Origin of the sequence: Marinithermofilum abyssi, assembly GCF_014641195.1 — a bacterium.
In the GTDB taxonomy this organism is placed as follows: domain Bacteria; phylum Bacillota; class Bacilli; order Thermoactinomycetales; family DSM-45169; genus Marinithermofilum; species Marinithermofilum abyssi.
In genome coordinates this window covers 344570-456618 of record NZ_BMHQ01000001.1, presented here as the reverse complement: position 1 = coordinate 456618, position 112049 = coordinate 344570, and the positions used below count along the sequence as shown (strand labels likewise).

At 52.4% G+C, this 112049-nt stretch carries 103 protein-coding genes, 3 tRNA genes, 1 other RNA gene and 1 other annotated feature (1 of these 108 cut by a window edge); of the genes, 53 read left to right on the top strand and 54 right to left on the bottom strand.

Annotated elements, in window-relative coordinates; all coding sequences use genetic code 11:
• Positions 1-326: 326 nt before the first annotated feature.
• From IEW70_RS02165 to IEW70_RS02075, 21 genes are all read right to left on the bottom strand, one after another.
• Positions 327-599, bottom strand: a complete 273-nt coding sequence (locus tag IEW70_RS02165; protein ID WP_188646269.1) for a pro-sigmaK processing inhibitor BofA family protein — start codon at positions 597-599, stop codon at positions 327-329.
• A 115-nt stretch (positions 600-714) separates the two neighbouring features.
• Positions 715-1584, bottom strand: coding sequence for a CPBP family intramembrane glutamic endopeptidase (locus IEW70_RS02160; protein ID WP_188646268.1), 870 nt, complete (start codon positions 1582-1584; stop codon positions 715-717).
• 157 nt (positions 1585-1741) lie between these two features.
• Complete coding sequence (gene recR, locus IEW70_RS02155; protein WP_188646267.1) at positions 1742-2338, bottom strand: recombination mediator RecR; 597 nt, start codon at positions 2336-2338, stop codon at positions 1742-1744.
• 59 nt (positions 2339-2397) lie between these two features.
• Positions 2398-2709 carry a YbaB/EbfC family nucleoid-associated protein gene (locus IEW70_RS02150; protein WP_188646266.1) on the bottom strand — a complete coding sequence of 104 codons (312 nt, stop codon included), beginning with the start codon at positions 2707-2709 and terminating at the stop codon, positions 2398-2400.
• Positions 2710-2739: 30 nt separating this feature from the next.
• Positions 2740-4491: a DNA polymerase III subunit gamma/tau gene (gene dnaX, locus IEW70_RS02145; RefSeq protein WP_188646309.1), complete on the bottom strand. Its 1752-nt coding sequence runs from the start codon at positions 4489-4491 to the stop codon at positions 2740-2742.
• A 123-nt stretch (positions 4492-4614) separates the two neighbouring features.
• A complete protein-coding gene (locus IEW70_RS02140; RefSeq protein ID WP_229751738.1) occupies positions 4615-6066 on the bottom strand; it encodes an ATP-binding protein in 1452 nt (483 codons plus the stop codon).
• A 206-nt stretch (positions 6067-6272) separates the two neighbouring features.
• Positions 6273-6538: signal recognition particle sRNA large type (gene ffs, locus IEW70_RS02135), an RNA gene on the bottom strand.
• Positions 6539-6735: 197 nt separating this feature from the next.
• Positions 6736-6828, bottom strand: a tRNA-Ser gene (locus IEW70_RS02130).
• Positions 6829-6937: 109 nt separating this feature from the next.
• Positions 6938-7393 carry a tRNA adenosine(34) deaminase TadA gene (tadA, locus tag IEW70_RS02125; RefSeq protein WP_188646265.1) on the bottom strand — a complete coding sequence of 152 codons (456 nt, stop codon included), beginning with the start codon at positions 7391-7393 and terminating at the stop codon, positions 6938-6940.
• Positions 7394-7831, bottom strand: a complete 438-nt coding sequence (locus IEW70_RS02120) for a Fur family transcriptional regulator (RefSeq protein ID WP_188646264.1) — start codon at positions 7829-7831, stop codon at positions 7394-7396.
• 3 nt (positions 7832-7834) lie between these two features.
• Positions 7835-8710 (bottom strand): metal ABC transporter permease, encoded by an 876-nt coding sequence (locus IEW70_RS02115; protein ID WP_188646307.1) that lies wholly within the window; start codon positions 8708-8710, stop codon positions 7835-7837.
• A gap of 48 nt (positions 8711-8758) precedes the next feature.
• Positions 8759-9520: a metal ABC transporter ATP-binding protein gene (locus IEW70_RS02110; RefSeq protein WP_188646263.1), complete on the bottom strand. Its 762-nt coding sequence runs from the start codon at positions 9518-9520 to the stop codon at positions 8759-8761.
• Positions 9517-10488 (bottom strand): metal ABC transporter substrate-binding protein, encoded by a 972-nt coding sequence (locus tag IEW70_RS02105; RefSeq protein WP_188646262.1) that lies wholly within the window; start codon positions 10486-10488, stop codon positions 9517-9519. Before IEW70_RS02105 ends, IEW70_RS02110 begins: the two co-directional genes overlap by 4 nt.
• Before the next feature lie 182 nt (positions 10489-10670).
• On the bottom strand, positions 10671-12782 hold the full coding sequence (locus tag IEW70_RS02100) for a YhgE/Pip domain-containing protein (protein ID WP_188646261.1): 2112 nt from the start codon (positions 12780-12782) through the stop codon (positions 10671-10673).
• Positions 12783-12932: 150 nt separating this feature from the next.
• Entirely contained in the window at positions 12933-13523 is a 591-nt protein-coding gene (locus IEW70_RS02095) for a TetR/AcrR family transcriptional regulator (protein WP_188646260.1), read from the bottom strand.
• 91 nt (positions 13524-13614) lie between these two features.
• A tRNA-Arg gene (locus IEW70_RS02090) sits at positions 13615-13690 on the bottom strand.
• A 141-nt stretch (positions 13691-13831) separates the two neighbouring features.
• Positions 13832-13966, bottom strand: coding sequence for a hypothetical protein (locus tag IEW70_RS18040; RefSeq protein ID WP_268234810.1), 135 nt, complete (start codon positions 13964-13966; stop codon positions 13832-13834).
• A 181-nt stretch (positions 13967-14147) separates the two neighbouring features.
• A complete protein-coding gene (gene asnB, locus IEW70_RS02085) occupies positions 14148-15989 on the bottom strand; it encodes an asparagine synthase (glutamine-hydrolyzing) (RefSeq protein ID WP_188646259.1) in 1842 nt (613 codons plus the stop codon).
• 317 nt (positions 15990-16306) lie between these two features.
• Positions 16307-16441, bottom strand: coding sequence for a hypothetical protein (locus IEW70_RS18035; RefSeq protein ID WP_268234809.1), 135 nt, complete (start codon positions 16439-16441; stop codon positions 16307-16309).
• Between the two features lie 148 nt (positions 16442-16589).
• Positions 16590-16793: a hypothetical protein gene (locus IEW70_RS02080; RefSeq protein ID WP_188646258.1), complete on the bottom strand. Its 204-nt coding sequence runs from the start codon at positions 16791-16793 to the stop codon at positions 16590-16592.
• Between the two features lie 48 nt (positions 16794-16841).
• Entirely contained in the window at positions 16842-21524 is a 4683-nt protein-coding gene (locus IEW70_RS02075) for a cation-translocating P-type ATPase (protein ID WP_373285892.1), read from the bottom strand.
• 117 nt (positions 21525-21641) lie between these two features.
• Here IEW70_RS02075 and IEW70_RS02070 point away from each other — a divergent pair, with 117 nt between their 5' ends.
• Complete coding sequence (locus tag IEW70_RS02070) at positions 21642-22145, top strand: hypothetical protein (RefSeq protein WP_188646257.1); 504 nt, start codon at positions 21642-21644, stop codon at positions 22143-22145.
• Positions 22146-22148: 3 nt separating this feature from the next.
• The gene (locus tag IEW70_RS02065; protein WP_188646256.1) at positions 22149-22502 is read left to right on the top strand and encodes a glycine zipper domain-containing protein; all 354 of its coding nucleotides are present in this window, start codon (positions 22149-22151) and stop codon (positions 22500-22502) included.
• Positions 22503-22588: 86 nt separating this feature from the next.
• Here IEW70_RS02065 and IEW70_RS02060 read toward each other — a convergent pair.
• The 6 genes from IEW70_RS02060 to guaB all read right to left on the bottom strand — a co-directional run bounded on the left by IEW70_RS02060 (position 22589) and on the right by guaB (position 28893).
• Positions 22589-22678 (bottom strand) — tRNA-Ser (locus tag IEW70_RS02060).
• 159 nt (positions 22679-22837) lie between these two features.
• Positions 22838-24121, bottom strand: coding sequence for a serine--tRNA ligase (gene serS / locus IEW70_RS02055; RefSeq protein WP_188646255.1), 1284 nt, complete (start codon positions 24119-24121; stop codon positions 22838-22840).
• 47 nt (positions 24122-24168) lie between these two features.
• Positions 24169-24393 (bottom strand) — a binding site (T-box leader).
• A gap of 28 nt (positions 24394-24421) precedes the next feature.
• Positions 24422-25012 (bottom strand): pyridoxal 5'-phosphate synthase glutaminase subunit PdxT, encoded by a 591-nt coding sequence (gene pdxT, locus IEW70_RS02050; protein WP_188646305.1) that lies wholly within the window; start codon positions 25010-25012, stop codon positions 24422-24424.
• Between the two features lie 13 nt (positions 25013-25025).
• Positions 25026-25931, bottom strand: coding sequence for a pyridoxal 5'-phosphate synthase lyase subunit PdxS (pdxS, locus tag IEW70_RS02045; protein ID WP_188646254.1), 906 nt, complete (start codon positions 25929-25931; stop codon positions 25026-25028).
• 106 nt (positions 25932-26037) lie between these two features.
• Positions 26038-27279 (bottom strand): D-alanyl-D-alanine carboxypeptidase family protein, encoded by a 1242-nt coding sequence (locus tag IEW70_RS02040; protein WP_188646253.1) that lies wholly within the window; start codon positions 27277-27279, stop codon positions 26038-26040.
• Positions 27280-27426: 147 nt separating this feature from the next.
• Positions 27427-28893, bottom strand: a complete 1467-nt coding sequence (gene guaB, locus IEW70_RS02035; protein WP_188646252.1) for an IMP dehydrogenase — start codon at positions 28891-28893, stop codon at positions 27427-27429.
• A gap of 333 nt (positions 28894-29226) precedes the next feature.
• Between guaB and IEW70_RS02030 the strand changes: the two genes are divergently transcribed.
• On the top strand, positions 29227-30300 hold the full coding sequence (locus IEW70_RS02030) for a YaaC family protein (protein ID WP_188646251.1): 1074 nt from the start codon (positions 29227-29229) through the stop codon (positions 30298-30300).
• Between the two features lie 55 nt (positions 30301-30355).
• On the opposite strand, the gene gyrA is transcribed toward IEW70_RS02030, so the two are convergent.
• From gyrA to dnaA, 7 genes are all read right to left on the bottom strand, one after another.
• Complete coding sequence (gyrA, locus tag IEW70_RS02025; RefSeq protein WP_188646250.1) at positions 30356-32803, bottom strand: DNA gyrase subunit A; 2448 nt, start codon at positions 32801-32803, stop codon at positions 30356-30358.
• Between the two features lie 36 nt (positions 32804-32839).
• Positions 32840-34747 (bottom strand): DNA topoisomerase (ATP-hydrolyzing) subunit B, encoded by a 1908-nt coding sequence (gyrB, locus tag IEW70_RS02020; protein WP_188646304.1) that lies wholly within the window; start codon positions 34745-34747, stop codon positions 32840-32842.
• A gap of 16 nt (positions 34748-34763) precedes the next feature.
• The gene (gene remB, locus IEW70_RS02015; RefSeq protein WP_188646249.1) at positions 34764-35063 is read right to left on the bottom strand and encodes an extracellular matrix regulator RemB; all 300 of its coding nucleotides are present in this window, start codon (positions 35061-35063) and stop codon (positions 34764-34766) included.
• Between the two features lie 4 nt (positions 35064-35067).
• The gene (recF, locus tag IEW70_RS02010) at positions 35068-36186 is read right to left on the bottom strand and encodes a DNA replication/repair protein RecF (protein WP_188646248.1); all 1119 of its coding nucleotides are present in this window, start codon (positions 36184-36186) and stop codon (positions 35068-35070) included.
• A gap of 13 nt (positions 36187-36199) precedes the next feature.
• Positions 36200-36415, bottom strand: coding sequence for a S4 domain-containing protein YaaA (yaaA, locus tag IEW70_RS02005; RefSeq protein WP_188646247.1), 216 nt, complete (start codon positions 36413-36415; stop codon positions 36200-36202).
• Between the two features lie 39 nt (positions 36416-36454).
• Complete coding sequence (dnaN, locus tag IEW70_RS02000; RefSeq protein ID WP_188646246.1) at positions 36455-37591, bottom strand: DNA polymerase III subunit beta; 1137 nt, start codon at positions 37589-37591, stop codon at positions 36455-36457.
• 474 nt (positions 37592-38065) lie between these two features.
• Positions 38066-39415 (bottom strand): chromosomal replication initiator protein DnaA, encoded by a 1350-nt coding sequence (gene dnaA, locus IEW70_RS01995; protein ID WP_188646245.1) that lies wholly within the window; start codon positions 39413-39415, stop codon positions 38066-38068.
• A gap of 568 nt (positions 39416-39983) precedes the next feature.
• Here dnaA and rpmH point away from each other — a divergent pair.
• The 8 genes from rpmH to rsmG all read left to right on the top strand — a co-directional run bounded on the left by rpmH (position 39984) and on the right by rsmG (position 46558).
• On the top strand, positions 39984-40118 hold the full coding sequence (gene rpmH, locus IEW70_RS01990; RefSeq protein WP_188646303.1) for a 50S ribosomal protein L34: 135 nt from the start codon (positions 39984-39986) through the stop codon (positions 40116-40118).
• 115 nt (positions 40119-40233) lie between these two features.
• Positions 40234-40611, top strand: a complete 378-nt coding sequence (gene rnpA / locus IEW70_RS01985) for a ribonuclease P protein component (protein WP_188646244.1) — start codon at positions 40234-40236, stop codon at positions 40609-40611.
• Positions 40608-40817 carry a membrane protein insertion efficiency factor YidD gene (yidD, locus tag IEW70_RS01980; RefSeq protein ID WP_188646243.1) on the top strand — a complete coding sequence of 70 codons (210 nt, stop codon included), beginning with the start codon at positions 40608-40610 and terminating at the stop codon, positions 40815-40817. The genes rnpA and yidD overlap by 4 nt, the downstream gene beginning before the upstream one ends.
• A 74-nt stretch (positions 40818-40891) precedes the next feature.
• Positions 40892-41638 carry a membrane protein insertase YidC gene (gene yidC, locus IEW70_RS01975; protein WP_188646242.1) on the top strand — a complete coding sequence of 249 codons (747 nt, stop codon included), beginning with the start codon at positions 40892-40894 and terminating at the stop codon, positions 41636-41638.
• Between the two features lie 5 nt (positions 41639-41643).
• The gene (gene jag, locus IEW70_RS01970; RefSeq protein WP_308423118.1) at positions 41644-42255 is read left to right on the top strand and encodes an RNA-binding cell elongation regulator Jag/EloR; all 612 of its coding nucleotides are present in this window, start codon (positions 41644-41646) and stop codon (positions 42253-42255) included.
• A 224-nt stretch (positions 42256-42479) separates the two neighbouring features.
• A complete protein-coding gene (mnmE, locus tag IEW70_RS01965) occupies positions 42480-43856 on the top strand; it encodes a tRNA uridine-5-carboxymethylaminomethyl(34) synthesis GTPase MnmE (protein WP_188646240.1) in 1377 nt (458 codons plus the stop codon).
• Positions 43857-43877: 21 nt separating this feature from the next.
• On the top strand, positions 43878-45767 hold the full coding sequence (mnmG, locus tag IEW70_RS01960) for a tRNA uridine-5-carboxymethylaminomethyl(34) synthesis enzyme MnmG (RefSeq protein ID WP_188646239.1): 1890 nt from the start codon (positions 43878-43880) through the stop codon (positions 45765-45767).
• Positions 45768-45841: 74 nt separating this feature from the next.
• Positions 45842-46558, top strand: coding sequence for a 16S rRNA (guanine(527)-N(7))-methyltransferase RsmG (gene rsmG / locus IEW70_RS01955; protein WP_188646238.1), 717 nt, complete (start codon positions 45842-45844; stop codon positions 46556-46558).
• Between the two features lie 309 nt (positions 46559-46867).
• Here rsmG and IEW70_RS01950 read toward each other — a convergent pair whose 3' ends face one another.
• Positions 46868-48454 carry a hypothetical protein gene (locus IEW70_RS01950; RefSeq protein WP_188646237.1) on the bottom strand — a complete coding sequence of 529 codons (1587 nt, stop codon included), beginning with the start codon at positions 48452-48454 and terminating at the stop codon, positions 46868-46870.
• Positions 48455-48623: 169 nt separating this feature from the next.
• Positions 48624-49820 carry a ParM/StbA family protein gene (locus IEW70_RS01945; protein WP_188646236.1) on the bottom strand — a complete coding sequence of 399 codons (1197 nt, stop codon included), beginning with the start codon at positions 49818-49820 and terminating at the stop codon, positions 48624-48626.
• Positions 49821-50415: 595 nt separating this feature from the next.
• On the opposite strand from IEW70_RS01945, the gene noc reads away from it, so the two are divergent.
• From noc to IEW70_RS01915, 6 genes are all read left to right on the top strand, one after another.
• A complete protein-coding gene (gene noc, locus IEW70_RS01940; protein WP_188646235.1) occupies positions 50416-51231 on the top strand; it encodes a nucleoid occlusion protein in 816 nt (271 codons plus the stop codon).
• A gap of 921 nt (positions 51232-52152) precedes the next feature.
• Positions 52153-52917, top strand: a complete 765-nt coding sequence (locus IEW70_RS01935) for a ParA family protein (protein WP_188646234.1) — start codon at positions 52153-52155, stop codon at positions 52915-52917.
• Positions 52907-53764, top strand: a complete 858-nt coding sequence (locus tag IEW70_RS01930; protein WP_188646233.1) for a ParB/RepB/Spo0J family partition protein — start codon at positions 52907-52909, stop codon at positions 53762-53764. The genes IEW70_RS01935 and IEW70_RS01930 overlap by 11 nt, the downstream gene beginning before the upstream one ends.
• A 28-nt stretch (positions 53765-53792) precedes the next feature.
• Complete coding sequence (locus IEW70_RS01925; RefSeq protein WP_188646232.1) at positions 53793-54944, top strand: aminotransferase class V-fold PLP-dependent enzyme; 1152 nt, start codon at positions 53793-53795, stop codon at positions 54942-54944.
• 101 nt (positions 54945-55045) lie between these two features.
• Entirely contained in the window at positions 55046-55519 is a 474-nt protein-coding gene (locus IEW70_RS01920) for a DUF4446 family protein (RefSeq protein WP_188646231.1), read from the top strand.
• A 71-nt stretch (positions 55520-55590) separates the two neighbouring features.
• Positions 55591-56463, top strand: coding sequence for a diacylglycerol/lipid kinase family protein (locus IEW70_RS01915; protein WP_188646230.1), 873 nt, complete (start codon positions 55591-55593; stop codon positions 56461-56463).
• Positions 56464-56631: 168 nt separating this feature from the next.
• Here the strand turns inward: IEW70_RS01915 and yyaC are convergent, their stop codons facing one another.
• The gene (yyaC, locus tag IEW70_RS01910; RefSeq protein WP_188646229.1) at positions 56632-57225 is read right to left on the bottom strand and encodes a spore protease YyaC; all 594 of its coding nucleotides are present in this window, start codon (positions 57223-57225) and stop codon (positions 56632-56634) included.
• A 101-nt stretch (positions 57226-57326) separates the two neighbouring features.
• Between yyaC and IEW70_RS01905 the strand changes: the two genes are divergently transcribed.
• The 14 genes from IEW70_RS01905 to IEW70_RS01840 all read left to right on the top strand — a co-directional run bounded on the left by IEW70_RS01905 (position 57327) and on the right by IEW70_RS01840 (position 68597).
• On the top strand, positions 57327-58367 hold the full coding sequence (locus IEW70_RS01905; RefSeq protein ID WP_188646228.1) for a YkvI family membrane protein: 1041 nt from the start codon (positions 57327-57329) through the stop codon (positions 58365-58367).
• Positions 58368-58426: 59 nt separating this feature from the next.
• Positions 58427-58855 (top strand): lysophospholipid acyltransferase family protein, encoded by a 429-nt coding sequence (locus IEW70_RS01900; RefSeq protein ID WP_188646227.1) that lies wholly within the window; start codon positions 58427-58429, stop codon positions 58853-58855.
• Positions 58839-59069: a lysophospholipid acyltransferase family protein gene (locus IEW70_RS01895; RefSeq protein WP_188646226.1), complete on the top strand. Its 231-nt coding sequence runs from the start codon at positions 58839-58841 to the stop codon at positions 59067-59069. The genes IEW70_RS01900 and IEW70_RS01895 overlap by 17 nt, the downstream gene beginning before the upstream one ends.
• 25 nt (positions 59070-59094) lie before the next feature.
• Positions 59095-59304 carry a DUF951 domain-containing protein gene (locus IEW70_RS01890; RefSeq protein ID WP_188646225.1) on the top strand — a complete coding sequence of 70 codons (210 nt, stop codon included), beginning with the start codon at positions 59095-59097 and terminating at the stop codon, positions 59302-59304.
• A gap of 223 nt (positions 59305-59527) precedes the next feature.
• Positions 59528-60628: a redox-regulated ATPase YchF gene (ychF, locus tag IEW70_RS01885; protein ID WP_188646224.1), complete on the top strand. Its 1101-nt coding sequence runs from the start codon at positions 59528-59530 to the stop codon at positions 60626-60628.
• Between the two features lie 118 nt (positions 60629-60746).
• Positions 60747-61040 carry a 30S ribosomal protein S6 gene (gene rpsF / locus IEW70_RS01880; RefSeq protein WP_188646223.1) on the top strand — a complete coding sequence of 98 codons (294 nt, stop codon included), beginning with the start codon at positions 60747-60749 and terminating at the stop codon, positions 61038-61040.
• 40 nt (positions 61041-61080) lie between these two features.
• Positions 61081-61536, top strand: a complete 456-nt coding sequence (locus IEW70_RS01875) for a single-stranded DNA-binding protein (RefSeq protein ID WP_188646222.1) — start codon at positions 61081-61083, stop codon at positions 61534-61536.
• Positions 61537-61583: 47 nt separating this feature from the next.
• Entirely contained in the window at positions 61584-61811 is a 228-nt protein-coding gene (gene rpsR / locus IEW70_RS01870) for a 30S ribosomal protein S18 (protein WP_188646221.1), read from the top strand.
• A 150-nt stretch (positions 61812-61961) separates the two neighbouring features.
• Positions 61962-62273: a MazG-like family protein gene (locus IEW70_RS01865; RefSeq protein ID WP_188646220.1), complete on the top strand. Its 312-nt coding sequence runs from the start codon at positions 61962-61964 to the stop codon at positions 62271-62273.
• A gap of 7 nt (positions 62274-62280) precedes the next feature.
• On the top strand, positions 62281-63192 hold the full coding sequence (locus IEW70_RS01860; protein WP_188646219.1) for a DUF2232 domain-containing protein: 912 nt from the start codon (positions 62281-62283) through the stop codon (positions 63190-63192).
• A gap of 107 nt (positions 63193-63299) precedes the next feature.
• Positions 63300-65267, top strand: a complete 1968-nt coding sequence (locus tag IEW70_RS01855; RefSeq protein ID WP_188646218.1) for a DHH family phosphoesterase — start codon at positions 63300-63302, stop codon at positions 65265-65267.
• Positions 65264-65710: a 50S ribosomal protein L9 gene (gene rplI / locus IEW70_RS01850; protein WP_188646217.1), complete on the top strand. Its 447-nt coding sequence runs from the start codon at positions 65264-65266 to the stop codon at positions 65708-65710. The genes IEW70_RS01855 and rplI overlap by 4 nt, the downstream gene beginning before the upstream one ends.
• 73 nt (positions 65711-65783) lie before the next feature.
• Positions 65784-67139, top strand: coding sequence for a replicative DNA helicase (gene dnaB, locus IEW70_RS01845; protein WP_188646216.1), 1356 nt, complete (start codon positions 65784-65786; stop codon positions 67137-67139).
• 168 nt (positions 67140-67307) lie between these two features.
• Entirely contained in the window at positions 67308-68597 is a 1290-nt protein-coding gene (locus tag IEW70_RS01840; protein ID WP_188646215.1) for an adenylosuccinate synthase, read from the top strand.
• A gap of 49 nt (positions 68598-68646) precedes the next feature.
• Here IEW70_RS01840 and IEW70_RS01835 read toward each other — a convergent pair whose 3' ends face one another.
• The 4 genes from IEW70_RS01835 to IEW70_RS01820 form a co-directional block, all read right to left on the bottom strand.
• A complete protein-coding gene (locus IEW70_RS01835; protein WP_188646214.1) occupies positions 68647-68961 on the bottom strand; it encodes a hypothetical protein in 315 nt (104 codons plus the stop codon).
• A gap of 107 nt (positions 68962-69068) precedes the next feature.
• On the bottom strand, positions 69069-69548 hold the full coding sequence (rlmH, locus tag IEW70_RS01830) for a 23S rRNA (pseudouridine(1915)-N(3))-methyltransferase RlmH (protein WP_188646213.1): 480 nt from the start codon (positions 69546-69548) through the stop codon (positions 69069-69071).
• A gap of 17 nt (positions 69549-69565) precedes the next feature.
• Positions 69566-69754 (bottom strand): CxxH/CxxC protein, encoded by a 189-nt coding sequence (locus IEW70_RS01825; RefSeq protein ID WP_188646212.1) that lies wholly within the window; start codon positions 69752-69754, stop codon positions 69566-69568.
• Between the two features lie 133 nt (positions 69755-69887).
• Entirely contained in the window at positions 69888-71111 is a 1224-nt protein-coding gene (locus IEW70_RS01820) for a S1C family serine protease (protein WP_229751735.1), read from the bottom strand.
• A gap of 201 nt (positions 71112-71312) precedes the next feature.
• Here IEW70_RS01820 and IEW70_RS01815 point away from each other — a divergent pair, with 201 nt between their 5' ends.
• The gene (locus IEW70_RS01815; RefSeq protein ID WP_188646210.1) at positions 71313-71558 is read left to right on the top strand and encodes a hypothetical protein; all 246 of its coding nucleotides are present in this window, start codon (positions 71313-71315) and stop codon (positions 71556-71558) included.
• A 307-nt stretch (positions 71559-71865) separates the two neighbouring features.
• Here the strand turns inward: IEW70_RS01815 and IEW70_RS01810 are convergent, their stop codons facing one another.
• The 6 genes from IEW70_RS01810 to IEW70_RS01785 are packed head-to-tail and all read right to left on the bottom strand — an operon-like array spanning position 71866 to position 78243.
• Entirely contained in the window at positions 71866-72666 is an 801-nt protein-coding gene (locus IEW70_RS01810) for an MBL fold metallo-hydrolase (RefSeq protein ID WP_188646209.1), read from the bottom strand.
• A 34-nt stretch (positions 72667-72700) separates the two neighbouring features.
• Positions 72701-73432: a two-component system regulatory protein YycI gene (gene yycI, locus IEW70_RS01805; RefSeq protein WP_188646208.1), complete on the bottom strand. Its 732-nt coding sequence runs from the start codon at positions 73430-73432 to the stop codon at positions 72701-72703.
• Positions 73433-73434: 2 nt separating this feature from the next.
• The gene (locus IEW70_RS01800; RefSeq protein WP_188646207.1) at positions 73435-74787 is read right to left on the bottom strand and encodes a YycH family regulatory protein; all 1353 of its coding nucleotides are present in this window, start codon (positions 74785-74787) and stop codon (positions 73435-73437) included.
• Positions 74784-76619 (bottom strand): ATP-binding protein, encoded by a 1836-nt coding sequence (locus IEW70_RS01795; RefSeq protein WP_229751733.1) that lies wholly within the window; start codon positions 76617-76619, stop codon positions 74784-74786. The genes IEW70_RS01800 and IEW70_RS01795 overlap by 4 nt, the downstream gene beginning before the upstream one ends.
• Positions 76620-76625: 6 nt before the next feature.
• Positions 76626-77336, bottom strand: a complete 711-nt coding sequence (gene yycF / locus IEW70_RS01790) for a response regulator YycF (protein ID WP_188646206.1) — start codon at positions 77334-77336, stop codon at positions 76626-76628.
• A 13-nt stretch (positions 77337-77349) separates the two neighbouring features.
• Positions 77350-78243: a gluzincin family metallopeptidase gene (locus IEW70_RS01785; protein ID WP_188646205.1), complete on the bottom strand. Its 894-nt coding sequence runs from the start codon at positions 78241-78243 to the stop codon at positions 77350-77352.
• Positions 78244-78440: 197 nt separating this feature from the next.
• On the opposite strand from IEW70_RS01785, the gene IEW70_RS01780 reads away from it, so the two are divergent.
• The gene (locus IEW70_RS01780) at positions 78441-79184 is read left to right on the top strand and encodes a YheC/YheD family protein (protein WP_188646204.1); all 744 of its coding nucleotides are present in this window, start codon (positions 78441-78443) and stop codon (positions 79182-79184) included.
• A 182-nt stretch (positions 79185-79366) separates the two neighbouring features.
• Positions 79367-80044, top strand: coding sequence for a hypothetical protein (locus IEW70_RS01775; protein WP_188646203.1), 678 nt, complete (start codon positions 79367-79369; stop codon positions 80042-80044).
• Positions 80045-80073: 29 nt separating this feature from the next.
• Here IEW70_RS01775 and murQ read toward each other — a convergent pair whose 3' ends face one another.
• Both murQ and IEW70_RS01765 read right to left on the bottom strand, forming a co-directional pair.
• Positions 80074-80988: an N-acetylmuramic acid 6-phosphate etherase gene (gene murQ, locus IEW70_RS01770; protein ID WP_188646202.1), complete on the bottom strand. Its 915-nt coding sequence runs from the start codon at positions 80986-80988 to the stop codon at positions 80074-80076.
• 78 nt (positions 80989-81066) lie between these two features.
• Positions 81067-82470: a PTS transporter subunit EIIC gene (locus IEW70_RS01765; RefSeq protein ID WP_188646201.1), complete on the bottom strand. Its 1404-nt coding sequence runs from the start codon at positions 82468-82470 to the stop codon at positions 81067-81069.
• A gap of 367 nt (positions 82471-82837) precedes the next feature.
• On the opposite strand from IEW70_RS01765, the gene IEW70_RS01760 reads away from it, so the two are divergent.
• From IEW70_RS01760 to IEW70_RS01750, 3 genes are all read left to right on the top strand, one after another.
• Positions 82838-84580, top strand: a complete 1743-nt coding sequence (locus IEW70_RS01760; protein WP_188646200.1) for an ATP-binding protein — start codon at positions 82838-82840, stop codon at positions 84578-84580.
• Positions 84581-84873: 293 nt separating this feature from the next.
• The gene (locus IEW70_RS01755) at positions 84874-85374 is read left to right on the top strand and encodes a YwhD family protein (protein WP_188646199.1); all 501 of its coding nucleotides are present in this window, start codon (positions 84874-84876) and stop codon (positions 85372-85374) included.
• A 179-nt stretch (positions 85375-85553) separates the two neighbouring features.
• Positions 85554-85784, top strand: a complete 231-nt coding sequence (locus IEW70_RS01750; RefSeq protein WP_229751732.1) for a hypothetical protein — start codon at positions 85554-85556, stop codon at positions 85782-85784.
• An 18-nt stretch (positions 85785-85802) separates the two neighbouring features.
• On the opposite strand, the gene IEW70_RS01745 is transcribed toward IEW70_RS01750, so the two are convergent.
• On the bottom strand, positions 85803-87857 hold the full coding sequence (locus IEW70_RS01745; protein ID WP_188646197.1) for a transglycosylase domain-containing protein: 2055 nt from the start codon (positions 87855-87857) through the stop codon (positions 85803-85805).
• A 231-nt stretch (positions 87858-88088) separates the two neighbouring features.
• On the opposite strand from IEW70_RS01745, the gene speE reads away from it, so the two are divergent.
• The 4 genes from speE to argS all read left to right on the top strand — a co-directional run bounded on the left by speE (position 88089) and on the right by argS (position 92006).
• Positions 88089-88925: a polyamine aminopropyltransferase gene (gene speE / locus IEW70_RS01740; protein ID WP_188646301.1), complete on the top strand. Its 837-nt coding sequence runs from the start codon at positions 88089-88091 to the stop codon at positions 88923-88925.
• Positions 88926-88927: 2 nt separating this feature from the next.
• Positions 88928-89800 (top strand): agmatinase, encoded by an 873-nt coding sequence (speB, locus tag IEW70_RS01735; RefSeq protein WP_188646196.1) that lies wholly within the window; start codon positions 88928-88930, stop codon positions 89798-89800.
• A gap of 108 nt (positions 89801-89908) precedes the next feature.
• Positions 89909-90334, top strand: a complete 426-nt coding sequence (locus tag IEW70_RS01730; RefSeq protein WP_188646195.1) for a YwiB family protein — start codon at positions 89909-89911, stop codon at positions 90332-90334.
• 1 nt (position 90335) lies between these two features.
• A complete protein-coding gene (gene argS / locus IEW70_RS01725) occupies positions 90336-92006 on the top strand; it encodes an arginine--tRNA ligase (RefSeq protein WP_188646194.1) in 1671 nt (556 codons plus the stop codon).
• 288 nt (positions 92007-92294) lie between these two features.
• On the opposite strand, the gene IEW70_RS01720 is transcribed toward argS, so the two are convergent.
• Positions 92295-92702: a hypothetical protein gene (locus tag IEW70_RS01720; protein ID WP_188646193.1), complete on the bottom strand. Its 408-nt coding sequence runs from the start codon at positions 92700-92702 to the stop codon at positions 92295-92297.
• A 220-nt stretch (positions 92703-92922) separates the two neighbouring features.
• Here IEW70_RS01720 and IEW70_RS01715 point away from each other — a divergent pair, with 220 nt between their 5' ends.
• Positions 92923-94548 carry a peptide ABC transporter substrate-binding protein gene (locus IEW70_RS01715; RefSeq protein WP_188646192.1) on the top strand — a complete coding sequence of 542 codons (1626 nt, stop codon included), beginning with the start codon at positions 92923-92925 and terminating at the stop codon, positions 94546-94548.
• 105 nt (positions 94549-94653) lie between these two features.
• Here IEW70_RS01715 and IEW70_RS01710 read toward each other — a convergent pair whose 3' ends face one another.
• Both IEW70_RS01710 and IEW70_RS01705 read right to left on the bottom strand, forming a co-directional pair.
• Complete coding sequence (locus tag IEW70_RS01710; protein WP_188646191.1) at positions 94654-96165, bottom strand: MDR family MFS transporter; 1512 nt, start codon at positions 96163-96165, stop codon at positions 94654-94656.
• Between the two features lie 393 nt (positions 96166-96558).
• A complete protein-coding gene (locus tag IEW70_RS01705) occupies positions 96559-97122 on the bottom strand; it encodes a hypothetical protein (RefSeq protein ID WP_188646190.1) in 564 nt (187 codons plus the stop codon).
• Between the two features lie 935 nt (positions 97123-98057).
• Here IEW70_RS01705 and IEW70_RS01700 point away from each other — a divergent pair.
• The 10 genes from IEW70_RS01700 (at position 98058) to IEW70_RS17700 (ending at position 110442) form a co-directional block, all read left to right on the top strand.
• The gene (locus tag IEW70_RS01700; protein WP_229751731.1) at positions 98058-99344 is read left to right on the top strand and encodes a M14 family metallopeptidase; all 1287 of its coding nucleotides are present in this window, start codon (positions 98058-98060) and stop codon (positions 99342-99344) included.
• Positions 99345-99664: 320 nt separating this feature from the next.
• A complete protein-coding gene (locus tag IEW70_RS01695; RefSeq protein ID WP_188646189.1) occupies positions 99665-100315 on the top strand; it encodes an LPXTG cell wall anchor domain-containing protein in 651 nt (216 codons plus the stop codon).
• Positions 100316-100880: 565 nt separating this feature from the next.
• Complete coding sequence (locus tag IEW70_RS01690; RefSeq protein WP_229751730.1) at positions 100881-102302, top strand: sigma-54 interaction domain-containing protein; 1422 nt, start codon at positions 100881-100883, stop codon at positions 102300-102302.
• Between the two features lie 421 nt (positions 102303-102723).
• Entirely contained in the window at positions 102724-103797 is a 1074-nt protein-coding gene (gene kdd / locus IEW70_RS01685) for an L-erythro-3,5-diaminohexanoate dehydrogenase (protein WP_229751729.1), read from the top strand.
• Between the two features lie 28 nt (positions 103798-103825).
• On the top strand, positions 103826-105124 hold the full coding sequence (gene kamA, locus IEW70_RS01680) for a lysine 2,3-aminomutase (protein WP_188646188.1): 1299 nt from the start codon (positions 103826-103828) through the stop codon (positions 105122-105124).
• A 1-nt stretch (position 105125) separates the two neighbouring features.
• Positions 105126-106151, top strand: coding sequence for a lysine 5,6-aminomutase reactivase subunit KamB (kamB, locus tag IEW70_RS01675; protein ID WP_188646187.1), 1026 nt, complete (start codon positions 105126-105128; stop codon positions 106149-106151).
• A 100-nt stretch (positions 106152-106251) separates the two neighbouring features.
• A complete protein-coding gene (gene kamC, locus IEW70_RS01670; RefSeq protein WP_188646186.1) occupies positions 106252-107844 on the top strand; it encodes a lysine 5,6-aminomutase reactivase ATPase KamC in 1593 nt (530 codons plus the stop codon).
• An 18-nt stretch (positions 107845-107862) separates the two neighbouring features.
• Positions 107863-109467 carry a lysine 5,6-aminomutase subunit alpha gene (kamD, locus tag IEW70_RS01665; RefSeq protein ID WP_188646185.1) on the top strand — a complete coding sequence of 535 codons (1605 nt, stop codon included), beginning with the start codon at positions 107863-107865 and terminating at the stop codon, positions 109465-109467.
• Entirely contained in the window at positions 109442-110191 is a 750-nt protein-coding gene (kamE, locus tag IEW70_RS01660) for a lysine 5,6-aminomutase subunit beta (RefSeq protein WP_188646184.1), read from the top strand. Before kamD ends, kamE begins: the two co-directional genes overlap by 26 nt.
• Positions 110188-110442, top strand: a complete 255-nt coding sequence (locus IEW70_RS17700) for an arginase family protein (RefSeq protein ID WP_373285889.1) — start codon at positions 110188-110190, stop codon at positions 110440-110442. The genes kamE and IEW70_RS17700 overlap by 4 nt, the downstream gene beginning before the upstream one ends.
• Positions 110443-110593: 151 nt before the next feature.
• Here the strand turns inward: IEW70_RS17700 and IEW70_RS01650 are convergent, their stop codons facing one another.
• Entirely contained in the window at positions 110594-110935 is a 342-nt protein-coding gene (locus IEW70_RS01650; RefSeq protein WP_188646183.1) for a GNAT family N-acetyltransferase, read from the bottom strand.
• 306 nt (positions 110936-111241) lie between these two features.
• Between IEW70_RS01650 and IEW70_RS01645 the strand changes: the two genes are divergently transcribed.
• Positions 111242-112049, top strand: partial view of a (Fe-S)-binding protein gene (locus IEW70_RS01645; protein ID WP_373285897.1) — the 5' portion only. Its footprint extends 1319 nt past the window's final position; 808 of the gene's 2127 nt are visible here — the first part of the coding sequence; it begins with the start codon at positions 111242-111244; the stop codon falls past the right edge of the window.

The window sequence follows — 112049 nt, the reverse complement described above, 5'->3', positions numbered from 1 at the left end:
CGCCGCCAGCGTTCGTCCTGAGCCAGGATCAAACTCTCCGATAAAGAGTTTGAGCTTCGCTCAAATGAATTAACGGGTCACGTTCTGACCGCTCTTCAGTTTTCAAGGAACGCTTGTGTGAAGCGTTATTCGCTTCGTTTCGGTGCCTTCTGCTCTTTCGCAGCGACAAGATCTATCCTATCACTTTCAGCCGATCTTGTCAACACCTTTTTTCAACTTTTTTCGCGGCCGCCTCAGCGCCGGGCTTCTCAGCGCCGTTCGCGTCAGCGACAAGAAATAATTTATCATGGATCCGAAATATCGTCAAGCACTTTTTTTGATCTTTTTTACGAACCGAGAATAAATACCTTCACCAACACCAAACACACCAGTCCGGGCACCCCCAAAACCCCGATAATAAACGATGTTACTGGGTTGATCGGAATCCGAAAATGAATCCATTCGCCTGCCCAGTTTAACAAAAAGAGCACCAAAGCACCCACAGCAGTATAAAGGACACCATACCACAACCACTTGAAAGGTTGTACGAAAGACCGACTCAGCAGCATAAAAAAAATCACTCCTCCAATAGCAGCCGCCAACCACCAGCCTGTTTGCATCCGGCTCACTCCTTATACAAATGCGTTTTGTACAAGCATATGAGACAGCCAGATCAGGTAGAACCAGCCATGGAGGAGAGTGATGGTATTCCATCGAAAAACTGTTGCGTTTAGTTCAGCCCCACAAATCCATCACGACAGAAACGGTGTTATTTACCACATGAAACAGAATCGGAATCCAGATGCTGCCGAAAGCCGCGCGTAATCCTCCCAACAAGAGTCCCAAGACAAACAGGGAAGCCAAAAAGGCAACATCGACATGAAACAGCGCAAACAACAGAGCTGTTATGATCACGGCGGCGATTTTGCCCAACCGCCGAGACAGTAAGCTGAACAGAACTCCGCGAAATACCAGTTCCTCGGCGACGGGACCGATCAATCCCAACATCAGTACCTGCCCCGTCACGGAGATCCATCCTTGTTCCCGGGCTTGAGACACGCCTTGGGAGATGCTATCTTCCCGCCAGGAATTCAGCTCCAACGACAAACCCTTCGCCACAGGTTCCGTAACGACTGCGTCCAACAGATAAAACACACCCACATACAAAAGAATGACGACACCAACCGCCCACAACCATCGCTTCCAGGCCACCGAATAGAAGCCCAAGGTGGAGAGGCGGCCGCGAAACCACATCATCCCCGTACCCAACATAATGAGATGGGGGATATAAGGGAGAACCAGATCCAGTGAAGAACCGCTGGTCCCATCCAGTGCGTCCGGGGCCTGCATCCATACCAACAGATAAAACAAGAGTGTCAGCCACTGTACCCACGCAAAATAGGCGGCGAAATCCTTCATGTTTACCGAATCCCTTGCAAAGCCGCGGTTTCCTTTGCCGACACGGATGATACTAAAAAGCGTAAACATCACCGCACCGATGACGGTAAACACTACCCATCCCAGAAACAGAAAAGCGATTCCGATTCCAGGTTCGCTTCCTTCCTGAATTCGCCACAGCCCGTCGGATGTTTTTGTCCATTCCAAAGTAGCAAACTCCATGGGAATCATGAAGAAAAAGCTGACACAAAGGATCCAAGCAGAAACCAGCCACAGCCGATCTGATGTTGCAGGGGGATGTTTTATCTCATTTGATGGGGAAACTTGGGGCAGCATAAAAGCTGACTACTCCTCCCTGTTGTAATCACAACTCTCTCCGCCCTTCCAGGGCCTTGCTCAATGTCACTTCATCCGCATATTCCAAATCGCCGCCCACCGGCAATCCGTGGGCAATCCGGGTTACCCGGATTCCAAAAGGCTTCACCAAGCGTTGAAGATACATCGCGGTGGCTTCCCCTTCAATATTGGGATTGGTTGCCAAGATCAGCTCTTTCACCGTTTCGTCTTCCAAACGTTTCAACAAATCCGGAATATCCAGCTCATCCGGGCCAATGCCTTCCATGGGGGAAATCGCTCCATGCAACACATGGTATCGACCGTTATATTCCCGCGTTCGTTCCATGGCAATCACATCCCGCGGATCCTGAACCACGCAAATGATCGAATCATCCCGATTTTTATCCCTGCATACGGCACAAACTTCTTGGTCGGTGATATTGCGGCATACTTGGCACCGCTTGAGATCCCGCTTGGCCCGGACCAACGCTTTGGCCAGATCGATCACATCCTCTTCTTCCATCCCCAAGACAAAAAAAGCCAGGCGTTGGGCCGTTTTCGGTCCAATGCCCGGTAGCCGCATAAAGCCGTCGATCATCTTTGATATCGGCTCCGGTAGGTTCATCTAGGCCACTCCCATATCCTTATGATGAAAAGCAACGATTTAGAAGAAAAGCCTGTTCCTCAGAACAGGCCCGGAATATTGAGACCTCCGGCAAATTTACCCAAATCTTTGGCCACCAAATCATCCACTTGTTTCATCGCTTCGTTGATCGCCGCAGTAATCAGATCCTGCAGCATTTCCACATCCTCCGGGTCGACGGCTTCCGGTGCGATTTCGACACCCAACACTTGTTTATGCCCGTTCATTTTCACTTTGACGACACCGCCGCCAGCCGTACCTTCCACCTCTTTGTTCGCCAGCTCTTCCTGTGCTTTTTGCATTTGAGCCTGCATCTTTTTCATCTGTTTCATCATTTGATTCATATTTTTCATATCGGGATTTCCTCCTTGATTCGATTCGGGTCAATCCGTGATTTCTACCAGCTCTTCACCAAATAGCTCCACCGCTTTTTGCACGGGGTCCGTCTCCGCAGAATGGGAAGCAGCGTCCGCTGTATTCCGGTCACCGGATCCGGAAATGGCGACCGAAGTTTCCGCCGCTGTCTGCAAGTGCTCCCAGTCTGCCCGCATAATAGTGACCAATCGGTTGGGAGATCCCCAAGTCTCTTCCATTACCTGCTGAATCAATTGTTTATTGGCTTCTTTTTCGGTGGTTTCCCGATGGATAGTGTTTTTAAAAGCCACCAGGACACCCTCTTCCGTAGCGGCCACGGGATCACCGTCAATGAGCCAGGCATGGACCGTAATTTTTCGTTCTTTAACTTTGGCCAAGAGTTCCGGCCAATGTTGCTGTACGGTCTTCAGACGGGCGGGATCGGATTGTGCAGCCAATTCGGAGGCTTGTACCGGCATTCCGGCAACCATTTTTCGGGTCGGAGTCCCGCTTTCCCCGCGTGCCGGCACTTCTACGGACGCATGGGGGCGGGATGGAGCATCCTGCTCTGCCGGTGCCGGCCGGCGGCGGCTCAACTCCTCTACTTGCTTTTCCAACCGGCGCACCTGCTGCTGCAACTGTTTTACAAGGTCATGGTCCACTGTTTTACCGGTAATGGACTCTTCCGATGAAGAGCCTCTTTCCCGGCAAACCCGTACCAATACCATTTCCAGCAACACGCGCGGATGAGCCGCCCACTTCATTTGTTGCTGTGCCTGGATCAATGTATCCAGAACACCGTTCAACTGTTCCGGAGAAAATTGTCGGGCCAGCTCCTGCCAGGACGGATCCTCGGCCAGCCGGTTTTGGACTTCCTCCAGTTCAGGAGCCGCGCGGATCAATAACAGATCCCGGCAAGCATGAATCAAGTCTTGAACCAGCCTTTCCGGTTCCATTCCTTCCGCAAGCTGTTGATCCACCTGATCCAGGATTCCGGCAGCATCTCCGCCGGAAACCGATTCCAACATATCGACCAGCGCTTGGCGGGAAACAGAGCCGGTCACAGCCAAAACCGCTGCATCGTTTACCTGATCACCGCCAAATGCCAGCACCTGGTCCATCAGGCTGAGGGCATCCCGCATCCCTCCTTCAGCCGCCCGTGCAATGGAGACCAACGCGCTTTTTTCTGCTTGGATCCCTTGGGACTGTACGATATGTTCCAAGCGGGCAACGATGTGAGAAAGACCGATGCGCCGAAATGAAAAGCGTTGGCAGCGGGAGATGATCGTCGAAGGGAGCTTGTGGGGTTCCGTCGTGGCCAAAATAAAGATGACATGTCCGGGAGGTTCTTCCAGCGTCTTTAACAGCGCATTGAACGCTTCCGCAGTCAACATGTGCACTTCGTCCACGATGTACACTTTGTATCGCACTTCGGAGGGAGCATATTTCACTTTGTCCCGCAAATCGCGGATTTCATCGACACCCCGGTTGGACGCTGCATCGATTTCCACTACATCGAGCAGAGAGCCCTCCGTTATCTTCCGGCAGGCATCACATTCGTTGCAAGGTTCCGGCGCAGGTCCATTGGCACAGTTTACAGCCTTCGCCATAATTTTGGCCGCGGAGGTTTTTCCTGTCCCGCGCGGCCCGCTGAAAAGGTAGGCATGGGAAAAGTGTCCTTCAGCCAATGCGTTTTTCAAGGTTTGCGTCACATGTTCCTGTCCAACGAGATCGGAGAATGTCTGAGGTCGCCAAACTCGATATAATGCCCGGTATGACACGAGCCACACTCCACCTCCTCCAAGCCATTTGGTACGCATGGAGGCACATTTTCATGATAACCTCATCATACTACAGAAACGCCCTTTTTTCCAAAACAAACCCCCGCCGGAAAACCGACGGGGCTAATCGACTAGGTGAGGAAGGAGGACTGAAAAGGTGGTTCCCATTTCCTTGGAGCTGACATGTATATCTCCTCCGATATCTTGTAAGATCCGCTGGCAAACCGACAGCCCCAAGCCTGTCCCGTTTTCCTTGGTGGTAAAGAACGGGTCAAATATTTTCTCCTTGGCATAAGCCGGGATGCCCGGACCGGTATCCTGTACTTCCACCGCCAGTTTGTCTGTCTGCTTCAGCACCTTGATTCGTATCGTGAGAACACCACCGTCTCCCATAGCCTCGATGGCGTTTTTGCACAAATTAAGAAACACTTGTTTCAACAATTCGCTGTCTGCCATCACCTGCGGAAATTCCCTTCCGCCGCGGAATCGTACCTGGACATTGTGGAGCAACGCCTCATTTTGGATAATCGGCATTATTTCCTTTAATACGTCTGTTACTTGCACAGGAGAAAAACGGACACTTCTCGGTTTGCTTAACAACAGGAATTCGCTGACCAGATCATTGATGCGATCGATCTCCCGCAACATGATTTCCGTATACCCTTGCTCTTTTAAATCTCCCTTTTCCTTCAGCGCATGCTTCATTACTTGCAAAAATCCGCGAATGGAGGTTAATGGATTGCGCATTTCATGAGCAGTCCCCGCCGCGATCTGTCCGATCATGGCCAGTCTGTCCGTCTGTCGAATTTGCATTTCCAGCGAATTGATCGCCGTTACATCCCGGATGATCAAATACGAAACAACATTGCCAAAGTGGTCGAGTACTACCCGATCATAATCGACAAGCACCTGATAACAGGCCGCCCCCGTTTCCCAGGATGCCGCGTGATTGCAAAAAGGATACCCTTCTTTCACTTTCTCTAAAAGGTTATCCCCGTCCCTGAAAGCGATGCGGTCCAATAATTGAGACAGCTTCAATCCTAAAATGCCATCTCTTGATATGCCGAAAATCCCGCAAGCGGCGTCATTGATTTCGATAATCCGTTCCCAGGCATCTGTCACCACAATACCTTCATGCAGTTGTTCGATGATTCGATTCGCCAAGGAGAGCGCCTTGGAAACAAACAATAACAAATGAAATCGTCGGTCGTCAGTCATCCCGCTGATCCACTGGATGGAAATGGATTGAGGGGGTGCATTATGAACCAACAACGACCCGCTGACAAAATGAACCGGCCACGATGCATTCTCGGTGCAATGAAGAGTACGGTGCATACTTACCGGTATATGGACAACGGCCGAATACGGCTGATCCACTATCTCCCCTTCCGACAACCCAATCCATTTCAACAAACGGGGATTTGCCGTCATCACCCTTCCGCGGTCATCCACAACCATGGCAGCTTGAGACATTCGTTTCACCCAGGACTTCAGTTGTTGAAGCCCCATATCGAGGCGAAACGCAACAGGCGTATTTTGCCCGCCTTTACTCTCTGTGTACATACCATCCAGCACCCTCTCCATCCTACCGAAATCAATCCCCTTACCCAATGTTATATCGCACCAAATACTTAGATCTTTAATTTCCTCTTTTGCTCCTCATCTTCCTCCCCCGATTGGAAATATAATTGAAAAAAGGAGTTAATTTTTCGGTTTTACAAATTATAACTAAACAAGCTCTCCATTCGTCGAGGAGAGCTTGGATATCATCGTTATGTATACCGTGCACCCGCCATTGATCTCTCTTGCCTGGGCGGTGTCCATGCAATCGGCTCAGACCAGGCACCCCTGCGGCACACGGAAAAGTCTCCTTAGTGCTGCTTCCGTCAGGACCTGACACGGTTCGGAGGTTCCCGTTGCGCAGGACCTGGTCTTCAACGCTTCTCACATGGGCCTGACCCCACACAAAAAAGACCTCAAGCGGGAATTCAGCCCCGTTACAGCGGATTACGGGTACAGGGCACCGCTAACTCCCCGCCTAGCACGGTTTTATTATTATAACACACTCTAACCCCGTTTCTCAATGGAAATCCTCTATTTACTCAATTTAACAACTATACCGATTCAGCGGAAAAAAAATGAAATTGACCAACCGCGGACTGCAGAGACCGTGATGATCATCGTCGCCTATCGGTTTGCCAAAAAGAAGCCGCCCAATGATTGAGCGGCTTTCTTTTCGGTATCTGGCGGAGAGGGTGGGATTCGAACCCACGGTACGGGGAGATCCCGTACAACGGTTTTCGAGACCGCCTCCTTCAACCACTCGGACACCTCTCCACAACGAGGAAAGGATCTGCACAATGTATAATGTTAATGGTATATCGATCAAAAGTCAAGACAACAGCGGTACCAAGTCAAGGAAGACAGCGGAATCAACCGCATTGGATTACTTTTTCCGGCGTAAGTTACGGAAAAACTGAGTCAGCAGAGCCCCGCATTCTTGCTCCATCACGCCCGCTTCCACGGCCACCTGATGATTGAAGCGGGAATCCTGCAACAGGTTCATCAGCGTTCCTGCACACCCTCCTTTGGGATCGACCGCCCCGTATACCACCCGCTCCATCCGGGACAGCATGATCGCTCCCGCACACATGGGACAGGGCTCCAAGGTGACATACAATGTGCAGCCCATCAGCCGCCACCCTCCCAAACGCTCCGCCGCCTTACGGATGGCGATGATTTCAGCGTGGGCTGTGGGATCTTTATCCGTCTCCCGCAGATTATGACCGCGGCCGACAATTTCCCCTTCCCGGACAATGACGCATCCTATGGGTACTTCACCGATGGACTCCGCCTTTTTCGCCTCCGCAATCGCTTCTTTCATGTACAGTTCGTGATTCATTCAACTACCGCCTTTTGCCTCTGTCTGCTCCTGACAATGGGAACAGGTACCGTATATCTCAAACTTGTGTCCCGTGATTTCAAAACCTTCCGGCTCTCCCAAAATGGCATTCATCGGACAAAGATTCAACTGTTTCGTCCTGCCGCATTCCGTACAGATCAAGTGATGATGGTGATGATCGCCGCCGCAGTGAAAACGGTAGCGCCGCTCTCCTTCCCATTCGGTCCCCTCCACAATCCCCAGTTCTTCAAACAGGGAAAGATTGCGATATACGGTGTCCACACTGAGGCCGGGGTACTCTTTTTGCATCTCTTCCAGCACTTCTTTCGCCGTCAGATAACGATCCTTCCGGTTGAAAAGCTGCACCATGGATTCACGTTTGCCTGTATATTTGTATCCGTGACGTTTCAAGGTATCCAATGCTTCCCTGTAATTCACGAGTCACCCCTCCTTATGCGCGGGCCTGTTTGCGAAAAACCGGCGAATCCGGCGGCTCCCCTCTTTGATGGCCAGCACCGACAGCAAAATGGCCACAGAAACCAGTATAATGGTGCCGCCCGATGCCCAATCCAGATAAAACGCGGCCGCCAAACCGCTCAGCACCGCAATCTGGGCAAACAGCACGGACAACCACAAGGCCTGGCGAAAGCTTTTGGCAATCTGCAGGCTGGCCGCCACCGGTAATGTGATCAAGCCGGATACCAGCAAAATTCCCACCACGCGGATGGAAGCGGTGATCACCAAGGCGACACTTACAATAAACAAACCGTTGATCCAGCGGCGAGGGATACCGGACAAGGCTGCACTCTCCTCATCAAAAGAGAGAGCAAACAATTCCTTGTAAAAGAAAAACACGACCGCCGCCACAACCATGCCGGCTGCGGCAATCGACCAAATCTCACTTTTTCCCACTGCCAAAATGCTACCAAACAAATATCCCGCAACATCTACATTAAACCCGTTGGCGGCACTGATCAAGACGACACCCAGCCCAATGCCTCCCGACAGAATAACAGGGATGGCCAATTCCTGATAACTGCGGTACAAGCGGCGCAGCTGCTCCACAAAAAAAGACCCGATCATGGAAAAGGCCATGCCTACATAAATCGGATTGACGGATTGAAAAAAGGAGAAGTACTTTTGCAATAACAACCCGGCCGCCACCCCGGACAAAGTCACATGAGACAGTGCGTCCGCAATCAGAGACAACCGGCGCACCACCAGAAATACCCCGATCAACGGCGCAATCACACCGATGATCATTCCGGCCAATACTGCCCGCTGCATAATTTCATAATGTAAGATCATTTCCAACATGACCAAAAGATACCGCCCATAAACGGCATCCACTCCCCCCTTTCGCTTTTAATGGACATGATCGTGTTCCAATATCTGAACCTCGTGACCATAGGCTGCCGACAAAATCTCGCTGCGGCGGTTTTCAAACTCTCTAGAATCTCCATGGAAAAAGAGGCGCTTGTTTAAACAGGCGATCCGGTCCACATACGTAGTAATCGCACCGATATCATGGGTGACCAGCAGAAGAGTAAGCCCTTTATCCCGGTGCAGATGTGCCAGCAAGCGATAAAAGCGATCCACTGATTCCGCATCTACCCCTACTGTGGGCTCGTCGAGAACCAACAGTTGCGGATCGCTCACCAGCGCTCGGGCGATAAGTGCCCGCTGCTGCTGTCCTCCGGACAGTTCCCCGATATTTCGGCGGGCCAATGTTTCCAACCCCACCTGCGCGATGGCGTCCTGCACTTGTTCCCAATGACGGTCCTTCATCCGGTGAAACAACCCCAGCTTTCCATACAAACCGGAAGCTACCACTTCCCGGACCGTAGCTGGAAAACCCAGATTAAAACTACTCGCCTTTTGTGAGACATAGCCGACTTTCGGCCAGTCTTTAAACTGGCGGATCGGCCGGCCGAACAACGAAACCGATCCGCGGTCAGGGCTCAGCCGTCCTAAAGCCAGCTTAATCAACGTGGATTTGCCGGACCCGTTGGGGCCGACCAATCCCAGAAACTCGCCTTGTTTCAGGGACAAGTCCACTCCTTCCAACACCGGCTGCTCTCCATATGAAAAATAGATATTCTGAAGTTCCAACACCGTGGATTTCATGATCTCACACCCAGGGCAATGGCCAGATTTTTTGCATTCTGTTCCATAATGGAGAAATAATCTTCTCCTCTGGACTCTTGATCTTTGGTCAACCCTTCCAACGGATTCAGGGTGAGTGCTCGGGCGCCTATTTCTTCCTGCACGGATTTTTCCACTTTGGGATGAACCAACGTTTCAAAAAAGATATATTTTACTCGGTGTTTCCGCGCTTCCTCCACCACTCGCTTTAAATCTTTCGCTGTCGGCTCTTGGGAAGGAGACAGTCCGGAAATCGCGATTTGTTTCAAGTCGTACCGCTCTGCCAAATGCCCGTAGGCGGCATGGGAAACGATGATCTCTTTCCGTTTCGCCTGCTTGGTGATCTTCTTCAATTGTTGATCCAATGTGTCCAAGCGTTGGGCCAATTTTTGATAGTTGGCTTCGTATTCTTTTCGATGCTGGGGATCCTTTTTCACCAGCGCATCCCGAATGGCCGCCGCCTGTTTTTTCGCCAAAACGGGATCCAGCCATACGTGGGGGTCCACTCCCCCGTGATCATGCCCGTCCTCCTGATCGTGGGGATTCACTCCCCCGTGATCATGCCCGTCCTCCCGATGATGAGATTCAGAGGCTTTCAGATCAATGGACTTCGTGCTGTTCACGGTAAGCGCATGTTCTCCCAGGGCGGATTGGGCTTTCTCTGCCCAGCTTTCAAACCCCGCACCGTTATAGATAAACACGTCCGCATTCTGCAACTGCATCATATCCCGCGGCTTCGGCTCAAACTCGTGAGGCTCGACACCGGAGGGAACCATGTTGGTTACTTGCACATGCTTTCCCCCGATTTTTTCCGCAAAATCAGCCAGCGGATACATACTGGTGTATACTTGCAGTTTTTCGTTGTTTTTGGTTTGTATATCGGAACATCCGGCTGCCGCTGCAAGAATCAGAATCAGTACGGCCATCCAGCCATAGGTTATCCTTTTCACTTGCGACCCCCCACTATACGTACTAAACCCATCATTAGGTCTATCCCATTATAAGACATAAGATGCAAAGTTGTAAATCGTAAAAATTACGTTTTACACCAAAAAAAGAAGAACCAAGGAATCTTCCTTGGTCATGTCGAAAAGGGAGCGACGGATAGAAGGAAATTCACTTATATCAAGTTTCAGGCTACCCCTCGTACAGACCGCCGCTGACGAAGGAGGTCCACCCCCCAGCGGAGCAGCAAAGAAATCGCCATGAATCCGAGCAAGATGCCGGTATTTTGCACCAGTGTATCCGTGTTGCCGGTAGAAATCGCTGCCCGAAGTCCCTCGATCGAATACGTCATGGGCAGGAACGGATGCAGATCCCGGAAGAATGCTGGCAGCAACTCCACCGGATACGTACCGGCACTGGAGGTTAACTGCAACATCAGCATGACAATCGACAAAAATCGGCCGGCATCCCCCAAAACACCGATCAGCAAATGGTTGATCGCCACAAAGGTGAGCGCGACCACCCCGGTAAACAGGAACAACCAACCCGGTTTTACCGCTTGGATTCCCAAGCCCTCGGTCAACGCCGTCAACAAAATCATCGCTTGGGCCAGTCCGATAAGCAGGGCCGTCAGCGGGGACAAAGGGCGCGTCTCTCCCAAGACCGCTCGATTCAAGTCCATCACCGTAAAGAGAATCATCCCGCCGACCCACAGGGACAAAGAGACAAAATAAGGCGTAAAGCCGGTAGCGTAGTTGGGCACCCCATAAACACTTTCATCTTTCACGTTCACCGGATCGCTAATCAGCTTTGCTTTTTGGTCTGAATCCGCCAACTGTTTATTTGTCCGATCCGCCCCGTCACCCAATTTATCCGCCAGGACCTGTTGGCCGTATTCAATCTGGAACAATCCGTCTTTCAGTTCTTTGGACCCTTGGTGCAACCGGCTCAGACCGTCGGACAGCTTGCCGGGTGCGGCGGCCAATTGTCGAGCGCCGCTTTGTAAACGGTCCGCTCCGTCAGCCAGTGCGCTTTGGCCTTTTTCCAATAAGCTGAGTTTATCTGCCAACTGATGGGCTCCCTGGGACAAGCGGGCAGTCCCGTCGGCTTGTTCCTTCATCGCCGATTGCAGTTGGCCTACACCGTCAGCCACCTGGGTCTGACCGTCATGCAACTGGTCCACCGCCTCCCCCGCCTGATCAATCCCACCGTTTAGCCGGTTGGAGCCATTCGCCAATTCACCGTTTCCCTCAGCGATTTTGTCCAGCATGATCTTCAGCTTCAACGCTTCCGGATCTGCCGCCAGAGTAGGATGCCGTTTCAACAGGTCATTATAGGAATCCCTGGCTTCCCCGCTGGCAGCAGCTAGTTCAGCACTGCCGTCTTTCACTTTTTGGGCACCGAGCTGCAACTTGTGTTCAAAGCCGTCATTCAGCCGACCCAAACCGTCGCGAACCTGGTCAGCCCCCTCCTTCAATTTGTCCACTTTTTTCTGACCTTCGGCAACTCCTTGGTGCATTTGATCCAAACCGTCCCGCAGTTGGTCCGCCCCGCCTTTCAAACGGGCAGCACCATCATGGGAACGCCGGATTCCATCGGCCAGCTGACCGGCACCACTGCCAATCTGCCCTGTAGCCGAAGCAAGCCGGTTCACTCCATTTTGGATCAGTACGGTTCCCGTTTCCAGTTGTCCGGAAGCATCGGCTGCTTTCTGCGTCGAATCGGCCAACTTTTCCCCTCCGCTCGATGCTTTGGCCAAGTCTTTGGCAGATTGTCCCATTTTATCGAAAATTCCTTGGGCATAGACGCGGGTTAAGCTGTTTTCCATCTTCGATTCCAGCTTCCCGATCATCTGCTTCCCGATTTGGGAAGAAATAAAGTTGTATCCTTCATTGGCCAGATATTCGATTTGGCCCGGAGCAGGATGGTCTCCGACTACACTGGCCGCTTCCCGTGAAAAGTTTTTGGGAATGATCACGGCAAGGTAGTACCGGTTTTGCTTAAATCCATCCTCCATCTCGCCGCGGCTGACGAACTCCCATTTTATATCCGGATGCTTTTTCAGCTCCTCTACCAAATCGTTGCCGGCGTTAAAATGTTTGCCGTCCAAAACAGCCCCCTGGTCTTCATTGACCACGGCCACCGGCAATTGATCCATGTCGCTGTAGGGATCGAAAAATGCCCATAGATACAGGTAACAATAAACCAAGGGAATCATCAGGATGCCCGCCAGTGCTACCCGCATCTTCCGGTGTTGCCACAAATCCACCAAATCCATGGTGGTAAATCGAGAACGCATTATAATCCACTCCTTTCGGACATCCGCCGACACCCTGCGTGTTAAACACCCGGTATGGGACAAGGATTGAACTGACTGGTCAGTATAAAAGAGATTATACTCCCCTCATCTTCGTTTGAAAAGGGGGTCTCACATTTTAAACCCTTTGGGCTAGTCCCGCAAAGCACCGCAAATCAATGGTTCCAAGGTATCCAACATCACTTCGATCCGGTCCCCTTCCAGCAGTTCCCGATCTTCTGCCCGAAAAATTTCCTGCAGCACCGTCACGCTGATCGCTCCGAAAATGGCCACCGCCGTTTCATGTAGGCGATCCCGCGAAGAAGTGAACCGGCTGTCCCCTCCGCGTCGCAACACGCCTTCGATCAACTCCACCAAGTCCCGTATTCGGGCACGAAAGGCTTGTTGCCGTTCTTTGGATCCCCATACTTCACTCAACAACAGCTTGGCAAAGGTACCGTGATGATAAAGATAGGTCACCTTGGCCCGCAACAGCCCGCGAAGTTGATCCGCCGGATCTTGATGCGCTTCTGTCGCCCGGCGAACCACATCGGTAAACTTTTCCATACCGCTATTCATCAATGCGACGAATAACTCTTCCTTCCCTTTAAAATGATAATAGATCGTGCCTTTAGCTACTTGCGCCCTTTGGGCGATATCATCCATTTTAGCTCGCTCAAAGCCGCTTTCTGCAAAGATTTCCACAGCCGCACGAAATATTTGCTCCACTGTTTCCTGTTTCATACCATCCCCTCCATCCTTCCCGCCGATCCCTGATCTCTCAACAAAAAACGCCTCCCCGCCGCAAAAGTGAGCCCAGGGAGACGTCCGCACGTGGTGCGCCCGAGAGGAGTCGAACCTCCGACACGCGGTTTAGGAAACCGCTGCTCTATCCACTGAGCTACGGGCGCATGATATTACAATATATTCTATCATGATGATTGCATCAACAGCAACGTTTGTTTTTTCCACCAGCTGATGAAACTTTCGGCAAAAATCCGATCCGGAGCCTGCCTCCTGCATCCCCGGACCGGCTGACACCCTTTCCTTGTTTACAAACCTTTCATTCGGTCTTTTCCTTTGTGCCGCCGCCACTTTTTCCGCCACTTGGAGACCCATTCCTGCATCTCCAACACGAACCGGATCAAGGCGATGACGGCCATCAACAGTTGGACCCACCTTTCCATTGACCCTTCCCCCTTTCGGAGGCTCGCCCTTATTGGTTTCATTATAGAACATATGTTCGGGAAATCATACCCTTTCGACAAAAATGGCAAAGAAAAAACCCGTCTCCAAAAAGACGAGCAATTGGCTGACAAACCTCTTGGATACAGCAAAAAATGCTTCCGCCTGCCGCTCTTTCCGAGCTTATACCAACCGCACCCGATACTCCCTCATCCAGGTGTCCAACTGGATCAGATAAGCGAAAAGCTGAGGCACGTTCATCAGCTGGCCAAACCAGGGCAGGTGCTCACGGGAAAGATCCCGGGCTGCAAAGTTGCACAACTCCTTGACGTTCACCAAAGGCACGATCGGGGAGTCGTTCTCCGTCAAAATCTCCAACGCTTCATTTTTTACGGCTTCCAAATAAGCCGGGTTGTGGGTTTTGGGGTAGGGACTCTTTTTCCGGGTGCGTACATCTTCAGGGAGAACCCCTTTCAATGCCCGGCGGAGCAGCCCTTTTTCCCGGTCATCCATCTTTTTCATCGCCCAGGGGATATTCCATACATATTCCACCAACACATGATCGCAGAAGGGAACGCGAACTTCCAGGCCGACCGCCATACTCATCCGGTCTTTCCGGTCAAGAAGCGTCGGCATCCAGCGGGTCAGATTCAGATAAAACATCTCCCGCATCCGCGCTTCCGCCGGATCTTCCCCGGCGAGACGCGGCACTTCCTCCAACGCTTCCTGATACCGACGCCTTACATAGGCCTCCGGCTGAATCTCCTCTATTACATCGGGCGAGAAGAAACGGATCCGTTCCTTTACTAGCCGCGCCCACGGGAAGGTATCGGCATTCATCATCTCCGGACGGTGGAACCAGGGATAACCTCCGAACACTTCGTCGGCGCACTCTCCCGACAGAACCACGGTAGCATGATTTTTGATCTCCTTGCAAAAGAGAAGTAATGAGGCATCCACATCGGCCATCCCCGGCAGATCCCGCGCCCGTACCGCCTGTTTCAGGGCATGCACCAAAACCGGGATATCTACCGTCACCAAGTGGTGCCGGGAAGAGAGAAATTCTGACATCCGCTTCACCCAGGGGGCATCGGAGTTGGGCTGAAACTCATTCGGGGTAAAGTGACGGTCGTTCCCCTCATAATCCACAGAAAAGGTGCGAAGTGTTTCTCCCTGCCCTTGAAAATGGCGGGCGGCACAAGCAGAAATTGCGCTGGAATCCAACCCGCCGGAAAGCATGGTGCCTACCGGCACATCGGAGACCAGCTGCCGGGTAACGGCATCGGTAAACAATTCCCGCACTTTTTCAATGGTAGTGTGCATATCGTCTTCATGGGGTTTGCTTTCCAGCTGCCAATAAGGGTGGATACGCAGGTTCTCTCGGGTCCATTTCAGCCAATGCCCCGGACGCAGCTCCTGAATCCCTCGAAACACGCCGTGACCCGGGGTGCGTGCAGGACCGATCGCCAACACTTCCGCCAGCCCCTCCCGATCCATTACCGGTTCCACTTCCGGATGGGCCAACAGGGTTTTCAACTCGGATGCAAACAACAAACGACTCCCTTTTTGCGTGTAAAAAAACGGCTTTACGCCGATCCGGTCCCTCGCCATATAGAGGCTCTGTTCCGCCTCGTCCCAGATGGCAAAGGCAAATATCCCATTCAAATGCCGGGCGCATTTCACTCCCCATTCCGCATAGGCAGTAAGGATCAACTCTGTATCCGACCGAGTGTACAATGTGTATCCCAGGCTTTTCAGCTTTTGTGTCAACTCATTCATATTATATAACTCACCGTTGTACGTGATTACCAGATTGCGCTCCCCGTAGCGCCGCACCATCGGCTGAGTGCCGCCTTCCGGGTCGATCACGATCAGCCGCCGGTGGGAAAAGGCAGCATGCTGGGACATCCAGTACCCTTCCGCATCCGGACCGCGGCAAACCAGTGTTTCATTCATCTGTTCCAACACAGAGCGGATCTGACTGACATTTTGCTCCCGATCAATCCATCCGGAAATTCCGCACATGGTCCTCATCCCTCCAACACAAGCGGATACACTCCCCATCATCCTATGTGAAATGGGCGCAGAGGTGCGAAAAAAATAGCTCCCTTTCATAACGAAAAGGAGCTTTGCCGTCTTAGCATCCAACGATATTACTCCTCTTTGAATATGGAAAACCGCCTGGTCCATTAATAACGGATCAGACGGTTTTTTCTCATTCCTTATTGGCAAAGAGGGTGGGATGAGACCCACAGTAAAGGTACGGTGGTTTTCAAGACCGCTGTATGGATCAATAAAACCGGCAGCATTGTAAGGAGCTTACCGGTCGTGTGATTGATACCTTAAGCCGCTTGAGCAAGGGGTTGTTTTGTTTTCTGTTGACGGTAATCGAGGTAAAGGCGAATAACAGACACAAGTGCTGCAAGCAAGGAAGCAATAGCGGAGATCAAAGCGCTATACATTGCGATATTTTGCATGACTTGCACCTCCCCCTCGGGTACTCACAACCATAATCCTAGCAAATACTTTTTTTGATATCTATACACAAAAATTGCCAACCTATTTGGTTGGCAAAAGGGGGTTATGAGGGTCCCATATCCGCTTTTAGTAGCTGTTTCACGCTATTTATCCCAACTCATGATCAGCACCGTCTTTTATTCGCTGAAACTGTGCTTCAGCCACAAGATCTTCCAACTCTTCGCGAAAGGTCCACCAGATGGTTTGGGCGTTTCGGGCCATCGGTTTTAAGGCTTCTTTGGCGATGGGAATGAGGGAGGGAACCGAGGCGACCAGCAACGCTCCTGCCAACCATTTATCCAAAGGCTTCACGGGTTATTAAGCAACTCCTTTCCTTTTATTTGGTTGATCCAATTGTTTTTATGCGCAGGACAAGCTCTGTTGCTGCATTTGCAGCGGGTTGTCAACCGAGGGACGGTTGAACAGCCGGACCAGCGGTCTGGACAAGGTGGAAATCAAACCGGATACCAACAGAACGGGAATCCACTGCCTCCATGCCAAGGGAGTCGTCTGCAGGAATCGGGAGAGCGGCGGCAGGTACAACACACTCAGCAGAGCCAGAACAGACGTGCCCATGGCTCCCAGCAGGAATCGATCCCTTGACCAATCCCGTATGTTTTCTGCGGACCCTTCGCGGCGCCAAGACAAGGTCTGAATGAGTTGACCCATTACCAAGGTGGCAAAAGCTACGGTCTGCGCAGTTAAAAGGGAGCTTCCCTTAAGAAGATGCCAACTGAACAGCCCCAGAGAGCCTGCTCCCAGCAAGGCACCCCGGATGGCAACTTTTCGGTACAGATTTTTGTCAACAATATCTTTCCGTTCGGTTTCCTTTGTTTTATTGCCGGGATTTACCGCGAGAATCATCGCTGGCAAGGCATCCGTCAATAGGTTCATCAACAAGATTTGAATCGGAATCAAGGGGATCGGCAAGCCGGCGATTACCGCGATGCCGGTTACGATGATCTCCGCCAAGTTGCCGGTCAACAGGCAACCGAGGGCTTTACGAATGTTACTGATGATGGTGCGCCCTTCTTTAACCGCCTCGACAATCGATCCAAAGTGGTCGTGCTTAAGCACCATATCAGCTGTTTCCTTGGTGACGTCCGTGCCGGTTTGACCCATGGCGATCCCGATATCGGCTTGTTTAATGGCGGGAGTATCATTGACCCCGTCTCCAGTCATGGCAACCGTATGCCCAAGCTTTTGATAGGCAGTCACAATCCGCATTTTGTGTTGCGGTGTAACACGGGCAAAGATGGAAATCTGGTCAATCTGCTGTTCCAGCTCTTCGTCGCTTAGCCGGTCCAACTCTTGTCCCGTCAGGATTTTCGGTTCGTCTTCCGTCATATGCAATAATTTGGCAATGGCAATGGCGGTAGAAGGATGATCACCGGTAATCATGACGGGACGAACACCCAAATTTTTTGCTTCCTGGATGCTTTCAGCCACGTCCGGTTTCGGTGGGTCCATCATTCCAACCATGCCGAGAAAAATCAATTCTTCTTCCTGATCGCAACCGTTTTCTTCTGACCAGGTGACGGGACGATAAGCAAACCCTAATACGCGCAAGGCTTGACTGGCCATTGCTTCGTTCTTTTGTAGAATTTGCTGCTTTTCTTTCTCCGTCAATGGATACGTTTTTCCGTTCACCTGATAGGTTGTGCAGCGTTCCAGGATGGATTCCAAGCTCCCCTTTGAGAAGAGGTAGCAGTCATTTTCAAACTGACGACAAATCACTGTCATACGGCCATGAGACGAATCAAAAGGAATCTCATGGACCCGTTTCCACTCATCCGTTTTCTCTTTCATCCCCGCTTTTACGGCTAGGGTCAGCAGGGCTCCTTCGGTGGGGTCGCCCTTGACGATCCAACGGCCCTCTTCTTTTACCAACTCCGTGTTATTGCATAGGAGGCTGATTTGGCACATCCGTTGAATTTCGGGTTGTTCTGAGAGGTTGACCGCGGTATCCGAACCGACAGGTCGGATGGATCCAACCGGTTGGTAACCATCGCCTTCCACATCCCACTCTGCTTGCAAGGTGGCGATTTTTTTTACCGTTATCTCATTTTTGGTCAACGTCCCGGTTTTATCGGAACAAATAACCGTCGTTCTCCCCATTGTCTCCAAGGCGGACAAACGACGAATCAACGTGTTTGTCTTTGCCATACGGAAAATACCTGCACTTAGGGCGATTGTGACGGTAACCGGCAACCCTTCCGGAATGGCGGAGGCAGCCAAAGTAATAGAGGTGGCGATCATTTGCGGCAGGGAAATCCCCCGAAGCAATCCGACCACGAAAACAATCCCGCCTATGATCAGCGCCCCTTTGACAAAGGTTTTGCTAATAGAGGTAACCCGTGCTTGCAGCGGTGTCACCTGTTTTTCTTTTTTGCCGAGGGCCACCAATTGTCCCATTTCCGTTCTCGGTCCGGTTTGGACGACAATGCCAATCCCCCTCCCGCGAGTTACGTCGGTTCCCATATACAGCATGTTGGTACGTTCTGCCAACGGGGTATCCGGCGAGACGGGTTGGGGGTGCTTCAAAACAGAAACAGACTCGCCGGTCAGTACCGACTCATTCACCTCTAAATCATGGGAGATCATGAGGCGCAAATCTGCTGGGATACGATCTCCCGCCTTTAAGATAACGACATCTCCTGGAACCAGATCCGTCCCGGAAAGTTCTACCGTTTTTCCATTCCGGATCACCTGGCAGATGGGCGGCTGGTATTGGTTCAGGGTTTCCACGACCTTTTCCGCTTTCCGTTCTTGCAATGCCCCCACCGCGGCATTGGCTAACAGGACAACAGCCATCGCTATTCCGTGAAAAGCGTCCCCAGTGAAAAAAGACAAGGCGGTGGTGCCTAACAAAAGCAAAGTGGTGAACTCTTTGAACTGTTCCAGGAAAGTGATCAGCCAGGGCGTCGCTTTTCGGGTGGTCAACTGGTTCAGACCAAAGCTTTGCTGACGGGACAAAACCTGATCCTGGTCGAGACCTCTTTTTTTGTCGACCCCGAGATATTGCATCACGTCTTCCGTTTGCAAATCATGCCAGGAAAAGGCGGCAGACTGCGGCAAAGCCGATTCCGCCGTTGCCGATACCTCCCGTAATGCTGTTTCCTCGAGAAGGGACGGTGCTTGGCGGTTGGTTAGAGATAGGCGGTTGATTCTGGATAGGAACACCAGGCTCAGCATATCTGCTGCCAGGTTAATCGTCCATGCGCCGGCCCACCCTGTCAATGCCAACAAAAGACCCGCAGCGTTCCACCATTGGGAAATACGGAAATGTTGTCGGATCATCCGGTCTGTTTTTTTGGCTATATCAAAGGATTGGAGTACTGATTGCAATTCGTCATCGGAAACCGTGAGTACGTTGGATTGAACAAGGGACAACCGATGGGGAGTAACCCAAAGGACACCCTTCCCTTCCTTTCGCAATGAAGCGATGCCGTGACGGACATCCGCACTGTTTCGATAGATGAGGCGGGGATGGACCCCATAAGATTTAAGAACTTCAGGCGGGATCCCCTGCCGGGTAAAAACGCCGATCTCCAACCCATGTTGTCGCATTTGTTTGGTAATGGATGAAAAGTTTGCTTTGATTTGAAATTCCCGTCGATATAGCATGGCGACAGGCTGAAATTCGGACCCGATCTTTTGTGCCAGGAGCCGAACGGCATAGCCTTTCCGCCCCATCCGCCTTGCGCGAAATATAAAGGGTTCACAATTTACTCCCAATGATTGGAGCGAGGAAAGGCTGCCAAAACAATATTCCTTCTGCTGGATGGTGCCGATAATGACATCATCCGCTTCTTTTACTTTGAAAGCGGTCCGGTTCTTCCGCCCCTTTTGTTGATGGAGATGCAGGATTGGTTCTCGCCAAGGGTGTTCGCTTTTATTAAGCAGGGAAGCAGCAACAGTCCAGACAGTCTCTTCCGAAAGTGAATCATTGGTCAAACAATGAATATCGAGATCTTGTAAGGGTTCAAGGATGCTGTCTTCGTCAAATAGAACGGTTTTCGTCCGGGCCAATTCCGGGAGAGACCCGCCTCTGGGCAATGCCCCGTTTTCGTCTCTCAGCATGGTCTCCGCACGTTTCCACGCCGTAGGTGCGGAGATGGATGCCGTACGCGGGTTGGCTGCCAAGAGGACTGCCAAACTACGTAAGGGGCTTTTGGTAAAAGCCCATGTTGCCCCGGCGATGGCCATCCCTCGTCGGCCTGCTTGTTCCGTATACTGCCGGATTTCCGGCGGCAGGTACGATTCAGGAGAGCCATCTTCTGCCTCCGGAAAGCGGGTTCGATGTTTCCAGTTAATATACTGCAGAATGCTTAACCCCGCTAAGACGACCAGGTTCTCCCGTACTAACGCCAGTCCAAGGGCGCCAATCCCTAATAAAAGGTCGGCGTTCCACCTTCGTTGTTGCGAGATTTTCTGGATTCCCCGCCTTAAAAAAGGATAGCCCGTTGCGATCGAAAAAGCGCCGGCCAAGTAAAAGGGAAGGGAACTGTTGGCTATAGCCGACTTTCCCCACAATAGCTGTTTGGTTGAAAGGAGAGCCAAGCAGCCCATCGAAGCGATTAAACCTGGGGGCATGCGATCTCCGGAAAAACTTTGCGGGATTTGTGGCATGGTTTGAAAAGACGAAGGAATCTGGTCAGCAGGAACTTCTTCCGCTACCCGAGTAACAGCCACCTCTTGAAAGCCCGCGGCATGAGGAAGGTCATCCGGCGCCATATTCGCTTCGATCGCTGCCTCTTGTGAGGATGGACCTTCCACAGATGGACTAGCCGACATTCCTGACAGCCATTCTTGTTCCAGAATCGCGATCGTTTCAAAAATGCGTGTGGCGGCTATCTTTTTTTCGTCATAAAGAATTAAGCCCCGTCCTGATTGAGGGGATAGCTTAACCTGGAGCAATCCTTCCTGACAGGATAAACGTCTCTGCAGGTAAATAGCGGCTTCGGGATTTTGCTTGAGGGCAGCAATTTCCACGCGGATTCGCCCCGGTAAAGTTCGGATAAATCGCTTACTACGCTCCAAAGGAATCACACCTCGCAACATCTATACGGAAGTATTTTGATCCCGTGCAGATGGATTTATTCGCGTGTATGAATTCTGTTTCTTGGGGTACTCTCAATAAATAAGGAGGAATCATAAGTGGATCTAAAAAAGCTCATGGATTTAAGAAAATGGATCTCTTCCCCAGTGGGATTAATAGCAGCGGGGACGGTGGTACTGGCAATGTCCCCTGAAGTCCGAAAAGCGGGTAGAAAACTGATGGTAAAAGGAACCGCAGCTTCCTTCAATTTAATGGACCAAATAAAAAACAAGTTGCGTAGGGATGGTTATGACCTCGGGATGGGTATCTCTCCGAAGAACGAAAACGACAAAGGGAATACGGATAGGATGGAAAGTGTTAACAGTATGAAAGCCGAAAATGAGGACCAAGATGTCGTTGCTTTTTTGCAGAGCAAAATCCAACACCAATTGGCAGAGATCGAAAAATTACGGTCGCAATTAGAACAGACTAACGAGCAGTCGGATTCCATGGATCAACCATCAATGCAAATGGAATCACCCTCGGGTAAAACTAACGGACAGTCGAAACAAACAAAACGAAACACGGACCAAACGGGCTCACAAGAGCAAGGGGGTGAATAGGCATTGTTTCGAAGCAGTTCCATCTGGGCCGGTGTTATTTCCGCCGGTATTACACAGCTTCAGGATACCGTCAGCTTTTCCAAGGGCAAGATGAACCGGAACCGATATGCGGTGAATACTGCTGCCAATTTGAGCGGTGCGGTTGGACTGACGGCCGGCGTCGAATATGGGGCCTTACTGGGAACAATGCTATTTCCCGGTCCTGGAACGGTGGTGGGAACCATTGCCGGAGGACTGATTGGAGATCGTCTGGGGCGTTGGGTTGGGGAAGGAGCAGCTTCTTCCATCTCTCAAATAAAAAAAGCGAAGGTTCCGAGAGAGAAGGATTTCGAGTTGCTTTCTCATCCAAATAATTAATGGGGTTTTTAGTATTTGTGCCATTGAATACGAAAAACCGCCAGGTCCATCAATGACGGATCCGGCGGTTTTTTCTCATTCCTTATTGGCAGAGAGGGTGGGATTCGAACCCACGGTACCCGTGAAGGTACGGCGGTTTTCAAGACCGCTGCCTTCAACCACTCGGCCACCTCTCCCCATATAGAAAGCGACATCTTCTAATTGTACTGAGAATGGCCAAAAAGTCAAGGGTCGAAAACTTCCACGCCTGGATATGGCGGGATGTTTTCCCCTCTCGCTTCTGACCGATGATCAAAAAGCTTGAGGGGAAAATCATACCTGCCGACTCTCCCTCATTATTCCGGCTTTTCGATGCTTTCCAGACCGCCCATATAAGGACGCACCACTTCCGGAATCAAAATGCTGCCATCTGGCTGCTGATAGTTCTCCAAAATCGCGGCGACGGTACGTCCGATGGCCAGACCGGACCCGTTCAGGGTGTGAACAAATTCCGGCTTGGCTTTCGGTCCGCGGCGGAACCGGATGTTTGCCCGGCGCGCCTGGAAATCCTCAAAGTTGCTGCAGGAAGAGATTTCCCGATACGTACCGGAACTGGGGAGCCACACTTCCAGATCGTATTTTTTGGCGGCGGTGAAACCGAGATCAGCGGTGCACATCAACACCACCCGATAAGGAAGGCCCAAACGCTGCAACACTTTCTCCGCATCGCCCACAAGGCTTTCCAACTCGTCGTACGACTTTTCCGGATCAGCAAACTTCACCAGTTCCACCTTGTTAAACTGATGCATCCGGATCAGACCCCGGGTATCCCGCCCGGCGGAACCTGCTTCCGACCGGAAGTTGGAACTGAATGCGGCAAATTTCTGCGGCAGGTCATCCGCGCTCAAAATCTCATCCTGATAATAGTTGGTCACCGGCACTTCGGCTGTCGGGATCAGAAAGTAATCGGTCCCCTCCACACGGAAGGAGTCTTCGGCAAACTTGGGCAGCTGTCCCGTTCCCGTCATCGCACCGGAGTTGACCATATACGGCGGGATCATTTCTGTATAGCCGTTTTCCGTAGTGTGAAGATCCAACATATAGTTGTACAGAGCCCGCTCCAACCGGGCACCCAATCCTTTATAGAAAACAAACCGGGATCCGGTCACTTTGGCTGCCCGTTCAAAATCGAGGAGATCCAGCTCTTTCGCCAAATCCCAATGGGGTTTCGCTTCAAAATCAAATTTCGGAACCTCCCCCCAGTGACGTACCGGCACATTGTCGTCTTCGCTTTCGCCAACCGGAACGCTTTCATGGGGAATATTGGGTATGGTGAGCAGAATTCGATTCAGCTCTTCATCCACCTGACGCACTTCATCGTCCAATTCTTTGATCCGATCGCTGACCTGGCGCATCTCAGCAATGGTATCTGCCGCATCTTCACCTGCTTTTTTCTTCGCGGCGATCTCTTTGGATACTGTATTGCGCCGGTTTTTCAACTGCTCCACTTCCTGCAGGAGATTGCGGCGGCGCTCATCCAAACCTTCCACTTGATCCAGTCCGCTGATGTCCTCGCCGCGGTGCTTCAACTTTTCCCGCACCACATCCATTTCCTTCCGAAATCGTTTGATGTCCAACATGGCCCTTAACCCTCCTTTTTCCTAAACAAAATAAAAGGAACCCCATCCCAAGGGACGGAAGGTTCCGCGTTGCCACCCTCATTGACCGGACTGCTTGCCCGGTCCTCTTTGCAGCGTCATAACGGCCGCCAACCGGCAGCGCTTCAGGCGATTTTTCCGCTTTCCGCGCTCAGCTCCGAGAGGGATTCCCTGGATCGACGGGGCAGTTCGCACCAACCACCGCCTCTCTGACACCGCCGGGTCCAAGTACTGGTTCTCATCTACGCATTTGTTCCCCAGTCTGGGTTATAAAAGTTCATTTTATACAGTTTGCGCCTGTCTGGCCTGTTTCGCCATCTCCACGAAATGGGCGTGAAGGCGGGGATCTTCCGTCAATTCGGGATGGAAAGCCGCCCCTAGAAGATGACCCTGTTGCACGATAACCATCCGGTCTCCGATGGCGGAGAGGACATCTACCCCTTCTCCTGCTTCACTGATGTAAGGTGCCCGGATAAAGACGGCTTCGAAATCTTCGGCGACACCTTTTACATTCAACCGGGCCTCAAAGCTTTCCCGCTGACGCCCAAAGGCATTGCGCCGCACGGTGATATCCATCAGACCCAAATGGGACACGTCGGACTCTTCAATCCGTTCCGCTAGCAGAATCAGTCCCGCACAGGTACCGAAAATGGGGAATCCGCTCTTCCCCAACTCCCGGATCGGCTCCATCAGATCATATTTATGCATCAGTTTGCTGATGGTGGTCGACTCTCCCCCGGGAATGACGAGACCGTCCAAATCCTCGAGGTCTTGTTTCCGCTTGACGGTCACGGCTTCAGCGCCCGCCTGTTCCAGCATTCTCACATGTTCGCGAACCGCCCCTTGGAGGGCGAGCACACCGATTTTCAACAGAACATTCCTCCTGTTACCAACCGCGTTCCTGCATCCGATCCGCCGGGGTCAGGTTGGAAATTTCAATACCCGGCATGGCACCGCCCAACCCTTTGGACAGCTCGGCGATCAGCTCGTAATCTTCATAGTGGGTGGTTGCTTCCACGATCGCTTTGGCGAATTTGGCCGGGTTTTCAGACTTGAAAATGCCGGAACCGACAAAGACGCCGTCCGCACCCAATTGCATCATCAGAGCGGCATCTGCCGGGGTAGCCACTCCGCCCGCCGCAAAGTTCACCACCGGGAGCTTACCGGTTTCATGCACTTGCAACAGCAGTTCATAGGGCGCACCGATTTTTTTTGCTTCCGCCATCAATTCGTCGCGGGACATGGATTGCACCTGACGGATTTGAGACTGCATCTTCCGCATATGACGCACCGCTTCCACGATGTTGCCGGTACCCGGTTCTCCTTTGGTGCGAATCATGGATGCTCCTTCACCGATCCGGCGAAGGGCTTCGCCTAGGTCACGAGCACCGCAAACAAAGGGAACGGTGAACTGGCTTTTGTCGATATGGAACAGATCATCCGCCGGGGTGAGCACTTCGCTCTCGTCAATATAGTCTACGCCCATCGCCTCCAGCAGACGGGCTTCCACAAAGTGTCCGATCCGCGCTTTGGCCATCACGGGAATCGATACGGCGTTCATCACTTCTTCCACAACCGTGGGATCTGCCATGCGGGCCACACCGCCGGCGGCACGAATATCGGCCGGTACCCGCTCCAGAGCCATCACAGCGACCGCTCCGGCTTCTTCTGCCACCTTCGCTTGCTCCGCATTGACTACGTCCATGATGACGCCGCCTTTTTGCATCTCGGCCATCCCGCGTTTGACGCGGTCTGTACCCGTTGTTACACCATTGAGAACCTCTTTGGACATGTGTCCTTCACCCTCCTAGTTTTCCCGGAATCCCAACCTTCATAAGATCCATTGTAACGGAAATCTTGTTTCATTGACAACTGAGGCGATTTGTTAAGCCCAGCTTCTATGAGACCGCCAACCAAACCCGGCGGAACAACAGCCGGAGCCACCCGGCTTCTTCCGCATCCTTTTTCAGGACCACAGGAATGGGTTTCATTCCGGACATCTCTTTTTCATCATACAAAATCTTCGCTTTTCCGACTACTGTTCCCGACGACAAGGGAGCTTCCAGATTTTTGTTGAAGGAAAGGTGATAAGACACTTTCTTGGACTCTGCGGAAGTCAATGGCAGCTGCAACGGTTGAGCGACTGTGACCGGAACTTCGGTATTCAACGCATTTTTGATGTGTACCGTCTTATGGCCGGGTACCGGTATTCCTGGGGAGAGCACCTGTTTCATCTGATAATGATCAAATCCGTAATTCATCAGTTTTACTGTCTCATCAAAGCGCTTATCTTTGGAAGATGTGCCCATTACCACAGTGATCAACCGCATGTTTCCCCGTTTGGCAGAACCGGCGAAACAGTATCCCGCTTTTCGGGTGTATCCGGTTTTGACCCCGTCCACCCCGTCGTAAGCATGGGAAAGGCCGGGGAGCATCCAATTGATGTTGGTCAGTTTCTTTTCCCTGGCTTCTCCCGGACGGAACACCAGCTCCGGCATCGCGGTAGTCTTTTTAACTTCGGGAAAATCCTGCAGCATCCGGCGGGTCAACTCCGCTACGTCCCGAGCGGACATATAATGGCCGCCCTTTACCTTGGGCGGATGCTGATAGCTTTTTACGGGCAATCCCGTCACATTATGAAAATGAGTATGTTTCAATCCCATTTCGTTTGCCTTCCGATTCATCCACGTGACAAAACGGGCTTCACTTCCCGCCAAGTGCTCCGCCAGCGCTACTGCGGCATCATTGGCGGAATACACGGCCATGGCGGAAAAAAGTTCGCGTACCGTCCGCTTCTCTCCCGGAACAAGATTCACCTGCGCTTCATCGACGCTGGCGGCATTGGCGCTCACGGTAACCTTGTCGTTCCAATGCGCTTTCCCTTTCTTCACCTGTTCCTGTACCAGATATTCCGTCATGATCTTGGTCATGCTGGCCGGAGGGTAGGAGCGGTCGGCTTGTTTTTCGGCCAAGATGCGGCCGCTCTCTTTTTCCATCAATATGTATGATTTGGCATCCACATGGAGCCTTTGTTCCGCATGGGCCGTTGGACCATTCAGCGGAAGGAAGAGCCCGGTCCAAACACAAATCGCTATCAGAAAAGACAGGCACACCCGCTGAAATCGCCTCTTTCCCTGCACCTTTCCACCCCCTGCACCTTTTTCTGGATCGGCACAAATATTTTAACAAAAGATTCCACTTGTGAATACGACCTCTCTAGTGTAACGAAAGGGCGCAAAAAAGAAAATACAACAAAAAACACAGGGCTCACACCCTGTGTAGGTAGATCAAAGGTTATAGTTTGGAGCTTCTTTTGTGATTTGGATATCATGGGGATGGCTTTCCCGCAGGGATGCGTTGGTAATGCGAATAAACCGGGTATCGTTTTTCAGTTCGGTCAAGTTTTTAGAACCGGTGTACCCCATACCGGCCCGCAGACCGCCCATCAGCTGGTAAACCGTATCCGCCAAAGGACCTTTAAAGGGAACGCGGCCTTCGATTCCTTCCGGCACCAACTTTTGTGCGCTGTCCGTGTTTTCCTGGAAGTAGCGGTCTTTGGAACCCGCCTTCATGGCACCGATGGATCCCATACCGCGATACACCTTAAACCGGCGTCCCTGATAAATCTCCGTCTCACCCGGAGATTCTTCCGTTCCGGCGAAGAGACTGCCCATCATGACAGCATCGGCTCCAGCGGCCAGGGCTTTGACGATATCCCCGGAGAAGCGGATGCCGCCGTCGGCGATAATCGGCACATTGTACTTCTTGGCGACGGTGGCGCAATCGTAAATGGCCGTAATCTGCGGCACGCCGATCCCTGCCACAACACGGGTGGTACAGATCGATCCGGGACCGATGCCCACTTTGATCACGCTGGCCCCGGCTTCGATCAGGTCCCGGGTGGCTTCACCGGTGGCCACGTTTCCGGCTACGATCACCAGTTCCGGATATTGCCGGCGCAGTTGAGCCACCGTTTCCAGCACGCCTTTAGAGTGGCCGTGGGCGGTATCCACTACAAGAACATCCACTTCCGCTTCCACCAAGGCGGCAGCCCGTTTCATGGTATCTCCGCTGACACCCACCGCGGCTCCCGCCAACAGGCGACCGAACTCATCTTTGGCCGCATCGGGGAACAAAGTGGCTTTCTCAATGTCCTTGATGGTGATCAATCCTTTGAGGACGCCTTCTTCGTCCACCAAGGGCAGCTTCTCGATTTTATGCCGCTGCAAGATGCCTTCCGCATCTTTCAGGGTGGTGCCCACCGGAGCGGTCACCAGGTTTTCCCGGGTCATCACTTCTTGGATTTTCGTGGAGTAGTCGTGGATAAACCGCATGTCCCGGTTGGTAATGATGCCGACCAACTTGCGGTCTTGATCCACGATCGGCACTCCCGAGATGCGGTACTTGGACATCAGGGCTTCTGCGTCATATACCTGGTGTTCCGGGTGAAGGTAGAACGGATTGGTGATCACTCCGCTCTCCGAGCGTTTCACCCGATCCACTTCTTCCGCCTGATCATTGATCTCCATGTTTTTGTGAATAATCCCGATACCGCCTTGCCGCGCCATGGCAATCGCCATCGGGGCTTCCGTCACCGTATCCATACCGGCGGAAATCAGCGGTATGTTCAGCTTTACTTTGTCCGTCAACCGGGTAGAGATATCCACATCCCGCGGAAGCACCTCAGATTTTGCCGGAACGAGCAGCACATCGTCAAACGTCAAGCCTTCTTTCGCAAACTTTTCCTCCCACATGGACTCTCCAAACCCCTTTATTTCAAACTTTGTTCATGAGTTCCGCCAACTAGTTTTTGCAATCTTATCAGACAGCCAAAAGCCTGTCAAGACGCGGAAAATAGCCATACCTTTTCAAAAAAATCGTCACGGATCCACAGGCAAATGTTTGCCCTAAACGGACAGCTACCATCTTCTTTAGCCTGCGACAGGAAACAGAGGATCATACACTCGACGATGTTTTCGTTTTGATTCCGCCATCTATCATCCCATCAGTCAAATACGATGTTTGATAAACCCGTGCCCTCCTTCACACAATAATGGAACGAATGCTGGTGAAGGAGACGAGAAAGCATGGAACAACCGGTACGACGCATTCGCTGCGAATCCCCTGAGCAAAAAATGTGGGATCTGTATGCTCTTTTGGAAAATGAACCCACAGTAAAGCCTTTCTTGGAGGAAAAATACCGCCGGCAAAGCATCGATTCTCCCTCACGGGCAGCGTTCCAAAATACCCAGGCCTTCATCTACCATATCAAGCAAGCCCGTGAAACCTACCGGGCTGCCCGACAGGCGGACTTGATGATCCGGCCGCTTTTGTCCTATTACGGCATGATGAATTTGTGCAAAGCGTGGATGCTGTCCCGGGACCCCGAATATCCGCGCAGCACGTCGGTGATGCGCCACGGAGTCTCCACCCGCAAACGGAAAAAACAAGGTTTTCGTTTTCGACAAGATGAGGTACGGATACAACAAGAAGGACTGTTTTCGGAGATGGCACGGGTGCAGGGCTGGTCCCGGCTGATCGGAGAAGTGTTTACCGTCGGGGAATTGTTCGCATTGTTGCCGGAAGTTCAAGACGGCTATCGGCAATTGACGCGGAATCCCTCTCTGTTTTTGGTGGCTGTACCGGAACCCTATCAGTTTCGGGACGAAGGAATGCCGTTTTATGTGGAGGAAGGGATTTTGGATGCCCTTCATGTTACCCCTCGAGGGCTGATCGACAAACTGAACCGGAACCGTCCCGCCAAAGCTGTTTATATGTTCCGTTCGGGCGAGGAATCCGCTCTCAGTCACGGACGGCTGCGTCTGTTGTGGAGTCATCCGAAAGTGCGTCACGTGGACCACTGGGAGTGGGGATTTCACCATCCCTTTTTTCGGGAGGATACACAGGGAGGATATTATCTGGTACCCGGCGGCAAACGTCCTCTTCTGTTGATGCCGGAGTTGTTCATCCATTACCTCTTGCTCTTCTCGGTGAGTATGTTATGCCGATACGAGACGCCGTTATGGGGAGAAATGTTGTATGGATTCTCGTCAGAAGACCTGTTGCTGATCCAAGAGTTCCTTCATGTCACGCAACGGAAGTTTCCCAATCTGATTTTAAACGAGTTGTTTGAGGAGAAGTTGATATTCGGGGTGATATAAAATAACGGGCAGCCCCAGTGGAGATATTAACCACGGCTGCCCGTTTTTATCGCGTTTACTCGTCCTCTTTTTCCTCTTCTTCGGTCATGGCGACCCGGGCCAGGGTGGCCACTTCCTCATCATCCTTGACGGAAATGAGCTTCACGCCTTGTGCATATCGGCCCATGGAGGAGATTTCCGATACGTTGACCCGGATAATGACGCCATTGGTGGTAACAATCATCAGGTCCTCCTCGGGGGAAACCACCTTCAATCCGACGACCGTGCCTTTCTTTTCCGTCACGGTAATCGTCTTGATCCCTTTGCCGCCCCGGGATTGAGTACGGTATTCCGACAGAGGCGTCCGTTTTCCAAAGCCTTTGGAAGTGACGAGGAGCGCATCTTTTTCCGGATCCACGACATCCATGTCGATCACTTCGTCCCCGTCGGAAAGCGCAATCCCTTTCACACCGGTGGCTGTGCGGCCCATCTGACGCACATCTTGTTCCGGAAAGCGGATGGACATGCCCATCCGGGTGCCCAGGATCACCTCCTGGCTGCCGTCGGTCAGGTGAACGCCGATCAGTTCATCCCCTTCCCGCAGATTAATGGCAAAGAGACCGTTTCTCCGGATACGGCCGAACTCTTCCAGCGGCGTCTTTTTCACCACACCGTGCTTGGTAGCGAAGAAGAGATAGTTGTCGGTCGTAAATTCCTTCACAGGAATGATGGCCTCAATATACTCCCCTTGCTCAATCTGGATCATGTTGATGATCGGGGTTCCCCGTGCAGCCCGTCCCAACTCCGGTACCTCGTAGGCCTTGATGGTGTAAACTTTCCCCTTGTTGGAGAAGAACAGGAGGTGATTATGGGAACTGGTTACAAACAGATGCTGAACGAAATCATCATCCCGGGTGCCCATGCCGGAAACGCCCCGTCCGCCCCGATGCTGCGCCCGGTAGCTGGAAAGCGGCATCCGCTTGATATAGCCCCGGTGGGTGAGCAAGATGGCCACCTCGTCTTCCGGAATCAGATCTTCTTCTTCGATCTCTTCCGTATTCAGCATAATGCGGGTGCGCCGCTCGTCAGCGTATTTTTTCCGGATTTCCAAGAGTTCATCTCGTACGACGCCGAGAATGCGCTCTTCGGAAGCGAGGATCGCTTTCAACTCCGCGATGGTTTTCAGGAGTTCCTGGTATTCCTCTTCGATCTTCTCCCGTTCCAACCCGGTCAGCCGTTGCAGACGCATATCCAGAATGGCTTGCGCCTGTTTTTCCGACAAACCGAATGTTTTCATCAGCCCGTCTTTGGCTTCCTGTGCCGTTTGTGATGCACGGATCAGGTTGATCACTTCATCGATGTGATCCAGTGCAATCCGCAATCCTTCCAGGATATGGGCCCGCTCTTCCGCTTTGCGCAGGTCGTATTGGGTGCGCCGGCGAATCACTTCTTTTTGGTGCTCCAAGTAGTGATACAGCACTTGCTGCAGATTGAGCACCAGGGGTTTTCCGTCGACCAACGCCAGCATGTTGACGCCGAAGCTGGTTTGCAGCGAAGTATGCTTGTACAAGTTGTTCAGCAGCACCCGCGGGTTCACATCCCGGCGCAGCTCAATCACAATCCGCATCCCGTTCCGGTCGGACTCGTCCCGAAGATCGGTGATGCCGTCGAGCTTTTTATCCCGTACCAATTCTGCGATTTTTTCCACCAGCTTGGCTTTGTTCACCTGGTAGGGGAGTTCTTCGACCACGATGCGCATCTTGCCGTTGCCGGCTTCTTCGATGCGGGTTTTGGCCCGCATTTTGATACTGCCGCGGCCGGTTTTATACGCTTTTTTGATGCCTTCCCGCCCCAGAATCAAACCGGCCGTCGGGAAGTCCGGCCCTTTGATGTACTTGATAAGCTCGTCCACCGTGATCTCCGGGTTTTTGATCATGGCCAGCAACCCGTCGATGACTTCCCCCAGGTTGTGCGGCGGGATGTTGGTCGCCATCCCCACGGCAATCCCTGCGGCTCCGTTGACAAGCAAGTTGGGGAAACGGGCAGGCAGCACCATTGGTTCCTCCAACCGACCGTCATAGTTGGGCCCGAAGTCGATCGTCTCTTTTTGGATATCGCGCAACATTTCCATCGTGATCGGTGCCATCCGAGCCTCAGTGTACCGCATCGCAGCAGGAGCATCTCCGTCGACGGAACCGAAGTTGCCGTGACCGTCCACGAGCATGTACCGGTAAGAAAAGTCCTGAGCCATCCGCACCATGGCATCGTACACGGCCATGTCCCCGTGGGGGTGGTAAGAAGCCAGTACGTTCCCGACCACGTTGGCCGATTTCCGATAGGGTTTGTCGGGCGTCATGCCCAGCTCATGCATCGTGTACAAAATGCGCCGGTGCACCGGCTTCAGCCCGTCGCGCACATCCGGCAGGGCCCGGCTGACAATAACGCTCATGGCATAATCCAGAAAGGAGTTGCGCATCTCCTGGCTGATATTGATCTCACTGATCCGCTGTGTTTCTTCCGACATACGTCGCTTCCCTCCGCTCTCTCTCGAATGGCAAGGTTACACGTCGAGGTTGCGTACCTGCTGGGCATATTCCTGGATAAATTCCCGGCGCGGTTCCACCTTGTCCCCCATCAGGGTTTCAAACACGGTGTCCGCATCCATCGCATCTTCCAGGGATACCTGCAGCAAGGTGCGGCTTTCCGGATCCATCGTCGTTTCCCAAAGCTGGGTAGCTGTCATCTCACCCAACCCTTTGTACCGCTGGATTTCCACTTTCCCCTTGCCTTCGAGTTCTTTCAACAGCTTCTCTTTCTCCCGATCGTTGAAGGCATAAAGCACCTTCTTGCCCTGGGAAATCTTATACAGGGGCGGTTGTGCGATATAGACATAACCCTGTTCGATCAGTGGACGCATATAGCGGTAGAAGAAAGTGAGAAGCAAGGTGCGAATATGGGCGCCGTCCACGTCGGCATCGGTCATGATGACGATTTTGTGGTAACGGGCCTTTTCAATATTGAAATCATCGCCGATCCCTGTTCCCAGAGCGGTGATAATCGTCCGTACTTCGTCATTGGAAAGCGCTTTGTCCAGACGAGCTTTCTCCACATTGATGATCTTACCCCGCAGCGGCAAAATCGCCTGGAACATCCGGTCACGCCCCTGTTTAGCCGTACCGCCGGCGGAATCCCCCTCCACCAGATACAATTCACTGATGCCGGCATTGCGGGAGGTACAGTCTGCCAGCTTTCCAGGCAGAGAGCTCACTTCCAGGGCGTTTTTCCGCCGGGTCAGCTCCCGGGCTTTCCGGGCAGCCTCCCGGGCCCGTGCCGCCATCACCGCTTTGTTGATCACCTTTTTAGCAACCGATGGATTCTCCTCCAGGAAGGTGAGAAAATGCTCGGCGAACAGGGATTCCGTCGCCGCCCGCGCTTCGCTGTTCCCCAGTTTGGTCTTGGTCTGCCCTTCAAATTGGGGATCCGGAATTTTGACGCTGATGATGGCCGTCATCCCTTCCCGCACATCGTCCCCCGACAAGTTGGCATCGTTGTCTTTTAGCAGGTTGTGACGTCGGGCGTAATCATTGATCACCCGGGTGAGAGCCGATTTGAATCCGGCTTCGTGGGTACCGCCTTCGTGCGTGTGAATATTGTTGGCGTAGGAATAGATGTTGCTGGTGTAGCCGTCGTTGTACTGGATGGCGATCTCTACGCCGATATTCTCTTTCTCTCCCTCGATAAAGATGGGAGGAGCGTGAAGGGTTTCCCGGTTGCGATTCAAATGCTCCACAAAGGAAACGATTCCGCCGTCATATTTGTATTCTTTCGCTTTGCCTTCCCCGCGCTCATCTTTCAGGGTGATCCGGACGCCGCGGTTGAGGAAAGCCAGTTCGCGTAAGCGGTTTTGCAGGATCTCAAAGTCATACTCGGTGGTCTCAGTAAAAATCTCGGGATCCGGTTTAAAGGTAACTTTGGTTCCGGTTTCCTCGGTTGTGCCCACTACTTCCAAATCGTGCTGCGGTACCCCGCGGTGGTACCGTTGGTGGTGGATCTTGCCGTCCCGCTTCACTTCCACTTCCAACCATTCCGAGAGGGCGTTCACAACCGAGACACCCACCCCGTGCAATCCGCCGGATACCTTGTAACCTTCTCCGCCGAACTTTCCGCCAGCGTGCAATACGGTCATGACAACCTCCACCGCCGGGCGTCCCATTTTGGGCTGGATCCCCACCGGAATCCCGCTGCCGTTGTCGGCGACGGTAACGCTGTTATCTTGGTGCACCACCACGTCGATGGTGTCGCATCGACCCGCCAACGCTTCGTCGATACTGTTGTCCACCACTTCCCACACCAGATGGTGAAGCCCGCGGCTACTGGTGGAACCGATATACATCCCCGGCCGTTTCCGAACCGCCTCCAGGCCTTCCAGCACCTGAATCTGCGACTCATCATAATTGGTATTCTGCATGGTCACTTCACGTCACCTACTCTTTTCGTTCCTTTTTGGATTCCCGTTCCGCAGACACTCCCTGCAACCGGTTTCCGAGGGGGTGTGCCCGTTTCATCAAAGTCAACGAAGAGATGGGAGAAGCGTAAACAGCCTTTTCCGTCACCACATAAGACTTGATCTCTTCATGAGAGGAAACTTTTTCGATCCGTGCCCGGTTGCGCTCATCCTCTAAAAAAGGGGCGAGGGGGGCGGAAGAACGACGGATGCCGGCATCCAGAATGGCCACCACCTCGCTGACTCGAATCATTTTATTGCCGCCCAAATGGATAAACACCGAATCACCTCAATTCCGTAACGGTTCCCTGACGCACACGGTACATCCGTGCTCTGTCCAGGGTTCCTTGATCAATCCCCTCCAAGCCGGTGATGGTCACAAAGGTTTGCACCTTCCCCCGAATCGCCTCCAACAAGTGGGTTTTCCGGGAATCGTCCAGTTCAGAGAGAACGTCATCGAGAAGAAGTATCGGATAAGTGCCGGTTTCTTGATGTATCAATTCGATTTCCGCTAATTTGAGGGATAAGGCGGCGGTACGCTGTTGGCCTTGGGAGCCGTAGGTGTGGATATCCACCCCGTTGGCAGCCAAACGCAAATCGTCCCGGTGAGGACCGACCAAGGTGCTTCCCCGTTGAATCTCCTGCTTGCGAAGGTTTTGGAGAGTCTGGCGAAATTGTTCCTGGAGCGCCTCTTCCTCCTGCCCCGCATCCATCTCTCCCGACGGCTGGTAGTGAATCGAAAGCGCCTCTTTTCCATCCGTAATTCCGCTGTGGATATCCTGTGCCCAGCGGGTCAACACATCCACAAAACCCCGCCGTTTGATCCACAGGTGAACCGCCGACTGAATCAGTTGTTCATCCAACACTTCCAACAGCATTTCCTGTTCTTTTCCATTTTTACTGATATCCTTCAGTATGGTGTTTCGCTGCAGGATCAGTTTGTTGTATCGCGTCAAATGGTAGACATAGGACGGGCTCACCTGGCCGATTTCCATATCGAGAAACCGGCGCCGGACCTGAGGACTTCCCTTGACAATCGCCAAATCCTCGGGAGCAAAGAGAACGGCGGTCAACGATCCGATATACTCACTGAGCCGCCGTTGTTCCACCCCGTTCCGTGACACTTTTTTGCCTTGGGGAGTCAGCCGGATGTCCAACCGATGCGACCGGCCTTCCCTGTTGACCCGGGCCCGGATACGGGCCGCAGGCTCCTCCCACCGGATCAATTCCTTGTGGGAGCGTGTCCGATGGGATTTCCCGATCGCCAGCACATAAAGGGATTCCAGGATATTGGTCTTCCCCTGGGCGTTGGGACCGACAAACAGGTGCAGCTCTTCCGGGCATGTCAATTCCAGCTGGGGGATGTTGCGGAACTGAGTCAGTTCCAGCTGTTCCACATGCAAGATGCATCCCCCCTTAAGCCTGGGTGAGCCGGATGGTACCGAAGCCTTCAATATCCACAATATCCTGTGGATAAAGTTTTTTCCCGCGACGGTACTCGATTGTACCGTTCACCTTCACCTGATGTCCAGCCAAGAACCCTTTGGCTTGACCGCCGGTGTCGATAATATCCAGTTTTTTCAGGAGTTGCCCCAGCGTGATGTATTCATCATCAATGGTGATCTGTCGCACACCCTATTCACTCCAACCTTTAAAATCTGCAATGAGGCATTACCGCGTCCGGATCGGGACGATCAGATGCAAGGCATCTTCCCGGTCGGCGGGTTGAATCACAAACGGAGTCATCGCCCCCGTAAAGAGGATTCGGATTTCCTCGCTGTCCACAGCCTTGAGCGCATCCATCATGTATTGCGCGTTAAAGGAGATACCCATTTCTTCCCCGCTGACTTTTGCCGCAACTTCTTCAACCACGCTTCCGACATCCTGGGCGGCAGAGTTCACCTCTACGACGCCTTCCTCTTTCAGAGTCCATTTTATCACATTATCCCGTCCATCCCGGCTAATCAGAGCAGCCCGGTCCACCGATTGCAACAAATCCTTGGTGGAAGTAACGATTTCCGTTTTTCCGCCTGTGGGGATCACCCGATTGGTATCGGGATATGTTCCTTCCAACAAGCGGGAGAAAAAGAGCAACCGTTCCGTACGGATCATGATCTGATTCTCGGATACGATCACATCCACAAAGCCTTCCTGATCACCGAGGGTTTTGGCCAGCTCCGACAAACTTTTGCCGGGAACGATCACATTTTCGATCGCGAGATCGGCCGGGGCTTCCACTTCCGCTTGTCGGCGGGACAGACGGATGCTGTCGGTGGCAACAAAGGTGAGTATCCCTTCTTTCAGCTGCCACAATACGCCGGTCAATACGCCCCGTGCTTCCGATGTGGAAACAGCAAATCCCGTTTGCCGGATCATCGACTTTAACAGTTCCGCCGGCAGTGTAAACTTCTGATCTTCTCGCAATTGCGGCAAGCGGGGGTATTCCTCGGGGTCCAGCCCTTTCAATTCAAACTGGGCTTGTCCGGAGCGAAGCGTGGTAATCCAACGGTCATCTACTACCCACTCTACTTCATCTCCCGGAAGTTTGCGTACAATATCACCAAAGATTCGGCCCGGCAGGACCACACTACCTATTATTTCCACATGAACCAGTTCTTTATCATCCGCCATGACGGGGACTTGTACTTGAATCGTCAGGTCCGAGTTGCTGCCGGTCAACCACAAACCCTTTTCATCCACTGTGGTTTTGATTCCGGTCAGAATGGGGATGGTTGTTTTTTGGGAAACAGCTTTGGATACTTGAGATACTGCTTCTACCAAAGCAGAGCGGGAAACACGAAATTTCATGTTGATCCTCCTTGTATAGATTCCGATCATGTATGTGGAAAAACGGCATGAAAAGGGAGCACACCCCGAAGGGTGTGGCCAGTTGTCCCGAAGGTGCGGTTTCTTGATGTGAAATAAAACAAATGCGGTTGTCATAATCGAGGATAAGATACATATATATTATATTTTAAAGATCGTCGTCATGGTAATAGGGCCTGTGAATAATGTGAATAAGTGATTTGGGCCCAAGAAAATCAGCCTATACACCCTGTGGATAAACTGTGCATAGGCTGGTAACGGTTGTCCACATGATTCACATTCAGACGATCGGGACCTCGTTTTATCCTCGTTCGTTTCCTCTGAGCGTCAGAAAAACAAGGAGAGGTTGTCCACACATATCCACATCTTCAACAGGAATGGGACAACTTCTCCCATCGGGCTCCTTATCCATTTCATAGAAACCCCCTCATCGTTGACAAAGGGTGGATAACCCCTCTATACCTGCTGCAGGAGTCGTTTTTTTATATCGTCCAGGGCTTGTTGCAAGTTACGATCCGTGGATAAAGTCCGGGAGATTTTCTCATGGGCGTGAATGACGGTCGTATGGTCCCGGCCGCCGAACTCCTCTCCGATTTTGGGCAGGGAGCCGTCTGTCAGTTCCCGTGATAAGTACATGGCGATTTGTCGGGGCAGTGCCACGTTGCGGGTTCGTTTCTTCCCTTTTAAATCTTCGACCCGGATATGGTAATAGGAACAAACGGTTTCCTGGATGTCCCGGATGCTGATCACTTTGGGCTGCTGATGGGGCATGATATCTTTCAACGCTTCCCCTGCCAACTCTACTGAAACCGGTTGATTCATTAGGGCGGAGTAGGCTACCACCCGGATCAGTGCTCCCTCCAGCTCCCGGATGTTGGTGTCGATCCGATCGGCGATGAAAGCCATCACTTCACTGTCAATATTCAGGTTGTCCGCAATCGCTTTTTTTCGCAAAATCGCAATCCGCGTCTCATAATCCGGAGGTTGAATATCGGTGATCAACCCCCATTCAAACCGGGAACGCAACCGGTCTTCCAGCGTGGGGATCGCTTTGGGCGGACGGTCGCTGGAAATGACGATCTGCTTGCTTTCCTCATGCAACGCATTGAATGTGTGGAAAAATTCTTCCTGGGTTTGCTCTTTTCCTGCAAGAAATTGAATATCGTCTATCAACAAGATATCCACATTGCGGTATTTATTGCGAAAATCATCGGTTTTATTGTCCCGGATCGAATTGATGAATTCATTCGTGAATTTCTCGGAGGAAAGATACACCACATGCGTGTTGGGTGTATGGGATTGGACATAATTGCCGATGGCATGCATTAAGTGGGTTTTGCCCAATCCGACACCTCCATAGATGAACAATGGGTTGTAGGCTTTGGCCGGTGCTTCTGCTACAGCGAGGGAGGCTGCATGGGCAAACCGGTTGCCCGAACCGATCACAAAGGTATCAAAGGTATACCGGGAGTTCAGCATTGTTTTCGGGGCTTCGGCGGTCTCGTCGGGCGGGGTTTTGGCCTCCGATTTTCCGCTGGTCTCTTCCGGTACGGCTGCAGCATGGGTGATAAATTGGACACCGATAACAGATCCGGCCACATCCTGCAGTGTATCGCGGACCAAGTTGGCATAACGGGATTCGAGCCAATCCCGGGCAAATTCGTTGGGCGCCGAGATGATCAGGGTATCGTCGCGGTAATCCACAGCTTCCGTAGCTTGCAGCCACGTTTCAAAGCTGGGTTTGCTCAGTTTCTCCTGAATCCGTTCCAATGTTTGCGCCCACAATTCTTGAATATGTTTATCCACAGGGGTCCCTCCTTTCTCCACAAGTTCCTTTTGACGAAAATTCTTCACAACCCGTATGGAATACTAGAATCACTAAGAGAAAATCCTACCTATCCACATTGTCCACACTGTTGTGGAAGCTATTGTTCACAATCCACCTGTGGATTTCCACAAAGTTATCCACAGGTTGGGGATAAAACGGTCGATGTACACAGTTATCCACTGTGGAAAACATCAACATGATATCAGATTCTCCTAGTCATCACAACGGATTCCTTTCCTTTATCCACAATTCACAGGTGTGTGGATGCATTTTTGTTCACAGGACTTATTATGTGGATAATCAGGGGATAACTCGGGGATAGATGTGGGGGACAAAATAGTTGTCCACATGTGGATAAGGCACCGTTTGTGGAATCCCCTTTTCTTGACAACCGTTTATCTGGACGCTTATAATAAATGGGAATGTCAACGGAGACAATTCGCATGAGAACTTTTATATAGAAGGGAGGCAACCTGGTGTGCTCCGGGGAAGTTTCCCCAGGCCCGCCCAGCCGGATGAAAAGCAGGAGCGGTACCAGGAAGAGTGATGAAACGCACTTATCAACCCAGCAAACGCAAACGGAAGAACGTGCACGGTTTCCGTCAACGCATGAGCACGAAAAATGGCCGGAAAGTATTGCGCAACCGTCGTCGAAAAGGCAGAAAAGTATTGTCTGCATAAGGCCACTTGTATGAGGTGGCCTTTTTTCCTATGAAGGGAAAATTCGGGTTTATTTCACACCCGATCCGCCGCATAATGGAGTCGACGCGGTTTTTCCGGGAAAGGGGGGACGTCGTTGCAGAAACAGTATCGGTTGAAGCGGCGCAACGACTTTCGCCGGGCATTTCGCACCGGAAGCTCCGCCGCGAACCGCCAGTTTGTCGTCTATCGCTCGCCGCGACGGGAAAAGGGGCCGGTTCGCGTGGGGATTTCCGTCAGCCGCAAGGTGGGTAACGCGGTGACGCGCAATCGCATTAAGCGTTTGGTAAAGGAAGTAGTTCGGCAATGGGTGGATGATTTGCCGGCCAACACCGATCTGATCATTATTGCGCGTAATCCTGCCGCAGAGATGGATTATCATCAGATACAATCCAGTTTGCGCCATGTGTTTCACAGGGCGCAGCTGCTTCCGAAGCAAAAGCGGCCATCGGCAAAGGAGGGGAGAAACGGATGAAGACGGCAGCGCTTTCACTGATTCGTTTTTACCGTCGGTTTATCTCTCCTATGAAACCTCCTACCTGCCGCTTTTACCCCACTTGCTCCCAGTATGGTTTGACGGCGATTTCCCGTTATGGTGTGCTCAAGGGCAGCTGGATGACGTTGAAACGCATCTTCAAATGCCACCCCTTTCACCCCGGCGGATATGATCCTGTGCCGTGAAAACGGCATTTCATTACATACAAGCGCAAACGACGGTGCAGTGATTTCGGTTGCGATGAAGGAGGGAAAGATTCTTGTTTGCACGACGCTGGACGTCATGGATCTATTTTGCGGCCCTGTTACTTTTGTTGTCAGGTTGTTCCCCGAATCAGGCCGATTATCAACCAGTGAATCCGCATGGCGGGATCTGGGATCGGTTTTTTGTCTATCCCCTGACGAAATTGCTAGATTATACGTATGATGTGCTGGGCAGCTATGGATTGGCCATCCTGGTGGCGACGATTTTGGTTCGTCTGTTGGTGCTGCCGCTGACCCTGAAGCAGATGAAAAGCTCCAAGGAGATGCAGGCACTGCAGCCGGAGCTGAACAAAATGCGGGAAAAATACCGCAACAACCAGCAGAAGCTGCAGGAAGAGACGATGAAACTCTTCCAAAAACACAATGTAAACCCCTTGGCCGGTTGTTTGCCGATCCTGATCCAGCTGCCGATCCTGCTGGCCTTTTATCAGGCGATCATGCGCGACCAGGAAATTAAGGCTTCCACATTTTTGTGGTTGCAGCTCGGTCAGCATGATCCTTACCTGATCCTGCCCATTTTGGCGGCTGTCACTACCTATTTGCAGTCGGTCGTCATGGGCATGTCGGACAACCCGCAGGCCCGGGTGTTCATGTTTATCATGCCGGTGATGATTTTCGTCCTGGCGCTCAGTTTCCCGGCGGCGTTGTCCTTGTACTGGGTTTACAGCAACCTGTTCACTATGGTTCAGTATTATTTCCTGGGGGATAAATACAAGACCAAGCGGGAGGGTGCTACCCGTTGAAAAAGGTGATCGTAACGGCGAAGAGTGTGGACGCGGCGGTTGAGGAAGCCCTCAGCCGCCTGTCAGCTACCTGGGATCAGGTCCGGATCTCCGTGTTGGAAGAGCCCAGCAAAGGTTTCCTAGGTTTGTTTGGCGCCAAGGATGCCAAAGTAGAGGTGGAGCTGGTTCGTACTCCTTTGGATGACGCCCGTCAATTTTTACGGGATGTTACTCACGCCATGGGAGTGAATGTGGAACTGGAAGCGGTGGAAAAACAGGATCATGTGAGGTTGCAGTTTTCCGGTCAACAATTGGGAATGTTGATCGGTCGACGGGGTCAGACATTGGATGCTCTTCAATATTTGACCAATATCGTCGCCAATAAACACCATCAAGAGTATACCCGTTTTGTTCTGGATGCGGAAGGATACCGGGATCGCCGGAAGAGCACCTTGCAGGATCTTGCAGACCGGATTGCCAAACAGGTGCTGCGGACGGGTAAACCGGTGACGTTGGATCCCATGAACCCGATGGAAAGAAAGGTGATTCATACCCAGATTCAACGATACGACCGGTTGGTTACGTATAGTCAGGGGGACGAACCTCAACGTCGGGTCGTGGTTTCTTTGAAAAAATGATATGCTTCTTCAGCCACTCTCCAGATCAGGAGAGTTTTTTTGCATGGATGCGAATCGGGAATGTTGACAACGGAGGGTGGTATACGGCACCAAGCAGCTTTGTCTTCAGTGGCTATTTGCGTTTCATTGTCATAACCCGTATGTTATGATAAAAAATTAGGATATTCTATTAATGAGTTGATCGGATTCGGTATCGGATGCCGGTTGTATGAGGTGAATCAGCCATGGAAACGGATACGATTGCGGCGATCTCCACTCCGGTCGGGGAAGGCGGCATAGCGGTAATCCGGGTAAGCGGGGATGAAGCGGTTCCGGTGGTGGACCGGGTGTTTCAAGGGAGCCGATCCCTGGCGGAGGTGGACTCCCATACCGTTCATTATGGACACATCGTTGACCCGAAAACGGGGAAACGATTGGATGAAGTGCTGGTGACCGTGATGCGGGCACCCCGTACTTTCACCCGGGAAGATGTGGTGGAGGTCAGCTGCCATGGGGGTGTTGTGCCCGTACAGGCGGTGCTGGAAGCCTTGTTGTCTGCCGGAGCCAGACTGGCTGAGCCGGGAGAGTTCACCAAGCGGGCCTTTTTGAATGGCCGAATCGACTTGTCCCAGGCGGAAGCAGTGATCGATTTGATCCGCTCCAAAACGGACCGGGCTGCGCGAGTGGCGATGCAGCAGGCAGAAGGCCGCTTGTCCCGTCTCATTCAAAAGCTGCGCCAAGATATCCTGGAGACATTGGCCCACTTGGCAGTCAATGTGGATTACCCCGAGTATGATGCAGAAGAGATGACCGGACGGCTGTTGCTGGAAAAAAGCCGGGAGATCGAGAAAGCGATCAGTCAATTGCTGGTGACGGCCCGGCAAGGGCGTATTTTGCGGGAAGGCATCGCGACGGTAATCATCGGCCGCCCCAATGTGGGGAAATCCTCTCTGCTGAATACCCTGGCCCACGAAAACAAGGCCATTGTGACCGATATTCCGGGAACGACCCGGGATGTGATCGAGGAGTATGTCAATGTGCGGGGGATTCCGCTTCGGTTGGTGGATACGGCAGGAATCCGGGAAACGGAAGACATCGTGGAACGGATCGGAGTGGAGCGTTCCCACAAAGCTTTGGAACAGGCGGATCTGGTTCTCTTGTTGCTGAATTATGGGGAACCGCTGACCGACGATGACCGGAAACTGATCGATTTGGCCAGAGATTACACCACGATTGTGGTTGTTAATAAAACGGATTTGGAGCCGAAGCTGGATCTGGATGAAGTGAAGCGATTGATCGGGGATCACCCGTTGATTACCACGTCCCTGAAAGAAGAACGGGGACTGGACAAATTGGAACAAGCGATTGCCGATCTGTTCTTAGGCGGCAAGGCGCAAAGTGCGGATGCCACGTATGTGAGCAATGTCCGCCACGTTCATCTGTTGGAACGTGCACAACAAAGCGTACGGGATGCTATCGAAGGGATCGAAACCGGTGTACCGCTGGATATGGTGGAGATCGATTTGAAAAATGCCTGGCAGTACCTCGGGGAGATTATCGGGGATGCGGTGGCGGAAGATTTGATCGATCAGATCTTCTCTCAATTCTGTTTGGGGAAATAAGAAGAAAAGGAGGTACAGGAAATGCCTGTAAGCGGAGAGAAATTTGACGTGATTGTGATCGGTGCCGGCCATGCCGGCTGTGAAGCGGCTTTGGCCGCTGCCCGGATGGGGTGTTCCACGCTCCTGTTGACGCTCAGCCTGGACACCATTGCCTACATGCCTTGCAATCCTTCCGTTGGCGGCCCCGCCAAGGGACATGTGGTGCGGGAAGTGGATGCCCTAGGCGGTGAAATGGGTCGCAACATCGATAAAACCCACATTCAGATGCGGATGCTGAATACGGGCAAAGGGCCGGCGGTATATGCCTTGCGGGCGCAAGCCGACAAGGTGTTGTACCAACAAGAGATGAAAAAAGCGTTGGAGCATGAGCCCAACCTGACCCTCCATCAGAATATGGTGGAGAAATTGTTGGTGGAAAACGGAGTATGCCACGGGGTATTGACCCGAACCGGTGCCAAGTACTATTCCAAAACCGTCGTCTTGACCACCGGCACCTATTTGCGGGGGAAAGTGATCATCGGGGATCTCGCCTACGAAAGCGGGCCCAACAACCAACAACCCTCCATTAATCTGGCCCATCACCTGATTGATTTGGGCTTTGAAACGGTGCGGTTCAAAACGGGCACGCCGCCTAGGGTCAACAAAAACACCATCGATACCGATCAGATGGAGATTCAGCCGGGGGATGAGGAACCCCGTGCCTTTTCCTATGAAACGACGGAATATATCACGGACCAGCTGCCCTGTTGGCTCACTTACACCAATGAGCGAACTCACGCCTACATCCGGGACAATTTGCACCGGGCCCCCATGTATTCCGGGGTGATTCAGGGGCAGGGCCCCCGGTATTGCCCTTCCATTGAAGACAAGATCGTCCGGTTTGCCGATAAGAACCGGCATCAGATTTTCCTGGAACCGGAAGGGCGGGACACCCTGGAGATGTATGTACAAGGATTATCTACCAGTCTGCCGGAAGATGTGCAGCAATCCATCCTCCGTACCATCAAGGGGATGGAAAAGGCGGAAATGATGCGAACCGGCTATGCCATTGAGTACGACGCCATCGTGCCGACACAACTGTGGCCCAGTCTGGAAACGAAGCTGGTCGAAAATCTTTTCACCGCCGGGCAAATCAATGGCACTTCCGGTTATGAAGAGGCAGCGGGTCAAGGGATTATGGCCGGTATCAACGCTGCTCGGAAAGTGCAAGGAAAAGAGCCGGTTATTTTGAGTCGCTCCCAAGCCTATATCGGCGTGTTGATCGACGATTTGGTCACCAAGGGAACCAACGAACCGTATCGGCTGCTCACTTCCCGGGCAGAGTACCGGCTGCTGTTGCGCCATGACAACGCAGACTTGCGCTTGACGGAATTGGGCTATGAGATTGGATTGATTCCAGAGGAACGGTACCGCCGGTTCGTGGCCAAGCGGGAAGCGATCGAGAAAGAAATCACCCGCCTGCGGGAAACCAAAGTGAAGCCGACGCCGGAAATACAGGCGTTGCTGGAAGAAGTCGGTTCCAGCCCCCTTGACAATGCGATCGAGTTGTCTCGTTTGATCAAACGGCCGGAAATCAAGTATGAGCATATCGCCCGGATTGCTCCTCCCGAAACAGAGGTCGCTCCGGATGTAGCTGAACAGGTGGAGATCCAGCTGAAATACGAGGGGTATATCAATAAATCTCTGCAACAAGTGGAGAAAATGCGCAAAATGGAGAACAAGCGGATTCCCGACTGGGTCGATTATGACAAAGTGGTGGGGATCGCTACGGAAGCAAAGGAAAAACTGAAGCAGGTAAGGCCCCTGTCCCTGGGGCAGGCTTCTCGGATTTCCGGGGTCAATCCGGCGGATATCTCCATTTTGCTGGTTCACATCGAACAAGGCGGCAAAGCACACGCCAAAGCGGAATAAGGGTTGGCATCTCATTGGTCCGGTCCCGGCGGCCGGACCGTTTTACATAGGCAGCAATCGGAAAGGAGTTCATCATGGAGCATCGACAATGGCTGGAATCGGCGGCGGCAGAGTTGGGCATTTCCTTGCAGCCGCACCAGTTGGATCAATTTGCCCGGTATTATGAACGGTTGGTGGAAGTGAACAAGACCATGAATCTCACGGCCATCACAGAAGAAAACGACGTATATATCAAGCACTTTTACGATTCCCTCACCTTGGCTCCCCTGCTTCCGGCAGAGAGTATCCAATCGCTAATCGACGTGGGTACCGGTGCCGGATTTCCGGGAATCCCGCTGAAAATCGCCTTTCCCCATATTCGGCTCACCCTGCTGGATTCGTTGAACAAACGGGTCACCTTTCTCAAGGAGTTGGCGGAGGATCTGGGTCTGGAAGGGGTGGAAGCGGTGCATCGCCGTGCAGAGGAGGCAGGACGTCAACCTCGATTCCGGGAATCCTTTGACGTGGCGACCGCTCGTGCGGTAGCCCGTCTGAACGTCCTGTCGGAGTACTGCATGCCTTTTGTGCGGGTGGGCGGTATATTTGCTGCTATGAAAGGGGCGGGTGTATTGGAGGAGATCAGCGAGGCGCAGTCGGCCATTTCCCGTCTGGGCGGGGGCAGCATCCGGGATGAACTGCTTTCTTTGCCCGAAGGGAAAGGGGATCGCCATATTCTCCTTGTCCAGAAAAACCAACCGACACCCAAAAAATACCCGCGGCGGCCGGGAATTCCGGCGAAACAGCCTTTATAGCCGTTAACAGGTTTCCTATGATGGAGAGTGGACTGAGGCTGCTGCAAAGTCATCTTCGGAAAAGAATAGAGCACATCTCACACGGAATACTTCTGAACGAGTATCTAGTTCTTGCTGTGTTAAAGACAAAAAGAAGAGCCCGTTCCCTTTGATTGGGAGCGGGCTATTACGGATCTTTCCCGAAAGAAGGGATCAATCGATTCGCTTGTAAAACCTTTCGATGCTTGTTCATGGAATACCGGCGATATCCCCCGTTTCTCATTTCCAACATGATGTTGTTGCCCCTTTTTCCATGCTGGAGGATTCCGTTCACCCCAGGTTATTGATCAGATTATGCAACCCTCTGAGTGCCAGCTTCCGCTTTTCCAGCTTTTCCACTTCGGCATTGGCGAAGGGGGTGAGGAAATCTTCATAGGAATCGTATCCATAAGGATCTTCCAACTCAATCGTATCCCGTTTCAATGTATCTCCGGAATCGCCGGAACTGCTTTGCTTCAAAATGCGGCGAGCTTCTTCCTCACCCATGAAGGAGGCAGACTTCCGAGCCGAGGGGCGCTGATCCGAATGTTTCCGGGCCGCGTTTACTTGCTCGAAAGGCCGGGATGATCGGGTCGGTTTCTTGGGTCGGCCGGCAGATGAGGCAGGAGGCTTGCTGAAAGGTCGGGCTGTCCGTTCCTTGGATGCCGGCGGTGTGTCTGGTGGTGTCGCACTTTTGCGATTCTCGCTGGTTGCGGAATCAGCCTCTCGATCGTCGCGAGGGCTGTTTTTCCTTTGAAAAGATTTCAGCCAGGCTTCCTCATCATACTCGAAGGAAAAATCTGTGTCTTCGCGAACTTCTTCCTGTTGTTCTCCCTTTTCAGGTGCTTCCCATACCCTGTGACCCGGAATGGAAGTGGACTCGCGAAACTCACGGGTTTCTTCCTCTTTATACGATTGGAAAGGACGTCTGTCTTTCTTTCGCGGGGAACGTCGGTTGCGTACACGTCCGTGATTCATCGGGATGACGGACTTGGGATACACAGGCTGTTCCTCGTCCTCTTGGGTTCGATCCGGTGTTTCTGGATCCGCCGGTGCTGTTGCTTCGCCTTCCGTTGGAAGGGATTCTTCTTTCGGTGTTTCTGGATCCATCCCCATTCCGGGGGCAGCCTCCGCTCCCAACCACTCAGTTTCATCCAATGAGAAGGACGTTGTTGCTTCTGGCGAGTCGAGAGAATCAACCGTTTCGTTCATGGACCATAATGCCGTTTCATCCTCTTGAATCGGAGGCAGCGGCGGCTCTGTTACCGGTGGATTGAAGGCCGAAGATGAAGCGGTGGAGGCGGCAGGGGTGACTTGGGTGCGGCGAAGCCCCCGTGTCAGCCGTTTGCGCAGTTTTAATTCCCGCTCCCGGAAGATGGGTTGATCCTGGGCTGCTTTTCCTTCTTCAACGCCAGGCTTTGTTTGGGTTTCTTCTGTTTTGACGGTCCGATCCAGTAAGTGCGGGCGGTGTATCAGCCGTTTGCGTTGCTGAATCTCTCGTTCCAAAAGAAACGGGGGCAGCTTTTTGCTGCGGACGGTCCCGCTGTCACTGGCGGTGAGATAGGGGCCGGTATTCACGGGAGCTTCCGTCATGGGTGCTTGTAATAGATAAACGGCATGATGCCCTTCCTGGCTTAAACATTGGGTGAGGACTCCGCGGGACGAAGGGGCTGTGTCTTCCTGCGACCATTCTTCCACTTGGTGTCCGGGACGGTTGCGGACAATGGGTGAACTGCATAGGACGGATGCCGTTGTTCCGGGTTCCAAATGAAGGACCCATGCGCTTTTGCCGGATTGCTGGATTTGACGGGCGATGTCCTTTCCATCGGGCCCGTTGCTGATAATGATGAAATCAAACTGCTTGCCGGCCTTTGTCATGGAATTCCCTCCTTTTCTATAGCGGTTCAGGTGGATCTGCTCTTTTTTGGAAGCAGCATCAACGGATTCCTCTTCAAAAAGAAGAGGGTTCCATCATTTTTCGTTGTTTAGGATGAGTGAATCCCCCAGGAAGCACTTCCTGGGGGTTTTTCTGTTGACTGGATATGGGTTACTTTTTGTTGCCGCGTTTTTCCCGGGTTACCGGTTTATCGACGGTGCTCGGTACGGAAAACTCTTCTTGGATGGTGGCTGCCACTTCCTGTTGATTTTTCAGGGGAACAGTCTTGGACTTGGATTGCGTGAATTTGCACAACCCGAAGGCATTGGCGAATTGGGCATCGATCCCATAATCCTCGGCGAAGATCAGTTTGTCACCGAAGCGTTCTCGATAGTATTGCTTAAAGGGGATGGAGGAACCGCCGGTCAGGATGATGTAAGTAATGTCATCCGCATAGTCGAGACGGTTCCACACTTCATCCACCAATGCTTCTCCGACTTCTTGGATGCAGCTTTGCACGATCTCCGATACATCATAGACTTTCCCTTTGAAGCTGATTTCTCCGGAGCGAATCACTCGGTTCAAGCTCCAAATGGGATATTCTTTGCCGGTTTTATCCGGATCCACTTCCCGGGAGAATTCGGCCAGGCGTTTGGAGAGAAGCTGATAAACGTTAATCATGGCATGGCGGGAAGTGAAGCTTTGCCGTTTGATAATCGTTTCACCATGCAGTGTTTCCACGTCGGAAGTGCCGAAGCCGAGGTCGTTGATGCTGACCTTTTGAATGAACAGATCTTCATTTAGCAATTGTCCGTCCCGATCGAGAGCGATATGGAACAGCGTGGCCATCGGCTGACTGATTACGTACAGGTTTTCCCGTTTGATTTCAAATTCGACTTTGCGGTAAGGCAGGTTTCCTTGTTTCACTTCAAAGCTGTGTTTCCCTACCAAGCGGCGCTTCAGTTCTTCTTTATAGTCGATGTAGCTGTCTGTGGGAAGGGCAACCGAGACGATCGGTTCGCTGTTGCTGTTGTTTCCCTGCAGCATCAAACCAGTGCTGACGCGGAACATAATCAAGTATTCCTGTTCACGGAACCAAGTGGGGCTGAACAAACGGCGTTCGTGAGAGTCGAACAACTCATCATCCCCTGATTGTTCAATGGCCAGCTTCCCGACAAACCATTCCCGGGCTCCTTCTTTTTCCCGATACATAATATTGTGCGGGTCGTTATTGTATGTAATCTCTCCCACACGGTTGGGGACCACCATATTGCGGATAAACATTTTTAAGAATTTATCCCCGTTACGGCTCACGACTTTCGTACCGTAATAGCCTTGGTCATTTCCTATGTAAATCGGTATGCTCATATTCCTTGCCCCCTATTTTTTGACGAACTTCTATCACGATTCTATCAAGCTCAACGAAGGGGGGTCAATAAACAAACTGGGAAGATTCGACAATTTCACACTGAAAACGACGATATTCACAATGGTTTCTATGACCTTTCGACGAAATTTAAGGGGCTGAGACACATTTCGATACAAAAAGGAAAGTGTGAAAAACCCTGTAATTCTAAGGTGATTGGGGGATCGTGCAGAATATACTTCGATGTGCTCCCGGTAAAAAACAGATAGATAGAACTATTCAACGTACTACTTATTCTCTATTTTTGGCGTAATCGTTTTTAGGCGGATTACAGGAGGAAAACATTGGATGTTCGAGAGGGGCAGAATTTTTTCGTAACACGAAATATAGGGGGATGTGGTTTAGGGCGTGTCTGGTCATTTGATTCTTGATCGTTGATGATAGGGAGGGTTATTTTGATAAGAGATTGCACCGATGTTTCACGTGAAACATGATCAACATTTGTTCCTGACGGCAGAGAAGGGGAAGAAGGGGGGACAGCGAATAAGTAAAAGGAGGAATAATGGAGTACATAGAGATGTAGGTGGTGTGCAATCCATGAAAGAGCCGTTCACCCGGTTGTTCGGCATAGGAGAAAAAGATTCGCATGATGAAGTAAAACAACTCCCGGTCGGAAATATTCAATCGAGTCCTTACCAACCACGCTCGATCTTTGACGATGAACGGATTGAAGAGCTTTGCCAGACCATTAAAACCCATGGGGTTATTCAGCCGATTGTAGTAAGAACGGTTCGCGGCGGTTATGAGCTGATCGCGGGTGAACGCCGTTTACGAGCGGTCAAAAAACTAGGGATGCCCCGTATTCCTGCGGTTATTCGTGAGATGAATGATGCCCAGGCTGCTTCTGCCGCTCTAATCGAGAACCTGCAACGGGAGGGTTTAACCGCGATTGAAGAGGCGGCTGCCTATCAACAGTTGATTCAACTGCATGGTTTGACACAAGAGAGTTTGGCTCAACGGTTGGGGAAGGGACAATCTACGATTGCCAACAAGCTGCGTTTGCTGCAACTATCCGAACCGATTCAGAAAGCTTTGATGAAAAGAGATATTACAGAGCGGCATGCACGTGCATTGTTGGCATTGAAAGATGTGGAAGAGCAGGTTCGTTTGTTGGAGGAGATCATTACCAAGGAATTGAATGTGAAGCAGACAGAGGAACGGATTCGCAAACTGTTGGAGGGCAAACAAGGGAAGCCGAAGCCCAAACGGAAGTCGTTTTCCAGGGATGTGCGGATTGCCATGAATACCATCCGCCAGTCTGTGGACATGGTGAAACAAACAGGGCTGGCTGTTTCGGCGGATGAACAAGAGCATGAGGATTTTTATGAAGTCGTGATCCGTATTCCCAAATAAATAGCAGAAGGTATGTATTTGAAGGGGGTGACACCTCCTTATTTTATATCTCGTTGAAAATGCAGAAGCCCTTTGTGACAAGGGCACTGAAATGGATGACAAAGTCTCGGCAGTTGTACAGGGGCAACAGGAAGCCTTTCTGTTTATTCGCGACTGAACCATGTACCCATCGAAAACATACGGGACGGAGGCAAATATAGAGCCATAGCACGCCTTGGACGCAATCAGCCAAGGCGTGTCGTGTGCTCTGTGGGTGTTGGTGCCCGTGGGTGCCACATATAGCATTTTCTTTGGCTCACGCTTTGCTTATCGCAACTATACCGGATGTAGTCGTGTGAAGTATTCTCTCTACAGTTACGCAATATTTTTGAGTGGACTGTTTAACATCTGTGATGTCGAAAAGGGAACGAAAGCAGGAGAGTTCCCTCTGCTTATCAAGCCAATGGCTATATAAGCATGGGTCCATTTCCGTTTCATTCCCGATGGACCGCTAAAATAGAGTTGAAGGCTGCTGACAAAGGGCAGAAGAACTCTTTTGCCTGAGAGCGAGGACGAACACATCGGACCAGAGGGAAAAGAGAAAAAAGCGGTACACCCTCACGGTGCCATGTCTCATATCTCTTGAGCGGACAATATGGACTCTGCGTCGCAGTAGGGGAGCAATGGGCAAAAGGAGTTGAAGCTATCATATACAAGCTGAGATTTTCTTTTCCGCAGAAAAATCAAAAAGGGGAGCCTTCTTGTGAACACACTTATAAAAACGTGTCCGATGATCCTTAAAAACGAGTATAATCAATGGTATAGAAGATAGAGAAGAGCGGAAGAACGTGTTTGTGCAGCTGAGAGTCGAGACGATGTGCTGGATGGATCGCAAACTGGCAGTAATATTTCGATCTCTTTTGAAACGGGGAGGAAGGCAGTATGGGAAAAGTGATTGCCATCGCCAATCAGAAAGGCGGAGTTGGAAAAACAACCACTTCTATTAATTTGGGAACCAGCTTGGCACATCAGGGGAAAAAGTGCTTGATCGTAGATATTGATCCTCAAGGTAATACCACATCCGGTCTGGGAATCAACAAGGGGGATGTAGAAGTTTGTATCTATGATGTGCTGATTGAAGAACTTTCGATCAGCAATGTTGTGTTATCTACGGATATTGACAATCTGGATCTGGTACCTGCGACGATTGAATTGGCAGGTGCGGAGATCGAGCTGGTCCAGACGTTGTCACGGGAGCAACGATTAAAGAGGGCTCTACAACCGATTCAGGATGACTATGATTACATACTGATTGATTGCCCACCTTCCCTGGGTGTATTAACGATCAATTCTTTGACGGCTGCTCATACCGTATTAATCCCTATTCAATGTGAGTTTTATGCCTTGGAAGGATTGGGACAACTGCTGAACACCATCCGGATCGTACAGAAACATTTGAACAAAAAGCTGGAGATCGAGGGAGTTCTGCTGACCATGTTTGACGGGCGCACCAATCTTTCCGTACAGGTGATGGATGAAGTGAAAAAATACTTCCAACAAAAAGTGTATCAGACGGTGATTCCGCGGAATGTACGTTTGAGTGAAGCTCCCAGTCACGGAGTGCCGATCTTAAATTATGATCCTCGATCCCGCGGTGCAGAATGTTATCTTCAGTTGGCAAAGGAAGTGATGGCGAATGGCAGGTAAGCGTTTGGGACGGGGGTTGGGAGCCCTTCTTCCCGAAGCGACGGAAAGTGATGCCGTTAATGAAGTGGCGGTTGAAGAGCTCAGACCCAACCCCTATCAACCGCGAAAGACTTTTGATACGGAGGCATTGGAAGAGTTGGTGTCCTCCATTCGAGAGCATGGGATTATCCAGCCTCTAGTGGTGCGAAAAAGCATTCGCGGGTATGAGATTGTTGCGGGGGAACGCCGTTTTCGCGCAGCGAAAGAAGTGGGTTTGGATACAGTCCCCATCGTCGTACGGGAATTTACAGATGAGCAGATGATGGAGATTGCCTTGATTGAGAACTTGCAAAGAGAGGATTTGAACTCCATCGAGATTGCACAGGCGTATCAAAAATTGATGGATCAATTCTCCATGACCCAGGAAGAGTTGGCGAAAAAAGTGGGTAAAAGCCGTCCCCATGTGACCAACTATCTTCGTTTGCTGCAGCTTCCCGATGTGATTCAAGAAAATGTTTCACGTGGAACATTGTCGATGGGACATGCCCGTGCACTGTTGGGGCTGAAAGATCGGGAGTTGATGGTACGGCTGGCACAGAAAGTGGTTAAAGAAGGAGCCAGTGTCCGGCAACTGGAAGAGTGGATTCAGAAAATCAATGAGCAGCAAAACCGAAAGAGGAAAGGGCGGGTACAAAAGGAAGAAAACCCCCAATTCAAACGCTACGAAGACTTGTTGCAGGAAGCTTTCAGTACGCCGGTTCGTATTCGGCATGGACGTCGCAAGGGACGGATTGAAATCGAATATTACTCTGAACGGGAACTGGAACGATTGGTGGAAATTCTCCACCGAGATCGGTTGATTGACTGATCGAACCAACAAAGCGGAGGTGAAGCCCATGATCTATTTGGACCAAGCTGCAACCAGTTGGCCCAAACCGCCGGGAGTGACCGACGCGATGAAAGAGTGTATAGAAGAGTTTGGGGCTAACCCGGGCAGGGGAGGTCACCGATTGTCTGTACGGGCCGGCCAGGTCATCGATGATACCCGGAGGTTGGCCGCCCAGCTGTTTCATGCCCCGGATCCCAAGCAAGTGTGGTTTTACGGTAACGCTACACAAGCCATCAACCAGGCATTGCTAGGCCTCTTACAACCGGGAGACCATGTGATCGCCAGCAGTTGGGAGCACAATGCAGTCGCTCGTCCTCTGGAACGCCTGCGAAAACGGGGAGTGATTGACGTAACATGGGTCCCTCCTTCGGACCGATCGCCGATAGACTTGACATTTTTAAAGCGGGCGATCCGTCCGGAGACACGTTTGATCGTTACGACCCATGCTTCCAATGTGAATGGTGCCGTTTTACCGATTGAGGAAATCGGGGAAATGGCGGAGCAGCATCAGGTACGGTTCATGGTGGATGCAGCCCAAACGGCGGGTGTGTTGCCGATTGATGTACAAGCGATGGGGATCCATCTGTTGGCTTTCCCGGGGCACAAAGGACTTCTCGGCCCTCAAGGCACCGGCGGACTGATCGTTCACCCGGATGTGAAGATAGAACCCCTGATTACCGGGGGGACAGGAAGCCGATCGGAGGCGCTGGAACAACCTGAGGACCGTCCGGAAGGATTTGAAAGCGGGACGCCCAACACACCCGGTATCGCAGGGCTGCATGCTGCCTTGCAGTTTGTGATGGAGACGGGTATAGAAGAGATCCATCGTCAAGAAAGCCGTTTAGGGGATCAACTGGTTGCCGGGCTGCGGGAAATCGAGGGGGTAACCTTGTATAGAGGGTCATCCACCGACCACTTGCCGGTGATTTCTTTTCGAGTGCGGGGAGTTGGTCCTGATGAGATGGCTGTGATCTTGGATCAACACTACGGTATCGCCGTACGTGCCGGCTTGCATTGTGCTGCTGTGGCGCATCAAACCCTGGGTACGTTGGACGGGGGGACCGTTCGTATAAGTCCGGGTTATTTCAATACGGAGGAAGATGTTCAGGCGCTGATCTCTGCTGTACAAGAAGTAAGTGCAGCATGTGCCGCGATGTAAATGTTTTGCGGATCAAACCAACAGGGAAGTGTCCGTATATCAGGATCCGCAGTTTGTTGCGGAATGCTTTGGATTTTGTGATGAAGTGAGGGAAACGATCTGTGGCTGTGAATATGGGATGGCTGAATACATATGCGGGTGAAATTACCCTGGGTTTATTGGTGTTGCAAGGTTTATGGTTCTTGATCTGGTTCGGTACCTGGTTAAAGTTGCGGGCACACAAAAAAATGATCGGCCGTTTTCGCGATCAATTGGAAGAAGGGGATCGACTGCGGGAGTTGCTCAAAGGGGAGTTGAGTGCGGAATCATTGAGCGATTTTCTGCGGCAGTTGAAGGAAAGTCATCGTCGCATGAAAGGGCGGATGGGGTTGGTTCGTTACAATGCGATCGGAGAGCGGGCAACAGATATGAGTTTTTCTCTCGCCCTATTGGATGATGAACAAAACGGCGTGGTTATCAGCAGTTTATTCAGTAATCAAGGACAATCTTATATTTATGCCAAACCGGTAGAAAAGGGAAGTTCCACTTATCGGTTATCCGCAGAGGAACAGCAGGCGATTGAACAGGCTCGCTGAACCATTACTCCGCGGGCCTTTGTTGTGGTCAAAGGGTTTGTCCCGTCTGATAACCAGAGGGGGGTTGCTATATGTTCATCGTGATCGTCAATCCCGTTTCCGGCAATGGAAAAGGAGTGAAAATCGTTTCGCCGCTGGAAAAAGAATTAAAGCGAAAGCAAGTCCCATATGAAATTCGGTGGACCCAATATCCGGGACATGCGAGTAAATTGGCGGAAGAAGCAAGTCGACGGCCTGAGGTGAAAGCCGTGGTCGCTGTAGGCGGAGACGGTACCGTACATGAGGTGGCAAATGGATTGGCGGGAACGGATATTCCTTTGGGGTATGTTCCTGCAGGCTCAGGCAACGACTTCGCCCGGGCACATGGAATCCCCCGTCATCCACTGAAAGCGCTAGAACGGATTCTTAAAGGGGAGCCGTTCACTGTGGATACAGCAGCGTGTGGGGAGCGCGTGTTGGTAAACACCGCTGGAATCGGCTTTGATGGTGAAGTAGCGAAATGGGTGAATCAATCCCGCTGGAAAAAATGGTTGGGCAAATTCGCTTACGTCCTCGGGGTGATACGCGTTTTGAGGCGATTTACTCCCCGAAAAGTCTGGCTGACGGTGGATGGGCAGGAGCATGTGATGGACGGCGTTTGGTTGATTGCGATTGCCAATATCCCATATTACGGCGGCGGAATGAAGATTTGCCCTGAAGCTTCCAATCAGGATGGCATACTGGACATTTGTCTGGTGCATAACATCAGCCGTCCTTTGCTGTTAGCCTTGTTCCCCCGTGTTTTTCAAGGAACTCATGTGCGTCACCCTGCCGCGAAAATGATGAAAGGAAAGGAAATTCGGATACAATCCGATCATCCGATGGTGATTCATGTAGATGGGGAGATTGTGGGCGAAACACCTTGTAAGGTGACCCTTCGCCCTCAATCCCTGCGCGTGCTGTAAAGGGTAGGATCCGTTCATCATACAGTTAACAAAGGGAATTATAATGAATGCTAAGTAAAAAAGACATCGGGAGAATCTCCTGACGTCTTTTTTATGTAAGACAGCAAGCTTACTTTGAGTTAACTGTCAGTCAAGAGAAAAAACAATGCTGTCCAGTTGGAACACCCATTACAAACTCTCTCGACTGAAATAAGAGCAAGATACCCGGTGAATGGCATTTGCGATGATATCCGCCATTTTCATGACAATGCTAAGGCGAGTGTTTTGTAAAACAAAATACTCCATAAAACCGGACACATTCACAATGCCGGTGATATGTACCTGTCCTACTTCGGGTAAACGTTTGTTCACCCCGGCACCTGGGCGCAAAGGACCGTTGCCCACTTGGATCCACCCCACGCTGGACAGTTGTCCAAGACAAGCATCGACAGCGATGACCCGCGGATGTTTTAGCTCTCTTTGCATCTGGTTGAGTGTAGCCTGCAGGTTGACAGCATGTACAGGCTCGTCCAATGTCCCATAAATACGTAACCGGGAACCGTCCATTTTCTCCAGTTGGGAACCAACCAAAGGACCGAGGGCGTCGCCGGTAGACCGATCCGTGCCGATGCAGATGCAGGCCAGCTCCGAAGTATGGGGATAAAGTTGAATGGCATGGGACAACCATTCGGCGCATTGATTGACTGCCATAGGGTGGGTGAATTCAACTCGGGACGGAGCTGCGGATCCCCCCGGACGCGGGATGGGCACCCGTTCACGCATGAGCTTCGACCTCCATCACGGAAAAATCAGATCCTTACCAGTATACGGAAACCTGCGGCGAAATATACATGTAGGGACAGCCCCGGAGAAGGAGGATCTCGATGCGTATTCAATGGTGGCAATCCGTAAAAATCGGCATGACCATCGTAGGAACAACGATTGGTGCCGGTTTTGCTTCCGGGAGAGAGATTTGGGAGTTTTTCGGTTCATACGGGAATCACAGCGGTTCCAGCATTCTATTGGCCATGCTCTTGTTTTGCTTGGCCAGTGTGGTAATCCTTACGATCAGCTGGCAGAAAGGAACACGCCATTACTCGGAAATATTGGCTCATATCTTAGGTCCGCGGGCGGGGCAGTGGTTTGATCAGTTGGTGCTTTTGTTTCTATTGACAAGTACATTGGTGATGGTGGCGGGCAGCGGGGCGACTTTTGAACAATGGAGCGGCTCGTTTATAGCGGGTGCCTTGGTGATGGCCATTGCGGTGATGATGATTTTATTTTTTGATATCCGCGGATTGATGGCCATGAATACCTTCATTATTCCTGTGATGACATCCGTGCTGATATGGGTGTGCATCGAGTTCCTCCTCAGCAACCCATCCGTCCCGTTAACAGTGTCAGAAACAACATCCGCATTACCGGTATGGCCTTCTGCCATCACTTACGCCGCCTTTAATATCATTTCATTGCTGGCTGTGTTATCAACGGTTGGTTCGCAAATACGGCATCCTGCTGAAATCTGGACGGCGGGAATTTTGAGTGCCGGATGTTTGGGATTAGTGGCGTATCTTTATAATTATTCCCTATTAAAAGTAACCCATCTCATTTCCCAATACGAGATTCCCTTGTTTGCTTTGGTAAAGAGCTATTCAAAGATTTGGGTGTTTACGATCTCCCTGGTCTTATGGCTAGCGATTTACACCACCGCCGCGAGCAACGTGCATGGTTTGGTTTTTCGCCTCTCAGATCACTGGAACATTCCCCGCTGGATCATCGGAGCCGTCATATTGGCTGTGTTGACCCCGCTAAGTCATCTGGGTTTTCAAACATTGGTCCAGTTTCTTTACCCCTTGTCCGGTGTGCTTAATCTTTTCCTGTTGACCATGATCCTGCTCTATCCTTTTTCCCGAGATAAGAAATGAATCCAGGTGCGGTGAGGCACAGTTGGGGTAAAATAAAGAAAAGCGAAAGGGGGGTCCCGGTGTTTTACTCCGTGGTTCGCAACATGATCCGTCCTTTTATCTTCTTATATCATCGGATGGATGTGACCGGGATGGAATCGATTCCGGAAGAAGGCCCCTTAATTGTGGCCGGGAATCATATTAGTTATTTGGACCCGTTTTATATCGCCTGTGCCGTTCCGCGACAACTTCATTTTATGGCAAAGGAAGAGGCCTTCTCTCATCCGGTGACCCGTTGGCTGCTCCATCGTTTTGGCGCATTTCCAGTCAATCGGGACAAGCCGGATATTCGTTCCATCAAAACCGCGATACACCACCTGCGGGAGGGAAAGGTTCTCGGTATTTTTCCTGAGGGGGGACGGCGGGAGTATCAACCGCTCACGGAATGGAAACACGGTGCCGCTTTTTTGGCGATAAAAACCGGTGCTCCTTTTGCCGGCATGGATTGACGGGACAGACGAAGCGCTGCCCCGTGGCGGGATATGGATTCGTCCGGCGAAAGTGAAGGTTCGTTTCGGAAGACTGATTCACCCGAACACGCAGGAGAAGAACCGGGACGAGCAAGAGCGGCTGAGTCTGGAAGTGCTCTCGGCATTCCGTCATTTGGCTTGTTTAGAGGTAGAACCATCTTTGAATGGAAATAAGGAAAACCATTCCTTATAATGGGGAAGAAGCGAGGTGGCGAAGAATGCAACGGAAAGAGTTCCAATTGGGTGATATCGTAGAAATGAAAAAACCGCATCCGTGTGGAACGAATGCCTGGAAGGTTATTCGAATGGGGATGGATATTCGAATCAAATGCACGGGCTGTGGTCACAGCGTATTGCTGCCCCGCACCCGTTTTGAAAGCCGTATGAAAAAAGTGTTGGTTGCCGCAGCGGAGAACGGCAGCGACTGAATGGGGATACGGTACAAAAAGGCCTGCTATCAGGCGGTTGAGGCTGCTTTAAAAGTCTAAGATCCGAGAAAATGAAAGAGCTCTGAGCCTGCTGACAAAGTATAACTGGGAAGAAAGGTGTTGTCCAGCTGGACCGCCACTCGGCGGCTCTTTCTATGTTAAAATCATTGAGAAGCCATCTTGAGAGAAACGTTGAAATGAACATCGATGGGAGATGAAGCTTATGCCGTTGACTACCGGCATTGTCGGCTTGCCCAACGTGGGCAAGTCCACTTTGTTTAACGCGATTACCCGGGCCGGTGCCGAATCGGCCAATTATCCCTTTTGTACCATCGATCCCAATGTGGGGGTTGTCGATGTACCGGATGAACGCTTACAGCGGATCGCGGAGATCGTAAATCCGCAGCGGATCATCCCCACTTCCTTTCAATTCACCGACATCGCCGGTTTGGTGAAGGGAGCCAGTAAAGGGGAAGGGCTCGGGAACCAATTCCTGTCCCATATCCGGGAAGTGGATGCCATTATTCACGTTGTCCGTTGTTTTGAGGACGACAACATTACCCATGTGGCCGGGAAGGTGGATCCGGTCAGCGATATCGAAACTATCAACCTGGAACTGGTGATGGCCGACCTGGAAAGCGTGGAACGGCGCATGGACCGCGTGGCACGGGCCAAGAAAAGCGGGGACAAAGAAGCCATTCAAGAACATGCGGTGCTGGAGAAGCTAAAAAAAGCCCTGGCTGAAGGTATTCCGGCCCGTCAAGCCGGTTTGGATGAAGAGGAACGGGAACGGGTCAAGTCGCTGAACCTGCTGACGCTGAAAAAGGTGCTGTATGCGGCCAACGTCGGTGAGGAGGATGTGGCGCAGCCCGATGAGAATCCTTCTGTTCAACAAGTGAAGGAGTTTGCTGCCAAAGAAGGAGCCGAAGTGGTGACCATCAGTGCTCAACTGGAAGCGGAGATTGTCGAGTTGGAAGGCGAAGAGCGGCAGCAATTCCTTGAAGACTTGGGCCTGGAGTCTTCCGGGCTGGACCGGCTGGTGGCGGCGGCTTACCGGCTGTTGGGTCTGATCACTTACTTTACCGCTGGAGAGAAGGAAGTGCGGGCATGGACGATTCGAAAAGGTACCAAAGCTCCGCAAGCGGCAGGTGTGATTCACAGTGATTTCGAACGCGGATTTATTCGTGCCGAAGTCGTGGCATATGAAGATTTGCTGCAGGCCGGTTCGATGGCCCAGGCCAGGGAAAAAGGGTTGCTCCGTTCGGAAGGAAAAGAGTATGTGGTAAATGACGGTGACATCGTTCATTTCCGATTCAATGTGTAACCCCCGAATTCTTGCCAAACGACAGCATCTCTGTTAGAATGATATATCGTGAATGAATCGATTCACTCCTTGCCTCGGGGTACGAGGCCGTTTCAGTCCAAAAGGAGGTGGAAGAAAGATGCATAAATACGAGCTCATGTACATCACGCGTCCGGAGCTGACCGAAGAACAACTGGAAGCTGTCCGGGAAAAAGTGCAAAACACCCTGAAACAAAACGGTGCGGAAAACGTGGAGCAAGAACACTTTGGCAAACGCCGTCTCGCCTATGAGATCGACAATCACCGCGAGGGTGTTTACACGGTGGTCACGTTCCAAGGCACTGCGGAAACCGTGAATGAACTGGATCGTGTGATCAAGCTGAACGACCAGGTTCTGCGTCACATGGTCATCAACATCGACGATAAAAAGTAAGGGCAAGCGTCGGAAATGATGAAAAAGGGAGAGGTTACCGATGCTGAATCGGGTCATTCTGATCGGCCGGCTGGCTCAGGATCCGGAGTTGCGCTATACCCCCAACGGGGTGGCGGTAGCCAACTTCGGGCTGGCGGTGGAGCGCCGTTTCACCAATCAACAAGGTGAGCGGGAGGTCGATTTTTTTACCATCGTCACTTGGAGGCAGCTCGCTGAAAACTGCGCCAACTACCTGAAAAAAGGACGGGCGGTAGCGGTAGAAGGCCGCCTGCAAACCCGGAGTTTTGAAAACAACGAAGGGCGAAGGATCAAAATCACCGAAATCGTGGCTGATGATGTCCGTTTCCTCGATTCCGGCGCCAACCGCAGCGGATCCGGCGAAGGATACCGCGAGCAGGGCTTCGGGGGCGGCAGCGGCAACAACAATCAGATGAACGACCCCTTCGCAGATGACGGGAAACCGATCGACATCTCCGACGATGATCTGCCCTTTTGATAGGAAAAACGGAAACGATCATTTGCTGACAGAGAGGAGGGTTCGGCATGGCGCGTCGACGCGGAAACAAGCGTCGTAAAGTGTGTTACTTTACGGTGAACAAAATCGACTATATCGATTACAAAGATGTGGATCTGTTGAAGAAGTTCATCAGCGAGCGCGGGAAAATTCTCCCTCGCCGCGTGACGGGAACTTCCTCCAAATATCAGCGTCAGCTGACCCGGGCCATCAAACGGGCTCGTCAAATGGCATTGCTGCCGTACACAACCGACTGATCGGATAAAAAGCAGATAGACGGATCGAAGGGGCGGGACACCGCCCCTTCTTTTTACATCGGGCCGGATCGGGTCGGGAAGGAGGATATTTCCTCTCTTGTGTTGAAATACCCTCCTATCATAGTCTGGACCTGAAGGAGTTGCAAAGCCATGAGCCGGCCAGAACGAAATGTTCAGATTGCAAAAAGCGTCAAAGTGATAGAATGGTTAAAGACAGAGCTGTTGGACCAGATCGCCAACTTGTTTAAAGGGCTACATCATGCCAATCAGACGTTGATTGCTGACAGTTTGGCCAGCCTCATCATTGTCACCTACGTGTTGGCGCGGCGTGTTGGCCTTACTTTTCGGGAAGTGGACCAATCGGTGACACGGAAGCTGAGGGAACATGCCCGCGGCAAACACCAGTTGGAAGATTGGTACGGTGATCTGTCCCGGCTGGAAGAATACATTAACAAGAGGTGACCACGGTTTGTCCCGATCCTCTTTGATACGCGACGGGCTGATCTATAGCAGTTTGTTTCTCGTTTTGCTCTTTTCGTTGGGTACACCGTTGTCTTTGGTGACGGTGTGGTTTTTGCCTTTGCCTTTTCTATTGTTCACGGCCAGACAGGGTTGGCAGTCCGCTTTGCTGTTTGTCGTGCTGCTGAGCGGTTTAATCGTGGTATTGACCGGCTCCGTTTATACACCGTTGATTCTGTTGGTGACCACCATTGCCGGATTGGTCATGGGTGAACTGTACCGCCGTCCGCAAACCACCGGAACGGATGTGGTGCTCGGCGGCCTGGTAACCACCTGGGTGGGATTTTTGACGATGTTGGCGGTGGGAGCGGTCTTTTTCCATTTGTTTGACCGTGTCCAATCCTTGTGGCAGGAACAATGGGCGGCTTCACAAGAGTTGTTCCGCGCTTACGGAATGCCTGAGGAATTGCCCGATATGCCCCCGCTCGGCATGGTTATCCCCGGGCTGCTGGTCTTTGCCAGTGTGCCGATTCCTCTGCTCAATATCCGTGTGGCTCGACGCATCCTCATGCGGGGAGGATTCCCCGGGAAATACTTGCCTCCATTCCGAACATGGCGGTTGCCGCGGCCGTTTTTCCACATTTATTTTCTGGCCTTGATTCTTCTGCTCTTGTTTGGAGAATCACCGGGTTCCTTCCCAGTAGTGCTCGGCAATGCCGTCTCTATTTTTTATCTCCTGTTGATGGTGCAGGGGTTTTCGTTTGCGGCATTTTTGCTGCATCGCTCCGGAAGAGGAAAAGGTTGGATGACCGTCGTGGTGCTCGGCACGTTGCTGTTTCCTCCTGCAGCCCTGATCATCCATGTGATGGGACTCATCGACACAGGGACTCCCTTGCGCGACCGCCTGGAGAAGAAACGGTAAGGAATGCGCTATTGTCGCTATGCATTCCCTCCCTGCTGGGGTAAAATAAAAAGAAGATCGATGGAAAGGGAACCGAAAACAGGGTTTGGGGTTGAGGGGATGTCATCATGCCGAAGTTTCTGACTCAACGCTGGCACGGATACCACATGGTCATCGCCATGTGCCTCATACTGATATTGACCGCGGTATTGTCCATCTACAACTGGGAGTTGGGCATGCTGGGGTTCGGTTTGTTTTTTCTTCTGAGCATTCTCCTCTATCGGGCGGAGCATGCTTTCCGAAAGGAGTTTGCCCAGTATGTGCTGACTCTCTCCCATAGGGTGAATGGGGCTCACCAGTCTGCGATTGACGAGATGCCCGTGGGAATCCTGCTCTACGACAAAGAAGAGCAGATCGAATGGCACAATCCCTTTGTGCAATCCATGGCCTCCGAAGATTCACTGGTCGGGCGGCCGATGGAAGAAGTTTTCCCAGTGTTGAAAGAGTTGGTTCACAAGGATGAAAGTCCGCTGCGGATCGATATCGGGGAAAAGACCTACGAAGTGATCCACCACGAGGAAGAACGGCTGTTTTTTTTCCGGGATGTCACCCGGTTGCAGCGGTTGGAAGAACAGTATGAACGGGAGCAGGTGGTGCTGGGCATCCTCCATATGGACAACTATGACGAGGCCGGGACGGGGATGGATGACCAGGAACAGACACTGCTTTTGACCAACGTCACCGCTGCCATTACCCGGTGGGCACAGGAGAACGATATCAGCTTGCGCCGCTTTGATACGGACAAATTTTTCCTCGTGTTTCACCGCCAAACCCTGGATCGGTTGACACGTGCGCGTTTTGACATTCTGGATGTGGTACGGGAGTTGACACGGCAAAACAAGATTCCGATTACACTGAGTATCGGGGTTGCGGCAACCGACGGCTCCATGGTGGAACGGACCCATCAGGCCCAGGCTGCCTTGGATATTGCGTTGGCCCGGGGAGGGGATCAAGCTGCCGTGCAAAACGGGGAACGGGTCGTCTTTTTTGGAGGAAAATCCAATGCGGTGGAGAAACGGACCCGGGTTCGGGCTCGCGTGATTTCTCATGCCCTGGGCAACTTGATCCGCGACAGCGAACAAGTGTTGATCATGGGGCATGCCCAGCCGGACATGGATGCCCTCGGAGCGGCGATCGGAGTGCTCAAAGCGGTACGTCTGGCCGAGCGGAAAGGATATATCGTATTGGCAGAGTCCAATCCCTCCATTGAGGGTTTGATAGAGGCGATCGAAGAACATCCCTTCTTAAAACAGACCGTCGTTTCCCCTGAAAAAGCGATGCAGATGATGGACTCCGGTACGTTGTTGATCTTGGTGGATACCCACAAACCTTCCTTTACGATCGAACCCAAATTGGTTGAACGGGCCGACCGGGTGGTGGTGATTGACCACCATCGCCGCGGTGAAGAGTTTGTGGAGGATCCGGTGCTGGTGTATCTGGAACCTTATGCATCTTCTACCAGTGAATTGGTAACGGAGCTCCTTCAGTATCAAGGAGAGCGCATCTCCATGGATACACTGGAGACGACGGCACTCTTGGCGGGAATTGTAGTGGATACGAAAAGTTTTGCTTTCCGTTCGGGATCCCGTACCTTTGAAGCGGCGTCATTCCTGCGGCGACACGGGGCCGACCTGGCGATGGTTCAGACGCTGCTTAAAGAAGACTTGAATCAGTTTGTCAAGCGGGCGGAGATTGTCAAAAATACGGAAGTGGTATACGATAAAATTGCGATTGCCGCCGCAGAAGAAGGGGAACGGTACAATCAGTTGGTGATTGCTCAGGCGGCAGATACGCTCCTCAATATGAAAGGCATCAGTGCTTCCTTCGTGATCGGGCGCAGAGACGATGAAAAAGTGTCCATCAGCGCTCGTTCCCTGGGTGACATCAATGTCCAGGTGATCATGGAAGAGTTGGGAGGCGGAGGACACTTGACCAATGCCGCTACCCAAATGGAAGATGCAGCGATCACGGAGGCGCGGGAACGTTTGTTACAAGTGTTGAAGGAGCGATTTGAGGAAGGGGGCGAAACCGAATGAAAGTGATCTTTCAACAAGATGTAAAAGGGCATGGTCGCAAAGGAGAAGTGAAAGAGGTGGCTGAGGGATTCGCCCGCAACTACTTGCTCCCTCGGAAACTGGCTGTGGAGGCTTCCCAGGGCAATATGAATGCCTTGAAAGATCAAAAGCGGCGGGAACAAGAACGGAAAAAGGAAGAGCTGGAAGAAGCTCAAAAATTGGCCCAACGGCTGGAGAAACTGGATGTGGTGCTGAAAGCGAAGGCAGGTGAGGGCGGACGTCTGTTTGGTGCCGTTACCTCCAAACAGATCAGCCAGCACCTGAAGCAGGAATACAATATCAAGGTGGACAAAAAGAAAATCCAGCTGGATGAACCGATCCGTACTCTGGGAGTGACCCGGGTACCCGTCAAACTGCACCCGAAAGTGACGGCCACGATTTCCGTGCAAGTGGTGGAAGAGTGAGGATAATCCTGCGAACTGCGCTCCACGCGCCGGGTGGGGCGCTTTTTTGTGGACGTTGTGGAGGATGATACCCATGAGTGAACTGTTTGCCGACCGGATGCCTCCTCATAGTCAGGAGGCGGAGCAGGCGGTGCTTGGTGCCATTTTGATCGATCCTTCGGTATTGGTCACTGTGACGGAACGGGTTCGACCGGAAGACTTTTACCGGCAGGCCCATCAGAAGCTGTTTCAGGTGATGATCGATCTGTCGGAACGGGGAGAACCGGTCGATTTGGTGACGCTTACCTCGGAACTGCAAAACCGAAAACTGCTGGAAGAAGCGGGCGGTGTCTCCTACTTAACCGAACTGGCGGCAGCCGTACCCACTGCGGCCAATGTGGATTATTACGCCCGCATTGTAGAGGAAAAAGCGATCCTTCGCCGCTTGATCCGGACAGCGACCGAAATTGCCACGTCCGGTTATAACGGCGGGGAAGAAGTGGCCCGGGTGATCGATCAGGCGGAGAAAAAGATTTTGGATATTTCTCAGCGCCGGATGAGCAAAGGGTTTACACCGATCAAAGAGCTGTTGATGGACACCTTTGAACGGATCGAATCTCTCCACTACAACCAGGGGAAACTGACGGGGGTTCCTTCCGGATATGCGGATCTGGATCGGATGACCTCCGGATTCCAAGCGTCGGATTTAATCATCCTGGCGGCTCGCCCGTCGATGGGGAAAACCGCTTTTTCCCTCAATGTGGCACAAAATGTAGCCATACGGGCAGGGAAGCCGGTGGCGATTTTTAACCTGGAAATGTCAGCCCCCCAGCTGGTTCAAAGGATGTTGGCGGCAGAAGGAAACATCGATGCCCAAGTATTCCGCTCCGGCCAATTGAGTGATGAAGACTGGGAGAAGCTGACCATGGCCATCAGCAGTCTGGCGGAAGCTCCGATTTTTATCGATGATACACCCGGAATCAGCGTATTCGAGATCCGGGCCAAACTGCGCCGTCTTCAGGCGGAGCACGGATTGGGACTGGTATTGATCGATTATCTGCAGCTGATTGAAGGGCGAGGCCGGGAAAGCCGTCAACAAGAAATCTCGGAAATCTCCCGTTCGTTGAAATTGCTGGCCCGGGAGCTTCACGTGCCGGTTATTGCTCTGTCCCAGTTGTCCCGTGCTGTGGAACAGCGGCAGGATAAACGGCCGATGCTGTCCGACTTGCGGGAATCCGGCTCCATCGAGCAGGATGCCGATATCGTTTCCTTTTTGTATCGGGATGATTATTATAATGAGGATTCGGAGAAAAAGAACATTATCGAAGTCATCTTGGCGAAGCACCGGAACGGGCCGGTGGGGAAAGTGGAACTGCTCTTTTTGAAGAACTACAACAAGTTTCTCAGTTTGGATATGCGCCATAGCGACGGAGACGCCCCGCCTTTCTGAGCGGGAGTCCGGACGGGAATCGGTCAGTAAGGAAAAAACGAATATTAATTATATAGAACATATTAATGTTCGGATTTTTCGTTGACACCTGCGCGTTTTCCCGGTAAACTGAAGAAGGATTTTCTAAGATGAAGAATTCACACACTCCGCATGAAGGAGGAACTGCCCATGTCGACGGTGGTCGTAGTCGGGACCCAGTGGGGAGACGAAGGAAAAGGGAAAATTACCGATTTTCTGGCGGAAAAAGCGGAAGTGGTTTCCCGTTACCAAGGAGGAAACAATGCGGGACACACCATTGTATTCGGCGGCAAGCGATACAAACTACATCTGATTCCGTCGGGAATCTTTTATTCCGAAAAGATTTGTGTATTGGGAAACGGGATGGTGCTCAATCCGGAAGCCTTGGTGGAAGAGCTGGATTATCTGAAAGAGCACGGTGTGTCCGCTGACAATCTCCGGATTTCGGACCGGGCTCATGTGATTATGCCGTATCATATCCGGCTGGATAAAGCGGAAGAGAAAAGCAAAGGAAAAAGCAAAATCGGCACGACGGGGAAAGGCATCGGGCCGGCGTACATGGATAAGGCCGCCCGTACCGGGATTCGGGTGTCTGACTTGATGGATCCAAAGCGTTTTGCCGAGAAGCTGAAAATCAACTTGGCGGATAAAAACCGTCTGCTGGAACGGGTTTATGAAGTGGAAGGGTTTACCTTTGAAGAGATCTATGATCGCTACATGGCTTGTGCCGAGCGTATCCGCCCCTATGTGACGGATACCTCCGTCGTGTTGAACGACGCCATCGATCAAGGCCGACGGGTGCTCTTTGAGGGGGCGCAAGGGGTCATGCTGGATATCGATCAAGGGACTTATCCCTTTGTCACCTCTTCCAACCCGGTGGCAGGAGGCGTCTGTATCGGTTCCGGCGTAGGCCCGACCAAGATCCATCACGTGATCGGTGTGGCCAAAGCTTATACGACTCGGGTGGGCGACGGTCCTTTTCCCACCGAACTGCATGATGAGACAGGGGATCGCATTCGGAAAATCGGGCGGGAATATGGAACCACGACCGGACGTCCGCGCCGCGTCGGCTGGTTTGACAGCGTGGTGGTCCGGCACGCCCGCCGGGTGAGCGGCATTACCGGCCTTTCTCTCAACTCCCTCGATGTGCTGACCGGACTGGATACGGTGAAAATCTGTACCGCTTATCGTTACCAAGGCAAGGTGATCGAGAATTACCCGGCCAGCCTGGATGTGTTGGCAGAGTGTAAACCGGTTTACGAGGAACTGCCCGGTTGGCACGAAGACATTACCGGAGTCCGCAGCCTGAACGATCTGCCCCTGGAAGCCCAACACTACGTGGAGCGGGTGACGCAATTGACGGGGATTCCCCTTTCCCTCTTTTCGGTTGGCCCGGGCCGCGAACAAACGATTCAGGTTCGCCCGGTGTACGCTTTATAATCCGATGACGAAAACCCCCTTCTTGTTAAAAGGGGGTTTTTGTTTCATCTCAGCAAAAAGGACTGTCCTGGTATTGCCACCAAGCGTAAGCGTATGTACCGGCTGCGATCAAGAGTTTGATCATCACCGATCCTGCCCAGGAAAAACAGCCTCCGAAGGGAATCAAACGCAGTAGAAACCGGAACAACCAGCCGGAGAGAAACATCAGGATAAACAGGATCGGAAAGTATTCGACAAAGGCTTCGATCGTTCGCAGGCCGACATTCAGCCCGACGCGGCACTGTTCCATGTGGTGAAGGATCGCGGCTGTACCCGCAACGGAAAATAAAAAGCTAAAGATCAGTTCGCTGAAAAAACGCCGCATGTTTTTCTTGTTTCCCCTTTCTTGTGAACAAGTGTATCCATAGTATAAGGGAAAACAGAAAATTGTACAGCCGTACCAACCGGTTGGATGGTGATGACCCCGTCCCGTCATTTGTGGTAGGATTCGCCCCGGATGATCTTGAATGCCCGATAGACTTGTTCCAACAGGATCAATCGCATCAGCTGATGGGGAAATGTCATGCGGGAAAAGGAGAGCAGCTGATCCGCTCTCTTCAATACGTCGGGGGATAATCCGTAGGAGCCGCCGATAATAAAAGTAAGATGACTGGTACCGAAAGTAGCGAGTTGCTCCATCTGTTGGGCCAACTCTTCCGAGGAGAGAGGAGACCCTTGAATCGCCAGCGCGATCACATGGGATTGTGGAGAGATCCGGTTTAAAATTCGCTCTCCCTCTTTTTGCTTGATATGTTCGAGTTCCGACTCGCTGAGGGGTTCCTGTCCCTTTTCTTCGGCGATTTCAATAATCTCTGTTTTGGCATAAGGTTGTAGCCGTTTCAAATACTCCCGAATCCCCTGCGCGAGATACTTCTCTTTAATCTTGCCCACAGCCAACAAGTGGATGCGCATAAGTCCCTCCCGTTCCGTCAGGATTCACTTTCTGTTTCTACCCGCAATACATAGGCAGGGCGTTTTCCGCACCAATTGCACCGATCACGGGCGGTATCCGATTTTTCATAGGGGTAGAGCGAAGGGGCCAGCTCCTCTCTATCCACCACTTCATCGATCAATATATCCACGTGTTCCTCACAAGCATACCATTGTTGCGATCCCAAGCCCAACACCTCCCTTGTGTCAGTGTGATCAACCCAACCTTCTTTTTTCCAGTATCCCCTTTGGTTTTTGTCTCATGCGAACAGTCAACAGGGTTATGGAAAACGCCCCGCTTTGGAGCGGGGCGGTGCCGACTTACGGTTCTTTTGTCAATGTAACGGTTTTGGTCATCTTTTTCCCGTTGCGATAGAAGGTAACTTCCATATCATCGCCGGCTTTTTTGTTTTTCCACAAATACGACCGGAGTTCCGAGCTGTTCCGCATCCGTTTGCCGTCGAGGGCGACGATGACATCCAGCTTTCTCAGACCTGCTTTGAATGCTCCGGTTCCCGGCTGTACATCCAGAACGACAATCCCGTCGGTTACATTGTCCGGGAGATTGAGTTCACTTTTCCAAGCTTCCTGGGGTACTGCTTCCAGATCGCGCAACCCGATGCCGAGGTAAGGGCGGCGTACTTCTCCATACTGGATCAGATCATTAATGATGGGTTTGGCATCATTGGCGGGAATGGCGAAGCCCAATCCTTCCACTCCCTGTTCGGCGATTTTCAGGCTGTTAATGCCGATTACTTGTCCGGCTACATTGACCAGCGCCCCCCCGCTGTTTCCGGGGTTGATCGCGGCATCGGTCTGGATTACATCCATGGACATGGTTTCAGAGACTTGGATGTTGCGGTGAGGAGAGCTGATTACACCGGCAGTCACCGATTGGGAAAACTCCAGTCCCAAGGGATTGCCGATGGCAACCGCCGGTTCACCTGCTTTAATGTTGTTGGAGTTGCCAAAAGGGGCCACCGCTTTGGCATATTTGGCCGGAATCTCCAACACCGCCAGGTCGGTCGGTTGATCGCTGCCCAGCACTTTGGCCCGGACCGGCTTGCCGTCGCTTCTGTTGGAGATCACGACGCCCACTTCGGCAGCGCCGGCAATGACGTGATGGTTGGTTACGACCAACGCTTTTCCGTCCTCTTTCCGGAAGATAATGCCGGAACCGGTTCCCTGGGGCACGATTTTCTGACTGAAGGGGTCATCGGTTTTTTTCAAGTTGACAACTCCGACTACGGCCGGTCTTACTTTTTCCACTGCTTCGGTGATATCGGTATTGACATTTACCTTGACCGATTTCTCAGGTCCGTTTTCATCAGTAAAGGCGGGCCCCCGACCGGCAAAATACTGCTCTGGAAGGATGCCGCTCTGGATAAGGGCGGGAGTCAGCAATAAAACCAGAAGGCCGCCGATCACGGCCGCAGCCAGGGCGGTGAAAAAAAGAGTCGATTTGGACGTTCCCTTCTTCCCTTCTTTTTCTTCGCTGTTGTGCCCGTTTTCGTTCGTTTGGTTGTCCTGCCCGTATGGATCCACCTGTCTACCTCCTCTGACGGGGTTGTAGGCAACGAACTCCTTTTTCATTATGCGAATCGATCATACATATTATACTAATTCCCTATTTTCCCTTGTAGCACTCGCCTCAATTGTTCGCAAAAGTGTGATATTCCTCCGGCATCCGTTTGAAGAGGGAATGAGAGGGCTAGACTGGAGGAAAAAACAACTGGAGGACTCACCATGAAACCACCCAAGCGGGTATCCGCCAACCGGATCGAACCCCTGACCCAAGTAAACTGGGGGGCTCAAATCGCAGATATGAAAGAAGCGGTGTATCAGAACGGAGTATTCACCGCTGCTCTTATGGAAGTGATGGAGCGTAAAGGCTTGCTTCAACAACAAGAAGTCATGGAAACCATGCGTCGATTGGATGCGGAATTGCTGACGGAACTGGAATGGGAAGTGGAAAAAAGAAAAGAAGGGTAGGATGACGGGGAGAGGGAGCGACGGGGAGAAGAGCTTTGTTTCCGTGATGAAGAGATTCATTGTCACACCACACAAAGGAACCCCGGGTAACCGGGGTTCCTTTGTGTTCTTTTCATCTAGGCGTGTCTGGTCATTCATAGATAAGGTGGGTCGGTGTGATCGGCGAAGATCCTTTGTACTCACAGAGTACAAGTCTCGCCAAGGTCGCTCCGCTCCCTGGTCTCGCTATGCGCTTTTTGCAAGAGGTCGGAGACGGCCACACCGGACAGGACCTTCTATAACAAATAATCAGTCCGACCCTAGCCGGTCACTTCTTGGTAGAGACGGGACGAAGCGGGGTGGCCCGGTCCGGATGGGTTTGCTGCAGACGGATATCTTTTCCTACCCGCAGGCCGTTTTCTTGCAGAATATCTTTTACCGTCAGGTGTGCCAGTTCTGTCAGGTTGTTATCTTGGCTCAGATGAGCGAGATAAACGTTCTCCCCGACCCCCTGAAGGATATCCAGCAGTGCTTCTGCCGCATCCTCATTGGACAGGTGACCGACATCGCTCAGAATCCTCCGCTTCACATTCCAGGGATAAGCGCCCATCCGAAGCATTTCGACGTCATGGTTGGCTTCGAAAATCAAGGCATCAGCTCCGGCTACCTTGTCCACGATGCGTCGGTTGACGTATCCGGTGTCGGTTACCAATCCCAGGGTTTCCCGGCCGTGGTGAAGACAAAACCCGACAGGTTCCGCAGCGTCGTGGGAGATGGGAAAGGACTCAATGGTCAAATCCCCCAGCTCCAATGCACTCCCGGTGTCGAACAGATGGCATTGGTCCTCCTCGAGCTTCCCCACACTGGAGGGGAGAGAACGCCACGTCGCTTCATTGAGATGAATGGGCAGCCGGTATCTCCGCGCAAAAACACCCAGCCCTTTGACATGATCAATGTGTTCGTGAGTGACCAGGATGGCATCCAGGGAAGCGGGATCAGCCCCGATGCTTCGCAGCAGCTTTTCCAGTCGTTTTCCGCTCAGTCCCGCATCGATGAGGACGCGGAAGCGGTCTGTTTCGACATAGATGGCGTTGCCGGTACTCCCGCTGGCCAAAACACTGAACTTCATAGGTTCTTCCTCTTCCTTCTCTCTGTATGAGTATCTACGGCGCAATTTCACTGCTGCCGGTCAACGCATTCACATAATACGTTTGATCTTGCGTCTCGATCCTCCAGACCGGCGGGAGGACGCGAGCCTTGGCGTCATAGGATTGCCCGTGATATCCCAGCTTGACATGGGTGACGGTGTCCCCTTTGTCGATTTGACCTTTCTCAATCAAACTGATTAAGGCGGATAGGGCATTCACTCCTTGCGAGCCGGCCCTGTCCCCTTTTTTGATCGTAAAGTGCAGGATATTGACGGATTGGATGCGCCCGTCTTTGATATCCACCTGCATTCGGGCATCAAACAGGGGCAAGTCCTCGTTCATTTGATAATAGACCCGTTTGGTTTTGGTGGAGTCCTCGTTGGACAAACGGTAGCTGTCGTAGTGCGCCACGAGGCTGCGCAGCGTTTGTTCCAATCCTTTTTCCCGAATCGGAACAGCCGGGTGGAATGTTTTGGTATAGCTGCCGTCGGGATTTAAGCGCCATCCTTTGCCCATTCGGGTGGTCCGGGCCTCCAAAAACGTGACCTGCGGTAATCCCTGCGGAATGTCCGCCTGGAGATGAATGTTCTTTTCCCGGGCCAGTTGCTCCAATTCTTCCTGTGTGTTTTCCGTGATGTTCCGTGTCTGGGATTGCTCGCCCCGGGCCTGAAACAATTGATAGGACAGAAAAAGATTGAGGGCCAGGAAGGCGAGAATCAATATGGTTTTGGCTCTGCTCCAATCCACAGTCATTCCCCCTGGCTCTCTGATGATCGAATAAACCATTGTTTTCCGTTGCTTCGGTTGATCACCCAAACCGGCTGCAATTCCACATGTTTCTGTCGGGGTACGGCGCTGTAACCCGGATGGATAGAACGAATTTCCTGCAATGAAATGCCCTGGGCTTTCACCGCTTTCAGAACATCATCCTTGCCGGGCAGGCGGCTGGTTCCCGTTTTTTCCGGCGCCGACAACAGGTAATACAAGGACCGTTCATAGTTGGAAACCCCTTGATCGGTGGCGGACAGGCGGATGGTGTCCAGATCTATATCGGGCCCTTTAGCGTTGCTGTTCCAATAGACAGGGAACTGTCGGACCAATAGCCGAAAAATGTAATGATGCAACTGGGCGTTCGGATCCTCGTCCATCCGTTCCAGATGGTAATCCCCGGTCCATCCTCCATGCCGAAGCATGAACAGATTGATCCTGTCCAACTCTTCCGCAGGAATTCCGGTATCCGTCGATTTCGGTGCAGGGTTGCTGTAGATCATGGAGTGATTTTGGGTGTTGTACTGCAGTGTCCGGCTGGTGTCGGTGTAGATGTAGGATTTATTCAACACCAAGGTACTCTGCACCAAACGCGGATTAGGGAAAAGGGCCGTTTTCATGTCATCGATCTTGATCGGGTCGCTGAGCTGGTAGACATAATGGTTGACACTCATGGTTTTCTTCGGCAGATAAAAAGGCTTTGGGATCCCTTGCTCCTCTTTGATGGACCCGTTCGCAAACACGGGTTCCATCGCGGCGCTGTTCGAGTTGACCGCTTCCGATATCCAGCGGTCAAATTGATTGATTCGGGCGGAGGTTTCCATCACTTTGCTTTCTTGGTCCGATATGAACCAGAAAGTGACCCGATTCCCTTTTTCCACAAAAACCCACATCCGGGTAACTTCCTTCAGATCCGACAGATCGATTTCGGAGGAGAACAGCGTCTGGATCACACCGGATGGCATGGGTTGGTAATAGCGAAGCTCCAACCCCGGCGTTTTTTTCAGCAGGTCATCCCAGTCCTTCTCCGATGGCTGAATCATGGATGCTTTTTCCACAGGCGCATAGTGAATTTTTTTCATCAGGGTTGGGTAAAGGGAGTTTCCCGGGTAAAGGGCCTGGTGCTTCCCGTCTTGATGAACCATGATCTGCTGCGGAGAGGCCAGCTCATATACCTGCTTTTCATATTTGTCACTGATTTTGAACGGGGTGACATAGTTGTCCCCGTTGCGGATCTCGTCATAGGAAGGGGAGCTGTACAGCAACATTCCCGTCTGGACAAAGCTGGACACGATGAGAACCAACAAAAAAACGGATTTGAATGCTTCTCTCATCCTACCACCTCCGGTTCACAAGGAGGCAAAGAAAAGGTGACCGTTGTTCCTTTCCCGTATTCGCTGTCGATGTGAATTTCACCGCCGTGCGCCTTCACGATTTCCCGGGCGATGGAAAGTCCCAGCCCGGTTCCGCCCATACTGCGGGAACGGGCTTTATCCACCCGGTAGAAACGTTCGAAAATGCGGTCCAGGTCTTTTTTGGGAATGCCGATTCCGGTATCCGCTACGGACACGGCGACGAAGCCGTCGCTCCTTCGTTGCGCGGATACCGTGATACTCCGTCCTTCCGGGGTATATTTCACGGCGTTGGATAACAGGTTGTCCAACACTTGATCGATTTGATCCCGGTCGGCGTAGATCCGGGGAAGGTGTTCCGGCACGTTCAGTCGGAAGGAGATCTCCTTTTGTTTACACTGGACGGAAAAACGATCCGCCACACCTTCCAGCACGTCTTTCAGGCTGATGGATTGTTTGTTGAACCGGGTGTTTTTGGCATCCATACGGGACAGTTGCAAGAGATCGTTGATGAGGCGGGTCATGCGGTCGGCTTCTCCGCGGGTCACCCGAAGGAAACGGGAAGCCAGCTCAGGGTCCTCCATCGCGCCACCCTCGTCCAAGGCTTCCAAGTAGCTTTTAATCGTGGTCAACGGCGTTCGTAGCTCATGGGATACATTGGCCACGAACTCTTTTCGTTGCCGTTCCAGCTTTTCTTCTTCAGTCACATCTTGCAGAACGGTAATCAATCCCACGGTTTCTTCGTCGGGACGTTTGATGGGGGTAAAGGAGAGCTTGACGATCGTCGGCTCTTCCTCATCCGTCGGAGTCAACTCTAGATACGTTTCCCGCTCTTCCTCCAGCGGCAGCGTGATGGGTTGGGACAGGGGAAGAACCTGATTGATCTGGCTTCCTTCCTTCACCGGCCGGTCGAGGATTTCCCCGGCCCGGTGGTTGGTGACGATGACGCGTCCGTTGCGGTCGGTGGCGATCACCCCGTCACTCATATTGAGGAGGACGGATTCCAGTTTTCGCTTCTCCTCTTCATTTTGGGAGAGGGCTTCCTGCAATCGCCGGGTCAGATAGTTGAATGCCGCTCCCAACTGGCCGATCTCATCCTGGCTTTTCACATTTACCTTGCGATTAAAATCACCCTCGGCCATAATGGTCGCCTGCTCGGTAATTTCTTTCACCGGGTTGGTGATGGTACGGGCCAGGAGAATATTTAACAAGGCGGTGCCAAAGAGGGCGGCCATCGTGATTCGAATCAAGATCCAATTGATTTCCCGGATGTTTAGGTACATATCTTCCATCGGAGCCTCGATGTAGACGGCGCCGATGGTCTGGCCGTTGGACTGCTTGAGGGCATAACTGACGGTCATGATCCGCTTTCCTGAGCTGTCTCGCTGGATTTGCTGTTCGGTGGACAAAGTTCCCTGCAACACTTTGTTCACCTTGATGTTCTTCTTGCCCACCTGTTTTTTTTCATTGGAGGTGGTACTGATCACGATCCCTTCCTGGTCAACGATCTGCAATGTGTTGTTTTTATTGAGGATAAACAAGCTTTCCAACACCTTATCGATTTCCTTTCGCTTGTCATCCTCATCCATACGGGGGTCGGAGAGCACTCTGGCCAGGTCGTTCTGCCGTTGGATTTGCGCCTGAATCAAGTTTGCCTGGTTGTTCAATGTGTCGCGAAAGCTACGCTCATAATACTGTTCCAGCTGACGAAAAAAATAGACGCCGATCAGCTGCATGGCGATCAGAATGAGCAAAATGTAAATAATTACCAACTTCCACTGGATGCTGTTCAACATGCGGAGCCATTTGTTCATCGCCGATCACCGCTCTTGGGAGGGATCCCGCATGGTGTAGCCGATGCCCCGGCGGGTGATGATGTATCGGGGTTGGCTCGGGTCATCCTCGATCTTTTCCCGCAGTCGGCGGATGGTCACGTCCACCGTTCGTACATCCCCGAAGTAGTCATACCCCCACACCGATTGAAGCAAATGTTCCCGGGTTAATACTTGATTGACATGTTTGGCCATATACAGCAGCAACTCGAATTCTCGATGCGTCAAATCGAGAGCGCTTTTGTTTTTCTTGACAGTATAGCTACTCTGATCGATGGCGAGTGCCCCCACCTGCAGCACATGGCTGGAGGAAGCGGCAGGGGGTTGATCCGGCTGATTCTTGGAACGGCGCAGGTTGGCCTTGATGCGGGCCAGCAGTTCCCGGTTGCTGAAGGGTTTGGTAACGTAGTCGTCCGCACCGATTTCCAGCCCTAGCACCTTGTCCACTTCCGAATCCTTGGCGGTCACCATGATGATGGGCATCTGGAAAGATTGGCGCACTTTTCGACAGACTTCGATGCCGTCGGTACCGGGCAGCATCAAATCCAGCAGAACCAAGTCCGGCGGATCCTGAAAAATACGATGCACCGCTTCATCTCCGTCATGAACACATTCCACTTCGTATCCTTCTTTGCTCAAGTTGAATTGCAAAATATCTGCAATGGGTTTTTCATCTTCCACCACGAGAATTTTCGCCATTGGTTACGACACCTCAATCACGAAGTTGATATCCGGCTTGACGGGCCCATTGCCGGAAGGAATCATCCGGTGTCTCTCCATACACCTCTTGCCAGGCTGCCGCAAAGTCCTGTCCGCGTTTCAGCTCTTTGTGAAGTTTCCCCAGGGAATCTTCTCCCTGTCGGCGAATGCTCCACTGAAGGAAGAGAAAGGATTCCCGGTAGGCCAATGCCTGATCCGGCAAGTCATCAAAATGGCGGAGCAGGTCGCTGTAGGCGTACAGGGCGTCCGGGCGCTGATTTGAGCCGGGGGTCCATTCATACCCGATTTCTTTGTATTCCACCCATTGGGCAAAAGCTTCCGTGTACCACCGGGGGTAGTTACCCTTGGTGATCTTGTCCAGGTACAAATGAGCAAACTCATGAACCAACGGCCCTTGACGGCGGAACCGTTTCGCCCAAGTTTGGGGGTCGGCCTTCGGATCGGGTAATTTTTGGTCCCATATGTGAGGGTTCAAAAGATAGATCGCGCCGGAATAATAGACACCGGATGCGCTTTGTCCTTTGTGCCAGAAAAAATGTTCCTGCAGTGAAGTACGGTCGGGAAACAGAAAGACGGGTACCGGATCGTTCAGCGGAAGCCCATAACGCTGTTCAAACCGGGCATACACTCTTTCTGCTTCCCGGGCGATTAATCGAGCTTGGGGTTTGAGGGATGGGGGATAGAACAGGGAGATATGCTCGGTTTGTATCCGCTCGGCATCCCGGAACCGCCAAGTTTCCACCAGTTTGTTTCCTTCATGAAGAACGGGCTGCGTCCATGCTACCGCATGAACCCCCGGGTGAATTTGTCCAAAGAACAATCCAAATAACAGAATATATATGAAAACCCAATGAAACCAACGAATAATACGGAGAGTTGTTTTCATTTTCCCACAATCCTTTAGTCGAAACAATGAGAGATTAGACACGTTCCATTTTAACACATCCATGTATTTATGAGGAAAATGAAGCGCGGTAATGCTGTGAAAAATGGGCACCAGGATTGTTTCCCTGTTCGTTCGTTCGGTGAATAAAATGAACCGAACGCACACCCGAAACAAGCGGGAGAGAGGAGCGGCAAGGAATGCGTCCCTACCGACAAATTGCCAGCAAATCGTTAAAAACCAGGGTGATGCAGAAACATCCGGTGCTACGTTTATTCCTGCCAAAAACCGTGTGGTATTCAGAGGATGCTTTGTTGCAGATGCTCCGGATGTTTTCGGTGGTATATATCAAGCCGGATAAAGGAGGCGGGGGAGCCGGTATTCTTCGGGTGGAGAAAAAGGGGGAACGATACCAGGCCAGTTATCGGCGGCAAACCCGATTTGCAAACGAAGCGGAATTAATCCCGTTACTGGAACAGGGAATGCTGCCCAACAAGAGGTATATTATTCAGCAAGGGATTGATGTGGCGCGGATCGACGGACGCCCGTTTGATTTGCGACTTTTGATGCAAAAGCCGGACCAGCATTGGATTTTCTCCGGCATGATAGCCAAAGTGGCTGCCAAGGGCTTTTTTGTGACCAATCGTTGCAAGGGAGGCAAGCCAATGGCAGTCCGACGTGCACTGGAAGAGGTCTGGGGAAAAAACTCCCCTGCGGTTCAGCGAATCATGGAGGATTGCCGGCGCATTTCCATGCTGACGGCGGAAGTGCTGGAACAGCGGTTTCCCGGAATACGGGAGTTGGGGCTGGATGTGGGGACGGACCGGAACGGACGTCTGTGGATTTTTGAAGTGAACACCGCGCCTCGGTTCATGCTGTTTCGTTCAATAGACGATCCCCATGTTTACCGGAATATCATGCGACGCCACCGTTCCGTGATTTAAATCTCTATCGGGGCGAAATTCGACAAAATCTTCTGTTGACGGGCGGACCAAGCCATTGATACTATATTTGGCAAAAGAAGGATTTGGGGGCGGCTCATGTAGAAAATCAAGCTGCCCCTTAACACAACTGGTTTTTCATAGGAAAGAGGGTCAAGATTTTATTCTTGAAGGGTGGTATTATCATGGCAATTACAGTAGGCGTATATCTTGGGAAGAAAGACCGTTTTTTGCGGAACTGGTATGACATTCTGCCGCGCGGGCAGTTTCCTGTACTGGTCAAGTACTGCATCCAGTCGTATCTGAAGGGAATGTACTTTCCCCTGGAAACCATTTGCGATATCGATCAGTTCCAACAGCGCCTGCAATCTTTTGAAGAGTTGGCCCCCACCCAGCGCAATGTGACGTTTACCTCGGAAGACGGCTCCGTATACGAGTGGGTCGAGAGTTTGGAAAACGGTTATCGGAGCGAGGAGATAAAGAATATCCTGAAGGAAACGATTATACATACCCTGATGGGAGAACAAGAACGGAAGCCGGTCTATCCCCAGTCACAGCCCCCTCGTTACCGGTGGTCGTCTTCCCGTCCCGGAGCCGGCGCTTTTTCGCAACCGGCGGCTTTTGCCCGCACTCCGGAGAATGACTTGGGAACAATCTCTCAAGAAGCGGGCGTGTACTCGGCAGCCGCGCCGGAGTATCGTGGATCCGGTCCTTATGTCAACGGGTTGAAGCGGGAGATGACCGAGATGAAGGATCCCTACGAGTATTGGGATGAAAGGCAGGGTCGTGCTGTCCGGGGGGAAGGGAAGGCAAAGGAAGGAGCCATGCGGGAGTTTTCCAATCTGGTCAACCGGATGGGGTAAGTGTAAAGTGGAGGAAACCGCCCTCCGCTTTACTTATTCAGCACATTTTCCAACGCCTTCTGAATCATTCCGTCCGCTTCATTCAATCGGTAACGGGCTTCCTCGGGATCCAGGCCGGCCATCAACATCAGGATGGCTGTTTTGGTTTCGCCGCCGCATTTGATCAATGCTTGTTCCACTTCGTCTTTGCAGGCCCCTGTAACGGATTGTACGATGCGCCGTGCCCGCTGTTTCAGTTTTTGATTGGACGGATGAAGATCGACCATCAGATTTTCATAGACTTTGCCCATGCGGACCATGGCAGCAGTGCTCAACATATTGAGAATCAGCTTTTGAGCTGTCCCGGCTTTTAACCGGGTGGATCCCACCAACACTTCGGGACCGACATTCACTTCTATGGGGATATCAGCCAAGCGTCCCAGAGGAGAACCGGGATTACAGGTGATCACTGCTGTCAAAGCTCCTATTTTCTTTGCATGGGAGATGGCTCCTTGTACATACGGAGTACGGCCGCTGGCAGCCAAACCGATGCAGAGATCCCGCGAACAGAAATCACGTGCCATCAGATCCCGGGCTCCCTGTTCGGGTGAATCTTCCGCCCCCTCCACGGCATGGCGCAGGGCCCAGTCGCCTCCAGCGATAATGCCCTGTACCCATTCCGGGTCCGTGGAAAATGTCGGCGGGCATTCGGATGCATCCAGCACTCCTAGACGGCCGCTGGTACCGGCACCGATATAAAAGATGCGACCGCCCTGTTTTAAGGTGTCCACCATGTGGTCGACCGTACGGGCCACGGCCGGGAGAACCGGTTGAATGGCGGCCGGCACTAGATGATCTTCTTGGTTCATCACTGTAACGATTTCCAGTGCGGTCATACGATCCAGGTTGCGGGTGTTTTCATTCACGCGCTCCGTAATCGGCTGCGGGTGAGATGGATTGTCCATGAACGAGCCGCCTCCTTTAAATAAGGGGGCAGCTTCTTCTGCTGGAAGCTGCCCGTATTGCTTTTATCGGATTCTATTTTACATGGCCGCGGGAATCCCTGCCGAAGCAGAGGTGTTGATTGTCGTTCCATAGCGTTGATCCATTTCTTTGGTATAACCGAACAGCCAGGTAAAGGCAAAGCCGGCGACGTAGGCGATCAGGACACCGGCCACGTACAAAAAGATCTGATCCGTTTTAATCAACAGTGCCAAGGGCAAACCGGATACACCGATGGCGATGGAAGCGATGTTCAGCACCGATTGAAAAGCGCCTCCTACTGCGGCGCCGAGACAGGCGGTGATAAAGGGGCGCCCCAAGGGCAGGGTAACTCCGAAGATCAGCGGTTCCCCGATGCCCAGAATTCCCACCGGCAGCCCGCCCTTGATTACGTTGCGCAGGGTTTGATTCCTGGTTTTCAGATAGACAGCAAAGGCTGCTCCCACCTGTCCTGCTCCCCCCATGGCCAGAATGGGCAGCAGGGGATCCAGTCCCGTTTTGGCCAAGAGATCCATGTGAATCGGAGTCAATCCATGATGCAGTCCGGTGATGACCAGAGGGAGGAAGGTTCCGGCCAGTACGGCACCGCTGACGGCGGATCCGGCGGCGCCCCCGGCATTTAGCAGGCTGGTAAGGCCGTTGGTGATGCCGTCGGAGATGTAACCCCCGACTGGTTGCAAGACCGCATACGTAGCAAGACCGGTAATCAACAGGGAAACCGCGGGAGTGACGATAATATCCAGAGCTGCAGGCGTCCGTTTACGCACTTGTTTCTCCACCACGGAGATAAACCAGGCAGCGAGCAGTACCCCGATCAAACCGCCGCGTCCTGGGATCAGTTTATCACCGAACAGGGTGATTTCAGCGATAGCTGGCAAATACAACAATCCCCCCGCAACACCTCCCAAAGCCGGTGTTCCTCCGAACTCCCGTGCGGTGTTGATCCCTACAAAGACGGAAAGATAAAAGAAGATGACACTGCTGATCGCATTCAACAACTGAATCCATTGGTTGGTTTCGCTGACATCCAAGGTATACACGATGATGCCGGTGATGCCCGAAATCAACCCCCCGGCAACAATGGCCGGGATTAATGGGATGAAAATATTGGCCAGCTTACGCAAAAACAATTTGAACGGAGTTCGGTTCGTATCTTGGACTGCAGCTTGCAAATCTTCCACCGATTCCGCTTCCATCCCGGTCTCATCGGTGAGATAGCGGGTGACTTTGTTGACGACTCCGGGGCCGAGAATGATTTGGAGTTGCCCTGATTGTTCCACAACGCCCATCACGCCGGAGATCCCTTTCAATTTTTCGAGGTCGACGGAATCGCGTTTTTTGGGAGTCAAGCGCAGACGGGTCATGCAGTGATGTAGGGAAAGCAGATTCTCTCTGCCCCCGACATGCTCCAAAATGGATAACGCCAACTCTCTCTCTTTTTCCATGAAGCTCCCTCCTTGTAGAGTGGATTTACTATAAAAGTACGAGCGGCAGCGAAAAATCATGACTGATTCGTAAGTCCTGAGTGAAAGGGTTTGAATGTTCCTAATATTTGAATCCTACCATAAAAAGCAGGATATTTTTTATCGAAGTTTGACTGATTTTGTCGAAGCAGGTGAAAATTGCAGGAATCCCGACAGGTAGAGTGGAATGACTACGTTATTCTGCGGCGACATCGATTGAGTGAGATGTGATAAGGCAACCGTTTGCATACCCGTGTTCGGGATGTTGCTTCGTATAGAGATGAACGACTCCACCATACAGCAATGGCTAAACATCCAGAGAGGGTTGGAAGATCAGGGGGGATCGGTTTTGTCCGATGGGTTGAGCACCTGGCTGGGAGAAGGAATGATTGCCGCTTCTGCCGCCCGTTGGGTGATATTTGTGTTGGCACTGACGCTGTTGAATGGGTTGTTGATGATGAAAAAGCGTTGGCTTCGGAAAATGCCGGGCTTATTGTATGGGCTGTTGGTATTGGCTTCATGTTCCGCATTGGATTATTCAGCGGATTCCATTGAGTTCATATGGGTTTATATCACTGCATTGGGCCTGGTGAATATTCGTTTGCCCAAGTACTATGTACCGGTCCATGGCTTTCTTTTCTACGGCGGTTATCTGTTGATGGAGATCTTGGACCATCGGCAGATGGAATCGGTCTGGACTTGGTTGGCCGAAGGGGCGGCTTTCGGTTTGATCACCTGGTTCAGTTGCCATTCCAAAATGGCTTTGGCTCGGGTAGATCAGCTCAAAGAAGAAAACCGTCGGCTGTTGAAAAAGGTTTCTGATGCACAGGAACGTTTATACGAATATATTGAAGAATTGGAGGAAACTTCTCGTCGGGATGTTTTAACCGGGTTGTACAACTTCAGCGGATTTCAGGAGCAGGTGAGCAAGAGCCTGTCCCGGTGCACGGGTGGGCAATGCTATCATGTGGTCTGTATCGACTTGGTGGATTTTCAGCAGGTAAACATGCGGGAAGGAACGGACGGTGGTGATCAGCTGTTAATCAAGATTGCCCAGCAGCTCAAGAAAAAGCTGCCCCACTATACACAGATAGCCCGCTATGACGGGGACCAGTTCGCTGTGGGATTAATAGGGGATGAGCGCGCATTGCGCGGTATGTTGGAAACGATCGAACATGTCATCAACGGTTTGCAACCCCAGCGGACCATTGTGAACTATTGTACGGGAACGGCCACCTACCCGAATGAGGCCAACCATGCACCGGAACTGATTCAATTGGCGGAACAGCGTCTTTCCATTGAACAGCGGCGCATTCGGGATCAGGAAGATGAACGCCGCAGACACTTGGAAAAATTGTCGGCAGTCGGCCAACTGGCGGCAGGTCTTGCTCACGAAATCCGCAACCCGTTAACATCAATTCGCGGATTTATTCAAATCTCTGCTTCCGAGTCGTTGGAAGTGAAAAAATGGGAGTCGATTATATTGCCGGAAATCGACCGGATCAATGACTTGCTCAAACAATTTCTGCACCTGAGCGAATCCCGTCCAGCACGGTTTATGCTTTTTAACTTGGACCGTCTCATCGACGATGTCCTTCAGCTTCTCCGTCCCAAATCCATCCTGATGGGACAAGAACTAACGGCCATTCCTCCGGAAGATGCGGTGATTATTGAAGCAGATGCGGAACAATTGAAGCAGGTACTAATCAACCTGGTACAAAACGGGTTGGAAGCGTTGCAGGGAAAAGGGGAAGTCCGGGTGAGCTGGAAACAGCTCCAGGACCGGATCAGCATCCGGGTGGAAGATAATGGTTCGGGCATTCAGCCTGAGCACATGTCCCGTATTTTCGACCCTTTTTTCACGACAAAAGGGGACGGAACAGGAATGGGACTGTCTATTTGCCATCGAATTATTTCGGATCACGGCGGTCAAGTACACGTGACCAGTCAACCGGGTAGGGGAACCGTGTTCAGCCTTCACCTGCCGGTGCGTCAATCCAACCCGTCTATATCCTCGTTGAAAAAAGATCATATGAGGGAAATTTCCCGGGAAATTTTCGTCGAAGATCGGTATATGATGAAAAGTCGTTGAAAAAACAGTCGAATCAGGAGATGCTGACAAACACTATCTCCGAAAAAAACGTACCCAGATTTAGCAGGACCAAGGAAAAAAGCGAATAAAGCACGACCTGGAGCGAAAGCGACAATACGTGACAGGGCATTTAGATTGTGCTAATGAGTATTGCTGTGCTTTACAGTCACTCTGTATATAGAACGGATAGTATTGCAACGGCGAGCTCGATAAGGGAGCTGATGTCAGCTCTTTTGCATCCACCCATCCTCCTGCTATAAAATAAAAAGAAGGGTACAAAGGGGGCTGTCGAGATGAAAAAGAAAAACAACGGCTTCAATATTATCAGCGGTGATTCCACCACACACGGCGGCTACTATACGGGGACACTCAACCTCAGTAATCTCTCTTCTGTGCTGATTGACGGTGATGAGGCTAAAATTGATCTGGGGTTGATTCACGCCAAAAGTGCAGTGGAACGGGGGATCAAGTTTACCAGCAATCCCGATGAAGTTCCGAACGGTAAGCCCTATTGGGTGGTGTGGGTTGCTGTTGACCGCAACGAGAGCGGCCCCTACTACGCGGGGATGGCTGCTTGTCCGATGACTGTGGACCGGGAAGCGCGGCGCGGATGGAAGAACCTGGCCGAACATGTGAACCGAATGGATGACGCACTGAAACGCAGATATAAACTGGATTCGCTGCCGCCGGAAAGTAAGCAAGCCCTGAAGAAACTTTTGCAAGAGAATAATCTGTCGATATGGGAGAATTCTCCTGAAGAATTACACGCGATATTGAATGTGACAGAAAAGTGAACGCTGTGTGAATAAGGGAAATGAGACTTGTTTCGGGCCAAAAACTGGGGTACACTGAACTCAGCTTATCGGAACCGATTACTAGGACACAAAAACAGCGGGAAAATCCCCGCTGTTTTTGTTTGTTCGATTAATCCCTCCCCCTGATGCGCATACTGCTGATGAAGGGGGGGTGTCAAGTGAATCATGGGCAGCAAGAAGAGCATTTCGCCCGTCATGGCGGGGTGCACTTTTCGACCAATGCCCCAGCGGAAGAAATCAACCAGTTCGTCAACTCGCTGCCTGCGGATAAGCGGGATAGTCTGTACGAAGTGTTGAACGAGTTGGGACGGGCAGGATTGATTACGTTTTACAATGATGGTTTGCTGGCAGACGGCGAAGGAAAAATCGGCGGCAGCAATGAGTGCTGAATAAAAATGGTGGCTCGGTTATGAACCGAACCACCATTTTTTTAGGCGCTCCAACAATGAAGGAGACGGGGGAGAAGGAGTTGTGAAGGGATGGTTGGGACAAGTCTGTCTAGGTTCTGTCCCTGCGATAAAAAACATTTCCCTGGCACGGGGGCATCGAGAGGTAGCTAAGTAGCCTGTTGCCGGGTCCACCTGTACTTTGACCACCCCGGACGGAGGTTGAAAGGGTGGATTCGGCTTGCCCCGCAAAGCATCGCGCATATAACTTCCCCAGATATTGTGCGTCAGACGGGAGGCGCCGTCGGGCAGCGGTTTGCCTTTGTCGTAACCGAGCCACACCGTGGTTGCCAGGTTGGGGGTAAACCCGGACAGCCAGGAATCCCAGTGGGTGCTGCCCGTTTTGCCGGCGATGGACCGGTAGGGAAGCATTTGTCCCACCCGGTTGGCTGTCCCTCCCGGTTGAAACACGGTTTCCATCATCTTAGTGAGTACGAAGGATGCGGGAGCTGATGTTTGTTGGACGGGAGCTGCTTGCGGCGGATCAATCGGCTCTCCCCGGGCATCTTCGATTCGCAAAATGGCCACAGGAGTACGGTGGCGGCCATTATCGGCGATAGCGGCGTAGGCTTGCACCATCTCATAGGGGCTGACGGCACTGCTTCCCAGTGCCAGCGACGGAACCGGTTGAAGCGGGCTGACAATCCCCAGCAGCCGAGCCATCTGAATCGCTTGGTTTCGTCCGATTAACAGATGGGTGCTGACAGCATATACATTGTCTGAAGTGGCGATCGCTTCCTGCATGGTGATCGGGCGGTAGGCATACCGGTCATGGTAGTTGGAGGGCTCATACGTACCTCCTTCATAGGGAAACACGGTTGGACGGCTTTCAAACCGGGTTAACGGGGTCAGCCCATCCTGTAGAGCGGCCAAGTAGAGAATCGGTTTGAAGGTGGAACCGGGCTGTCGCTTGCCGAACACGCGGTTGTAGGGAGATTGACGATAATCTTTGCCGCCTACCATCGCCTTGATATACCCGGTGGCTGGTTCCACACTTACCAATGCTGCCTGCAAGTCTCCCTGATTGGAAAGATAACGTTGAACCGCCTGCTCCGCTTTCTGTTGGATGGATAGATCCAGCGTGGTGGTGATTTTTAGTCCGCCGTTTCGCACTTCATGCTCGTCCAGCCCCCATTGTTGCACTGCGGCCTTCAGCACATAATCCCGGAAGTAAGGCGCTCTGGCCGGCGCAGGTTTGGGCGGCGGAGCATAGGTGAGCGTCTGGGACTTAGCTGCAGCGGCTTCCTGACGGCTGATTTTTCCTTGTCGGGCCATTGCGTCTAAGATCATTTTTTGCCTGGATTTAGCCCGATCCGGGTATTCCAGCGGTGAAAACCACCGGGGTCCCCGGGGAATCCCCGCCAACATCGCGCTTTCCGCCAGAGTGAGATCTTTTGCGTCTTTGCCGAAGTAGAGACGGGCGGCCCGCCCAATCCCGTAAGCGCCGTGTCCGTAGTATATTTTGTTGAGATACATCTCCAAGATTTCTTTTTTGGAATAGTGGAGCTCCAGCTGGGCGGTTAACATGGCTTCCCGCACCTTGCGGGACCATGTGCGGTCATGGGTCAGATACAGGTTGCGCGCCAACTGTTGGGTGATGGTGCTGGCTCCTTGAGCCAGGCGCCCCTCACGAAGATTAACCCATATCGCACGGGCAATGCCTTTTGCTGAAAACCCCCAGTGCTGGAAGAAACGCTGATCTTCAGCCGCCAGCGTTGCCTGGATCAGATGAGGCGGCAGCTTTCCCAAGCGGATGGGCTCCCGGTGTTCACCGGAATCCAGTTGGTCGATGGGGCGGCCATGAATATCCAGGATCTTCGTCGTCATCGGGATTTCCGGAGGCGGCAAGGGACGGGATTTCAGGTAGAGCACCGTGACAAGAGCCAAACATAGCAGCCCTGCAATTCCCATCCATGTCCATCGAAAAATCCGGGCTCCCCAAAACCACCAACGGTCAAAATCAACCGAGTGGGATCCTGTTTCCCGGGGCAGCATGCGGTCGATGTCATCGCCCATGGTGACAGCCTCCTTGGCTATTGGTCCCTCGTTGCAAAAGAAGAGATTGCGTTTCCCCGTTAGTATGCAGATTGGGAAACATTTCTATTCCTGGGGAACAAGGGATTTTCGCCTGCCAAAAAGATTCCGATTGTTTCCCGTCAACAGTTGGATTATCCTATAGGGAGGGTTTTTTCATATGGAAGGGACAAGCCGTTCCGGGCTTTTGGAAGGAGAATCAAGACCATGGATATGGAACTATGGTATACGGAAAAGCAAACACCGAATTTTGGGATTACCGCCAAAATCGGAAAGACGCTACATCATGAGCAGACCGAATTTCAAACACTGGATGTGATCGAAACCAAGCAGTTCGGCAATATGCTGGTGCTGGACGGCATGGTGATGACTACGGACAAAGATGAGTTTGTTTATCATGAGATGCTGACCCATGTGGGGATGTTTACCCATCCCGAGCCGAAGCGCGTACTGGTGATCGGGGGCGGGGACGGCGGAGCCATCCGGGAAGTGCTGAAACACCCGAGTGTGGAAACGGCCACTCTGTGCGAAATCGACCGCCGGGTGATTGAAGTATCCCAGAAATATTTTCCGGAAATCGCCGGAAAGTTGACGGATCTTCGGGTGGAGATCAAAGTGGAGGATGGAATCAAGCACATTGAGGCCAACCCCGGTAAATACGATGTGATTTTGGTCGATTCCACAGAGCCTGTTGGGCCGGCGGTCGGGCTTTTCCAAAAGCCTTTTTATCAAGGGATTTATGAAGCCCTGCGTCCGGGCGGTGTGATGGTGGCTCAGACGGAATCTCCGTGGTTCAACCGGGAGCTGATTTCTCAGGTATACCGGGACATCTCCGGCATCTTCCCGATTACCCGTCTCTATACGGCCAGCATTCCCACCTATCCCAGCGGATTGTGGAGCTTTACTCTCGGTTCCAAAGAAATGGATCCGCTCCAAGTGGAAGAAAGCCGTTTTACACCGTTGGAAACCAAATATTATCACCCCGGCATGCACCATGCCTTGTTCCAACTGCCTCGCTTTGTGTCGGAACTGCTTGAGCAGGAGGGATAACGATGCGGTTTAACGAAGCATATTCCGGTAAGGTGTTTATCGGGGCGACGCCCGAGCTGAACGAAGCCCAATCGGTCATTTACGGAATGCCGATGGATTGGACGGCCAGCTTTCGGCCGGGTTCCCGTTTCGGCCCGGGGCGAATCCGGGAGGTTTCCTTGGTATTGGAGGAGTTCAGCCCCTATCTGCGCCGGGATTTGTCCGAGATCCGCTACTATGATGCCGGAGATATTCCGCTACCATTTGGGAATCCGGAGAAGAGCCTCGATCAGATCGGCCGCTTTGTCGCCAAGGTAATGGCTAGTAAAAAGATGCCTTTTGGCCTGGGTGGGGAGCATTTGGTCACTTGGCCGGTGGTTCGGGAGATTAACCAATACCATCGCAAGCTGGCCGTGATCCATATCGATGCCCATGCGGACTTGCGTACGGATTATGAAGGGGAAATCCTCTCCCATGCCACTCCTCTCCGCAAAATTGCCCAGCTGTTGGGCCCGGAAAATGTGTACCAATTTGGCATTCGTTCCGGGACGAAGGAAGAGTTCTCCTATGCGGAACAGGAAAGGATTCACTTCTACCCCTTTGAAGTGCTGAAGCCGCTAAAAGAAGTTCTCCCGCAATTGAAGGACCGGCCTGTGTATGTGACGATCGACATCGATGTGCTGGATCCGGCTTTCGCACCGGGCACCGGAACCCCGGAACCCGGCGGGATCACTAGCAACGAGCTGTTTGAAGCCATCCATGCCATTGCCCGCTCCGGAGTCCATGTAGTGGGTGCGGACCTGGTGGAAGTCGCACCCGCTTACGATCCCACGGAGCAAACGCCTGTCGTTGCTGCCAAGGCGGTTCGGGAGATGCTGCTAGGCTTTACGAAGTGAACGGTCTGACGACTTCCCTCTTTTTTGTGAGAGGGAAGTTTGTCATTGATTGGAATTTCACTCCAACGAGTGATAAGATATCTACAATCGGAAAGGGGACGGGCATTGTTGAAACCGATTCGCCTGGACATCGTTTCAGAGATCCGTTCCGATGATCAAGAGGATGTCGAACGCATCGAGCAACAACTGAAGGGTCATTTTGACCAAAAAGAGGATCGATGGGTACTTCGCTATTGGGAGGAGCCGGGGACGCAGGAAGAAGTGCGGACTACGGTGAAAGCCAAAGAGGACGAAGTGACGGTCATCCGGCAGGGAGCTGTCTCTTATCGTGTCACCTACCGGCCGGGTCAAACATCCCTCAGCCTTGTGGAGACTCCAGGCGGTAAGGCGGAGATGGAAGTTCATACCCTGGATTATCGGCGACGGATGGAAGAATCACACGGACAGATCCAATTTTCCTTTCGCTTGCGAATGGCAGGAGAAGAGATGGGCCATTACCAATTGAAGATCCAATGGACGGGGGTGTCTGCCTGACATGAACGCGTTGGAACGGATGCAGGAACAGCTCAAGGAAGAGATCAAACAGGCCGTACTGAACGCCGGTTTGGCGGATGAATCGCAAATCCCGGAGGTTGTGCTGGAAGTGCCCCGGGAAAAAGCCCACGGAGACTTCGCCACCAACATGGCGATGCAGCTGACCCGTATCGCTCGGAAAAATCCGCGGGAAATCGCTACGCAGATCGTGGAGGGCATCGATCGGCAAAAAGCCCATATTAAAGAAATTGAAGTGGCTGGACCCGGCTTTATCAACTTTTTTATCGATCGGTCGTATCTGACGGATGTGCTCCGCGAGATCGAAGCCGCAGGGGAACAATACGGACGGACAGATACCGGCAAAGGGGAAAAGGTGCTGGTGGAGTTTGTCAGTGCCAACCCGACCGGCAGCCTTCACCTCGGTCATGCCCGGGGTGCGGCGATCGGGGATGTGCTGTGCAACGTGATGGATGCCGCCGGGTATGATGTAACCCGGGAATATTACATCAACGATGCGGGCAACCAGATCCGCATGATGGCCCTCTCCCTGGAAGCCCGCTATTTGGAAGCCTTGGGGCAGGAAGCGGAATTCCCCGAGGATGGCTATCGCGGCCAAGACATTATCGACATCGGGAAAAAGCTGGCGGAAGAAGAGGGTGACCGGCTGGTTTCCATGGAGCGGGAGGAGCGTCTGGCCTTTCTGCGGGAGTACGGGCTGAAACAGCTGCTGGACAAAATCAAACGGGATTTGGAAAAGTACCGCGTCACCTTTGACAATTGGTTCTCTGAGACATCTTTGTACGAATCCGGTGCCGTGGACGAGGTTGTGAAAATCCTGACCGAACGCGGGGAAACCTTTGAAAAAGACGGCGCACTCTGGCTCAAGTCCAGCCAATACGGCGACGACAAAGATCGGGTGTTGGTGAAACAGGACGGCACCAACACCTACCTGACTCCGGATATTGCCTACCATCGCAACAAGTATGAGCGGGGCTTCGACCGGATCATCAATATTTTCGGTGCCGACCACCATGGGTACATTCCCCGGATGCGTGCGGCGATGGAAGCCTTGGGTTACGATCCGGACAAGATGACCTTCCTGATCACCCAGATGGTGAAGCTATACCAGGGCGGAGAACTGGTGAAGATGTCCAAACGGACGGGGAAAGCCGTGACGCTGGTCGACCTGATGGAGGAAGTCGGCGTCGACGCCACCCGCTATATCTTTGCCATGCGGAGTCCTGACGCCCACTTGGATTTCGATATGGATCTGGCTGTCTCCCAATCCAACGAAAACCCGGTGTTTTATGTGCAATACGCCCATGCCCGGATCAACAGCGTGTTCCGCCAGGCAGAAGAAAAGGGCATCCAGTTGAAGAAGGATCCGACTCATCTGTCGGCGTTGCAGGAAGAGCAGGAGTTTGATCTTCTACAGAAGCTGGGCGAGTTTCCGGGTGAGGTGGCTACGGCAGCGGATCACATGCAGCCCCACCGGGTGGTGCGGTATTTGTACGATCTCGCTACCCAGCTGCACAGTTACTACAATGCCCACCGGGTGATCGGTGACGATCCGACATTGACTCAGGCTCGGCTGACGCTTCTTTCCGCGGTGGCGCAAGTATTGAAAAACGGCTTGTCCCTGATCGGCGTCCACGCTCCCAAACAGATGTAAAGAGAAGAATCGTCTCTTGGTAACGGAGAGCACATCTGTTCTAGGGGGACCGGTCTGGTGTGGCCGTCGCCGATCTCTTGCAAAAAGCGCATAGCGAGACCAGGGAGCGGAGCGACCTTGGCGAGACTTGTACTCTGTGAGTGCAAAGAATCTTCGCCGATCACACCGATCCTCCCCTATCGAAAAAGCTCCTGAATTGCCAGATACGCCGTAGGTTTACGGACAGTGTCACATCTGCGACATCGGAGTATCAATCAAACCGCCTCCCGAGAGGGAGGCGGTTCTTTATCACACGTAAATCATCGGATACGCAAATACCGCCAAAAACCAAAACAACAGCATACTGGGGATCATCCACAGGTTGCCGAGCAGGAGCGCCAGTGCGTGAGGGTGGTTTCTCCGTCGGGCAGCGATACCCATAACGGCTCCTGCGGGAGCGGCAGTCCATGTATATATCCACAGACACTCCTTTACTGCTGCATGACTGCTTGGGTGGATGATCATCGTCAGGAAAAATGCCAGCCAAAGTCCTAAGCCGGCCAGCAAAATCCCTTTGGAATACCGAGCCGTGAAATCCGAGGGAACTTTCGTATGTGGTTTCTCTCCTTTGTGCGCGATCTTTTTCCACCGCTGTATAGTTTCCTGGATGGAAGAAAGTGGATGTTTGGTCAATGCACTGAAATGAAACCGGATCAAATCGTGCTCACACTCCTATTTGTTTATCTTGATCGGGAAGTCCAACGACGCCACAGTTTTGTTTAGTGAGTGACGCTGTTTTGGGACACCGCCTCGCTTTCCATTTTATCCAACAATTGACAACTATCTATCCTATGATATGATGGGGTGGAGTATTAATTCTTTGGATATAGGAAAAATTGCGTATATATAAATTGAGGGTCAAGAAGGAGAGGGGAATGTGAGGGGAAAATCGATCAAGTCCGGATGGAGTTTGCTGTGGCTGTTGGGGTTAGGTCTGTTGACGGCGTGCGGGGGAACTTACTCGCCTGTAAGCGGAGCCCAGGGGCAGGAAGAGCAAACGCTGAGGCTCAGTATAGATGGGGATCCCGCTGTTTTGGACAGTGCTGGAACGGTCAACGATCAGGCGATGACCGTGCTGAACCAAGTGCAGGAAGGATTGATGCGGCTGAATCAGGACAACAAGCCCGAGCCTGCTTTGGCGGAAGCCAATCCCAAGGTGAGTGCGGATAAGAGAACCTATCTCTTTCAACTGCGGGAAGCCAAGTGGAGTGATGGGAAGCCGGTCACAGCCCAGGACTTCGTATACGCATGGCGCCGTGCTTTGCAAACCGATTCGAGGCAGGTACATGGTTTGGATCTGGTCAACAACGCGAAGGCAGTGCGCGAAGGAGAGGCGAGTCCCTCCGAACTGGGTGTACAAGCTTTGGGAAAGCGAACCTTGAAAGTCGTTCTGGACAAGCCGTCGTCCCAATTTTTAACGGCCGTCGCCATGCCGCCGTTTTTACCGCAGCGGGCCGATATCGTCAAGAAATACGGTAACCGCTATGCTACCTCTCCGGACACGATGGTGACCTGTGGCCCTTTTCAAGTGGAAAGGTGGAAATCGGAACGGGAACTGGTATTGAAAAAGAGTGATACCTACTGGGATCGCAGCCGGGTTCGCTTGGGTCGCGTAGAGATGAGCATCAACACGGAAGTGTCGGAGCAAGTACGCAGGTATCATGCCAATCGGCTGGATATCGCCCGACTGGACTACCATTTTGCGGAAGCTTACAAGGAGGCCCGCCAGTTCATTTCCTTTACCCGTGATCGGGTGGATCAGATACAATTTAATCTGGACAATGATTTCCTCGGTGATAAAAACATTCGTCAGGCGATGGCACAATCCGTCGATCGTGAAGAGCTGGTCAATCATGTACGGAAAGACGGGTCACTTCCTGCAGGAGGGGTGGTTCCTCCAAAAGTGTGGACCAGAGACCAGCCGTCCTTCAAGGAAAAATCGGGAGCTCCCCGTATGATGGATCCCGGTCAAGCCGGGAAGAGCTTGAAAGAAGGGATGAAAGAATTAGGTCTCAAAAAAGTACCGGCGATGGAGCTGTTGGTGACTGAGGATCGCAAGGAAGCGGCATTGTTTTTGCAGGAACAATGGCGGATGATATTGGGTTTTCCAGTGAATATTCGGCCGGTAGCTCCCCAACAGTTCCTGGAACGGATGGAAAAAGGGGATTTTGACATGGCACTGACTGAGCCGATCGTACAACTGAATGACCCTTACGCTTATCTGGAAGATTACCGCTTCGATGGAGATGCTGGAAACAGCGGGTGGAACCGTGAGGAATTCAACGAGAAATTGCAACGAGCTGCTGAAGATAAAGGATCGAAGCGGATCCAAGAGCTGAGAGAAGCGGAAAAGTTATTAGTCGAAAAGGAAGCCGCCGTGATTCCCCTTTTCTGTCCGACGGATGGGTATCTGCAAAAGGCCCGAGTGAAGAACTTTGATCGACATCCCTTCGGTCCGGAGTATACATTGAAAGAAACCTATCTGACCGGGAGTGAAAAATGAAAAATCCAAGCAGGAGAGTGCTTGGCTGACAGGAGTATCGTCCACATCTATCACAATTTTTTCAACGAATAGCCAGCCACGAATCAACCATACGGAGAACTCCCCTTATTCCTCCACCGAAAGCGACCTGGCACTTCCTTTGGGGATCAGGAAAAACGCAACAACCAGTGCCGCTAGGGAGATAGAGGCCGCAGTGACGAAGGTGGCATCCAGTGCCTGGGAAAGATAACGGCTGATCTCGTCGACGATACCGGGCGGCAGGGTGGAGAGACCTTCCGGCTGGGTCACACCTTGCGCCTGTTCCAACTGACGAATGGTTTTCCCGCTCAACTCCGCCTGATGCTGGGCAATGTAGGCCCCGATTCGGGACTTCAGCTGAGAACTCATTACCGCTCCCAGAATGGTGACGCCAAAGGCACCGCCCATCGCCCGGGCAAACATCTGGGAGGAAGTGGCCGCTCCTCGCTGTCTTTCACTGACGGCGTTCTGGACGGCGATGATGTAAGCGGTCATGGACAGTCCCAGACCGAGTCCGAGAACGAACATGCCGATCAACACCCAGAGGTAGGGGGTTTCGGCGTCCATCCAGGTGAACCCGCCGGCGGACAGGCTGATCAACACCATACCGGTCAGAATCGGTTGGCGGTAACCGTTCCTCAACAGCCATCGCCCCGCGATCACGGATGCCGTGCTCCAGCCAAGCACCTGTGGCGTGATGGCCAGTCCGGAGAGGGTCGGACTTTTGCCCAATACGCCTTGAACATACAGGGGAACAAAGGAGATGGCCCCGAACATCCCCATCCCCGTCAGAAAAGCAGTGATGTTACTGGAAGCAATCACCCGGTTGCGAAACAGATGCAAGGGAATAAAGGGGTCTTCCACCTTTTTTTCCCGACGGAAAAAACCGATTAGAAGGGCTGCCGCGCCTCCCAAGAGACCCCAAATGGCGGGATGAGTCCATCCCAGGCGGCTCACCAGTTGGGTGCAGAGGAGGAATCCAAAGACGGATAGCGTGAACAATACTGCGCCCGTATAGTCGACAGTCGGGTCCTCCCCTTCTTTTTTCCTGGGCAGGAAGACGTGGATGACTCCAACGATGATCAACCCGAGGGGAAGATTGAACCAGAAGATCCACCGCCAAGACAGGTGCTCCACCGTCCAGCCTCCGATGAAAGGACCGATGATAGCGGCCAATCCCCACACGGAGGAAAACCAGCCCTGCACTTTGGCACGGGTTTCAAAGGGGAAGATGTCCCCCACAATCGTCATGGCGACGGGTAACACCCCGCCGGCTCCGAGCCCCTGAATCACACGGAAGAAGACCAGCTGTTCCATGGATTGGGCCAAACCGCACAGGGCGGAGCCCCCCACGAACAGCAACACTGCCGAGATAAACACTTGCTTCCGTCCGTACAAGTCCGCCAGCTTCCCGTAAACGGGAACCGTGATGGTGTTGGAAAGCATGAAAGCGGAAAACACCCAGCTGTACAGGGAGATTCCCCCCAGGGCGCCCACTACGGTCGGCATTGCCGCATTGACGATCGTTACTTCTACAGCGGCCAGAAACATAGCCGCCATCAGGGCGGCTGTAATGATATGGCGTCTCGTTCGATTCATTTTTCGGTCTCCTCTTGTGTACATTCCATCCATATGATATCTCAAAAAATTCGGTTTGCGAAGTGTCGGCCATGCTTTCAAGATTCTCCTTATCCACTACCATACGATTGTCCTGCCTGGCGTATGATCAATGGGGAATCCCGTCAGTAGGATTGGGTATAGGGGTTATTTCCCTAGTTTGCGGAACCAGCTGGCTCATTCAGTACAAACGGGGAAAACTTACACCTTCTTCTCGCACGGGTGTAAACTATATTGCAAAATAGTTTTTCGAAATAGACCGAAAATACGGAGGATAGACAAAGCCCTGTCGCCTTTCGGCGCAGGGCTTTGTCCTTAACTCGGCCATGCAAAAGTGTGCTTGGCTTTTTGGTCTTTTGATCTTTATCTGATTCCTTAGGAGAAATTGTTCAGGAAAGAAGCTACTTTATCTTTCAGGCCTTCGAGGCTGAAGAACTGAGACAGGGTGTTTTCCCCTTGCCATTTGGCGTTGGAAACAGCGGTTTCGGCTTGGTATTTGGTTCCGTTCACTTTTTGTTCCGCTTTATGGGCAGTTTTGTGCACTTTGTTTACAGCTTTATGAGCGGTGCTGTGAACTTTTTCGTCAGCGTTTTGCACATCCAGTTTGCCCGCGGCTTTTTCTGCTTTGTTTTTTACATCATTGGCTTCCACAGTGGACGGCTCTCCAACAGTGCCCACTTTGTCCTTGACGGTTTCCACTTTGTCAGTAGCTTCTGCTTTGGCTACGGATACTTTGCCTTGCACAGTATCTTTTACGGTTTGCGGTGCGCTTTGTACGTCACCGGTGTTTACCGGCACGGATCCGGCAGTGTTTTCTACTTGATATTTGACATCATTTACGGTATCCGTTACGGCTGCGTGAGAGACGGTCGGAAGGGACACGCTCACACCTACAGTTAAAGCGGCTGCCATACCAACAGAAGCGAATTTTTTCCACATGAGCAATCATCCTCCCCTTATGTTGTGGGTATCATCGGTACCGGCCGGAAACGCGATGAAGAGTGTTCTTGCTGACCTGCGGTTGTGAATGACACTTTGTATTATAAAAACTTACAGAGGCCTTTTTAATAACCCATTCCTATTAACTTGGTGTGCATCCTCTTTGAACAGATGAAATCCGTTGGCGTGCCGGTATTGAATCGTTCTTGTAAACTGACATATCAAGGACTTCTTGTTAGTAAATCAAAAGGCGTAAATAGATTAGATCTTACGTTGGGGAGATACCCTTCGGTGAGGAAAGAATGCTTGACAAAACGGATACACCTGGTTCATGTATCCGAGTGTATGGGGCTGCAGTTTCGGCGACCGGATGGGAAAGGATGAAAGAGAAGATCCCTGCCATTAATGGAGTTTTGGAGAGAGTTTTGATAGAAACACCGACGGAATAGGGCGGTTTGGGTTATCTACTGCACCGGTAATAGAGTGGGTTCGGGTGTGAGAATCGGTGAAAAATCGCAGGAAGGCACTCTATTCCTCCTTATTTATGAGCAAGCAGTGGTACTTTTGACGCAGACAGCGCATAAGAAGGCTGTTCGGAGACAGGCAGATGGTGAGCTGCCGATCAGTCCATCTTCGGGAATCGCCGGAACCCCTTCCCCCCCGATGAGCAGGCAAGGAGTCCTTATCCATTTCCGCTTCTTTTTTTCTTTATTATTGAACCTTTATTTATGGAGGGGAAGGGGTTTTTACCGGGGAACCCTCTTCGAGTCCTAATATTAAGTGCGAATAGATGGCCAAGATAGGGGTTCCGTTTTTGTTGGACCTGGGATATGATGGTGTTGAAAAAATCGGATATGATGAAAAATTCTTGTAAGTACAGAGTGAACGGCAAGGTGACAAAAGCAAAACGCTGGGCTCATGAAGGAGGCTATTCGATGAAAATTTCCCGCTGGACCGCTTTGACGATGGTCGTGTTGGCAGCCCTTTTGGTCATGCCGCTGTCCGTATTTGGAAAACCCCCGGTGGAAGCAGACTTTTCCGCCCAACAGGAACAACGTGGATTGTATCAAGTAAATGGAGTGAACACCAAGGAAGAGCGGACCAAGATTCATCGTGCCGGCATCGCTATCGACGGGGTGGAAAAAGATCATATCTTCGTCTATGCCACCCCCGGGGAAATCCGCAAGATCGAAGCGATGGGCTTCCGGGCGGAGAGGCGGATGTCCTCGATGGATTTTCCGTCGGAGGATTCCGGTTATCACAACTATAATGAAATGGTGGCGGAGATTGACCGGGTGGTATCCCAGCATCCCGATATCGTGCAAAAGTTCAGTATTGGAAAGTCATATGAAGGCCGGGATCTGTGGGCGGTCAAAATCAGTGACAACGTGCAGTCGGACGAAGCGGAGCCGGAGGTGCTCTTTGTTGCACAGCACCATGCCCGGGAACATCTTACTGTGGAAATGGCTCTTCGCACCTTGCACCTCTTTGCAGATCATTACGGGTCGGACAGCCGGATTACCCGCGATGTCGATTCCCGCGAGATCTATATCGTTTTTAATCTGAACCCCGATGGCGGGGAATACGACCTGAAGAATGATCAATATCAAATGTGGCGGAAGAACCGGCAGCCCAATAAGAAGAGCCTCCTCGCTTCCGTAGGCACGGATCTCAACCGAAACTACGGATATAAATGGGGCTGCTGCGGCGGGTCCAGCGGCAATCCCAGCTCGGACGTGTACCGGGGCAGCGCTCCTTTCTCCGCACCGGAAACCACAGCGATGCGCGACTTTATCAACAGCCGGGTGGTGGACGGCAAGCAGCAAATCAAAACGGCCATTACCTTCCACACCTACAGCGAGTTGATTTTGTGGCCTTATGGATACACCTATCAAGATACTCCGTCGGATATGAGCCGGGATGACTATGAGGTATTTAAGGCGATGGGTGAAAAAATGGCCCAAACCAACGGGTACACTGCCCAGCAATCGAGTGATTTGTATATTACCGACGGGGACATGACCGATTGGGCGTACGGTCAACACAAGATCTTTGCTTATACGTTCGAGATGTATCCCACATCCTCCAACCCCGGGTTTTATCCTCCCGATGAAGTGATTGACAGGGAAACCGACCGAAACAAAGAAGCGGTGCTTTACATCACGGAGCAAGCCGACTCCCCTACCGCTCCATCGGTAAAGAAAGCCAGTATTGCAGCATGAAAAATGGAGCTGAACAATAAGCGGAGAATAACGGTAACAGTAAAGCTCGTCTGCCGTACCGGCAGATGGGCTTTGGTGATGATTCCCCGGTTTTTGCCCGCCATAATCAGGGGCAGATCGTTCAAACGGTGACGGCCTCTTCGACACGTCGAATCAACGGGTATTTTCCTTTCCATCCATGAAACATCCATCAGTAGGAATATCTTACTTTCGGATTGTATGGAAAAGGAAAAGTAGAACTTATGGTGGATACCCTTTACAAGAAAAAATAGTCATAATCATATGAGAAGGAGATGAATAAGTGCAAAGGAGGAACATGGTTGGTTAAGAAAAACACCAAATTGGCAGTTGTCGCGTCCTGCACTGTATTAGGCCTGGTCGTGGCCAAGCCGGCTTTCGCTGCCCCCGGTCTGGACCTGAACGTGGGCGGGGGTTCCGGCGGACCTTCTGTTGAAGTGGGGATTGAGGCACCGGATGTTCCTGTGTTGAGCCCGGATAACCCGGATGAACCGGGTACTCCGCAGCTGCCGCCGACGGATCCGGTGGAGCCACCGAGTGGGGACGATCCGGCAGACCCGCCGACGGATCCGATCGATCCGCCGGGAGATGACGATCCAATTATCGATTTACCGGGAGACGATGATCCGGTTCAACCCCCGAGTGACGAAGAGCCTCCGGCAGATCATAACCCGGATCACGGCGGTTCCACCGACCCTGTGGATTCTCCGACGGACACCATTCAACATCCGGATTCCGGTTATGAAGCGACTCCGGTCCATGAACCGGAAGTGTCCGAAGGAAAGCAGGATTTTGCCTACGGTAATAAAGGAGCAGCCAAAGAAACCGCGAAAGGCGGAGCGATGCCGGACACATCCGCGAACCAACCGGCTTATCTGTTGGGTGGTCTTGCCGCAATGGCCGCCGGCATCCTGATGTTGTTCCGTCGGCGCAAAGCTGCTGACCGCGCGTGATGGGGTTTGGGTTACGGTATAGACATGGCTGAACTTCGAGACGGTGAGAGTTGCCTGGAATGACGGGTAACCTTTGAAGAGGGAATCATTCATTTGAAAAAAGACAAGCCGGTTATGGTGCAGATGGGGGGCGAAAGGATTGATCACCCTTTTGCCATGCCAACTGTATCGGTTCGTGTTCCTGGCAGCCGGTGCACACTGACAGAGAGCGCGAGCGATTACCGCAGCTGCGGGGAGAGCAGATTCTCCGAATGGATATCCAGACAGATTCATGTGTTCAGGGACGGGCTTTCATGCCCGCCCCTGTTTTTTTTTTTGCAGACCCAGTGGGTGTCTGTTCATAGACTGTGGGGGAAGAGGTTGGCTATAACGGAAAGGAGGAAAAGGGAATGTATGGGGGATATGATCCGATCTAATTACTGCCGGAATGCAACAGGGAACAGGAGTGATCTGGTAAGAGTCTGTCCAGCATAGACTATACGTAATTGTATGTATATAATCAAGATGACGAATTTTCGGCATAGTGGGACGAAATTCCGGCGGCTTGACCGAAAGGAGTGATTCCATGATTCATCCTGCTTTTACGGAAGAGATGTTAAAGGAAGTGCTCCGCTCGATTGACGAGGGAATTCATGTCGTGGATGCCGAGGGGATTACGGTTTTTTACAATGATGTGGCTGCCGGGTTGGACGGGCTGACCGTGGAAGAAGTGCTGGGCTGTCATGTGTTGGAGGCGTTCCCTTCGCTGACTCATCGGACCAGCACCCTGCTCAAAGTGATTGAGCACGGCAATCCTATCTATAATCAGCGTCAAACTTATACCAATCGTCATGGCAAGCGGATCGTCACCATTAATACGACGGTGCCGTTGATCGTGGAGGGAAAACGGGTAGGGGCGATGGAGGTCGCCAAGGACATCACCCGCATTCAGGAACTCTCCGAGAAGTTGATTGAACTCCAAACCCAGAGGGGGGAATCCGGCCCTCCCCGCGGCCGCAAAGAAGAGAAAAGAGAGAGCAGAGGGTTGTACCGTTTTGAACAGATTTTGACAAAAGACACCCGGATGCTGCGGGAGATTGGGCGGGCAAAAAAGGCCGCCGCCACCCGCTCACCGGTGTTGGTGGTGGGTGAAACGGGGACGGGAAAGGAGTTGATGGTCCAATCGATTCATCATTATTCTCCACGGAAAAACCGGCCCTTTATCGCCCAGAACTGTGCAGCGATCCCTTCTTCCTTGCTGGAGGGGATTTTATTTGGAACAGTCAAAGGGGCGTTTACCGGAGCAGAGGATCGGCCGGGACTGTTTGAATTGGCTGCGGGAGGATCGCTGTTTCTGGATGAGGTCCACGCCATGCCGCTGGATTTGCAGGCCAAATTGCTGCGAGTATTGGAAGACGGTGTGGTTCGGCGGGTTGGGGATGTTCGGATACGTCCGGTGGATGTGCGCATCTTTGCCGCTACCAATGAAGATCCAGAGGTCAGCGTGCGGGAAGGCCGACTTCGCAAGGATCTCTATTACCGTATTCATGTGATTCGCATCTCCCTTCCCCCTCTTCGGGAAAGGAGGAAGGATATTCCGTTGTTGACCCGTCATTTTCTCCGCCAATACAATAAACAGTTCGAGCGGCAGGTGTTCCGGGTTTCCCCTGAAGTGGAGCAGCTGTTTAAGCAGTATGATTGGCCGGGAAACGTCCGCGAGCTGGAGCATGCCATCGAAGGGGCGATGCATTGGGTGGACGGCGAGGAAATTCGCCTGGAACACTTGCCTCCGCATTTGGAGCCGGTTGCAGCTCTTGCAGAAAGTAAGGAAATTCGTACCGGGGCGGCTGAAACCGACGATCTTCCAACCATTTTGTCCCGGGTGGAAGAGCAGCTGATCCGGGAAGCGATGGAGGCCTGTTCCGATAACATCCGTCAAGCGTCGATTCGGCTGGGCATTCCCCGGCAAACGCTGCAGTACAAGCTGAAAAAGCTGCAGATAAAATAATTCCTTTTAGATCGAAGAAAAGGGTTTTACAAAGTTTCTCAAAATAAGCGGAACTACTCTTTTCCCCGAGCAGCGACTTCGACGGACCTAGCAAAAAGCGGCACATCGCACGACCCGGGAGCTTGCGACCCAAGCGTGACTGGTACTTTTTGAGTACTTTCGCATTATGCCGCACCTCTTGGAGCCGACAGTATGAACATCTGCGTCGGAGGAAAGGGAACAAAGGGCAAAAGAGTCGAAGCGATGTTAAAAGTTGTCATCCATACCCTTCCAGTCGGAAGGGTTTTTTGTGCGCACAAAAATAGCTGCCGAAAATCCAGCATGAAGAGGAGCCAATCGGTAGGCGGCGATAGGAGAATCCTTTCGGCAACAACATTGGCATCATTTTTGCAACATTTTTAGATGGCGAGCAAAGGGGGGCATGATGGAACATATGCAGCAGATACCGCAAGGTCACGAATACGGCTTGCATCGGGTGTTGGAACCGAAGGGGTTGCTCCCGCAGCCGGCCCGACGGTTGGATGCGACACCGGAGTGTTTTCACAATGAGATGTTGATCGATGTGGCTTGCCTCAACATTGATTCTGCTTCTTTTAGTCAGTTGAAGGAGGAGCAGGGTCACGATCCTGTCAAAATAGGCGAGCGTATCCTTCAAATTGTGGAAGAAAGAGGGAAGATGCACAACCCGATAACCCATTCCGGCGGCATGTTGATCGGAACGGTCGAAAAGGTGGGACCGTCCTTTCCTGATCGAAAAGTGCAACCGAGGGATCGGGTCGCTACTTTGGTCTCCCTCACGTTGACGCCGCTGTTTCTGGAAAAAGTGGAGGACGTCAACCTGCAGACCGGTCAGGTTCGGGTGCAAGGAAAAGCCGTACTGTTTGCGAGCGGACCTTTTGCCCGACTGCCGGATGATTTACCGGAAACATTGGCCTTATCTGCCCTGGATGTCTGCGGAGCCCCTGCCCAAACCGCCCGGTTGGTCCGGGAAAGGGATCGGGTGGTCATCTTGGGGGCCGGGGGGAAATCGGGTCTCCTCTGCCTGCATCAGGCCCGCAAAAGAGCGGGTGCCTCCGGGCAGGTGCTGGCTTTGGAAGCGGGGGAGACGGCATGTGAGGAACTCCGACGGCTGCAATTGGCCGATGAGGTGATTCGGGTGGATGCCACCGATCCCGTCGCGGTGATGAACGCGGTGGAGAAGGCAACACAGGGTGCCATGGCGGATCTCACAATCAACTGCGTCAATGTGCGCCATACAGAGCTGGCTTCCATTTTGGCCACCCGGGACGGCGGCACGGTGTACTTTTTCAGCATGGCGGTCCAGTTTACCGCTGCTGCCCTGGGGGCCGAAGGGGTGGGCAAAGATGTCCGCATGATGATCGGCAACGGGTATGCCCCGGGACATGCCGATCTGACGCTGGATTCCCTGCGGGAGAACAAGGCGTTGCGACAGCTGTTTGAACGCCGGTACACGACCAATGCGGTCCATCCGTAAACACATTTTTGGGAAAGGGCGTGAAACCATGCGTGATTGGCGCGAGGTGGAACTGTGGAAGGACGTTACCGAGGAGCAGTGGAATGACTGGTTGTGGCAGCTGACGCATACGATTCGGAAACTGGATGATTTGAAAAAAGTGATCAACCTAAAAGAAAACGAGATTCAGGGAGTCGACATCTCCAACCAGACGATCCCCCTGAACATTACCCCCTATTATGCGTTGCTTATGGATAAGGATGATCCGACGGATCCCATCCGGATGCAATCGGTTCCGATCTCTACCGAACTGGAACAGACCCGCTATGATATGGCGGACCCGCTGCTGGAGGATACGGATTCCCCGGTGCCCGGACTGACCCACCGGTATCCCGACAGGGTGCTGTTCCTGATCACTAACCAGTGCTCCATGTACTGCCGTTACTGTACCCGCCGTCGTTTTTCCGGGCAGATCGGCATGGGGGTTCCCAAGAAACAGATGGATGCCTGCATCGATTACATCCGCAGCAACACGGAAGTGCGAGATGTGCTCCTTTCCGGCGGGGACGGCTTGCTCGTCAATGACCGGATTTTGGAGTATCTCTTGAAAAATCTGCGCGAGATTCCCCATGTGGAGATCATTCGCATCGGGACTCGGGCGCCGGTGGTGTTCCCCCAGCGGATTACCGAAAACTTGTGCAAGATCCTGAAGAAATACCATCCCGTCTGGCTCAATACCCACTTCAATCATCCCAAGGAAATCACTCCCGAGGCGAAGCGGGCTTGTGAAATGCTGGTTGACGCAGGCGTTCCCGTGGGAAACCAGGCGGTGATCCTGGCGGGGATCAACGATTGTCCCTATGTGATGAAAAAACTGATGCATGAACTGGTCAAAATCCGCGTGCGCCCCTATTACATCTATCAATGTGACTTGTCGGAAGGGATTGGCCACTTCCGGGCACCGATCTCCAAAGGATTGGAAATCATGGAATACCTGAGGGGCCATACCTCCGGTTATGCCGTTCCTACGTTTGTGGTGGATGCTCCCGGAGGCGGCGGGAAGATCCCGGTGGCACCCAACTACATCGTCTCCCAAAGTTCCAAAAAGACCATTTTGCGCAACTTTGAAGGGGTGATCACCTCCTATCCCGAGCCGCCGCATTACCGAGAGCATGATGCGGACAACTGCGAATTCTGCCAGGCAGCCAAAGGCAAAAATGTGGGCGTTGCCTCCTTGATGGCTGATGAGCGAATCAATCTGGAACCCAAAGTGTTGACTCGGGAAAACCGCCGTATCGTGAAGGCCGACACGGACAAGGCAGCACCGCCGGAGACTTCACGAGTGTGATATGCTGCTGGATCTCCTGATGGGTGAGGGATTGCAGTCGGCGGCGGTCATCGGCCTTTCCAAAAACGCGGGCAAAACCACCGTATTCAATGCCTTGATCATGGAGGCAAAAGAGCGCTCAATCCCTGTCGGGCTGGTCAGTATCGGCGTGGACGGCGAAGAGCGGGATGTATGGAGTTTGCAAAAAAAGCCCCCGGTGAAGGTTCCCCGGGGGTGTTTGGTCGCTACGGCAGGGCCGCTATTGGAGGATCGGGCAGGAGAGTGGGAGCTGGTGGACACCGCCTCCGTCCACTCTCCCCTGGGTCCCGTCGTGATTGCCCGGGCTTTGAAGTCGACTGAAGTAAAGCTGGCCGGAATCACACGGGTGGAGTCGCTGCGGGAGGCACAGGCGCGCTTGCAGCAAAACGGCGCGGAGCTGGTGTTGGCAGACGGGGCTTATGACCGCAAAGCAGCGGCCTGTCCGTTGGTTACAGATGGTGCGATCTGTGTGGCCGGAGCCGCATTGTCCCCTTCCATGGATACGGTGATCCGCCGGATGGAAGAGACGATCCGTCTGTTTCAACTCCCGCAAACGACGGAATCCTTATGGCGTTTAGCCGGAGAGCGAGCGTTGGCAGAAGGGCGGGTATACGGCGTAGCGGAAGGTGAGATCGTGCCTCTGCCGGTTTCTTCGTTGTTGGCTGCATCCTCCACCTGGCAAAAACGATTGCGGAAGCGAGAGTGGGAATGCTGGGCGATTCCGGGGATGGCGACGGATCGGTTGCTGCAGAAGGTGGAGGAAGCGGGTCGTCCCCTGCCCTTGGTGTTAACCGATCCCACCCGTTGTTTTGCGTCGATGTCCGCTTTGCGCGGTTACTTTCGCAAAGGGGGCAGCTTGCAGGTGCTGTACGGGGTGAAACTGGTAGCAGTGGCCGTGAATCCCGTTTCTCCGGAGGGGTATGGATTTGATCCGGTGGAAATGAAGCGGCGGGTATCCGAAGTATGTCATCCTGTGCCTGTGGTCGATGTGGTGCGGGATGTGGGGTGAAATCCTTCACGGATTTCGGTCAAAGGGATCAGCGAAGACCCGGGAAGGAATCTTGATCTCATCAACGGGGCTGAAGAAAGAAGAGGAAGGAGGCGGCGGCATGTTCATGGATCAAGAAACGGAAGCAGCCTTGCTGTTTACCGCGTGTTGGTCCCGGTTCCAGCCGGTGACCCCGATGGGGCAGGAAGCCAAGCGGACGTGCCGTCCCTTTTTGCCCGGTCAGGAACGGGAATGGCAGCAAACATTGGAGGAACAGGAACGATTGCTGGAAGCGGCAGATGACCAGCGTTGGGCGGATCGGATGGAGGACTGCCTGAAGCGGGTCCCGGACATCCGGATGATCCTTTCCCGGTTAGTACGGGGAGAAGTACCGGGGATTTCCGAGTGGTTCCAGGTGAAGCGGTTCTTGTGGCAATCCCGGAACTTATCGCGCCTGTTGGCGGAGAAGGCACTTCAATCTTTCTTCCCGATCCAACGGGAAAAAGAGTGGGAAACCAAGTTGCGGATCTTAAACCCGGCTCCTGTCCTTACCCCTTCTTTTTCGGTGGATGACTCCTTCGATCTCCGATTAAAAAGGTTACGGAAGCAACAGGCGGCATGGGAGGAAAGGCGGCGGCAGGCAGCGGCAACGGCGGCGGCGGAAGTGGAACGACAAACAGGAATCCGGCGCAATCGGGACGGAGAATGGGTGGTGGACCGCCGTCATCCGATGCTGCCCCATTTAAAGGAAAGGCATGGACTTCGTCTGATGCGGGAAACCCCCTTTGACGCGGTATTTGCTCTTTCCCTCCCGCTGTCGGAGCAAGAAGCGGAAGAACAGGAGCAATTGGCCCGGCAGATTGAAACAGTGGAAGCGGAGGTCCTGAAGCGGTTGGCGGAATCGTTTCATCCATCGCTTTCCGCTTTACAGGAAGCCATCCGTACCTGGTGCCGTCTGGATCTGCAATGGGCCCGCATGCGTGCAGGCCGTCGCTGGCACGGGCGGCGCCCGGTTTACTCTCCCGACAGTTATGAGCTGCGGGGCGGGCGGCATCCGGTGATTGAACAGCGGCTGAAGGAAAAGGATTGTCCGTTTACGCCGCTCGACCTGCATATTTTCCGGGGAGTGACTGTGATTATCGGGCCCAATATGGGCGGAAAAACGGTCGCCTTGCGCACCTTGGGTTTGGTGGCGGCTTTGGGACAGTACGGCTTCTTTGTCCCCTCCGATGAGGCGAGGATGCCGCTGGTCCCCTGGATTACCGCCATTATCGGGGATCATCAGGATGCAGAATCGGGACTGAGCACATTCGGCGCCGAAGTGAAGCGGTTGAGTCGCGTGTGGGATCGGGCTGAACCCGGTTTGCTGTTGATGGACGAAGTGGGCCGGGGGACCAACCCCAGGGAAGGGGCGGCTCTCTCCGCCGCTGTGACAGCACGATTGACCGCCTTCAATCATTGGGTCGTTCACGTCACCCACTACGGCGAGGTGTTATCGGTGCGAGGGATCTATGCATATCGGGTGGCGGGTCTGAAACAACCAGAAGGAACAGGAGAATGGGTGGCCAAAGAGGTGCATCGGTGGATGGATTATCGGCTACTGCCGCTGCAAGAGGGGGAGTCGGTTCCGCGGCAGGCGTTAACGATCGCTGCACAGATGGGGCTGCCGGTGGAAGTGGTGGATGACGCTCGGCGCCGGTTGGATGAGCAATGAGCAGAAAGGGGGAGCGCCATGGAAGGGAAATTGCGTCTCGATCAGAGGAAAATCGCCCGGGCGCGGGAAGCCGCCGCACAAATCGCCTGGGATGTGGATGCTTTTATATCGGAACGGACCACGGTAGCCGTGGAACGGACGGTATTGCGGCTGATGGGGATTGACGGAGTGGATGCGGATCAGGTGCCGCTGCCCAATGTGGTGGTGGACCATGTGGCGGAATCCGGTGAACTGGAGAGCGGTGTGGCGCGGTGGGTAATCAACGGGGTGATCCAACTGAGCAAAACACCTCAAGAAGTAGCGGAGATGGTGGCAGAGGGAGCCATCCGCCTGACCGAACTTCCCCAGGCCGATTTTCGAGAAATCGCCATAAAAGGAAGAGAACTGGCCAGTCGGGGATTGGATCGGATCCGGGACAACCGCAGCCAGCGGGATCAAATGATCCAACGGTTGGGGGAAGGTCCCCGCCCTTACTTGTACGTGATTGTTGCTACGGGTGATATTTATGAAGATGCGGTGCAGGGGAAATCCGCTGCCCGACAGGGGGCCGACATCGTAGCCGTCATTCGCAGCACCGGGCAGAGCTTGATCGATTACGTCCCGTACGGAGCGACGCGGGAAGGGTATGGCGGTACCTACGCCACCCAGGAAAACTTCCGTATCATGCGCAGAGCCCTCGACGAAGTCGGTGAGGAAGAAGGGCGGTATATCCGGCTGTGCAATTATTGTTCCGGGCTCTGCATGCCGGAGATTGCGGCGATGGGGGGGCTGGAGCGGCTGGATGTGATGCTCAACGATGCGCTGTACGGGATTTTGTTCCGGGATATCAACATGCAGCGCACCTTGATCGACCAGGCATTTTCCCGGATGATCAATGCCTATGCCGGGATCATGATCAATACCGGCGAGGACAATTACCTGACGACAGCGGATGCGGTGGCTTCCGCCCACACGGTGTTGGCGTCCCAGTTTATCAATGAACAGTTTGCTCTGCTGGCGGGCCTTCCCCCGGCACAGATGGGACTGGGGCATGCTTTTGAAATAAATCCCGACTTGGAAGACGGCTTGCTGCTGGAACTCGCCCAAGCCCAGATGGCACGCCAGATTTTCCCCGATGCGCCGCTGAAATACATGCCGCCGACCAAACACATGACAGGAAACATTTTCAAAGGGCATATCCAGGATGCCATGTTCAACCTGGTCAGCATTCTCACCAACCAAGGGGTGCAACTGCTCGGGATGATGACGGAGGCGATGCATACGCCCCACATCCATGACCGGAAACTAGCCATTGAAAATGCCCAGTATATCTTTAACAATGCCCGCCACCTGGGAGAAGAAATCATGTACCGTCCAGGCGGCCGCGTGGAGCGGAGGGCGCAGGAAGTGCTGGACCAGGCGGTGGATATGTTGGAAGAAGTGAAGCGGATCGGACTTTTTGCCGCCTTGGAACAAGGGATGCTGGCGGATGTGAAGCGCGGTTTGGAAAGCGGAAAAGGCCTCTCCGGCGTCGTGCACAAAGGGGAAACCTATTACAACCCCTTTGAGGAAGAGCTGCGGGAGCGTCTCCAACTTCCCCAGAGGGAGGGAGCGGTTCATGACAGTGGACTACTCGCGAATTAAGCCCTATGGAGATACCATGAACGACGGGGCGGTCCAGGTCAGCTTCTCCTTGCCGGTGCCCTGCGGGGAGGAAGCGCGGGAAGCTGCCCGTCAGCTGGCGGCCCTTATGGGGCTGGAGGAACCGCAAGTGTACCATATGGCCGACCTCGGCGAAAGCTTCACGTATTTCATCGTTTATGGCAAGTGCCGGCATACCGTCGATTTCTCCACCATCCGTGTCCCCAAGGTGGATTCCGCTAAAATGGATTTCTATCAAATCAACCAGTTTATCCGGGAACGGATCGGACGCAAGGTGGTCGTCATCGGAGCATGTACCGGAACGGATGCCCATACGGTCGGGATTGACGCCATCATGAACATGAAGGGATACAACGGGGAATACGGATTGGAACGGTATCCGGAGATCGATGCCTACAACTTGGGCAGCCAGGTTCTCAACGAAGAGATGCTGGCCAAAGCACTGGAGCTGAATGCCGATGCCCTCCTCGTTTCCCAGGTGGTAACCCAAAAAGGGGTCCATATCGCCAATTTGACGGAACTGGTGGAGATGGCGGAAGCCGAAGGGATTCGGGACCGTTTGATCCTGGTTTGCGGCGGTCCCCGCATCAATCACGAAATGGCTTTGGAACTGGGATATGACGCCGGTTTCGGACCGGGTTCCCTGGCGCCGGACGTGGCTTCTTTTGTGGTTCAGGAGTTGGAGCGCAGGCAGAAAACGAGGTGAACTCGGAAGACCCATGTGGTAATGATCGCATACGGGGCAAGGTGGGCATCATCCACCTGGATGCCCATTATGACAACCAGCCCAGCTTTAACGGCGAGGAATACGCCCGCTGTACTCCTTTTGCCCGCCTGTATGAGACGGAAGGGGTGGGGATCCACGGTCCGCGGAACGCCCCGAACAGCGCCGGCTGGCCGATGAGGCGGGGGCGGTCACGATCACGATCCGGGACATCCGCGAGTACGGCGACCTGAAAGGGGTGGCGCGCAAAGCCCACCGCATCGCCTTCAGTGGGACGGAAGCCGTTTACAGAAACTGCCGACTAAAAGCCCACGATTTTAATCGTGGGATGAAAGGGGCGTTGCTCGGTATCCCCCTTGTGGGGATGCTTAGAGAAACAATTTTTTAAATATTCGTTTCAGTTAATACATTATACTGATACAATGAAGATATGGGACAAGGGTACAGCATATACATTGCGTAAAGCTCATTCTCGTAAGAATACTTGCCCGTTCTTTCGGGACCGCCGGCTGCAAATCCAATGATTTGTTGAAGGGGGTCTTCCGCTATGAAAGTGATCATTTTCCTATTTTTAACAAATGCATTCCATTTCGCTTCTTGTTTATCGTAAGAAAGGCTGTCTAGAAAATCATTCGGGATCATCCCTTTATAGGTACTTCTCCAACTATTAACCTGAACTTTAGCGATACCGGGTGTATCACCGGAAGTTGCTTTTCGAATTATCATGGACTCTCCCCCATGGATACCACCATCACTCTGAGTTCAATAACCATTCGTGAAAGACCTGAAATATCCCTTTCTTAAAGAACGAGCTCTGGAAAGACGGTAGGCGCATCAAAATGGAAAAAGAAAATGGGATCCATGGCCTTTCCACAAATATCTGAATGAATGACCACTCATTTTATGCTACAATAGGGATCAAAGTGAGGGAACCTTCAGAAAAGATCAAACGAACAGGGTTCTGGACATCCGACGGAGAATAGGATACCAGATGAAAGCGCTGTCCTTTCTCCGACTGTGATTGCTGAAATGATGGAAAAGGAGTGGAAGGCCGTGTCCGTATGGCAAGTCGTGAATCTCATCCTGTTTTTGGCCGCCGCCGGATACGCGGTTTATCTGTTCGGGCGGGTGGTGTATTCCCGATACACCTATGTGAAACTGGGAAAACCCGCGGACTTGAGCAAGGATCTAAAAGCCCGGGTCAATGAAGTGATGGTCAATGTGTTTGGGCAGAAGAAGCTGTTAAAGGATAAAAAAAGCGGGATCATGCACGTGGTAATGTTTTACGGCTTTATCATCATTCAATTCGGAGCGATCGATCTCTTTATCAAAGGGTTGGCTCCGGGAAGCCATCTGCCGGTGCCCGCTTATCCGGTGTTTACCTTGTTGCAGGAAATTACCGTAACGGCAGTGCTGCTGGCGACCGCTTATGCGTATTACCGCCGGTTTGTAGAGAAGCTGCCCCGGTTGAAACGCGGTTTTAAGGCGGGATTGGTCGTCATTTTTCTGTCGGTGTTGATGACTTCCATCCTCTTCTCCACCGCCTTTGAGCACATCTGGGGCGCGCACGAAGCGGTTCCCGCCTGGGCGACGCCGGTTTCCAGCTTGTTGGCTTTGCCGTTCAGCTGGATGTCTCCGGATGCGGCGATGGTTATGTTTTACGTGTTTTGGTGGATTCACGCCATCGATCTGTTCATGTTTATGGTGTACGTGCCGCAGTCGAAGCACTTTCACCTCCTGGTGGCTCCGATCAATGTCTTTTTGAAAAGGCAAGGGCCGCCGGCCAAGCTCAAACCCATTGATTTTGAAGATGAGTCCTTGACGGAATACGGTGTCGGAA

What these genes read in the sequence shown, in the direction of transcription:
- IEW70_RS02165 (WP_188646269.1), bottom strand. Translation starts at nt 599, where the DNA reads ATGCAAACAGGCTGGTGGTTGGCGGCTGCTATTGGAGGAGTGATTTTT.
- recR (WP_188646267.1), bottom strand. Translation starts at nt 2,338, where the DNA reads ATGAACCTACCGGAGCCGATATCAAAGATGATCGACGGCTTTATGCGG.
- IEW70_RS02150 (WP_188646266.1), bottom strand. Translation starts at nt 2,709, where the DNA reads ATGAAAAATATGAATCAAATGATGAAACAGATGAAAAAGATGCAGGCT.
- tadA (WP_188646265.1), bottom strand. Translation starts at nt 7,393, where the DNA reads ATGAATCACGAACTGTACATGAAAGAAGCGATTGCGGAGGCGAAAAAG.
- IEW70_RS02115 (WP_188646307.1), bottom strand. Translation starts at nt 8,710, where the DNA reads ATGTTGGAAATGATCTTACATTATGAAATTATGCAGCGGGCAGTATTG.
- IEW70_RS02110 (WP_188646263.1), bottom strand. Translation starts at nt 9,520, where the DNA reads ATGAAATCCACGGTGTTGGAACTTCAGAATATCTATTTTTCATATGGA.
- IEW70_RS02100 (WP_188646261.1), bottom strand. Translation starts at nt 12,782, where the DNA reads ATGCGTTCTCGATTTACCACCATGGATTTGGTGGATTTGTGGCAACAC.
- IEW70_RS02095 (WP_188646260.1), bottom strand. Translation starts at nt 13,523, where the DNA reads ATGAAACAGGAAACAGTGGAGCAAATATTTCGTGCGGCTGTGGAAATC.
- IEW70_RS18040 (WP_268234810.1), bottom strand. Translation starts at nt 13,966, where the DNA reads ATGGAAAGGTGGGTCCAACTGTTGATGGCCGTCATCGCCTTGATCCGG.
- asnB (WP_188646259.1), bottom strand. Translation starts at nt 15,989, where the DNA reads ATGTGCGGAATTTCCGGATGGATTGATCGGGAGCAAAATGTCAGTCAG.
- IEW70_RS18035 (WP_268234809.1), bottom strand. Translation starts at nt 16,441, where the DNA reads ATGCAAAATATCGCAATGTATAGCGCTTTGATCTCCGCTATTGCTTCC.
- serS (WP_188646255.1), bottom strand. Translation starts at nt 24,121, where the DNA reads ATGTTGGACATCAAACGATTTCGGAAGGAAATGGATGTGGTGCGGGAA.
- pdxS (WP_188646254.1), bottom strand. Translation starts at nt 25,931, where the DNA reads ATGTCCAAAGAGGTTCTCAATGGTGTAACAACGGGTACAGACCGCGTC.
- guaB (WP_188646252.1), bottom strand. Translation starts at nt 28,893, where the DNA reads ATGTGGGAGGAAAAGTTTGCGAAAGAAGGCTTGACGTTTGACGATGTG.
- IEW70_RS02030 (WP_188646251.1), top strand. Translation starts at nt 29,227, where the DNA reads ATGGAACAACCGGTACGACGCATTCGCTGCGAATCCCCTGAGCAAAAA.
- gyrA (WP_188646250.1), bottom strand. Translation starts at nt 32,803, where the DNA reads ATGTCGGAAGAAACACAGCGGATCAGTGAGATCAATATCAGCCAGGAG.
- gyrB (WP_188646304.1), bottom strand. Translation starts at nt 34,747, where the DNA reads ATGCAGAATACCAATTATGATGAGTCGCAGATTCAGGTGCTGGAAGGC.
- dnaN (WP_188646246.1), bottom strand. Translation starts at nt 37,591, where the DNA reads ATGAAATTTCGTGTTTCCCGCTCTGCTTTGGTAGAAGCAGTATCTCAA.
- rpmH (WP_188646303.1), top strand. Translation starts at nt 39,984, where the DNA reads ATGAAACGCACTTATCAACCCAGCAAACGCAAACGGAAGAACGTGCAC.
- yidD (WP_188646243.1), top strand. Translation starts at nt 40,608, where the DNA reads ATGAAGACGGCAGCGCTTTCACTGATTCGTTTTTACCGTCGGTTTATC.
- mnmE (WP_188646240.1), top strand. Translation starts at nt 42,480, where the DNA reads ATGGAAACGGATACGATTGCGGCGATCTCCACTCCGGTCGGGGAAGGC.
- mnmG (WP_188646239.1), top strand. Translation starts at nt 43,878, where the DNA reads ATGCCTGTAAGCGGAGAGAAATTTGACGTGATTGTGATCGGTGCCGGC.
- rsmG (WP_188646238.1), top strand. Translation starts at nt 45,842, where the DNA reads ATGGAGCATCGACAATGGCTGGAATCGGCGGCGGCAGAGTTGGGCATT.
- IEW70_RS01950 (WP_188646237.1), bottom strand. Translation starts at nt 48,454, where the DNA reads ATGACAAAGGCCGGCAAGCAGTTTGATTTCATCATTATCAGCAACGGG.
- IEW70_RS01945 (WP_188646236.1), bottom strand. Translation starts at nt 49,820, where the DNA reads ATGAGCATACCGATTTACATAGGAAATGACCAAGGCTATTACGGTACG.
- noc (WP_188646235.1), top strand. Translation starts at nt 50,416, where the DNA reads ATGAAAGAGCCGTTCACCCGGTTGTTCGGCATAGGAGAAAAAGATTCG.
- IEW70_RS01935 (WP_188646234.1), top strand. Translation starts at nt 52,153, where the DNA reads ATGGGAAAAGTGATTGCCATCGCCAATCAGAAAGGCGGAGTTGGAAAA.
- IEW70_RS01930 (WP_188646233.1), top strand. Translation starts at nt 52,907, where the DNA reads ATGGCAGGTAAGCGTTTGGGACGGGGGTTGGGAGCCCTTCTTCCCGAA.
- IEW70_RS01925 (WP_188646232.1), top strand. Translation starts at nt 53,793, where the DNA reads ATGATCTATTTGGACCAAGCTGCAACCAGTTGGCCCAAACCGCCGGGA.
- IEW70_RS01915 (WP_188646230.1), top strand. Translation starts at nt 55,591, where the DNA reads ATGTTCATCGTGATCGTCAATCCCGTTTCCGGCAATGGAAAAGGAGTG.
- yyaC (WP_188646229.1), bottom strand. Translation starts at nt 57,225, where the DNA reads ATGCGTGAACGGGTGCCCATCCCGCGTCCGGGGGGATCCGCAGCTCCG.
- IEW70_RS01905 (WP_188646228.1), top strand. Translation starts at nt 57,327, where the DNA reads ATGCGTATTCAATGGTGGCAATCCGTAAAAATCGGCATGACCATCGTA.
- IEW70_RS01890 (WP_188646225.1), top strand. Translation starts at nt 59,095, where the DNA reads ATGCAACGGAAAGAGTTCCAATTGGGTGATATCGTAGAAATGAAAAAA.
- ychF (WP_188646224.1), top strand. Translation starts at nt 59,528, where the DNA reads ATGCCGTTGACTACCGGCATTGTCGGCTTGCCCAACGTGGGCAAGTCC.
- rpsF (WP_188646223.1), top strand. Translation starts at nt 60,747, where the DNA reads ATGCATAAATACGAGCTCATGTACATCACGCGTCCGGAGCTGACCGAA.
- IEW70_RS01875 (WP_188646222.1), top strand. Translation starts at nt 61,081, where the DNA reads ATGCTGAATCGGGTCATTCTGATCGGCCGGCTGGCTCAGGATCCGGAG.
- rpsR (WP_188646221.1), top strand. Translation starts at nt 61,584, where the DNA reads ATGGCGCGTCGACGCGGAAACAAGCGTCGTAAAGTGTGTTACTTTACG.
- IEW70_RS01865 (WP_188646220.1), top strand. Translation starts at nt 61,962, where the DNA reads ATGAGCCGGCCAGAACGAAATGTTCAGATTGCAAAAAGCGTCAAAGTG.
- IEW70_RS01855 (WP_188646218.1), top strand. Translation starts at nt 63,300, where the DNA reads ATGCCGAAGTTTCTGACTCAACGCTGGCACGGATACCACATGGTCATC.
- rplI (WP_188646217.1), top strand. Translation starts at nt 65,264, where the DNA reads ATGAAAGTGATCTTTCAACAAGATGTAAAAGGGCATGGTCGCAAAGGA.
- dnaB (WP_188646216.1), top strand. Translation starts at nt 65,784, where the DNA reads ATGAGTGAACTGTTTGCCGACCGGATGCCTCCTCATAGTCAGGAGGCG.
- IEW70_RS01840 (WP_188646215.1), top strand. Translation starts at nt 67,308, where the DNA reads ATGTCGACGGTGGTCGTAGTCGGGACCCAGTGGGGAGACGAAGGAAAA.
- IEW70_RS01835 (WP_188646214.1), bottom strand. Translation starts at nt 68,961, where the DNA reads ATGCGGCGTTTTTTCAGCGAACTGATCTTTAGCTTTTTATTTTCCGTT.
- rlmH (WP_188646213.1), bottom strand. Translation starts at nt 69,548, where the DNA reads ATGCGCATCCACTTGTTGGCTGTGGGCAAGATTAAAGAGAAGTATCTC.
- IEW70_RS01815 (WP_188646210.1), top strand. Translation starts at nt 71,313, where the DNA reads ATGAAACCACCCAAGCGGGTATCCGCCAACCGGATCGAACCCCTGACC.
- IEW70_RS01810 (WP_188646209.1), bottom strand. Translation starts at nt 72,666, where the DNA reads ATGAAGTTCAGTGTTTTGGCCAGCGGGAGTACCGGCAACGCCATCTAT.
- IEW70_RS01800 (WP_188646207.1), bottom strand. Translation starts at nt 74,787, where the DNA reads ATGAGAGAAGCATTCAAATCCGTTTTTTTGTTGGTTCTCATCGTGTCC.
- IEW70_RS01795 (WP_229751733.1), bottom strand. Translation starts at nt 76,619, where the DNA reads ATGAACAAATGGCTCCGCATGTTGAACAGCATCCAGTGGAAGTTGGTA.
- yycF (WP_188646206.1), bottom strand. Translation starts at nt 77,336, where the DNA reads ATGGCGAAAATTCTCGTGGTGGAAGATGAAAAACCCATTGCAGATATT.
- IEW70_RS01785 (WP_188646205.1), bottom strand. Translation starts at nt 78,243, where the DNA reads ATGAAAACAACTCTCCGTATTATTCGTTGGTTTCATTGGGTTTTCATA.
- IEW70_RS01780 (WP_188646204.1), top strand. Translation starts at nt 78,441, where the DNA reads ATGCGTCCCTACCGACAAATTGCCAGCAAATCGTTAAAAACCAGGGTG.
- IEW70_RS01775 (WP_188646203.1), top strand. Translation starts at nt 79,367, where the DNA reads ATGGCAATTACAGTAGGCGTATATCTTGGGAAGAAAGACCGTTTTTTG.
- murQ (WP_188646202.1), bottom strand. Translation starts at nt 80,988, where the DNA reads ATGGACAATCCATCTCACCCGCAGCCGATTACGGAGCGCGTGAATGAA.
- IEW70_RS01765 (WP_188646201.1), bottom strand. Translation starts at nt 82,470, where the DNA reads ATGGAAAAAGAGAGAGAGTTGGCGTTATCCATTTTGGAGCATGTCGGG.
- IEW70_RS01755 (WP_188646199.1), top strand. Translation starts at nt 84,874, where the DNA reads ATGAAAAAGAAAAACAACGGCTTCAATATTATCAGCGGTGATTCCACC.
- IEW70_RS01745 (WP_188646197.1), bottom strand. Translation starts at nt 87,857, where the DNA reads ATGGGCGATGACATCGACCGCATGCTGCCCCGGGAAACAGGATCCCAC.
- speE (WP_188646301.1), top strand. Translation starts at nt 88,089, where the DNA reads ATGGAACTATGGTATACGGAAAAGCAAACACCGAATTTTGGGATTACC.
- speB (WP_188646196.1), top strand. Translation starts at nt 88,928, where the DNA reads ATGCGGTTTAACGAAGCATATTCCGGTAAGGTGTTTATCGGGGCGACG.
- argS (WP_188646194.1), top strand. Translation starts at nt 90,336, where the DNA reads ATGAACGCGTTGGAACGGATGCAGGAACAGCTCAAGGAAGAGATCAAA.
- IEW70_RS01710 (WP_188646191.1), bottom strand. Translation starts at nt 96,165, where the DNA reads ATGAATCGAACGAGACGCCATATCATTACAGCCGCCCTGATGGCGGCT.
- IEW70_RS01705 (WP_188646190.1), bottom strand. Translation starts at nt 97,122, where the DNA reads ATGTGGAAAAAATTCGCTTCTGTTGGTATGGCAGCCGCTTTAACTGTA.
- IEW70_RS01700 (WP_229751731.1), top strand. Translation starts at nt 98,058, where the DNA reads ATGAAAATTTCCCGCTGGACCGCTTTGACGATGGTCGTGTTGGCAGCC.
- IEW70_RS01690 (WP_229751730.1), top strand. Translation starts at nt 100,881, where the DNA reads ATGATTCATCCTGCTTTTACGGAAGAGATGTTAAAGGAAGTGCTCCGC.
- kdd (WP_229751729.1), top strand. Translation starts at nt 102,724, where the DNA reads ATGATGGAACATATGCAGCAGATACCGCAAGGTCACGAATACGGCTTG.
- kamA (WP_188646188.1), top strand. Translation starts at nt 103,826, where the DNA reads ATGCGTGATTGGCGCGAGGTGGAACTGTGGAAGGACGTTACCGAGGAG.
- kamB (WP_188646187.1), top strand. Translation starts at nt 105,126, where the DNA reads ATGCTGCTGGATCTCCTGATGGGTGAGGGATTGCAGTCGGCGGCGGTC.
- kamC (WP_188646186.1), top strand. Translation starts at nt 106,252, where the DNA reads ATGTTCATGGATCAAGAAACGGAAGCAGCCTTGCTGTTTACCGCGTGT.
- kamD (WP_188646185.1), top strand. Translation starts at nt 107,863, where the DNA reads ATGGAAGGGAAATTGCGTCTCGATCAGAGGAAAATCGCCCGGGCGCGG.
- kamE (WP_188646184.1), top strand. Translation starts at nt 109,442, where the DNA reads ATGACAGTGGACTACTCGCGAATTAAGCCCTATGGAGATACCATGAAC.
- IEW70_RS01650 (WP_188646183.1), bottom strand. Translation starts at nt 110,935, where the DNA reads ATGATAATTCGAAAAGCAACTTCCGGTGATACACCCGGTATCGCTAAA.